Annotated in this window: 116 protein-coding genes, 1 other RNA gene, 3 pseudogenes and 2 riboswitches (2 of these 122 running past the window's edge); of the genes and pseudogenes, 33 read left to right on the top strand and 87 right to left on the bottom strand. The window is 39.7% G+C overall.

Going from position 1 to position 115343, the window contains the following annotated elements; translation table 11 throughout:
• The 6 genes from pheT to SPAR10_RS06415 all read right to left on the bottom strand — a co-directional run.
• Positions 1 to 891 carry the beginning of a phenylalanine--tRNA ligase subunit beta gene (gene pheT, locus SPAR10_RS06440; RefSeq protein ID WP_004252116.1) on the bottom strand. Its footprint begins 1515 nt before the window's first position, so the window shows 891 of its 2406 coding nt (coding positions 1-891); its start codon is at positions 889 to 891; its stop codon lies off the left edge, out of view.
• Positions 892 to 967: 76 nt separating this feature from the next.
• The gene (locus tag SPAR10_RS06435) at positions 968 to 1477 is read right to left on the bottom strand and encodes a GNAT family N-acetyltransferase (protein WP_004252114.1); all 510 of its coding nucleotides are present in this window, start codon (positions 1475 to 1477) and stop codon (positions 968 to 970) included.
• A complete protein-coding gene (gene pheS / locus SPAR10_RS06430; RefSeq protein WP_004252112.1) occupies positions 1477 to 2523 on the bottom strand; it encodes a phenylalanine--tRNA ligase subunit alpha in 1047 nt (348 codons plus the stop codon). Before pheS ends, SPAR10_RS06435 begins: the two co-directional genes overlap by 1 nt.
• A 277-nt stretch (positions 2524 to 2800) precedes the next feature.
• Positions 2801 to 3517 (bottom strand): LD-carboxypeptidase LdcB/DacB, encoded by a 717-nt coding sequence (gene ldcB, locus SPAR10_RS06425; RefSeq protein WP_004252109.1) that lies wholly within the window; start codon positions 3515 to 3517, stop codon positions 2801 to 2803.
• An 11-nt stretch (positions 3518 to 3528) separates the two neighbouring features.
• Positions 3529 to 3990, bottom strand: a complete 462-nt coding sequence (locus tag SPAR10_RS06420; protein WP_004252106.1) for an HIT family protein — start codon at positions 3988 to 3990, stop codon at positions 3529 to 3531.
• A 1-nt stretch (position 3991) separates the two neighbouring features.
• On the bottom strand, positions 3992 to 5029 hold the full coding sequence (locus tag SPAR10_RS06415; protein ID WP_004252105.1) for a M42 family metallopeptidase: 1038 nt from the start codon (positions 5027 to 5029) through the stop codon (positions 3992 to 3994).
• 132 nt (positions 5030 to 5161) lie between these two features.
• Between SPAR10_RS06415 and SPAR10_RS06410 the strand changes: the two genes are divergently transcribed.
• A complete protein-coding gene (locus SPAR10_RS06410) occupies positions 5162 to 5698 on the top strand; it encodes a DUF1307 domain-containing protein (RefSeq protein ID WP_004252101.1) in 537 nt (178 codons plus the stop codon).
• Between the two features lie 37 nt (positions 5699 to 5735).
• Here SPAR10_RS06410 and brnQ read toward each other — a convergent pair whose 3' ends face one another.
• The 5 genes from brnQ to SPAR10_RS06385 all read right to left on the bottom strand — a co-directional run bounded on the left by brnQ (position 5736) and on the right by SPAR10_RS06385 (position 10165).
• Positions 5736 to 7061: a branched-chain amino acid transport system II carrier protein gene (brnQ, locus tag SPAR10_RS06405; RefSeq protein ID WP_004252098.1), complete on the bottom strand. Its 1326-nt coding sequence runs from the start codon at positions 7059 to 7061 to the stop codon at positions 5736 to 5738.
• Positions 7062 to 7227: 166 nt separating this feature from the next.
• The gene (locus SPAR10_RS06400) at positions 7228 to 7509 is read right to left on the bottom strand and encodes a rhodanese-like domain-containing protein (protein WP_004252096.1); all 282 of its coding nucleotides are present in this window, start codon (positions 7507 to 7509) and stop codon (positions 7228 to 7230) included.
• Positions 7506 to 8096 carry a uracil-DNA glycosylase family protein gene (locus tag SPAR10_RS06395; RefSeq protein WP_004252092.1) on the bottom strand — a complete coding sequence of 197 codons (591 nt, stop codon included), beginning with the start codon at positions 8094 to 8096 and terminating at the stop codon, positions 7506 to 7508. Before SPAR10_RS06395 ends, SPAR10_RS06400 begins: the two co-directional genes overlap by 4 nt.
• 53 nt (positions 8097 to 8149) lie before the next feature.
• On the bottom strand, positions 8150 to 9550 hold the full coding sequence (gene pepV, locus SPAR10_RS06390; protein WP_004252085.1) for a dipeptidase PepV: 1401 nt from the start codon (positions 9548 to 9550) through the stop codon (positions 8150 to 8152).
• Between the two features lie 9 nt (positions 9551 to 9559).
• Entirely contained in the window at positions 9560 to 10165 is a 606-nt protein-coding gene (locus SPAR10_RS06385; RefSeq protein ID WP_004252083.1) for a nitroreductase family protein, read from the bottom strand.
• 231 nt (positions 10166 to 10396) lie between these two features.
• Between SPAR10_RS06385 and SPAR10_RS06380 the strand changes: the two genes are divergently transcribed.
• From SPAR10_RS06380 to SPAR10_RS0101975, 6 genes are all read left to right on the top strand, one after another.
• Positions 10397 to 11206 carry an amino acid ABC transporter substrate-binding protein gene (locus SPAR10_RS06380; RefSeq protein ID WP_004252082.1) on the top strand — a complete coding sequence of 270 codons (810 nt, stop codon included), beginning with the start codon at positions 10397 to 10399 and terminating at the stop codon, positions 11204 to 11206.
• A gap of 121 nt (positions 11207 to 11327) precedes the next feature.
• Complete coding sequence (locus tag SPAR10_RS0101985; RefSeq protein WP_001082478.1) at positions 11328 to 11522, top strand: helix-turn-helix transcriptional regulator; 195 nt, start codon at positions 11328 to 11330, stop codon at positions 11520 to 11522.
• A 15-nt stretch (positions 11523 to 11537) separates the two neighbouring features.
• The gene (locus SPAR10_RS06375; RefSeq protein WP_004252080.1) at positions 11538 to 12080 is read left to right on the top strand and encodes a DUF3278 domain-containing protein; all 543 of its coding nucleotides are present in this window, start codon (positions 11538 to 11540) and stop codon (positions 12078 to 12080) included.
• 10 nt (positions 12081 to 12090) lie between these two features.
• Entirely contained in the window at positions 12091 to 12417 is a 327-nt protein-coding gene (locus tag SPAR10_RS0101980) for a hypothetical protein (RefSeq protein WP_025170547.1), read from the top strand.
• Between the two features lie 26 nt (positions 12418 to 12443).
• Positions 12444 to 12983, top strand: coding sequence for a DUF3278 domain-containing protein (locus SPAR10_RS06370; RefSeq protein ID WP_004252078.1), 540 nt, complete (start codon positions 12444 to 12446; stop codon positions 12981 to 12983).
• Positions 12984 to 13303: 320 nt separating this feature from the next.
• Complete coding sequence (locus SPAR10_RS0101975; RefSeq protein WP_025170546.1) at positions 13304 to 13606, top strand: hypothetical protein; 303 nt, start codon at positions 13304 to 13306, stop codon at positions 13604 to 13606.
• A 168-nt stretch (positions 13607 to 13774) separates the two neighbouring features.
• Here the strand turns inward: SPAR10_RS0101975 and SPAR10_RS06365 are convergent, their stop codons facing one another.
• The 7 genes and pseudogenes from SPAR10_RS06365 to SPAR10_RS06335 all read right to left on the bottom strand — a co-directional run bounded on the left by SPAR10_RS06365 (position 13775) and on the right by SPAR10_RS06335 (position 20890).
• Entirely contained in the window at positions 13775 to 14671 is an 897-nt protein-coding gene (locus SPAR10_RS06365) for a TDT family transporter (protein WP_004252077.1), read from the bottom strand.
• A gap of 103 nt (positions 14672 to 14774) precedes the next feature.
• Positions 14775 to 15323: a carboxymuconolactone decarboxylase family protein gene (locus SPAR10_RS06360; RefSeq protein WP_004252076.1), complete on the bottom strand. Its 549-nt coding sequence runs from the start codon at positions 15321 to 15323 to the stop codon at positions 14775 to 14777.
• A gap of 131 nt (positions 15324 to 15454) precedes the next feature.
• Positions 15455 to 16158: pseudogene (locus tag SPAR10_RS10820) on the bottom strand (alanine:cation symporter family protein).
• A gap of 90 nt (positions 16159 to 16248) precedes the next feature.
• A riboswitch (glycine riboswitch) is annotated at positions 16249 to 16337 on the bottom strand.
• 332 nt (positions 16338 to 16669) lie between these two features.
• Entirely contained in the window at positions 16670 to 17482 is an 813-nt protein-coding gene (locus SPAR10_RS06350; protein WP_004252069.1) for a nuclease-related domain-containing protein, read from the bottom strand.
• A gap of 23 nt (positions 17483 to 17505) precedes the next feature.
• Positions 17506 to 17964, bottom strand: coding sequence for a nucleotide exchange factor GrpE (locus tag SPAR10_RS06345; RefSeq protein ID WP_004252064.1), 459 nt, complete (start codon positions 17962 to 17964; stop codon positions 17506 to 17508).
• Between the two features lie 7 nt (positions 17965 to 17971).
• Positions 17972 to 19339, bottom strand: a complete 1368-nt coding sequence (locus SPAR10_RS06340) for a tetratricopeptide repeat protein (RefSeq protein ID WP_004252062.1) — start codon at positions 19337 to 19339, stop codon at positions 17972 to 17974.
• A 12-nt stretch (positions 19340 to 19351) separates the two neighbouring features.
• Positions 19352 to 20890: an Hsp70 family protein gene (locus SPAR10_RS06335; protein WP_004252059.1), complete on the bottom strand. Its 1539-nt coding sequence runs from the start codon at positions 20888 to 20890 to the stop codon at positions 19352 to 19354.
• 499 nt (positions 20891 to 21389) lie between these two features.
• Here SPAR10_RS06335 and SPAR10_RS06330 point away from each other — a divergent pair, with 499 nt between their 5' ends.
• Positions 21390 to 22319 (top strand): helix-turn-helix domain-containing protein, encoded by a 930-nt coding sequence (locus SPAR10_RS06330; protein ID WP_004252057.1) that lies wholly within the window; start codon positions 21390 to 21392, stop codon positions 22317 to 22319.
• A 51-nt stretch (positions 22320 to 22370) separates the two neighbouring features.
• Here SPAR10_RS06330 and SPAR10_RS06325 read toward each other — a convergent pair whose 3' ends face one another.
• The 3 genes from SPAR10_RS06325 to zapA form a co-directional block, all read right to left on the bottom strand.
• Complete coding sequence (locus SPAR10_RS06325) at positions 22371 to 24707, bottom strand: endonuclease MutS2 (RefSeq protein WP_004252052.1); 2337 nt, start codon at positions 24705 to 24707, stop codon at positions 22371 to 22373.
• A gap of 109 nt (positions 24708 to 24816) precedes the next feature.
• Positions 24817 to 25365, bottom strand: coding sequence for a CvpA family protein (locus SPAR10_RS06320; protein ID WP_004252048.1), 549 nt, complete (start codon positions 25363 to 25365; stop codon positions 24817 to 24819).
• A complete protein-coding gene (gene zapA / locus SPAR10_RS06315; RefSeq protein WP_004252047.1) occupies positions 25362 to 25664 on the bottom strand; it encodes a cell division protein ZapA in 303 nt (100 codons plus the stop codon). The genes SPAR10_RS06320 and zapA overlap by 4 nt, the downstream gene beginning before the upstream one ends.
• A gap of 86 nt (positions 25665 to 25750) precedes the next feature.
• On the opposite strand from zapA, the gene rnhC reads away from it, so the two are divergent.
• The 3 genes from rnhC to recD2 all read left to right on the top strand — a co-directional run bounded on the left by rnhC (position 25751) and on the right by recD2 (position 29706).
• A complete protein-coding gene (rnhC, locus tag SPAR10_RS06310; protein WP_004252045.1) occupies positions 25751 to 26632 on the top strand; it encodes a ribonuclease HIII in 882 nt (293 codons plus the stop codon).
• A 3-nt stretch (positions 26633 to 26635) separates the two neighbouring features.
• Positions 26636 to 27250: a signal peptidase I gene (lepB, locus tag SPAR10_RS06305; protein WP_004252042.1), complete on the top strand. Its 615-nt coding sequence runs from the start codon at positions 26636 to 26638 to the stop codon at positions 27248 to 27250.
• An 89-nt stretch (positions 27251 to 27339) separates the two neighbouring features.
• Positions 27340 to 29706: an SF1B family DNA helicase RecD2 gene (gene recD2, locus SPAR10_RS06300; RefSeq protein ID WP_004252041.1), complete on the top strand. Its 2367-nt coding sequence runs from the start codon at positions 27340 to 27342 to the stop codon at positions 29704 to 29706.
• A 44-nt stretch (positions 29707 to 29750) separates the two neighbouring features.
• Here recD2 and tig read toward each other — a convergent pair whose 3' ends face one another.
• From tig to SPAR10_RS06225, 16 genes are all read right to left on the bottom strand, one after another.
• On the bottom strand, positions 29751 to 31034 hold the full coding sequence (gene tig, locus SPAR10_RS06295; RefSeq protein WP_004252038.1) for a trigger factor: 1284 nt from the start codon (positions 31032 to 31034) through the stop codon (positions 29751 to 29753).
• Positions 31035 to 31146: 112 nt separating this feature from the next.
• Positions 31147 to 31779, bottom strand: a complete 633-nt coding sequence (locus SPAR10_RS06290; protein WP_004252035.1) for a response regulator transcription factor — start codon at positions 31777 to 31779, stop codon at positions 31147 to 31149.
• Between the two features lie 18 nt (positions 31780 to 31797).
• Positions 31798 to 32787: an envelope stress sensor histidine kinase LiaS gene (locus tag SPAR10_RS06285; RefSeq protein WP_004252031.1), complete on the bottom strand. Its 990-nt coding sequence runs from the start codon at positions 32785 to 32787 to the stop codon at positions 31798 to 31800.
• Positions 32784 to 33482 carry a cell wall-active antibiotics response protein LiaF gene (gene liaF / locus SPAR10_RS06280; RefSeq protein WP_004252029.1) on the bottom strand — a complete coding sequence of 233 codons (699 nt, stop codon included), beginning with the start codon at positions 33480 to 33482 and terminating at the stop codon, positions 32784 to 32786. Before liaF ends, SPAR10_RS06285 begins: the two co-directional genes overlap by 4 nt.
• Before the next feature lie 98 nt (positions 33483 to 33580).
• The gene (gene fni / locus SPAR10_RS06275; RefSeq protein ID WP_004252026.1) at positions 33581 to 34582 is read right to left on the bottom strand and encodes a type 2 isopentenyl-diphosphate Delta-isomerase; all 1002 of its coding nucleotides are present in this window, start codon (positions 34580 to 34582) and stop codon (positions 33581 to 33583) included.
• A complete protein-coding gene (locus SPAR10_RS06270; RefSeq protein WP_004252023.1) occupies positions 34560 to 35573 on the bottom strand; it encodes a phosphomevalonate kinase in 1014 nt (337 codons plus the stop codon). Before SPAR10_RS06270 ends, fni begins: the two co-directional genes overlap by 23 nt.
• Complete coding sequence (mvaD, locus tag SPAR10_RS06265) at positions 35560 to 36513, bottom strand: diphosphomevalonate decarboxylase (protein ID WP_004252022.1); 954 nt, start codon at positions 36511 to 36513, stop codon at positions 35560 to 35562. Before mvaD ends, SPAR10_RS06270 begins: the two co-directional genes overlap by 14 nt.
• Entirely contained in the window at positions 36495 to 37373 is an 879-nt protein-coding gene (gene mvk, locus SPAR10_RS06260) for a mevalonate kinase (RefSeq protein ID WP_004252012.1), read from the bottom strand. The genes mvaD and mvk overlap by 19 nt, the downstream gene beginning before the upstream one ends.
• Before the next feature lie 122 nt (positions 37374 to 37495).
• Positions 37496 to 38413: an N-acetylmuramoyl-L-alanine amidase family protein gene (locus SPAR10_RS06255; protein ID WP_004252008.1), complete on the bottom strand. Its 918-nt coding sequence runs from the start codon at positions 38411 to 38413 to the stop codon at positions 37496 to 37498.
• A 94-nt stretch (positions 38414 to 38507) separates the two neighbouring features.
• On the bottom strand, positions 38508 to 39197 hold the full coding sequence (locus tag SPAR10_RS06250) for a response regulator transcription factor (protein WP_004252006.1): 690 nt from the start codon (positions 39195 to 39197) through the stop codon (positions 38508 to 38510).
• A gap of 11 nt (positions 39198 to 39208) precedes the next feature.
• Complete coding sequence (gndA, locus tag SPAR10_RS06245; protein ID WP_004252005.1) at positions 39209 to 40633, bottom strand: NADP-dependent phosphogluconate dehydrogenase; 1425 nt, start codon at positions 40631 to 40633, stop codon at positions 39209 to 39211.
• A 76-nt stretch (positions 40634 to 40709) separates the two neighbouring features.
• Entirely contained in the window at positions 40710 to 42161 is a 1452-nt protein-coding gene (mapZ, locus tag SPAR10_RS06240) for a cell division site-positioning protein MapZ (protein WP_004252001.1), read from the bottom strand.
• Positions 42154 to 43332, bottom strand: coding sequence for a THUMP domain-containing class I SAM-dependent RNA methyltransferase (locus tag SPAR10_RS06235; RefSeq protein ID WP_004251998.1), 1179 nt, complete (start codon positions 43330 to 43332; stop codon positions 42154 to 42156). Before SPAR10_RS06235 ends, mapZ begins: the two co-directional genes overlap by 8 nt.
• A gap of 82 nt (positions 43333 to 43414) precedes the next feature.
• Positions 43415 to 43796: RNase P RNA component class B (rnpB, locus tag SPAR10_RS10815), an RNA gene on the bottom strand.
• Positions 43797 to 43814: 18 nt separating this feature from the next.
• A complete protein-coding gene (gpsB, locus tag SPAR10_RS06230) occupies positions 43815 to 44150 on the bottom strand; it encodes a cell division regulator GpsB (protein WP_004251994.1) in 336 nt (111 codons plus the stop codon).
• A gap of 69 nt (positions 44151 to 44219) precedes the next feature.
• On the bottom strand, positions 44220 to 44747 hold the full coding sequence (locus SPAR10_RS06225) for an SLOG family protein (RefSeq protein ID WP_004251991.1): 528 nt from the start codon (positions 44745 to 44747) through the stop codon (positions 44220 to 44222).
• Between the two features lie 67 nt (positions 44748 to 44814).
• Between SPAR10_RS06225 and recU the strand changes: the two genes are divergently transcribed.
• Both recU and pbp1a read left to right on the top strand, forming a co-directional pair.
• Positions 44815 to 45411, top strand: a complete 597-nt coding sequence (gene recU, locus SPAR10_RS06220) for a Holliday junction resolvase RecU (protein ID WP_004251988.1) — start codon at positions 44815 to 44817, stop codon at positions 45409 to 45411.
• Positions 45408 to 47561 (top strand): penicillin-binding protein PBP1A, encoded by a 2154-nt coding sequence (gene pbp1a / locus SPAR10_RS06215; protein WP_004251985.1) that lies wholly within the window; start codon positions 45408 to 45410, stop codon positions 47559 to 47561. The genes recU and pbp1a overlap by 4 nt, the downstream gene beginning before the upstream one ends.
• Before the next feature lie 78 nt (positions 47562 to 47639).
• Here pbp1a and SPAR10_RS06210 read toward each other — a convergent pair whose 3' ends face one another.
• Positions 47640 to 49616: a peptide ABC transporter substrate-binding protein gene (locus tag SPAR10_RS06210; protein ID WP_004251983.1), complete on the bottom strand. Its 1977-nt coding sequence runs from the start codon at positions 49614 to 49616 to the stop codon at positions 47640 to 47642.
• 205 nt (positions 49617 to 49821) lie between these two features.
• On the opposite strand from SPAR10_RS06210, the gene SPAR10_RS06205 reads away from it, so the two are divergent.
• Positions 49822 to 50304, top strand: a complete 483-nt coding sequence (locus SPAR10_RS06205; RefSeq protein WP_004251981.1) for an S-ribosylhomocysteine lyase — start codon at positions 49822 to 49824, stop codon at positions 50302 to 50304.
• A gap of 58 nt (positions 50305 to 50362) precedes the next feature.
• Here the strand turns inward: SPAR10_RS06205 and SPAR10_RS06200 are convergent, their stop codons facing one another.
• Complete coding sequence (locus SPAR10_RS06200; protein WP_004251979.1) at positions 50363 to 52465, bottom strand: AAA family ATPase; 2103 nt, start codon at positions 52463 to 52465, stop codon at positions 50363 to 50365.
• Between the two features lie 403 nt (positions 52466 to 52868).
• Positions 52869 to 55184: a formate C-acetyltransferase gene (pflB, locus tag SPAR10_RS06195; RefSeq protein ID WP_004251975.1), complete on the bottom strand. Its 2316-nt coding sequence runs from the start codon at positions 55182 to 55184 to the stop codon at positions 52869 to 52871.
• 238 nt (positions 55185 to 55422) lie between these two features.
• Between pflB and dinB the strand changes: the two genes are divergently transcribed.
• Complete coding sequence (gene dinB, locus SPAR10_RS06190) at positions 55423 to 56484, top strand: DNA polymerase IV (RefSeq protein ID WP_004251973.1); 1062 nt, start codon at positions 55423 to 55425, stop codon at positions 56482 to 56484.
• A 35-nt stretch (positions 56485 to 56519) separates the two neighbouring features.
• On the opposite strand, the gene SPAR10_RS06185 is transcribed toward dinB, so the two are convergent.
• Both SPAR10_RS06185 and SPAR10_RS06180 read right to left on the bottom strand, forming a co-directional pair.
• Positions 56520 to 57365 carry an undecaprenyl-diphosphate phosphatase gene (locus SPAR10_RS06185; RefSeq protein ID WP_004251970.1) on the bottom strand — a complete coding sequence of 282 codons (846 nt, stop codon included), beginning with the start codon at positions 57363 to 57365 and terminating at the stop codon, positions 56520 to 56522.
• Between the two features lie 62 nt (positions 57366 to 57427).
• On the bottom strand, positions 57428 to 59317 hold the full coding sequence (locus tag SPAR10_RS06180; protein WP_004251967.1) for a DUF2207 domain-containing protein: 1890 nt from the start codon (positions 59315 to 59317) through the stop codon (positions 57428 to 57430).
• 138 nt (positions 59318 to 59455) lie between these two features.
• On the opposite strand from SPAR10_RS06180, the gene SPAR10_RS06175 reads away from it, so the two are divergent.
• Both SPAR10_RS06175 and SPAR10_RS06170 read left to right on the top strand, forming a co-directional pair.
• On the top strand, positions 59456 to 61021 hold the full coding sequence (locus tag SPAR10_RS06175) for an ABC transporter substrate-binding protein/permease (RefSeq protein ID WP_004251966.1): 1566 nt from the start codon (positions 59456 to 59458) through the stop codon (positions 61019 to 61021).
• Positions 61021 to 61761 carry an amino acid ABC transporter ATP-binding protein gene (locus SPAR10_RS06170; protein WP_004251965.1) on the top strand — a complete coding sequence of 247 codons (741 nt, stop codon included), beginning with the start codon at positions 61021 to 61023 and terminating at the stop codon, positions 61759 to 61761. Before SPAR10_RS06175 ends, SPAR10_RS06170 begins: the two co-directional genes overlap by 1 nt.
• 82 nt (positions 61762 to 61843) lie before the next feature.
• Here SPAR10_RS06170 and SPAR10_RS06165 read toward each other — a convergent pair whose 3' ends face one another.
• The 13 genes and pseudogenes from SPAR10_RS06165 to SPAR10_RS06105 form a co-directional block, all read right to left on the bottom strand.
• A complete protein-coding gene (locus SPAR10_RS06165) occupies positions 61844 to 62059 on the bottom strand; it encodes a capsule biosynthesis transcriptional regulator (protein ID WP_004251963.1) in 216 nt (71 codons plus the stop codon).
• 105 nt (positions 62060 to 62164) lie between these two features.
• The gene (locus tag SPAR10_RS06160; protein WP_004251962.1) at positions 62165 to 63061 is read right to left on the bottom strand and encodes an SPFH domain-containing protein; all 897 of its coding nucleotides are present in this window, start codon (positions 63059 to 63061) and stop codon (positions 62165 to 62167) included.
• A gap of 82 nt (positions 63062 to 63143) precedes the next feature.
• A complete protein-coding gene (ilvA, locus tag SPAR10_RS06155) occupies positions 63144 to 64394 on the bottom strand; it encodes a threonine ammonia-lyase IlvA (RefSeq protein ID WP_004251960.1) in 1251 nt (416 codons plus the stop codon).
• An 80-nt stretch (positions 64395 to 64474) separates the two neighbouring features.
• Positions 64475 to 65497, bottom strand: coding sequence for a ketol-acid reductoisomerase (gene ilvC / locus SPAR10_RS06150; RefSeq protein ID WP_004251959.1), 1023 nt, complete (start codon positions 65495 to 65497; stop codon positions 64475 to 64477).
• A 65-nt stretch (positions 65498 to 65562) separates the two neighbouring features.
• Positions 65563 to 66039: an acetolactate synthase small subunit gene (ilvN, locus tag SPAR10_RS06145; protein WP_004251957.1), complete on the bottom strand. Its 477-nt coding sequence runs from the start codon at positions 66037 to 66039 to the stop codon at positions 65563 to 65565.
• Positions 66032 to 67732 (bottom strand): acetolactate synthase large subunit, encoded by a 1701-nt coding sequence (locus tag SPAR10_RS06140; RefSeq protein WP_004251955.1) that lies wholly within the window; start codon positions 67730 to 67732, stop codon positions 66032 to 66034. Before SPAR10_RS06140 ends, ilvN begins: the two co-directional genes overlap by 8 nt.
• Before the next feature lie 203 nt (positions 67733 to 67935).
• Positions 67936 to 68625 carry a 50S ribosomal protein L1 gene (rplA, locus tag SPAR10_RS06135; RefSeq protein WP_001085672.1) on the bottom strand — a complete coding sequence of 230 codons (690 nt, stop codon included), beginning with the start codon at positions 68623 to 68625 and terminating at the stop codon, positions 67936 to 67938.
• A gap of 96 nt (positions 68626 to 68721) precedes the next feature.
• Positions 68722 to 69147, bottom strand: coding sequence for a 50S ribosomal protein L11 (gene rplK / locus SPAR10_RS06130; protein WP_001085808.1), 426 nt, complete (start codon positions 69145 to 69147; stop codon positions 68722 to 68724).
• 231 nt (positions 69148 to 69378) lie between these two features.
• Positions 69379 to 69863, bottom strand: a pseudogene (locus SPAR10_RS06125) (GNAT family N-acetyltransferase).
• Complete coding sequence (locus tag SPAR10_RS06120) at positions 69838 to 70257, bottom strand: ParB N-terminal domain-containing protein (RefSeq protein WP_004251946.1); 420 nt, start codon at positions 70255 to 70257, stop codon at positions 69838 to 69840. The pseudogene SPAR10_RS06125 and the gene SPAR10_RS06120 overlap by 26 nt, the downstream one beginning before the upstream one ends.
• A 25-nt stretch (positions 70258 to 70282) precedes the next feature.
• Positions 70283 to 70933 carry a phosphatase PAP2 family protein gene (locus SPAR10_RS06115; RefSeq protein WP_004251945.1) on the bottom strand — a complete coding sequence of 217 codons (651 nt, stop codon included), beginning with the start codon at positions 70931 to 70933 and terminating at the stop codon, positions 70283 to 70285.
• Positions 70923 to 71486: an ECF transporter S component gene (locus SPAR10_RS06110; RefSeq protein ID WP_004251943.1), complete on the bottom strand. Its 564-nt coding sequence runs from the start codon at positions 71484 to 71486 to the stop codon at positions 70923 to 70925. The genes SPAR10_RS06115 and SPAR10_RS06110 overlap by 11 nt, the downstream gene beginning before the upstream one ends.
• Before the next feature lie 148 nt (positions 71487 to 71634).
• Positions 71635 to 71853, bottom strand: a riboswitch (FMN riboswitch).
• 53 nt (positions 71854 to 71906) lie between these two features.
• Positions 71907 to 72410, bottom strand: a complete 504-nt coding sequence (locus tag SPAR10_RS06105; protein ID WP_004251940.1) for a tRNA (cytidine(34)-2'-O)-methyltransferase — start codon at positions 72408 to 72410, stop codon at positions 71907 to 71909.
• Between the two features lie 425 nt (positions 72411 to 72835).
• Here SPAR10_RS06105 and trkA point away from each other — a divergent pair, with 425 nt between their 5' ends.
• From trkA to SPAR10_RS06090, 4 genes are all read left to right on the top strand, one after another.
• Entirely contained in the window at positions 72836 to 74185 is a 1350-nt protein-coding gene (trkA, locus tag SPAR10_RS06100) for a Trk system potassium transporter TrkA (RefSeq protein WP_004251938.1), read from the top strand.
• Positions 74186 to 74188: 3 nt separating this feature from the next.
• The gene (locus tag SPAR10_RS06095) at positions 74189 to 75628 is read left to right on the top strand and encodes a TrkH family potassium uptake protein (protein ID WP_004251936.1); all 1440 of its coding nucleotides are present in this window, start codon (positions 74189 to 74191) and stop codon (positions 75626 to 75628) included.
• 164 nt (positions 75629 to 75792) lie between these two features.
• Positions 75793 to 76419, top strand: coding sequence for a hypothetical protein (locus SPAR10_RS10810; protein ID WP_004251934.1), 627 nt, complete (start codon positions 75793 to 75795; stop codon positions 76417 to 76419).
• Between the two features lie 60 nt (positions 76420 to 76479).
• Positions 76480 to 77184, top strand: coding sequence for a CPBP family intramembrane glutamic endopeptidase (locus SPAR10_RS06090; RefSeq protein WP_004251933.1), 705 nt, complete (start codon positions 76480 to 76482; stop codon positions 77182 to 77184).
• 275 nt (positions 77185 to 77459) lie between these two features.
• Here the strand turns inward: SPAR10_RS06090 and SPAR10_RS06085 are convergent, their stop codons facing one another.
• The 3 genes from SPAR10_RS06085 to SPAR10_RS06075 all read right to left on the bottom strand — a co-directional run bounded on the left by SPAR10_RS06085 (position 77460) and on the right by SPAR10_RS06075 (position 80613).
• Positions 77460 to 79004 carry a peptide chain release factor 3 gene (locus SPAR10_RS06085; RefSeq protein ID WP_001025409.1) on the bottom strand — a complete coding sequence of 515 codons (1545 nt, stop codon included), beginning with the start codon at positions 79002 to 79004 and terminating at the stop codon, positions 77460 to 77462.
• A 207-nt stretch (positions 79005 to 79211) separates the two neighbouring features.
• Positions 79212 to 79904 carry a YwaF family protein gene (locus tag SPAR10_RS06080; RefSeq protein ID WP_004251929.1) on the bottom strand — a complete coding sequence of 231 codons (693 nt, stop codon included), beginning with the start codon at positions 79902 to 79904 and terminating at the stop codon, positions 79212 to 79214.
• A 34-nt stretch (positions 79905 to 79938) separates the two neighbouring features.
• On the bottom strand, positions 79939 to 80613 hold the full coding sequence (locus SPAR10_RS06075; protein ID WP_004251928.1) for a YwaF family protein: 675 nt from the start codon (positions 80611 to 80613) through the stop codon (positions 79939 to 79941).
• Between the two features lie 212 nt (positions 80614 to 80825).
• Between SPAR10_RS06075 and gatC the strand changes: the two genes are divergently transcribed.
• The 9 genes from gatC to nusB all read left to right on the top strand — a co-directional run bounded on the left by gatC (position 80826) and on the right by nusB (position 88377).
• Positions 80826 to 81128 (top strand): Asp-tRNA(Asn)/Glu-tRNA(Gln) amidotransferase subunit GatC, encoded by a 303-nt coding sequence (gene gatC, locus SPAR10_RS06070; RefSeq protein WP_004251926.1) that lies wholly within the window; start codon positions 80826 to 80828, stop codon positions 81126 to 81128.
• Complete coding sequence (gene gatA, locus SPAR10_RS06065; RefSeq protein ID WP_004251924.1) at positions 81128 to 82594, top strand: Asp-tRNA(Asn)/Glu-tRNA(Gln) amidotransferase subunit GatA; 1467 nt, start codon at positions 81128 to 81130, stop codon at positions 82592 to 82594. The genes gatC and gatA overlap by 1 nt, the downstream gene beginning before the upstream one ends.
• A complete protein-coding gene (gatB, locus tag SPAR10_RS06060; RefSeq protein WP_004251921.1) occupies positions 82594 to 84039 on the top strand; it encodes an Asp-tRNA(Asn)/Glu-tRNA(Gln) amidotransferase subunit GatB in 1446 nt (481 codons plus the stop codon). The genes gatA and gatB overlap by 1 nt, the downstream gene beginning before the upstream one ends.
• Positions 84040 to 84089: 50 nt before the next feature.
• Entirely contained in the window at positions 84090 to 84482 is a 393-nt protein-coding gene (locus SPAR10_RS06055; RefSeq protein ID WP_004251919.1) for a hypothetical protein, read from the top strand.
• A 49-nt stretch (positions 84483 to 84531) separates the two neighbouring features.
• Positions 84532 to 85518 (top strand): zinc-ribbon domain-containing transport protein, encoded by a 987-nt coding sequence (locus SPAR10_RS0101955; protein WP_025170545.1) that lies wholly within the window; start codon positions 84532 to 84534, stop codon positions 85516 to 85518.
• A 9-nt stretch (positions 85519 to 85527) separates the two neighbouring features.
• On the top strand, positions 85528 to 86910 hold the full coding sequence (locus tag SPAR10_RS06050; protein WP_004251915.1) for an SPFH domain-containing protein: 1383 nt from the start codon (positions 85528 to 85530) through the stop codon (positions 86908 to 86910).
• 80 nt (positions 86911 to 86990) lie between these two features.
• Entirely contained in the window at positions 86991 to 87551 is a 561-nt protein-coding gene (gene efp, locus SPAR10_RS06045) for an elongation factor P (protein WP_004251910.1), read from the top strand.
• Between the two features lie 21 nt (positions 87552 to 87572).
• The gene (locus SPAR10_RS06040) at positions 87573 to 87962 is read left to right on the top strand and encodes an Asp23/Gls24 family envelope stress response protein (RefSeq protein WP_004251907.1); all 390 of its coding nucleotides are present in this window, start codon (positions 87573 to 87575) and stop codon (positions 87960 to 87962) included.
• Positions 87955 to 88377 (top strand): transcription antitermination factor NusB, encoded by a 423-nt coding sequence (nusB, locus tag SPAR10_RS06035; RefSeq protein ID WP_004251901.1) that lies wholly within the window; start codon positions 87955 to 87957, stop codon positions 88375 to 88377. The genes SPAR10_RS06040 and nusB overlap by 8 nt, the downstream gene beginning before the upstream one ends.
• A 53-nt stretch (positions 88378 to 88430) precedes the next feature.
• Here the strand turns inward: nusB and SPAR10_RS06030 are convergent, their stop codons facing one another.
• From SPAR10_RS06030 to SPAR10_RS05965, 14 genes are all read right to left on the bottom strand, one after another.
• Positions 88431 to 89156, bottom strand: a complete 726-nt coding sequence (locus SPAR10_RS06030) for a CPBP family intramembrane glutamic endopeptidase (protein WP_004251898.1) — start codon at positions 89154 to 89156, stop codon at positions 88431 to 88433.
• 153 nt (positions 89157 to 89309) lie between these two features.
• Positions 89310 to 90077, bottom strand: coding sequence for an acetyl-CoA carboxylase carboxyl transferase subunit alpha (locus SPAR10_RS06025; RefSeq protein ID WP_004251895.1), 768 nt, complete (start codon positions 90075 to 90077; stop codon positions 89310 to 89312).
• Positions 90077 to 90940, bottom strand: coding sequence for an acetyl-CoA carboxylase, carboxyltransferase subunit beta (accD, locus tag SPAR10_RS06020; protein ID WP_004251892.1), 864 nt, complete (start codon positions 90938 to 90940; stop codon positions 90077 to 90079). The genes SPAR10_RS06025 and accD overlap by 1 nt, the downstream gene beginning before the upstream one ends.
• Before the next feature lie 32 nt (positions 90941 to 90972).
• Positions 90973 to 92340, bottom strand: a complete 1368-nt coding sequence (accC, locus tag SPAR10_RS06015) for an acetyl-CoA carboxylase biotin carboxylase subunit (protein ID WP_004251889.1) — start codon at positions 92338 to 92340, stop codon at positions 90973 to 90975.
• 11 nt (positions 92341 to 92351) lie between these two features.
• Complete coding sequence (gene fabZ / locus SPAR10_RS06010) at positions 92352 to 92774, bottom strand: 3-hydroxyacyl-ACP dehydratase FabZ (protein ID WP_000565515.1); 423 nt, start codon at positions 92772 to 92774, stop codon at positions 92352 to 92354.
• Entirely contained in the window at positions 92771 to 93250 is a 480-nt protein-coding gene (gene accB / locus SPAR10_RS06005) for an acetyl-CoA carboxylase biotin carboxyl carrier protein (protein WP_004251888.1), read from the bottom strand. Before accB ends, fabZ begins: the two co-directional genes overlap by 4 nt.
• 2 nt (positions 93251 to 93252) lie before the next feature.
• Positions 93253 to 94488, bottom strand: a complete 1236-nt coding sequence (fabF, locus tag SPAR10_RS06000) for a beta-ketoacyl-ACP synthase II (RefSeq protein WP_004251886.1) — start codon at positions 94486 to 94488, stop codon at positions 93253 to 93255.
• A 22-nt stretch (positions 94489 to 94510) separates the two neighbouring features.
• Positions 94511 to 95245, bottom strand: a complete 735-nt coding sequence (gene fabG, locus SPAR10_RS05995; protein ID WP_004251884.1) for a 3-oxoacyl-[acyl-carrier-protein] reductase — start codon at positions 95243 to 95245, stop codon at positions 94511 to 94513.
• Between the two features lie 32 nt (positions 95246 to 95277).
• Entirely contained in the window at positions 95278 to 96198 is a 921-nt protein-coding gene (gene fabD / locus SPAR10_RS05990) for an ACP S-malonyltransferase (RefSeq protein ID WP_004251882.1), read from the bottom strand.
• Positions 96191 to 97165: an enoyl-[acyl-carrier-protein] reductase FabK gene (fabK, locus tag SPAR10_RS05985; RefSeq protein ID WP_004251880.1), complete on the bottom strand. Its 975-nt coding sequence runs from the start codon at positions 97163 to 97165 to the stop codon at positions 96191 to 96193. The genes fabD and fabK overlap by 8 nt, the downstream gene beginning before the upstream one ends.
• Before the next feature lie 116 nt (positions 97166 to 97281).
• On the bottom strand, positions 97282 to 97506 hold the full coding sequence (locus SPAR10_RS05980) for an acyl carrier protein (RefSeq protein ID WP_000257840.1): 225 nt from the start codon (positions 97504 to 97506) through the stop codon (positions 97282 to 97284).
• A 58-nt stretch (positions 97507 to 97564) separates the two neighbouring features.
• Positions 97565 to 98539 (bottom strand): beta-ketoacyl-ACP synthase III, encoded by a 975-nt coding sequence (locus SPAR10_RS05975; protein WP_004251875.1) that lies wholly within the window; start codon positions 98537 to 98539, stop codon positions 97565 to 97567.
• Positions 98539 to 98973 carry a fatty acid biosynthesis transcriptional regulator FabT gene (fabT, locus tag SPAR10_RS05970; protein WP_004251873.1) on the bottom strand — a complete coding sequence of 145 codons (435 nt, stop codon included), beginning with the start codon at positions 98971 to 98973 and terminating at the stop codon, positions 98539 to 98541. Before fabT ends, SPAR10_RS05975 begins: the two co-directional genes overlap by 1 nt.
• A gap of 91 nt (positions 98974 to 99064) precedes the next feature.
• Positions 99065 to 99850, bottom strand: a complete 786-nt coding sequence (locus SPAR10_RS05965) for an enoyl-CoA hydratase (RefSeq protein WP_004251871.1) — start codon at positions 99848 to 99850, stop codon at positions 99065 to 99067.
• Between the two features lie 253 nt (positions 99851 to 100103).
• On the opposite strand from SPAR10_RS05965, the gene SPAR10_RS05960 reads away from it, so the two are divergent.
• From SPAR10_RS05960 to serS, 3 genes are all read left to right on the top strand, one after another.
• Positions 100104 to 101468: an aspartate kinase gene (locus SPAR10_RS05960; protein ID WP_004251870.1), complete on the top strand. Its 1365-nt coding sequence runs from the start codon at positions 100104 to 100106 to the stop codon at positions 101466 to 101468.
• 2 nt (positions 101469 to 101470) lie between these two features.
• The gene (locus SPAR10_RS05955; RefSeq protein WP_004251868.1) at positions 101471 to 101842 is read left to right on the top strand and encodes a DUF956 family protein; all 372 of its coding nucleotides are present in this window, start codon (positions 101471 to 101473) and stop codon (positions 101840 to 101842) included.
• 212 nt (positions 101843 to 102054) lie between these two features.
• Positions 102055 to 103329, top strand: coding sequence for a serine--tRNA ligase (gene serS / locus SPAR10_RS05950; RefSeq protein ID WP_000884217.1), 1275 nt, complete (start codon positions 102055 to 102057; stop codon positions 103327 to 103329).
• Positions 103330 to 103424: 95 nt separating this feature from the next.
• Here serS and groL read toward each other — a convergent pair whose 3' ends face one another.
• The 15 genes and pseudogenes from groL to SPAR10_RS05875 form a co-directional block, all read right to left on the bottom strand.
• Positions 103425 to 105044 carry a chaperonin GroEL gene (gene groL / locus SPAR10_RS05945; protein WP_004251866.1) on the bottom strand — a complete coding sequence of 540 codons (1620 nt, stop codon included), beginning with the start codon at positions 105042 to 105044 and terminating at the stop codon, positions 103425 to 103427.
• Positions 105045 to 105059: 15 nt separating this feature from the next.
• Positions 105060 to 105343: pseudogene (gene groES, locus SPAR10_RS10805) on the bottom strand (co-chaperone GroES).
• Positions 105344 to 105480: 137 nt separating this feature from the next.
• Complete coding sequence (locus tag SPAR10_RS05935) at positions 105481 to 105774, bottom strand: hypothetical protein (protein WP_004251862.1); 294 nt, start codon at positions 105772 to 105774, stop codon at positions 105481 to 105483.
• A gap of 101 nt (positions 105775 to 105875) precedes the next feature.
• Entirely contained in the window at positions 105876 to 106730 is an 855-nt protein-coding gene (locus SPAR10_RS05930; RefSeq protein ID WP_029689583.1) for a PTS system mannose/fructose/sorbose family transporter subunit IID, read from the bottom strand.
• Positions 106714 to 107556: a PTS mannose/fructose/sorbose/N-acetylgalactosamine transporter subunit IIC gene (locus SPAR10_RS05925; RefSeq protein WP_000156207.1), complete on the bottom strand. Its 843-nt coding sequence runs from the start codon at positions 107554 to 107556 to the stop codon at positions 106714 to 106716. The genes SPAR10_RS05930 and SPAR10_RS05925 overlap by 17 nt, the downstream gene beginning before the upstream one ends.
• A 57-nt stretch (positions 107557 to 107613) precedes the next feature.
• On the bottom strand, positions 107614 to 108108 hold the full coding sequence (locus SPAR10_RS05920; protein WP_000261775.1) for a PTS sugar transporter subunit IIB: 495 nt from the start codon (positions 108106 to 108108) through the stop codon (positions 107614 to 107616).
• Between the two features lie 14 nt (positions 108109 to 108122).
• Positions 108123 to 108560, bottom strand: a complete 438-nt coding sequence (locus SPAR10_RS05915; RefSeq protein WP_004251855.1) for a PTS sugar transporter subunit IIA — start codon at positions 108558 to 108560, stop codon at positions 108123 to 108125.
• 139 nt (positions 108561 to 108699) lie between these two features.
• Entirely contained in the window at positions 108700 to 109998 is a 1299-nt protein-coding gene (locus SPAR10_RS05910) for an ABC transporter substrate-binding protein (RefSeq protein ID WP_004251854.1), read from the bottom strand.
• On the bottom strand, positions 109995 to 110678 hold the full coding sequence (locus SPAR10_RS05905) for a response regulator transcription factor (RefSeq protein WP_004251853.1): 684 nt from the start codon (positions 110676 to 110678) through the stop codon (positions 109995 to 109997). The genes SPAR10_RS05910 and SPAR10_RS05905 overlap by 4 nt, the downstream gene beginning before the upstream one ends.
• A gap of 6 nt (positions 110679 to 110684) precedes the next feature.
• Positions 110685 to 112001 (bottom strand): sensor histidine kinase, encoded by a 1317-nt coding sequence (locus tag SPAR10_RS05900; protein WP_004251849.1) that lies wholly within the window; start codon positions 111999 to 112001, stop codon positions 110685 to 110687.
• Positions 112001 to 112984, bottom strand: coding sequence for a substrate-binding domain-containing protein (locus SPAR10_RS05895; RefSeq protein ID WP_004251845.1), 984 nt, complete (start codon positions 112982 to 112984; stop codon positions 112001 to 112003). The genes SPAR10_RS05900 and SPAR10_RS05895 overlap by 1 nt, the downstream gene beginning before the upstream one ends.
• A 188-nt stretch (positions 112985 to 113172) precedes the next feature.
• Positions 113173 to 113568, bottom strand: a complete 396-nt coding sequence (locus SPAR10_RS05890; protein ID WP_004251844.1) for a single-stranded DNA-binding protein — start codon at positions 113566 to 113568, stop codon at positions 113173 to 113175.
• A gap of 75 nt (positions 113569 to 113643) precedes the next feature.
• Positions 113644 to 114405, bottom strand: a complete 762-nt coding sequence (locus SPAR10_RS05885) for an SDR family NAD(P)-dependent oxidoreductase (RefSeq protein WP_004251841.1) — start codon at positions 114403 to 114405, stop codon at positions 113644 to 113646.
• A gap of 41 nt (positions 114406 to 114446) precedes the next feature.
• Positions 114447 to 115073, bottom strand: a complete 627-nt coding sequence (gene ytpR, locus SPAR10_RS05880) for a YtpR family tRNA-binding protein (protein ID WP_004251839.1) — start codon at positions 115071 to 115073, stop codon at positions 114447 to 114449.
• 9 nt (positions 115074 to 115082) lie between these two features.
• Positions 115083 to 115343, bottom strand: partial view of a thioredoxin family protein gene (locus SPAR10_RS05875; RefSeq protein ID WP_004251835.1) — the 3' portion only. The gene runs 57 nt beyond the window's last position; only the last 261 of its 318 coding nucleotides appear in the window; its start codon lies beyond the right edge, outside the window — the gene reads right to left on this strand; it ends in the stop codon at positions 115083 to 115085.

Raw genomic sequence — 115343 nt, 5'->3', positions numbered from 1 at the left:
ATCCAAGGTCACTAATTTCTCACCAGCACGTGCTTCACGCACACGGATGTCATTTCCTTCAAAGGTATCCAAGTCAAAGGCATGCATAGGCTGACCAAAGTAAAGCAGGATATAGTTGGTCACGTCGACGACATTGTTAATCGGACGGATACCTTCGTTCATGAGGAGGTTTTGCAACCATTGTGGACTTGGTGCGATAGTCACATTGTCCAAGATACGAGCTGCATAGTAAGGAGCCTTGTCCGTATCAATGCTGACAGAAAGAGCATCCGCTGCAACTTGGTCTGTTTCTGTTAAAGTAAATTCTTTAAAATTGACTGACTTGTCATAGATAGCTGCTACTTCGTGCGCCACGCCACGCATAGAGAGGGCATCTGCACGGTTTGGAGTGATGGAAAGTTCGATGATTTCATCATCCAAGTCTAGATAGGAGAAAACTTCCTCACCTGGAACTGCATCATCTGGCAAGATTTGGATTCCATCTGCAAATTCCTTTGGTACAACGGAGTCAGAAATGCCTAATTCACCAAGTGAACAGATCATTCCGAGAGATTCCAAACCACGGATTTTCCCTTTTTTAATCTTGTAGTTGTCCGCAATGCGAGCTCCCGGAAGAGCCACCATTACCTTGATGCCTGCGCGCACATTTGGTGCACCACAGACAATTTGACGGGCTTCTTCTTCACCCACATTGACTTGGCAAACATGCAAGTGTGTTTCTGGCACATCTTCGCAAGACAAGACCTCACCGACGACAATTTTTGAGAGACCAGCAGCAGGTGATTCCACACCTTCTACCTCGATCCCTGTAGTTGACATTTTTTCAGCCAACTCTTGTGATGGTACATCAATGTCCACCAATTCTTTTAACCATTTATAAGATACAAGCATAATTTAATTCTCCAGAATGACAGTTGTCACTCTAGTTTTTTTCCTTTCCTATCATTTCATTAGAAGAATCATCTTCTTACCTTAATTTCTTTTTCAGTAACCAATCCGTATCTACCTTTTGCCCAACCATAAAATTATGTTGGCTAAATTTTTCAAAACCATATCGATTATAAAATGCTTGAGCTTTTGTATTATGCTCCCAAACACCTAGCCAAGCCCAGGAAAAACCATTTTTTTCGGCGTTTTCCAGAGCGAATTCAAATAGTTGCTTACCAAGTCCAAATCCTTGATATGTTTGTAGCACGTAGAGGCGCTGAATTTCAAAAGCGTTCTCTAATTCTCTCTCGGTTTGAGCATTTCCCCAGTTGACTTTGAGAAAACCAGCTATCTCCTCTTCATGCATAATGAAATAGGTTTCGGATTCAGGATTTTCCAACTCAGTTGACAAAACTCTCAGATTATAAGCCTCTTCAAAGTATTCCTGTAACTGCTCTTCCGTATTATCATGAGCAAATGTTTCACGAAAGGTTTGTTTGGCAATTTTTACCAACACCTCAACATCTGCTATTTCCACTTTTCTAATCATTATTTAAACTGTTCTGAGAAGCGGATATCCCCTTGGTAGAATCCACGGATATCGTTGATTCCGTAGCGAAGCATAGCTACACGCTCTTGACCAAGACCAAAGGCAAAGCCAGAGTAAACAGTCGCATCGATACCACTCATCTCAAGGACACGTGGGTGAACCATACCGGCACCCATAATCTCAATCCAACCAGTTTTCTTACATACGTTACAGCCGGCTCCTCCACACTTGAAGCATGAAACATCCACCTCAACAGATGGCTCTGTGAACGGGAAGTAAGATGGACGCAAACGGATTTGGCGCTCTTCACCAAACATCTTTTGCACAATCAACTGAAGGGTTCCTTGAAGATCCGCCATTGAGATGTTTTTCCCAACAACCAAACCTTCGATCTGGTGGAACTGGTGACTGTGGGTTGCATCATCCGTATCACGACGGAATACACGTCCTGGTGAGATCATCTTCAAAGGACCTTTTGAAAAATCATGGGCATCCATAGCACGCGCCTGAACTGGAGACGTGTGAGTACGAAGCAAGATTTCTTCTGTGATATAGAAAGTGTCCTGCATATCACGAGCTGGGTGATCCTTTGGAAGGTTCATACGTTCAAAGTTGTAGTAGTCTTGTTCTACTTCAAAACCATCCACTACTTGGTAACCCATCCCGATGAAGATATCTTCTATTTCTTCACTAGTTTGTGTGAGGACGTGACGGTGACCAGTCGCAACTGGACGACCTGGAAGTGTAACATCAATGCTCTCACTTGCTAGTTGAGCTTCCACTTTCTTTTCTTCCAAGAGCTTAGCTGATTCTTCAAATGCAGCTGTCAAAACATCACGAGCTTCATTGACGTGTTTCCCGATAACAGGACGCATTTCTGCAGAAACATCTTTCATCCCTTTCAGGATTTCAGTAAGGGAACCTTTTTTACCAAGGACAGAGACGCGCAATTCTTGCAGCTCTTTTTTATTTTCAGCAGAAATCTGCTTCAAGCTAGCTAGCGTTTCTTCACGAAGCGCTTTTAATTGTTCTTCAATAGTTGACATAATTCCTCCATCAGTCACTCGTAAGATAAAAAGAAAACCACATGTCAAAAACTCCACTCGGAGCGTTGACACGCGGTACCATCCGTTTTTATCTGACAAGCCAGACCTTTATTTCTGAATCCATAGGCAAGTGAATTCACCCAGCTTTCATATAGAGAACTTTCAGTCACGGCTCTCCTCCCTGATATACTTCCCCTGAGATACTAGTCTTGCAGATTCCTATTTAATTATTATTCATTTTATCAAATTTCAAGCATTCTTGCAAGGTGTTTTGCGACTAATCAACATAGTCTCCACCTTCAAAGCCATAATACTCTTCCAGACTGAGGCCACTTGCAGCGATTTCTTTGGCTTCTTTGCCAACATAGCGAAGGTGCCATTCTTCAGCCATATAACCCGTTTCTTTTTCCTTACCTTTAAGGTAACGAACGACAAAGCCATAGTCTGCGGCGTGGTCTAAAAGCCATTGAGCAGCCTTTTCTTCTGTCACTAAATCTCCATTTGTTCCTATTAGGTCAAAGGCAAGGCCAGTTTGGTGTTCACTGTAACCAGGTCTTGCAGAATAACGGTCAGCCTCAGCCTTGCCATCTTTATCTACATAGTTTTGATAAAGCTGAGTTTGAGTTTCATAACTTCTAAAACCACTATAGTTGTCGCTAATCGGGAATCCTGCTTGTTGCATAGCTGCAATGAGTTTCAACAGTTCTGCTTTAGCGGTAGGATTTTCCCCTGGATTATAGTCTTTTGACATAGGATAATGCTTATTAGCGACAACAATCTCATCGTACTTGCCTTGAATGCTGTAGTGATCTCCTTTGTCTACTACTTCTGCTTTCTTTTGACTAGCTGCCTGAGACTTACTTCCCGCAGTTCCTTCTTGGACAGTTTTTTCTTCCGTTGAAGTCTGAGTTTCTGAAGTTGCTGGCTTTTCTTGTGAGCAAGCCGCTAATGTCAAGGCTAATAATCCTGATAATACAAGATATCTTTTCTTCATCTTTAATCCTTTCATTTTACTATCTGGTTTAAAGTTTCTGATAATGTCGCAATCAAGTTTTCCAGTCTCCGATCTTTAACGTGATATTCCTCAGCAACCATTTCTTCCCATGGGACCCACCAAACTGGACCACGACCATTAAGACCATGTCCCTTCATATCACCCTCTCGTCTCGGAAAAATATGCCAGTGGACATGGGCATCTCCATTTCCCAACAACTCTACATTCATCTTTTCAGCAAAAAAGGCCTTAGAGACAGCTTCCTGAACTAAGCTCATTTCCTCTAAAAAGCGGAATTTGACAGTTGGATGCAGATGATGTAATTCTGTCACATGTTCTTTTGCCAGGAATAAAGTATAGCCTTCAAAATACTGGTGGTCTCCGATGACAACATAGCCTGTTTCCAGTTCTTTTACAAAGTAGGGATTTTCCCCTGCCTTAATCAATTCAATTCGTTGGCAAATCAAGCACATCTTAGTCTACCAATCCACTCTTGAGATAAGCATCCACCATACGCTCAGTAGCAACTACAGAATCGATATGAGTACGCTCATAAGAGTGACTAGATTCAATACCAGCTCCGAGAAGGGCGTGTTTGACTTCTGCTCCAGCTGACATAGCTGCAGAAGCATCTGAACCATAAAATGGATAGATGTCGAGTTTAAATGGAATGTCTTGGTCTTTTGCTAGGGCAACCAGATGTTGACGGAATTCATAGTGATAAGGGCCTGAAGCATCTTTGACACAGATAGACACTGTGTACTCATCCGTCTGCTGGTCATCTCCCATTGCTCCCATATCTACTGCTAGATATTCAACAACTTGACTTGGGATACTTGAGTTAGCACCATGCCCCACTTCTTCAAAGACTGAGAAGGCAAAATGCGTAGTGACAGGAAGTTCAATCCCTTCTTCCTTATAGACTTTAAGGAGATTTAGAAGGATAGCTGCACTGACCTTATCATCCAAATGACGCGATTTGATAAAGCCTGTCTCAGTTACGACAGTTCGTGGGTCAAAGCTGATAAAGTCACCAACCTCAATACCAAGTGCGCGTGTTTCTTTTTCATTGGTCACTTTTTCATCCAAACGTACTTCCATATTGTCCTGCGTGCGTTCAGCAGTGCCAGCGTCCTTGTATACATGACAAGAAGTCTGGTGGATCAAAATGGTACCTGAAATAGTCTTACCTGTACTAGCCACATGAACTGTACAGTTTTCGCCTTCAATCATGTTCCAAGGATAACCACCGATACGATCCATTTTGAGACGACCGTCTACTTTAACAGTACGAACGATAGCTCCCAAAGTATCCACATGGGCAGTCACATAGCGCTGTTGCTCGTCATTTTTTCCTTTGACAGTAACGTTGACACCACCTTTGGCAGTACGGATTGGTTGATAACCTAGTTTTTCAAGAGTCTCAACCAAATAATTCGTAATCTCACGTGTGAAACCAGTTGGTGATGCGATAGCAGTTAGTTCTTTGATATATTCTACAGTTTGATTCATTTCTTCACCTCTTGCTACCATTATATCATTTTTTACATCTTAGTATGTGTGAAAATAGAAAACTAGGATAATTTGAATACAAAAGTATTTTATGGTATAATAAGAGCAGTTCTTAGGAAGAAAGGAAAAAATATGAATAAATTTTTCAAAATGACGCTTTTCTTAACTCTACCGCTGGCATTCTTGTTGGGATGTTCAAAACAGTCATCAACAACTTCTAACTCTTCAAAAGTAGAGTCAACTGAGGTAAAAACCACTGAGGCTGAAACAAGTGAAAAGAAATCAGAGCTAAAAACTGTAACTTTTGTAAACGATTCTCAGCCTGGTGTCCAGTCAACATTGACCTATACAGTTGACGGTGATAACGTTGTGAAACAAACTGCTCACAATGTCGCTGACCCCGAAGTCCTAAACAATACTGCAGATGATTTAAAAAATCTTGTCGAAGAAACCTACAAAGGATATAAGGGCCTCAAGGGGGTAACTTTATCTGTCGAGATTAAAGATGGTAAAGTCGTACAAGATCTTGAGATTGACCTTTCAGTTGCAAGCATTGACGAACTTAGAAAAGCTTTACCAGAAGAATACTCAGGTGTTGGGAAAAACGTTAGCTTTAAAGCCTCTAAGAAAATGTTAACAGACCTTGGTTATAAGGAAAAAACGAACTAAGAGTAATAGAAAAAAACTTGGCCAACGCCAAGTTTTTTTATTCCATCTCAAAAGCTTCACTCTTTTGCTTATTTGGAAGAACAAGGGAAAGTAAAATCCCAATAATCGCTGGTACTAACCATGGTAAGGAAGCCTTAGCAAATGGTAGAGCATTCACAATGTTTGCAAGGAAGGTCACTTCAAATGAACTTCCTAAGACACTAGCTACGGCAATAGCTGTAACAAGACCCATCGTCAATTGCATGCCTGGTTTTGAAAGTGGTACAAACTTGTTCACAATCACAATCATAACAATCACAATGGTAATTGGATACAAGATAACTAGGACAGGGATAGAATATTTGATGATTGCATCAAGACCAAGGTTGGCAATTGCAAAACCAATCAAGGTAAAGACAGTCGCATAAACCTTATAGCTGAGTTGTGGGAAACGTCCGTTAAAGAACTCCGCAGTTGAAACAATCAAACCTACAGTCGTTGTGAAGCAAGTTACTGTTACCATGGCTGCTAGGAATAATTGAGCTGTTGAACCAAAGATTTCTTGGGTCGCTTGTGACAAGATATAAACCCCTGGAGTTCCACCCTTCATCGCTTCTTCTGTCATTGGGAAGTGATTTCCAAGGAAACCTAGGCCAATGTATAGGGCACTAAAGCCAAGTGCTACGACAATTCCGACTACCCAAATGGTTGAGATGTACTCTTTTTTACTCGAAAATCCAAGTTGTTTCAAGGTTTCAACCGCGATTACACTAAAGGCAACAGATGCGAGAGCATCTAGAGTATTATATCCTTCAAGGAATCCTGCTCCAAATGCTGAAGCTTGATAAGCTGCTGTAGCTACTTGTGGAGCATTCCCACCATATTTAAAGGCTCCAAGAATTACCAAGATGATAATTAAGAGGGCAAAAACTGGTGTCAAAACCCGACCGATACGATCCAAAATCTTTGAAGGATTAAGCGCGATTAAGTATGCTGCTACAAAGTAGATAAGGGTAAAGACAATCAAGCCTAGACCTTTGTCAGCATCTGCCAAGAGGGGACTAATCCCTACTGCATAAGAAGTTGTTGCAGTACGTGGAATGGCAAAAAATGGACCAATCGACAAGTACAAAACTGCTAGATAAATCGTTGCAAACCAAGGGGAAATCTTTGTAGAAATCTCATAGATATATCCCTTAGGATTTAAGGTCCCGATGATCAAGGTCAAGACCGCAAGTCCGACACCCGAAAGTACAAATCCTGCAATGGCAGGGAGAAAGCGTTCCCCAGATTGAGCACCTAGGGTAGGGGGGAAAATCAAATTACCCGCACCAAAAAATATTCCAAACAGGAGTAATCCTGTTAAAGCACCTTTTTTAGCCATAAACTCTCCTTATAAAAAATAAAATACTTTCTTAGTATAACATGATTAAAGGCTTGAAAAGGCTATCTCGGAAAAATTTTAAAATGTTTTCAATTTTCTGATTTTTAGAGAAAATAAATTCTCTTTAAAACCTTTCTTATTTTCGGTCTTAAAGGGAGTTTTTTTCTTATTCTAAGGCATCCATGCCACCTTGGACATTGATAACCTCATATCCTTGTTCTGCTAAAAATTGACAAGCGCGTGCTGAACGCATTCCTGATTTACAAATCACGTAGTAAAGATTATCCTTATCTAGTTGTTTATAAGTATCAGCTAATTGGCTGAGAGGTAAATTACGAGCGCCTTCTAAATGAAGAGCCTCAAATTCCTCTACTTCTCTCACATCTAATACAGAAAGCGACTCTTTCTGGTATAGTTGGTAAAAATCATTAAAAGTAATTTCTTTCATTTTTCTTCTCCGAGAATTTTTTGAATTCTTTCTTTCAAGTTAGGCAAAACATCTGCTTCAAACCAAGGATTCTTTTTCATCCAGATTTGGTTCCGAGGTGACGGGTGAACCAAAGGGTAATAATCTGGCAAATAATCCTTAAAGCGATGCACACGGTCTGTTACCTTGCCACTAACTTTCTCATGCAGATAGTAAGCCTGAGCATACTGACCAATCAAAAGCGTCAATTGAATATCTGGTAATTCTTTTAAAAGTTTAGGGTGCCACTTTTCTGCAAAACCAGGTCTAGGCGGTAAGTCACCGGATTTTCCATGCCCTGGAAAATAGAAATCCATTGGCATAACTGCAAAATAACCTGACTTGTAAAAAGTATCTTCGTCCACACCCATCCACTCTCGCAAGCGGTCGCCACTTTTATCCTTCCAGTAAAGCCCCGCTTCCTGAGTTTTAAGACCAGGTGCTTGCCCAATGATATTGATACGGGCTGTTTTTGGTGCTGCAAAGAGAGGTTCGATTCCTTGCTCAGTATAGTGTTGATTTTGTGGGTCAGCCATGATGGCTTGCTTGATTCTTTCGATTTGAGACATCTACTCTCCCTCCAAAAAGAAGTCTAAGCATAAAATCTCAGACTTCTATAGCATTATTTGATCAATTCATAGATAGCTTCAGCATAGATAGCTGCTGCACGGAAGAGATCGTCCAAGGCGATAAATTCGTTGGCTTGGTGCATAGTGTCGATAGAGTCTGGGAACATAGCACCATAGGCTACACCACGTTCTAAGAGACGACCAAAAGTTCCACCACCGATAACTTGTTCATGCCCTTGAAGACCTGTTTGTTTTTCATACACGCTCAACAAGGTTTGTACAAGTGGATCTTCCATTGGTACGTAGTGAGGTGTATGTCCGTGTTCTGACAAGCTAACTGAAGTAACTGGCAAGTTTTCAAGAACTGACTTGATTTGCTCTGGACTTGTTCCTTTTGGATAACGGAAGTTGAGGGCAATGGTATTGTCAGCACTTGCTTCGTCAAAGCGGAAGACACCAGCATTCATAGAAAGGGCACCCATCTTTTCATCCACATGAGCCACTTTCAAGTTTTTGCCTTCATGGTCATTCAAGAGAATCTTACCAGCAATGTCAAGGTAGTCTTTTGCAGGTCCTTCAAATGCAAACTGGCTAAGGAAGAGAGCAAGATAAGTCGCACCATTGACACCTGAAGCAGGCATAGCACCGTGGGCAGATTTACCAATTACAGTTACCTTGTACTGACCGTTTTCTTCTTGGATTTTTCCTCTAAGTTTGTGCTCTGCAACAAAGGCATCTAGTTTCGCTTGCAAGTCAGCCAAGTCACCTGAAACGACTGCTGTTGCTGACTCAGGAACCATATTTTCACGCAAACCACCTGTGAAGCTGTGAAGACGAGCTACCCCCTTGTTGTCACCGGCAAAATGGAGATATTCTGTGATATTTCCTTTTTCACCATTGATAATTGGGAATTCAGCATCTGGAGAGAAACCAAAGTCTGGCTTCGCAAGTCCTACATGGTCAAAATAGTAGTCCATGTCAGCCCAACCTGATTCTTCATCAGTTCCGACAATAAAGCGAACTTTCTTAGAAGTTGGAAGTCCAAGCTCCTTAATGATTTTCAAACCATAGTAACATGCTGTAGTTGGTCCCTTATCATCAGAAGCACCACGCGCATAGAGACGGCCATCTTTGATAGTTGGAGTGTAAGGATCAGTGTCCCAACCGCTACCTGCTGGTACTACGTCCATGTGGGCAAAGATTCCAAGAACTTCCTTACCTTCACCAAACTCAAAATGTCCTGCATAGTTGTCGACATTTTTTGTTGGATAACCATCACGGTCTGCGATTTCAAGGAATTTCTCCAAAGCTTTTACTGGACCAGGTCCAAATGGGTGCTCCGCATCTGCCTTACTGTCATCACGTTCTGAGTTGATTTCCAAAAGGCTAAACAAGTCAGCCAAGAGGGCTTCTTTACGTTTTTCTACTTCTGCTGTAAAATCAATAACTGTCATTTTTACTTCCTATCTTTTTTCGATAATTTCATCTACTGGCAAGCGGTAGCTTGGTTCCAACTTCTCGTCTGTGTATCCTACTGTGATCAAAAGTTCTGGACGGAAGCGTTCTTCAATTTCCAAAACTTCATTAGCTTTTGATTTGTCAAAACCAAGGATAATGTTTGAACCAATTCCCTGGTCAGTCAATGCAAGGACTAAGTTCATCGCAACTAAACCAGCATTGAGGGCTAGGTAGTCACTGATTTGTTGTTCATTGTAACGTGCATACTCAGCTGGAAGATTTTTCATAAAGTACTGAAGTTGTTCTTCTGAGAAGTTCTTTGCTCCACCAACACGGGCAATCTTGCGAGCTCGTTTAGCTAGGTCAGTATCTGTAAACAAGGCAATGGTTACAGGGGCAGATGCTACTTGCTCAAAGTTTGAACCGTAAGCCAATTTTGCTAGTTCAGCATTTCTCTCACGAACTACAACAAACTTCCAAGGCTGACTATTGTGAGCACTCGGTGCCAAGGTTGCGATTTCAATAGCTGTTCGAACATCCTTGGGATCAACTGGTTTATCAATAAAATGCTTAGTCGCATGACGTTTTTTATTTAACTCAAGAAATTTCATAATTGATTTCCTTTTCTATTTCTATTGCTTCCATTTTACCACATTCTGAAAGAGCTTGCAGAGATTTTTCATTAGTGGCCTAAATTATCTTTTTCTTTTCTGATTTAAATTTTAGATTACAAACTCAAACTAAAAATTATAATATTTTTCTATCACTTCCATAAAAAATATATATTGGCTATTTGATTGATTGTCTGGTAAGCTAGATACCATTAAGTAAAGGAGACACACATGAAAAAATTATTCTTATTATTAGCCATTAGTCCCTTGTTGGTGGCCTGTGGACAATCTAAACAGGATAGTACTTCAACTTCCACTGCTAGCCCTAAAACCATTGTCGTAGCAACTGCTGGAGACATTCCACCTTTTGACTTTGAACAAGATGGTAATTTGACTGGATATGATGTTGAAGTTTTAAAAGCAGTCGATGAAAAACTAGATCAATACAAGATTGAATTTCAAAAAACTGCTTGGGAGAGTATATTCCCTGGAGTTGATGCTGGACGTTACCAAGCCGCTGCCAACAACTTGAGCTACACCAAAGAGAGAGCCGACAAATACCTCTACTCGCTACCTATCGCAAAAAATCCTTTGGTTCTAGTGAGCAGAAAAGACAAGGCTCTTACCTCTCTTCAAGACATCGCTGGTAAAACTACTCAAGATGACACTGGAACTTCTACTGCCAAGGTTGTTACAGACTGGAATCAAAGCCACTCCGACAATCCTGCTACCATCCAATATTCTGGCGAAGATGTGGCTAAGCGTCTGAATGACCTCGCCAACGGTGAATTTGATTTCCTAATATTTGACAAAATCTCTGTTCAAAAAATTATCCAAGACCGAGGATTAGACTTGAACGTAGTCGACTTGGAGAACAATGACAATCCAAACAACTACATCATCTTCTCAAGCGACGAAAAAGAATTTAAAGAACAATTTGACAAGGTTCTCAAAGAACTCTACCAAGATGGAATCCTTGAAAAACTCAGCAAAACTTATCTCGGTGGTTCTTACCTACCAGATGCATCAGAATTAAAATAAAAGGATTGGCTAGGCCAATCTTTTTTTCTAGCAAAAAATATGTCAAAAATAGTTGACATTTTATTTTCAAAAGAATATACTATAGTCAAATATATGTGACACAATCTAAAAAGGAGGAAGCATGAATCGTGTGAAAGAATTCCGCAAGGAACTGGGCATGTCCCAGCTTGAGCTCGCCAAGGATATCGGTGTCTCGAGACAAACCATCAATATGATTGAAAACGACAAGTACAATCCAACCCTGGAACTCTGTCTCAATCTCGCCCGCAGCCTCCAAACTGACCTCAACAGTCTCTTTTGGGAGGATGATTTTTAAAAAAGGAGCAAACTCATGAAAAAAGAAACCTTTACTGAAAAACTGATCAAACGCACATACGGCATTTCTGAGCCCCTTGACGAATACAAACGGCGCGAGGCCGATCGTATCGGTAACCAAGTCTTTATCATCCTCTTTTATCTGATGATTTTCGGAAATCTTATTCCACTCGTTCTAGCCTATAAATTTCCTCAACTAGTGGCTCTGGTCTATCCTCCTCTGATTTTAGTGATTGCCCTCATCGCTGCTAGCTATCTCACCTACCAAATGCAAAAAACAGGGATTACAACTATTGAACCAGATATGCTGAGTGAGAAAGAAAGTAAGCAACTACACTACCCAGGTCTTAAAGCAGGTTTGTTCTTTGGTCTATGGATGTTTTTTATAACTCCTCTTCTCAGTATACTCATAGGTGAAAGTCCGGACTATTTTAATTCTCTTCTCACTATAAGAAATGGTTTAGCAAGCATTCTCGGTTCTATCTTCTTCGGAGCAAGCATACAGTTCCTCATCTCCCGTCGCATTACAAGAGCTAAAAAAGAGCAGGATAAGGATTAGGAGAAAGCTTATGAAATCACTAGTAACGTTAATTACCTATCATCTTTTGTTCAGTTCTCTACTCGCCTTCATCATCATTTCAGGAAACTTGCCCATCTACGAAATAGTCCTTGTTCTTGTCTTTGTTCCAGCACTCAACAAAGGACTGACTTATCTAAAGATAGATTCCCAAAAAACGCGCATACTCAACTTAGCACTATGCTTTATGATTATATCCTTGCCACAACTGACGGTTATTTCAAGCGATTGGAAATATTATTTATTATTAATTATCGCTAGCCTTTCTTTTACCACTTATCTTTATTATCTCTATCAATTCGTAAAAGAAACAAAATAACATCGTTCATTTAGGAGAAATCACCCATGAAAAAAGAAGACTTAACAACTCGCTTACTTCGAAATTTCTTTCATATACATGGGCCTTTTGACGAATGCCGTCAAGAGGTTATCTACAAGGCTTGCGCCCGTTCCATGATCCAAATCTTTTACTCTTCCTTCTTTCTCTTCCTGTTCTATATCTTGTTCGGACGCTTTATCGAAATTGTTCGATTGCTTATGCCCTACCTCTATTTTGGACTCATTCTGTTCATGAGTATAAAAGCTCAAAGAGCCGTACAAGAGCTTCATCTTGAAAAGGATGACAAATCAGAAATCATCTACAAAACCTACAGCAAACGCCAAATAAAAGTTCGTAGTTGGCTGGTATTTATAAGTATTGAGATTGGCTTATTTGCTCTGTTGCTCTTTCATAAACTCTTCGTTCAACAGATGTCCCTTTCAACTTTCTTGGAAAAAATCATCCAAACAGAGATAATGATCCCCTTACTGGTCTTTGGTCTTAGTATTGGAGCAATCTTTGGGACTATGGTCTACTGCTTTTTATCACTACATAAGGAAAAGTAAGAAACTACTTGGATTATTGTTTATAAGCAGATGGACAAAAGCTCACTTTATTGCAAAAACTCAGTAAATATTTTCATGATAAAACGCATAATATCAATCTTTTTGAATTCCTGACATTATGCGTTTTATGATTTTAAAGACAGTTTGCCTCATTCCTTTTACAAAACGAAAAAGCCATTCTTTACAGATGGTTTTCTAGCAACCGAATCGGTACGCACTTTTCAAGTTGTGTACGGACAAAGTCTTATTTTAACTTGCTGTGTTGTTTTAGATGGTTCCAAAACTTATTTTTTGTATGATTATATCAGAATATTTTAAAAATGAAAGGGATTTCTATGGAAAATGATGTGTTTTTTGATTATTATTTAAAATCACTTAGGTTTCATTTTGGTGATAGGTGTAAGGATATTGGATTTATAGAGTTTTTTAAAGATAAAAACAATTGTTTTATTACTATAGAGGATTATGTTTTGGAATCATTTGTAGTATTGTCAAATATTTTGAGTGAGGATAGGATTGTGTTTTCTTGTGGAATTATTTATAGTAAGGGGGTAGTTACTGGAGTAGAAGTATGTATGAATGTTTTAGAGTTAGAAAGATTAAATAATTTGTACAAGATATAGTTTTGAAGAATACAAAAAAAGATAAGGGAAGCTGTCTAAATGAGATATGTAGGTTGATAGTATCAATGTTTCCTGGTTTTAGAGCTGTGTTGTTTCGAATAGTTCCAAAATACTTCTCAAACCAAAAATAGAATAAACCCCTAACACTTCTCAGTGCTAGGGGTTCTTTTAGTTCCTTAAATATCCTATATACTCTACTAATACGTAGATGAGGATTGTTAAACAAATGATAATCTCTAACCAAACGACGAGGTTGAGGACCGGAAACTGCAGAATGCCTTGGGACATTTTCAATGAAGTTGCTGTGATAATGGTTGGAAAGGTTAGGGCTGAGAAGGCTGGTTGGAAACCTTGTTTTAAAATCCTTGGCAAGCGACTAAGGACAAAGAAAAAGAAGGTCTGTGATGCAAGGATCATAACTAGCAAAATCCAACTAGGAAGACTGTATCCTCCTACTCTCACTAATGCTGCCAAAAGGAGAGAAAATGGAGCACAATAGATTCCTTCTTGCCCAAACAAAGCGAGCGGTAATGGATTTTTCCTCAAATCTTGATAAATTAGAGGGTAAAGGATAAGGGTTAAGATAAAACCAAAAATCCAAGCTCCATAGGCAATCCCAACAATGCCCACCACGGGGTAGGTCAAGGTTGCTACTGCTATTCCTACATAAAGAACCGTCCAAGTTGGTGTTGCACTGGCCCTTTGTTTAACCAAAGCATAGTTCTTTGTAAAGTATGAGATGAGATAAACATCTAGAAGAAAAGCAAACCACCAGAGAATCTGTGCAACAATGCTCAAGCTCATAGGTAACGTTCGCAGCAAATAAGTCGATAAAATCATCCCTGCCATGGGAAAGGTTGCCATTCCTGACAAAACAGGGGCTTTCTTTAATTCTTGCTTGCTTTCATGCCAGTTATTGAGGTGGCTTACCAAAAAATAAAACCATAAAATCAAGCCTGACAAACTAAAGATGTGTGATAAAAGAGGAAAAATATCCAAGATGAGATTTCCTGCACCAGCTAAACCCAATAAGCAACCTGAAAAGGCTAAGGGGAGTTTTTTCATGTGAATCTCCAATAATGATGTTATTATCAGTATATCATAAAAACCATTAAAAAAGCATATAAAAATGGAGTCCGACCCTATCAGACTCCATCCTTTTTATAATTTAGGCGTAAGGTTGCAACTCTGGATTAATTGGTGTATTGGCTAAGTTATTAGCATAGTTACAGAGAGTCGCCAAACTGACACCAAGGACGACATCCAAGGCATTTTCTTGCGTGTAGCCAGCATCCAAAAACTCTCCAAGAGCTTCATCTCCTACACGCCCTTTGGTATTGATGACTGCCAAGGTAAACTTAGCAAGTGTATCTAGCTTAGGATCACTTTCAATCGGAGTACGATTGCGAAGGGCTTGGAGAAGGTCATCGTTCATCTGGATTTGCTTTATAGAAAAGGCAGTGTGCCCTGCTACACAGAAGGCACATCCATTGGTTACAGCTGCAGTGATTTGTACCACCTCGCGCTCTACGGGTGTTAGACTATTGCGACGATTGATTGCGCCAACAGTGCGATACGTTTCGAGGGCTGTTGGAGCATTTGCCAAAAGTCCGATAAGGTTAGGAATGTATCCATTATTGTCCTTTTGAACTGTTTTAAGAACTTCTTTGACTTCTGCTGGTGCTGATTCTACAGTATGGATAGTAAATGTTGTCATAAGAGGACCTCTTTTCATTTTCTTGACACTTAGTCTATCACAGAATTTTCTACTTGTATAATATATATTTTTAATTGTGTTGATAGGATTTTTTTATGAAAACAAAAAATCACACAAAATGTGTGATTAGCTTAAGTAGCAAAATACTTCTTGGTCTCAGCGATAACGACTGGAGATAAGTCCAAGATAACAATCAAGTTTGGTAGAGTCATGAGAGCATTAACAATATCCGCAATGACCCAGACCATATCTAGCTCGATGAATCCACCTAGTAAGACCATGAGCACAAAGACAACACGATAAAGCCAGATAAAGCGAACGCCAAAGAGGAACTTAAATCAACGTTCCCCGTAATAGTTCCATCCCAAAATCGTGGTAAAGGCAAAGAGTACCAAGAAGATTGTTAAAAGGGCGCCATTTTTCTCCCATTCCTAAAAGGATATAGTGCATCGGACCACCCGCAACCGCACCATGGTCATCCTTAGTCCGGTATTTAATGGCAAGTAGTCCTTCTGCATACATGGTTGCCATTCCAAAAAAAGCTGCCATCCACATCCAAAAGAGAGCTCTTGGGCCACCAACTTTGATAGCCGTTGCCACCCCCGATGATATTTCCTGTACCAACAGTTGCTGCTAGGGCTGTACACAAGGCAGCAAAGCTCGAAATATCCCCATGCGCCTTATCCTTGATAAAAATAAGCTGGAAGGCCTTTGGGAGACGCAGGATCTGTAAGAGTCCTAAGCGAAGAGTCAAGTAAATCCCTGTACCAACCAATAAGATTAAAAGGGGTGGTCCCCATACCAGAGCATCAAGCTCTTTTAGCAAATTTAACATACTACTCTCCTATCTATTCAACTCCAAAAGAAAGAGCACATGTTAGAAACATGTACTCTGGAATGCATCGATAAATGCCAAAAATCGTTCTATCATTGCTCTGTCCTTTTACCTGAGAGTTTGAGCAGTTGCCTGCCTTGCCCCTTCGGTGCCTTTACGGTCTCTCCAGAGTTCCGTCCATTTACAGTCATGAAAGGTCAAAGGACCTTCCACTTCTATTAAACTTCATTCGGTGTTGTATGTAATTTTTACTTATTTTACAAGAAATGTTATCTTTTGTCAATATATTTTTCAGCGTTGGTTAGACGAAAGACTTTCTGATCTTTGAGTGTGGAAAAATCTAATATTTCACTACCATTTCCGATGATATAATCAATTCATTTCATGTCATTTTTAGAATTTCACTCATATTATAAAAAGTTAAAAATAAAATACTATTTCAAAATTTAAATATAAAATTGTAGGCTAAGAAATCTATAACATCAAATTATTTACTATTATTTTACATGAATTAGCGTTTTAAAAGCAAATTAAATGTCTGGCGAATCATCTGTCCACCAATTGTATCCTTAAACTTATCCTCCCTAGATAACTCATCTAACATCTCTTCTAGACTAACAGCTTTGATATGACCTGGCCAAAAGACATTATCCAATCTACCTGCGCCCTTATAAGTTGGCATCAAGACAACACGTGTTTCCAAGCGATAAAATTTTAATAAATTTGCAAATTTATGGGAAAAACTTTCTTCTGCATAAGACATGTTAGGAGACATTTTTTTAGGTCTGCCTATTTGAGCTCCTGTAGCACTATCTATAGTGTACAATAAACCATTCTCTTCTCTGTAAATCACATTTCCTGATGAATAAAACTTTAAATCCACTAACCAAATTGTAGACCCAGATACAATAACACAATCAATATCTGCATCTACTCTTTCATCTTCTAAATTGAGATTATGAACAGACCAAAAGGTAACTAATTTTTCTAAAAGTCCTGATTTCTGTAATGCTTTTGCAAAATTAATTTCTCCCTCTTGGCCAAGATTAATAGCAGATTCATCGAATCCTGATTTATTCAATCCTTTTCCAGGTTCTCCAAACATCAATTCATGTTGATAAAGTTTATAATTCTTAAGCTTTTGTGGTTCAAATCCTGTCATTTTACCATTATGAGTTGCCCTGGAAATAGTGGGTAAATCACTATATTTAGATATTGAAGGAGTAGGAGTTTTTGGATAAACCTTACCACTATGTCTTCTGCCATAAAGAAATCCTAATATAAAATAAAGTTTATTTTTAAGATGCTTAAAAAAGCGAAACAATTTCTCAACCTCCTAAACATATCTTATTTAGCAATAATCACTTTACTTGGTCTAAGAACCCTATTATTTAACAAATATCCTTTTTGCAATACTTCAACAATATTATTCTCACTTTGTTCATCAGTAACTGCTACTGTATTAACAACCTCATGCATACTTGGGTCAATCATGCCACTATTATCAATAACTTGTAATCCATTCATTGAAAGAATTTGCAGAAGTTCTTCAGCAATTGAAATAAGCAAATCTGATTTTTCTTCAGATGATTCAATGCGATCAATAACTTGAAGAATCTGTTTCATAAATGGAGCAAATTTCTCACCCTTGTCTAAATCTTGTCTATAGATTAAATACTGCTTCAGTTCTTCAATCAGACTATTTTTAGCTTTATCTTCTAATAAGCGGCGTGTAATTAAAGATTCAATATCTTCAACTTTATCTACGATATATGAAACTTTTTCATGCAATACTTCTTCACTCATAAGAACTTTATCCTTTCTTTCTTCTATTTATTTGCCATCCCTTAGGATAATTGTAATACAAGACAATATTTGATAATAATGCCAAACTTAAAGCATTACTAATCCAAAAACTGTGCACAAACTTATCAAAGAAACCACTCAAAAACCAATTAGCTACAAAAACTAAGACAAACATTAAACATCCCATACCTTGCGAGTGACGTGTTGTAGCATAAATGGTAGAATTTTTATTTTCAATATAATCATTATAAAAATTAGTATTTTTAATTTTATCTTCAATTCCTAATTTTTGCGCCTTTGCTAGGTAAGCTTCTGCAATTCGAACACGCGCCTTATTATCTAAAACTGCGTTATGCTCATATTTTGTTCGATCGATATATTTTCTAAAGAATGCCTCAACGTCTGTATCAGGTGCTTTTTTCATACGCTCTATCGTAATATCTAACAATAAACTAAAATATACCTGTTGGAAATCTTTATTGTTCCCATATCTTTCGTTTAAGGTATCTAAATAATTCTCACACTCATCTTCAGATTTCAAAAACAGAATACTTGCATAGTGTATTTTATGCTCTAGTGAATCCGAAACATCTACTAATTTTTTTGCAAACTTATAGGCTTCTTCAATATCTCCAATTTCTCTATAAGAGCATGATAAAAGGTTATAAATATATTCTTCATTATTTTTATTTTCTTCTAAATAATGATCATATAGATATCGAACATCTTTTGCTGCCTGTTTATACTGTTCAAATAAAAATAGAGATCTACCCTTTTTCAAAAGATAAAAGGAATTATTAGACAGTTCAAAAGCTTCCTGATAATACTGAATTGCAAATTTTTGCTGATCCTTTTCACAATAAACATCACCTAACAAGGATAGGATATCTGCATTTTTAGGTCTCAATCTATTAGCTTCACTAATTGCTAGCTCTGCATCCGATAATTTTTGATCTTCAAGGCTAATCATAGCCTTAAAATACCAGGCATCTGCATCATTTCGATTTATTTTTAAAGCCTCTTCAATGTAAGAATAAGCTAATGATTTCTTTCCTGAGTAAAAAGCCTGCCTAGCTGAATCAAGATAGCTTGTATTAGAATCATTAGTTGGAGTAGAATCTGGGGTTCCTTCAGAACTTTGTTTAGAAATTGCTAACTCCCCATCATATTTTTTTCTGGTTTCTTCATTTTCAAATACTTTTTCTGCCTGCGCAATAATTTCCATCTTTCTTTCAGCCATTGATCTTTGATCTATATTGGGTGAACCCGTCAATTGACGATAGCGTTTTCGATTTGACTTGATACTTTTCTTAACATCATCTAATGAACTTGTTTCTGAAATTCCTAACTCTTCATAATAGTTTGTTACTAACATTGTGCCTCTCCTCTAATCAATTGTTAAATCTTTTATTTTACGACTGGCCACTTCTACAGCATTTTTATCTAGATTTGCTTGTCTCTCTACCTCAAAAGTCCCTAATAGGTGATTATCTGAATCATGTACCTCTACAAATACTGTTTGATCAACATCATAATGATAAGTTACTTTCAAAGCCGTTCCTGCTGCCCAGTCTCCGGGTAATTTAATGGTGCTCTCTCCTATAACAGTAACAAATTGTGGATCCTCGTCATCCCCTTGAGTAACCTCTACTAGCACATTTTGTTGATTATCTACAACTGTTGAAAAATACTCAGAGTGCTTGTTTGGAACCTTGGAATTTTTGGGAATAATAATCGTATTTCTTTTCACACCATTTGAGAGAGCCAGAGTTCCCAAGGCTTGAGAAGTCACATCCGAAACAACTAATTTTTCTGCTAGTCCACGAACTGTTTCACTAACATCTGCACTTTCTGATTTATTAGCGATTTCCAATGCTGCCTGAATAGCTGCGCCCTGTGCTACAGCTTCATCTGGATTGATAGAATATACAATCTTCTTCCCAATTTTCTCTTCTAATTTTCTTTGTACCATTGGCATGCGGGTTGAACCACCTATTAATAGTACTTGGTCAATTTCATCCCATGATATTCCAGACTCTTCAACGACATCATCCAACAACTCTTCTGTACGATTCATTAGACTTTTCGTTGCTTCTTCAAATTCTACACGTGTTACCGGGATTTTATAACTTTTGCCTTTATAATCAAGAAAGACATTTGTTTTTTCTACAGTTGTTAGCCCTCTCTTTGTATTCTCTGATTTTTCACGAAGCAAAGCAGTAAAGTGTTCATCCGTATAAATATCCTCTGCTCCCTGTTCTTCCATCTTTTCAGCAATAATCATTGATAGGGCATTATCAAAATCAAATCCTCCTAAATTACGATCTCCATCAGTGGCAATAACATCAAACTCACCATCTTTTATTTTCATTAATGTGACGTCAAAGGTTCCTCCACCTAAATCGTATACCAATACTGTCTCATTTTTTTCAGCTGATATACCGTATGCAAGAGCCGCAGCTGTAGGTTCATTTAGAACTCGTAAAACATTGAGTCCAGCAATTTCTCCTGCATGTTTCGTTGCTGTTCTACGGGCATCATCAAAATAAGCTGGAACAGTTATTACAACATCTTCTACCTTGTCACCAAGTGCATTTTCTGCTCCTTCTTTTAATCTTTTTAGAATGATTGCTGATATTTCTTCTGCTGTATAAACTGTATCACTAGGAGAATCAAATTTCCAATTTGGATTTCCCATCTGCCTTTTAACATACTGTACAACTGCTTCAGGACTACTTGCTGCCAAGTTTTTAGCTTGAATCCCAACAAGTGGTTCATCTTTACCATCAAAATCTTGGAAGAATACTACCGATGGAGTTAAATTTTCACCATCTTGATTCAATAAAATTTGCGGCTGTCCAGTTTCTGATAATACTGATACTGCTGAATAGGTCGTTCCTAAATCAATTCCAATTGCTCTACTCATATTTCACTCCTAATCATTATTTGATTTAAACTGTGTTAGTACTTCTGTTAAAAACTTATAATATTTTAACTCTGCACCTATCTTGCTCTGATTTTTCTAATATATCATAAGACTACTAACGATTAAATTACTAAGTTAAACTTCTTATTTCTGTCACAATGATAAATCCAATTCTTTAATTGGTTTTTCAAGTCTTTTATTATCTTCTAACTATATTGTGTTTTTTTATTGTTTACTCTCCCTTTCATCTATTATATGAATCTTCAATTCTTTGTATTTTATTTAATCATAAACAAACTCCCTTAAATTTGATTGCATACGTTTACAGTATAGCATGCTATTCGCTCAATTTACGAAAAACGTAACTATAATTACCCTTGTAGAGCATTCTACCCCCCCCCCCCCCCGAAAAACCGTAACTATAATTACTTTTCACTAAAAGTCAACCAAAAAACTGGTAGAATTATGAAAGAATATAAAAAATTCAAGGAGATTTAAAATGCAAGATGAAAGTGTATATGGATTAGTTTACAAATTCATTCGTGAGGAAAGGGGGTTTACACAGAAGAAAGCTGCTGGCATAACGGTGACCCCTCATTTCTTACGTCAGTTTGAGCAAGGAAAATCTCGGATTACTATTCAAAAATTTGATGAGCTTCTCTCGAATATTGGAATTGATAAGGAGACCTTTGATATTCTCAAAATGAAGATGTTCCCTTCTGAATTTCATAAATTACAGACTCAAGTAGCTAATTTAGCCTACAAGCGTGAATACAAAAAAATCCTTAGCTTGATTAATAAGCCCTTAGAGAATCCTGGTGTCTCTGAACACTATGTTATTGCTAATCGCGTAGTCAATAAATTTGCTATCGCCAATATTATTGGTAATTCTTTTCTAACTTCAAAAGACTATCAAGAATTGGAATATATCAAAAATTATCTTAGCGAATTAGATAACTGGAATAAAATCGAGGTAAAAATCTTTTCATCCATCATACCCCACTTTTCAATCGAATTTTTAGATTACAAGCTCTATCATTTACTAAATACTCTTAAAAAACAAACTGAGTACCATTCAACCCGTACTGCTGACTACTATATTGACTGTATGAGAACTTCTATCAAACATTATTCTGTTAATGGTTACTATGATAAGGCTGAGAATTTAGCTCTTAAAACTTTGGAAGTAATTAACACCTTCCCTTTATTGAGTGCAAAAATGGTGGATATGATTGGTCTATCAATGGAACGTGCTAATAATTTTCTCAGACAAGATGACATCAGAGGTTTAGAAATTGCAAAACATATCTTTGCCGTTCTTGATAACTTTGAAAAAATCTATCCTAATCAACTCTTAACACGAATGAGAGAGGATTTCTTTGCTACTGTCACACAACTCAATCATACTGGACAACCTTTAGACGTCTAGTCGAGAAAAAGAAAAAGCTTGAGGAATACATAAGATTCCTCAAGCTTTTTCTTATCCTTTAAAGGTTACGATTGTTGCACCACTTCCACCTGCATTTTGTGGCGCATAGCCAAAGCTCTTGACTTGCTTGTTTCTTTGGAGATATTTGGTTACTCCTTCACGGATGACTCCTGTACCGATACCATGGATGATGTCCACTTGAGCCATGTTGTTGAGTAAGGCTTGGTCGATAAAGGCATCCAAGGCTTCCATAGCTTCCTCATAGCGCTTGCCTCTGAGGTCCAGTCGAGCCTGTGGTGCTTTACCAGCAGCACGCTTGACCACGTTAACTTGTTTTTTCTTGACTGGCGCTTCTTGTTGAGCTTGTACTAAGTCAAACTCTTTTTCTTCAAGGGTCATCTTAATCAAGCCAACTTGAGCTTCCCAACGACCATCCTTGAGTTGATTGGTCAAGGTACCTCGTTGACCATAGCTTAAAACGATGATATCATCCCCAACTTTTGGAGCTCGTTTTTTCTTAGCCTTTTGGAGGACTTTATTTTTAGAAAGATCAACTTTTTCAGGTGCTAACTTCTTGAGTTTGGCCTTGGCTTCGATAATTTCATGTGGTTTCAGTTGAGATTTACTGTGAAGATTTTTTAGAATATCGTCACTTTCAGCCAGAGCCAAGTCAACAATTTCAGCAGCTTGCTCACGCGCCTTATTGAGTTCAGTTTCCTTTTCACGATTGAGCTCGTTATAAAGTTTTTTAAGGGCACGATTCATCTTGAGGTTTTCTTGCTCGACTTGACGAATATTCTCAAGACGTTTACGGCTTTCAAGCGTCTGCTCTTCCAACTGCTCAATAATGCGATTGACATCATTGTCTTGATTAATCTGCTTGCTAGCGTCACCTACGATGACATCTGACAAACCGAGACGTTTAGCAATCTCAAAGGCGTTGCTTCGACCAGGTACGCCTTGCATAAAGCGATAGGTCGGGCGCAAGCTAGCTGTATCAAACTCCATGCTGGCATTTTGAACATAGGCAGTTTCAATTCCATAGGCTTTGAGTTCAGGATAGTGAGTGGTTGCCATAGTCTTGACCTGACGCAAACGCAAGTCTTCTAGGATAGACATAGCAAGGGCTGCACCTTCTTGGGGGTCTGTTCCTGCTCCAAGCTCATCTAGCAACAAAAGCGAGTTTTGATTGACCTTACCAAGAATATCAACGATATTGGTCATGTGACTAGAGAAGGTTGAAAGACTTTGTTCGATGGATTGTTCGTCTCCAATATCCGCAAAGACCTCCTCAAAAATCCCCACACGACTTCCCTTATCCGCCAAAATTGGCAAACCTGACTGAGCCATCAATTGCGTCAAACCTAAGGTTTTGAGCATAATGGTCTTACCACCCGTATTGGGACCAGTGATGACGATGGCTGTTAGATCTTTACCAAAGTGTACATCATTAGCAACAGCATTTTGCACCAAGGGATGACGAACATGGAGGAGTTGAATCTCCTGGTCCTCAGAGACTTGAGGAACTACTGCTCCTGTCTCTTGGATAAAGCGAACCTTAGCCCGAATCAAGTCTAAATGTCCAATAATCCATGCATCATTTGCGATTTCAGCTGCATGCGGTCTTACTCGTTCAGAGAGTTCTTGCAGGATACGCATCATCTCATAGCGTTCGTCTGCACGAAGACTGGCAATTTCCTCACTCAGCTTGACTACTTCACGCGGTTCGATATAGACAGTATTTCCGCTGGCAGAAATATCATGAACCACACCGGCAATCTTATTACGATAGGTGTTTTTGACAGGAAGAACCTGGCGACCATTTCTACTAGCGATGATGCCTTCAGTCAACATCTGAGCCTTTTGTTTGAGAAGGTCTTGCAAGACGTCACGAACTTGGCTCTCGCTATCATGGATTTTACGGCGGATTCGTGCCAGTTCTTCACTAGCAAAATTCTCAATAAATCCAGCTTCATTGATGGCTTGGAGATTACCCTGCAGATGTGGAAAATCATGAAGTTTCTCAAACCAATTTGCCAAGTGGTCCAAGCGTACATTTTCAAGATTATCATAGAAATTTTTCAGTTCACGGCTGGCAAATATGACACGTTTGAGAAGGAGAAATTCCTCGATGTTGAGATCAGCACCCATCTCCAAACGTTTGCAGGTAGCCGCAATATCTTTTGTTGCCGAAATGCTGAAATGAGGATGCTCAACAAAGAGTTCTTGCATCTCCTTCATTTCTGCAAAGGCCTGTCTAATTTTATCAGCTTTATCTGTTGGGACCAGCTCTTTTAACTGTTCTAGTCCTTGTTCCGTCAAAAGATGAGGTTCAAATAAAGCCTTGACCTTGTTAAATTCTAACGTTTCTAGTATTTTTGTATTCATCTTATTTCCTTAGTATTAAAGTTATGGCTTTTCTTATTTTCAACTCTTTAAATCAATTTCTTACTTTTCGAAATTGTAAACAAAAGGCTAGGAATAGTTCCCGCCCTTTTTAACCGATTATTTTAGTAACCCAAAGCTGTTTAATAAAATTAGTTGAGAATGGAATGCTTTGGATGATATGTCTAGCTACAAAGCTATTTTCAAGTGAATTTTGAACAATTTGTAATGGCACAGTCGCGAGAATCGTTAGCATCATCTGGAGGACAAACAAGGTCACACCGATTGATAGCACACCCGCACCTATACGGTAATATTTTCCATCAAGTATCTTACTTGGTACTAGGTTTAGAAAAAGACCAAGCAAACGGCCGATGCAGTAAAAAATCGTAAAGGCTAAGAGGAAGCCGACACCTGCATAAAAAACCTTATCTAGTTGGAAAAGTTGATTGGATGGGAAAAAGAAAGTTCCCTGTCCTTCCTGCGGATTAGCATAAGGGATTAATAAATTGAACTTCTGCCCTAAAGCTAGGTAATATTTGCTTGCAAAATAAGCTGAGACAATCGTTGCTACAAGATAATATGCTTGCAAAATAATTCCTCTGCGGTAGCCAATATAAAAGCTCCAAGCAAGGATTAATAAGAGTAGAATGGAAATCATAGGGAATCCTCAATCTTACTCTGCTCTTGTTTAGCCGCAACCACTTTATAACGGAGCGATTCTAACTCTTGCTCCTTATCATCAAATTCAATCTCACGACTGAGCTGAGTAGATAGGCAGTTGACTGCTAAGAGAATAGCTACTGTCTCATCATCAGCTCCAGGCATTTGTTCTTTGATTGCTTCATACTTTTCCGTCGCAACTTTAGCAATCTCCTCCATGAAAAGATTGTCATGTTCAGTTGTCAGCGTTAATGTTTTTTTCCCAAATGTAAACTTGAATCGATTTAAATTTGCCATAAAATTCACCTCAAGATATTATACCAAATTTCACTTAGTTTGTCAGTTTTTACCAATTCTAGCGCTTTTATGGTACAATAGAGACTATGGCAAGTATCACATTAACTCCGAGTGAAAAGGAAATTCAGGCTTTTATTCAAAAGCATGAACATGCACTCACTCCTAGTAAAAATCCCTATATTCGCTACTTTTTAAAACTTCCGCAAGCTAGTGTTTCCGTCTATACATCTGGGAAAGTCCTCTTGCAAGGAGAAGCTGCTGAAAGCTATGCTAGATTTTTTGGTTATCAAGTAGAACAAGTAGTTAGCGGGCAAAATTTCCCCTTGATTGGAACAGATGAGGTTGGAAATGGTTCCTACTTCGGTGGTCTGGCTGTAGTGGCGTCATTTGTAACTCCTGATCAGCATGACTTTTTACGAAAACTCGGGGTTGGAGATTCTAAAACACTAACTGACCAAAAGATTCGTCAGCTTGCTTCCCTTCTTAAGGAGAAGATTCAACATCAAGCACTCCTTCTTTCGCCAAGTAAGTATAACGAAGTCATCGGTGAGCGCTACAACGCCGTTTCTGTTAAGGTAGCTCTTCACAATCAAGCAATCTTTCTCCTCCTTCAAAAGGGAGTTGAGCCTGAAAAAATTGTTATCGACGCCTTTACAAGCTCACAAAATTATGAAAAGTACCTAAAAAATGAAGCCAATCATTTTCCTAATCCAGTCATGCTAGAGGAAAAAGCTGAGGGCAAGTACTTGGCTGTTGCAGTTAGCTCCATTATTGCGCGTGATCTCTTCCTAGAAAATCTTGAAAATCTAGGCCGAGAACTTGGTTTTCAACTTCCAAGCGGGGCTGGAACGGCTTCCGACAAGATAGCTAGCCAAGTCCTTCAAGCTTACGGTATGCAGGGACTCAACTTCTCCGCCAAACTACACTTTAAAAATACTGATAAAGCAAAAAAAATGCTAGAAAGGTAAATTATGAAATACATTATAGATTTTTTAAAAGAATGGGGAATTATCTTCCTACTTATCGCACTAGTAGGGCTTAGTCGTATCTTTCTTTGGAGTAATGTGCGTGTAGAAGGACACTCTATGGACCCTACTCTAGCTGATGGAGAAATCCTCTTTGTTGTCAAACACCTCCCTATCAATCGCTTCGATATCGTAGTTGCCCATGAGGACGACGGAAACAAGGATATCGTTAAGCGTGTTGTCGGTACACCGGGTGATACCGTACGTTTTGAAAACGACAAACTTTATATCAATGGTCAAGAAACTGATGAACCATATTTGGCAGAATACCTCAAACGATTTAAAGAGGATAAACTCCAATCTACCTATACTGGAGAAGGTTGGGATGGAAAAAAAGGCGAGTATTTCAGAAGCATTGCTGAAAAAGCTCAAGCTTTCACCTTAGATGTAAATTACAACACTAGCTTCACCTTCACTGTTCCAGAGGGACAATACCTCCTACTTGGTGATGACCGTCTGGTATCTAGTGATAGCCGACATGTTGGTACTTTTAAAGCAAAAGATATTATTGGAGAGGCAAAATTCCGTTTCTGGCCACTCAAACGTATCGGAACATTTTAAGAACACTAAGAGGCCGAGAAATATAAATCTCAGCCTCTTCTCATTCTATTCTGAATGATAGATTTCATTCAGGAATGTAAAGGAATTATATGGAAGTCTATTTTACAGGTACGATTGAACGTATTATTTTTGAAAATATCAGCAACTTTTACCGTATTCTCCTTTTAGATATAGAGGATACCAATGCAGAGGACTTTGATGATTTCGAAATCATTGTTACAGGGACCATGGCTGATGTTATCGAGGGAGAAGAATACACTTTCTGGGGGCAGATTGTCCAACACTCCAAATACGGAGAACAACTGCAGATTTCCCGTTACGAAAGAGCAAAACCAACTAGTAAGGGATTGGTCAAGTATTTCTCTAGCAGCCATTTCAAAGGGATTGGTCTTAAAACTGCCCAAAAGATTGTGGAACTCTATGGGGAAAATACTATCGATGAAATCTTGGAACATCCTGAAAAACTTGAGACTATCTCAGGGCTGTCTTCTAAAAGTCGTGAGGCCTTTGTATCCACACTCCGTCTCAACTACGGGACTGAAATGGTCTTGGCCAAGCTTGCCAACTACGGTATTCCTAATAAATTAGCTATTCAAATTCAGGATACCTACAAAGAGGAAACTATCGATATCGTTGAAAATTATCCCTACCAGTTGGTAGAAGATATCAAGGGATTGGGTTTTACCATCGCTGACCAACTGGCGCAAGAATTGGGCATTGAAAGCCAGGCACCTGAACGTTTCCGAGCAGGACTCATTCATAGCCTTTTAAACGCTTGTATGGAAAGTGGGGATACTTATGTTGAAGCTAGAGACTTATTAGAAAAGACTCTAAATCTACTGGAATCCTCACGTCCTGTAGAACTGGAACCAAGTCAACTTGCTCAAGAATTGTCCAATCTCATTGAAGAAGAAAAAGTTCAACAAGTTGACACCAAAATCTTTGACAACAGTCTCTTTTTCGCTGAGGAAGGGATTCACAATCACCTCATTCGTATCCTTGAAAAAGAAGAAACTGATAAACAAGAAACAGAAATCATCCAGGAGCAGATCGCAATTGTTGAGGAAGAATTAGGCATCCAATACGATGCCATTCAAAAACAGGCAATCTGCGATGCTATCCAAAACAAGGTCTTTATCCTGACCGGCGGACCTGGTACTGGAAAAACCACTGTTATCAATGGGATTATTGCCGTCTATGCTCTATTAGAAGGACTGGATCTTCGAAAGAAAAGTAATCTTCCGATTCTCCTTGCTGCTCCAACTGGTCGTGCTGCTCGTCGCATGAATGAACTAACAGGCTTGCCGAGTGCAACCATTCACCGCCACTTGGGTATGACTGGTGACGACGACACAAGCCATTTAGAAGATTATCTAGATGCTGACTTTATCATCGTAGACGAGTTCTCTATGGTAGATACTTGGCTAGCCAATCAACTCTTCTCAAATATTTCCTCTACTAGTAAAATTCTCATCGTTGGAGATAGTGATCAGTTGCCATCGGTTAGCCCGGGTCAAGTTCTGGCTGACTTACTCCAAATTCCAAGTATTCCGCAAACACGCTTGGAAAGAATCTACCGCCAGAGTGAAGAATCAACCATTGTCACACTTGCGAGTCAGATTCGTCAGGGAATTTTACCTGCAGATTTCACTCAGAAAAAGGCAGACCGTTCCTACTTTGAAATCGCTAGCAACCAGATCCCAGCGACCATTGAAAAAATCCTAGACGCTGCCATCAGAAGTGGCATCCCTGCACGAGACATCCAAGTTCTAGCTCCTATGTATCGTGGAGCATCAGGAATCGATGCCATCAATCAACTCATGCAAGAACTGCTCAATCCTCTTCAAAAGGGACAGATTAGTTTTGAAGCAAGTCAGTTTCAGTATCGTAGTGGAGATAAGGTCATTCATTTGGTTAACGATGCAGAAGTCAACGTTTTTAACGGAGACCTAGGCTACATCACAGACCTCATTCCTGCTAAATACACTGAATCTAAACAAGATGAAATGATGATTGATTTTGATGGGAACGAGGTTTCCTATCCTCGAAATGAATGGTACAAGATTCGTCTTGCTTATGCCATGAGTATCCATAAATCTCAAGGGAGTGAATTCCCAGTTGTCTTTCTTCCCATCACCAGTGCTAGCAAGCGTATGCTGGAGCGTAACCTTATCTACACTGCTATTACTCGGGCTAAAAGCAAACTCATTCTACTCGGTGAACTTCAAGCCTTTGATTATGCAACTAAACATATTGGAACAGCTCGAAAAACCTATCTGATTGAACGTTTCAGCGACTTAACTGAAAGCTCTCAAGAAGTAAATGAGCCAATTCTTGAAACAGAAAACCAGATTGATCCTCATCAACCTTACATCCTGACTGAAGAAAACTGGACTAGTATTCCAGCTATGATTGGAATTAGTCAAGATGATCTTGATGAGTTTTTCGGAAAATAAAGCACAAAAAACCACCGAATCCGGTGGTTTTTTATCTTTTCAGATTATTTTACTGTTGCAGTGCTTGTGATCAATTCAACAGCTTTTTTGATTGTGATATCGTGTTTCAACATATCTGCTGAAAGCAAGCTTTGTACTTGGGCAACTTCCATGTTGTAATCTGCAGCCAATTGCTCGATTTCTTTTTGGATTTCTTCTTCAGTAGCGTCAAATCCTTCAGCTTTCGCAACTGCTTCGATAACAAGGTTAGTCTTAGTGCGTGACTCAGCTTCTGCTTCGTATTGTTTGTGAAGGTCTTCTTGAGTAGTTCCAGTGATTTGGAAGTACATGTCAGGGTTGATACCTTGACGTTGCAAGTTTCCAAGGAACTCATTTACTGAGCGGTGAACTTCTTCGTGGATCATTTCTTCTGGAAGTTCTACGATTTCAGAGTTTTCAACTGCTTTATCGATTGCTGCACCTTCAACGGCATCATTGTAAGCTTCTTCTTTAGCAGCAGCTAATTCTTTACGGTATTTTTCTTTCAATTCGTCAAGAGTTTCAACTTCTTCGTCGATATCTTTTGCAAGTTCATCGTCAAGAGCTGGAACTTCTTTAGCTTTAACTTCGTGGATAGTTGTTACGAATTTAGCTTCTTTACCTGCAAGGTCTTCTGCTTGGTAGTCTTCTGGGAATGTTACGATAACGTCAACAGTTTCACCAGCTGAATGTCCAACTAATTGGTCTTCGAAACCAGGGATGAATTGACCTGAACCAAGTCCAAGTGAGAAGTTTTCACCTTTTCCGCCGTCAAATTCAACACCGTCGATAGAACCCACAAAGTCAATAACAACAGTGTCGCCGTTTTCAGCAGCACCTTCTTTGATCACCAATTCAGCCAAGTTGTTGCGTTCACGTTCGATACGCTCTTCAACATCAGCGTCAGTTACTTCTTTATCTACATCAACTGATACTTCAAGGTTTTTGTATTCACCCAATTTTACTTCAGGTTTTGTAACAACTTCAGCAGTGATAACCCAATCTTGACCTTTTTCCATAGAAGTTACGTCAATTTTTGGTTGAGCAACTACTTCAAGACCAGCTTCTTTAGCAGCTGCTTCATAAGCGTCTGGTAAAAGAGCGTTCATTGCATCTTGGTAAAGTGCTTCTTCACCAAATTTTTGGTCGAAGATAGGACGTGGAAGGTGACCTTTACGGAAACCTGGAACGTTAAGAGTTTTCTTTACTGAGTTAAATACACGGTCCAATTCTGGTTTGATTTGGTCTTGAGAGATAGTGAAAGTCAAGACACCACGGTTTGTTTCTTTGTTTTCAAATGATACAGACATTCTGTCATTTCTCCTTAAAATTTTTAATACAGTCCATTATACCACATAGTAGCGAACTTTTTCAAGTAATGGATGCGCTTTTCGTCCATGCTTCAGTTATATCCTATGTCCCCTAAAATTCATCAGAACCCACCAGATGATGTTGAAAAGCATAAACTACTGCCTGGGTACGATCACTAACTTCAAGTTTTGCTAGGATATTGGAGACATGGGTCTTGACTGTCTTAAGGGAGATAAAGAGCTCATCTGCAATGCGCTGATTTTCATAGCCCTTGGCAATCAATTGAAGGACATCGCGTTCTCGCGCAGTTAATTCTTCGTGAAGTTCCATATGATTGCGGTGGTATTCTACTTTCTTACTCACCTCTTGTTCGATAGCTAGCTCTCCAGCTGCCACCTTTTGAACAGCATGGAACAATTCATCGGCACTTGATGTCTTGAGCATATAGCCTTTAGCCCCAGCATTCAAGACTGGCATGATTTTTTCATTGTCTAGATAAGAAGTCACAATCAAAATTTTAGCCTCCGGCCATTCTTTGAGAATAGCTAGAGTTGCGTCAATTCCGTTGACTTCAGGCATAACAATATCCATGACGATCACATCTGGACGAAGCTCCAAGGCCATGGAAATCCCTTCAGCTCCATTAGTTGCTTCTCCAACAACCTCTACATCATCTTGTAGTTCAAAATAACTTTTTAATCCAAGACGCACCATTTGGTGGTCATCTACTAATAATAATTTCATTTTATTTCCTTTTGTTAGTCAATCAAGTAAGGGGATCCGAATATCCACTGCCAAACCCTGCTTCGGTGCTGTTAATAGTTGTATGCTCCCGGCCATATCTTCCACTCGTTCTTTGATATTGCGTAGTCCATAGCTTAGTTCATCAACATCATCTAACTGAAAACCGAGACCATTGTCTACTACCTTCAACTGCAATTCAGTTTCCGTTTGATAAAGATAAACATCTAGACAAGAAGCTTGGGCATGACGGAGAGTGTTACTAATCAATTCTTGGACGATACGAAAGACATGCTCCTCAATCTTTTTAGGCAATTCGTCTACCTGATATTTAAAACTGACTTTGAGTTCACTTTTTTCTTCCAATTCTTTGAGAAGCAACTGAATCCCCTCAACCAGACTCTTTTGTTCCAGTTCTATCGGTCGCAAATGCAAGAGTAGAATACGCAAATCTCTTTGGGCTGTCTCTAAAATAGCTGTCACACTCTGGAGTTGTGTCTGCATCTTCTCTTTGTCTAATCTGGAAGCTTGTTGACTGAGTCCTGATAACATCATATGGGCAGCGAAAATTTCTTGGCTAACCGTATCATGCAAGTCACGCGCGATTCGCTTGCGCTCCTTTTCAATAATCACTTCTTCCTTGATCAAGGCTTGATTGTCCGCTTTTTGAATGGCTTCTGTCAATAAACCAAGCTTGCCTGATAAGTTTCTAAAACTTGCGTCTAAATCAGCATCTCCAAGGCTTTTAATATCTTTACTAGCTAGCAGACGATTAAGATTTGCTTGGATTCTTCTTCTTGAAATTTCGTCAACCATTGTCCAAAATAAGACCAATAAAAAGGCTAGAGCAAGACTAAACATCAAAGCCAGAAATAGGACTTTTTCTGTCTTTTCTAAATCTTGGAAGAGAGAGGCCCACTCCAAATCTAAGACCTTAAAAATGCTTCGAAATAGAAAAGCAACAAAGAGAAATGAGGTGAGACCAATTAAAATATAGGGTTGCTTTTTCATCCTCTCACCACCTCAACATCTCCAACCATCGTTGTCAAAAGAATCTTAACACTCTTGGGACTCTTGAGATAGTCTCTGGTTTCTTGATGGAATTGTTCATTGCGCAAAGCACGCTTAGGCTGGTCAAAAAAGGTTAAATCTCCGTACAGAGAATTGACACTTAGACTGACTTCAACATCCACTGGTACGATAATTCTAGTCGTACCGACCAGTTTTCTCAAGATGATGACATTATCATGATTGCTCAAAATCACGTGCTCTAGATGAATGGTATCCTTCCCCATAAGGCGAAAGAGATTGATATCATCAAAACGACAAGTCTGGTAACTTGAAAAATGGTGGAGATTTCCAAACCAGCGATTTTTCTCCCTCTTTACCGTCACTACTTCCTCAAAAACCAGATTGGTATCTTCTCTTTCCTGGTTCATCATAGGGTAAAGCAGGAAGAGACTATAAATCAAGGCCACAAAGATGGCTAAAATGACAAAGGGATTGAGCATGATGATAAAGAAAAATAGGATGCTCACCGCCACTAAAATAAAGTTATTTCCCTGTTTTCCAGTATAATATCGAATTAGCAGTAAAAACAAGAGTAACATCAGTAGAAAACGGGAAAAATGCTCTGATACCATCATAATCAGAGCTCCTGTCAATAAACAAGCTTCAATAAATAGAAAAATTTGAAATTTTCGCATGTATCCGTCCTCTCTATTTAATTGTATCACAAATCCCAAAAGTCACATCAGTCTGAGGAATGATAAAGAGGTCGGGACTAAAATCCCGACCTCTTTCTTTACATTTGGTCTTTTGCTTCTTTTAATTTTCCATATAGGAGATAGTCGACCTCTTGCAAATCCTCAATTTTTTTACAATTAAGGGCACACATAATCAAGCGTATGTCTTCCTTCCAACCTTCAACAATGGAAATAACGACATCAACAGAGTAATTTTCAACCAGCTCTAACATAGTGCGTGATAGACCAACTGCCTTGGCTCCAAACACTAAGCATTTGATGATATCTAGTGGATTGCGAACTCCTCCACTCACCAAAAGTTCCATCTTGTCTTTCCAGTCTTGGGCATTCAGAAGAGCTTGCATGGTCGATTGACCCCAGTCATTGAGGTAGTCACGCTGTCCACTGCGACGGTTTTCGATATAGGCAAAGCTCGTTCCCCCACGACCAGACAAATCAACGGTTCGTATTCCCATCTCATAAGCCTTAGCAATGGTTTTCACATCCATGCCAAAGCCGACTTCTTTTAAAACAAGAGGTACAGAAATCTGATTAACATAATCTTTCAGATTATGTTGCCATAATCTAAATTGACGTTCACCCTCTGGCATAAGTAATTCCTGCATGACATTAACATGAACTTGCAAGAGGAGGGGATTCATCTCTTTCACTGTTTGTAATCCTAGTTCTACAGGTTTGTCTAAGCCAATATTGGTTCCAAGAAGGAGGTCAGGGTAACTAGTTTTGACTGAAAAAGAGTCATCTGATGGATCCTTGAGTGCAGCGCTGTAAGAACCTGTTACAAATAAAATTCCACAAGCATCTGCCACCTGAGCCAACTTTTGATTGATTTCTCTACCCTTGTCACTCCCACCTGTCATGGCATTGATATAAAAGGGGAAATCCCATTTTCGCCCTGCAAATTCTGTCGAAAGATCAATTTCATCTAAGTCATATAAGGGTAGCGAGGAGTGGATCAACTCCACTTCATCAAAACTATTATAAGTACTGTTTTGTTCGAGGGCATAGTGGATGTGTTCATCCTTCCGATTTATCGTCATGTCCCATCCTTTCTTGATATAAGAGCTCAATTCCTAGATCAGCCCAGCGTTTTTTCAGTAATGTGGTCGAATCTTGGTCAAAACTAAGTGCTATCCCACAGTCTCCACCACCAGCACCACTGCTCTTAGCAACAGCTTTCAAATCTCGGCTGGCATTTTTTAGTTGTCTGAGCGAAGGTGTGTAAATGTCTGAACTCAAGCCTTCTAAAAGTTGGCTAGCTTGTTCCAGCAAGTCAATAATGGTTTCTTCTTGACCTACCTCCAAAGCCTTTACCAAGTTAGCTACTGTTTCTTTTGAAGCTTGTAAAAAGCTAGAGTTCATATTATCCTTAATTTGCTTGACCATATGACTTGATACAGCCACTTCCTTGGTCCAACCAACCAGAAAATCAAATTTCAACGCTGGTTCAACACTCCTAATAGAAAAGCCCCAGTCACGTGCTAATACAACCTGCAAGTTTTCTTTTTCTAGCCAATCTGCCACTTTCTCTCGGTCAAATGACTGATAGAGGACGAGGTCTTCTGATACGATACAGGCAATATCCCCCATGGAACCATTGTCCCCACGTTTAAGAAGTACAGCACTCGCCAATTTAAACAAGAGTTCTCTATCAGCTAATCTTTCATAGAAGGCAAGCATGGCCTTGACGACCAAAACAACCACACTGCCACTAGAACCCAGGCCGAATTTCTTCCCCTCACGCTCCATTTTCCCACGAACGTCTAAAGAAAAAGGATGCAGTTCAACTCCTTGGGCAGTTAGATACTCCTCCACCAAGGCAACTGTTTCTTGAATCAAGGCATAAGAAGAATCCGGTCGCAAGTCTACACTATAGGAAAACATATCTGAGTAGAGTCGATAAACATTAGACGCTTTAATCTCAGCCGTCATATAGATGGGAATAGCCTTTATTAGCGCCAACTGTCCCGGTTCTAAAATGGCATACTCCCCAGCCCAATAGAGCTTCCCACAAGTTTTAACAATCGTCATCTTGGCTCAAATCCTTTGTTTTTGAAACGATTAAGCGATAGCGTTGACCTAAAAGTTCTGATAAATATTCCAAGTCCTCTTCCAAGCAAAGAACCTTGACATTCGGGCCCGCATCCATGGTAAAGTAGCAATATTCTCCTTGTTCTCTAAGCTGACGAACAAAATCCATAGCCTCATAACTAGCATCTGTCAGATAAGAGAAGGATGGAGTGGCTGTTTTTGTCGTAGCATGCATAGCCAAGGCGTTCTTCTCTGTCAATTCTCCAACTTTCTTAAAGTCATTTTCCTTGAGGTAGACTAACATATCCTTGTAATCTTGTTCAGATTGACGAATCCACTCATCAAAAGTCGTAGAAGTTTCGACACAAAGCTTCATCCCATCTCGACTGGAAATTGGTTTTTTCTGGTCTTCCAAGACCAACATAATCATAGCTAGTTTCAAGTCAGTTTCGACAGGATAAATCTCTCCACTATCCTTGTCCCAGGCTGCCAAGGGGCCATAAAAACTACGAGATGAAGAACCCGATGCAAACTTAGCTTCCAAGGCCAATTCTCTGCGATTCAGTCCAAGTTGGAAATATGCATTACAAGCTTTGACCAAGGCAGATAAACCACTGGAACTTGAAGAAAGGCCTGCTGCTGTTGGCATATTGTTCTTAGTATCGATACGAACAAACCCTGCTCCTTCAGGACGGTAGCGGTCAATGATTTTACGCATTTTGGCATGCTCAGCTTCGTTTTGCAACTGACCATTGATGTAAAAGGCATCAGCGGTTTCATCTGCTGGTAAAGGAGAAAGTGTCGTCTCCGTATACATATTTTCTAAAGTCAGAGAGATACTGCTAGTCGCAGGAACCATCTCTTTTTCTGCCTTCTTTCCCCAATATTTAATAATAGCAATATTGGCATAGGAACGTACTGTTACAGGCTTTCGATCCATGTCTGAACAGCTCCTTTCTCTTCTAATCTTTCAGCTAAATCTTGAGCTTGGTGATAGTCGGCTACTAAGGCTATGATACAGCCACCTAAACCACCACCACTCATCTTAGCACCTAAAGCACCATGTTGAAGAGCAGTTTCCACCAAGGCATCAGCCTCAAGGCTACTAACTCCTATTTCTTTTAAATTTCCATGCGCTTTTGTTAAAATCTCTCCCAGCATCACGGCATCTCTTGCCTTTATTGCTTCTTCTGCTTGCTGGGTCAACTCTCCAAGTGCATACAAGAAAGGTAAAGCTTCCTTACCCTTGCTCTCTACAACTTGAATAGCTTCACGAGTGTGTCCATAGACTCCTGTATCTGCAATGACCAGATAAGCCGACAAGTCCATGGCTAGTTCTTCAAAACCAACATTCTTGATAAAACGAATAGGCTGGTCACTAAGACAGGTCTTAGCATCCAATCCACTAGGATTCATATGGGCAATCATCTCAGCGCGATTGACCAGAATTTCTAACACATCATGTGGAAGTTCTGCTTGGTAATAATCAAATACAGCGCGAATAGCCGCAATGCTAATGGCTGCCGAAGAACCCATTCCACGTTTTTCTGGAATAGCAGAGTCAATTTGGCAACGGATGTATGCATCTTTGATATTCAGATACTCGAGAGAAGCATAAACTGCCATGGACAAGGTGTCCTCTTCAAAAAGACGCCATGGTGTCGCTGCTGGAACAACCCGACAAGTCACTTCAACCTCTAAAAGAGGCAAAGAGATGGCTGGATAGCCGTAAACGACTGCATGCTCTCCTATTAAAATAATTTTACTATGTGCCTGACCGACACCAACTTCTTTTGTCATTTAATCCTACTATCAGACGAAAAGCGTCTGTTTCTAGATAAAATTTTAGAACTTTATTCCTTTCTATTTTATTATATTTTCACAAAAAAAGCGATTGTTTCCTTCACAATCGCTTGTTTTCATTACTGGACCCACTCGCCATTATAGTTGACGTAGTAGCCATCTACTTTTGTATTTACAGCTAAGGCACCTGAACTATAGGCATAGTACCATTTACCGTTAACTTGGAACCAGCCTGTCACCATAGCTCCTGACGAACGAAGATAATACCAAGTATTACCGACATAAACCCAGCCAGTTTTCATATCACCATTTTGAGCATCTAAATAATACCAAGTTGAACCATCTAGATACCAACCGGTCGCCATAGCACCTGATGAACGGAGATAGTACCACTTGTTACCAAGATACTGCCAACCTGTTTGCATTGCAGCAGTTGTTGGATCAAGATAGTACCAAGTTGAATTGTCGTTAATCCAACCAGCACGTCTTTCTCCACCAAGGTAGTCTTTCCCTGAAGAACCTGTTTTTGCTAGGTAATACCAGTTTGATTGATCATAAAGCCAACCTGTTTTTAATGAATGATCTTGGTCAAAGTAGTAGTTTGCTAGTTTAAGAACTTCAGGACCCTCAAAGCCTTCACCATATTTTTTACCAACATTTAATGAATCCTTAGCCTCTAATGCTTTCCACCCAACAAATTCTTGTAGGACCCCATCCTGTCCAAAGTAATACCACTTCGGTTGAAGGCCGATTTCGAAAACTGGTTGATTATCAAATAAATTATCTCGGTAACCTGTCCCAGGAATTTCTAGGTATTGCCAACCGACAACCATTTCTCCACCATCACCAAAATAGTAGGTTTTGCCGTCTATTTTATGCCAATAGATTGCTTTATGGTCATCTTTTATATAATATTTTCTGTTGTCCTTATCAACAAACTGTCCACCTGTAGTATCCGCAAATACTGTATTTGTTGCTAACAGACTAAAGAAAAATACTGCTAGTCCAACTTGCATCATTTTTTTCAAAAATTTCATTCTTGCTTCCTCCAAAATGATTGTAGCAAAGACTAAACTATATGTCAACATATAATGATTTCAAAAAAAGCAGTTACACAAGGTAACTGCTTTTCTATTCTTGCATGGTGTAACCCACACCACGCACGGTTTTAATGTAGCTCTTTTGACCTTTTACGTCAAGTTTACTACGTAGATAGCGGATATAAACATCCACGATATTGGTTTCGGTCGCACTTTCATACTTCCAAACACTTTCCAGCAACTGCTCTCGAGTTAAAACTTTCTTGCTTCCCATAAGGGTAGCCAAAAGGTCATATTCACGACGTGTGAGGGCAATCATTTCCTCGCCACGATAGACAGTATGATGTTCTACGTCCATACGCAGATTGCGATAGGATGTCGGAACCTTCATTTGACTACAGTGTTGGTCGATAAAATCCCGACCTCGGAAAATTGCTGCAATACGAGCCACCAAATCATCAATAATGACTGGCTTGTAGATATATGAAACAGCGAAACGCTGGATTGTTTCAAGTTGGTCTTTCAATTCTTCTCGATGATCCAAGACTATAATAACCGAAGCTGGCTTAGTCCGACTCAACTGTTCTGCAAAACCCTGGGCTGTCATATCCCCTAGATGAGCATTCAGTAAAATCAAGTCATAGTCAGTCTGAAGAGCCATGGAGAGGGCTTTTTGACCCTCTTCTACCTGATCAACTCGGTATTGCTCTTTTTGGAGTTCCAGACTTAAAAAATGAGCTAGATTTCTTTCTTTCTCAAGTAATAAAATCCGTTTCCCCATGGCTGACCTACTTATTTTTCGTCATACCAAGAGTAGTGGAATGTTCCTTCTTTGTCTTTACGTTGGTATGTGTGGGCACCAAAGTAATCACGTTGTGCTTGGATCAAGTTTGCTGGAAGGTCAGCTGAACGGTAGCTATCAAAGTAAGTGATGGCAGCTGAGAAGGTTGGTACTGGTACACCTGCTTGAACAGCAAGAGCTACGATATCCCGAACTGATTGTTGGTACTTAGCAGTGATGTCCAAGAAGTACTCATCCAAAAGAAGGTTAGCAAGGTCTGCATCACGGTTGTAAGCATCTGTAATCTTTTGCAAGAAACGAGAACGGATGATACATCCATCGCGCCAGATAGATGCGATATCTGCAAATGGCAAGTTCCAGTTATTTTCTTTAGAAGCTACACGTAATTGCGCAAAACCTTGTGCGTATGAGATGATTTTTGAGAAGTAAAGGGCTTGACGGATCTTTTCAATCAACTCAGCCTTGTCTCCTTCAAATTTGAAAGCAGCTGGTTTTGGAAGTACCTTGCTAGCGTGTACACGTTCTTCTTTATAAGTTGAAATGTAGCGCGCAAATACTGACTCAGTAATCAGTGACAATGGCACACCAAGGTCAAGAGCAGATTGGCTAGTCCATTTACCTGTACCCTTGTTTCCTGCAGCATCCAAGATGTAGTCTACGATTGGACCATCTTGACCTTCGTCGTCTTTGCGTCCAAGGATATCCGCAGTGATTTCGATCAAGTAGCTGTCCAATTCGCCCTTGTTCCACTCAGTAAAGATTTCAGCCATGTCTTCTGCAGAAAGTCCAAGCAAGTGTTGCATCAAGTCATAGCTTTCTGCAATCAATTGCATATCACCGTACTCGATACCATTGTGGACCATTTTCACATAGTGACCAGCTCCATCTGGACCGATGTAAGTCACACATGGTTTACCATCTTCTGGTGCTTTTGCAGAGATTTCTTCAAGAACATCCGCTACCAATTCATAAGCTTCTTTTTGTCCACCAGGCATGATAGAAGGACCTTCAAGGGCACCTTTTTCACCACCAGAGACACCAGTACCGATGAAGTTGATACCAGAGTTCGCCAATTCTTCGTTACGACGGATAGTATCTTTGTAGAACGTGTTTCCTCCGTCAATCAAGATATCGCCTTTATCCAAGTGTGGAAGAAGGGCTTGGATGGTTGCGTCTGTACCAGGTCCTGCTTGAACCATGAGCATGATACGACGTGGTTTTTCAATTGAGTTTACGAAGCTCTCAATATCATAGCTTGGCACAAAGTTCTTTTCAGGATGGCAAGCAACAACATCTTCTGTTTTTTCTTTACTACGGTTATAGATAGCAACTGTGTATCCACGAGATTCAATATTAAGGGCAAGGTTACGACCCATTACGGCCATACCAACAACACCAAAGTTTGCTTTTGTCATGTGACACTCCTCTTATTTAATAAGTTTTATTTTATCACGTTTATCTGTGAAAAGAAAGAATTTTATAACAATTTGACTAGTAGTCTAAATCATCCGCATGGCCAGAACCATTCCCAACAAAGTATCCTGTCTTACAGTTTAGAGTGAAGAGATAAGTTCCGTCTGGTTTGTAAAGATTGTAATATCCATTGCCATTCACAATATTTACACGTTCCAAGATATATTGGTTTCCAGTGATATATCCACGCGCACGAGATGTCTCAAGGATTTGTTCAAGAACACCATCTGCAAAGGTCCAGGCAGGATTACTACTATCGTTTACAGCAGATTGATTATACGGTACTCGGCTAGCGCTTCTTTGCAAATTAACACCTTCGCTTGACAAGCCACTATTAGTAGATGCCGCAGTATCACTTGTTGAAGTAGATGGACTGCTTTCTGTTGTTGGACTTGATGCTTCCTGGCTCGCTGCTGTTGTCGAAGCTGTTGTTGAGGCCGTTGTTGTACTTGCTAGTTGACTCTTTCCAAGGCTGATTGCTTTATCTAGAAGTTTGTCAATTTCTGTATTACCAGTCTTAATATCTGTAAATTTAGCATCCACTTTGATTTTTGCGTTTGTATCCAAGACACCATCTGTAATAGCTGGAGTTTCAAATTGAGAGTTCACTTCTTGGATAGCCTTTATTTGGGTTTCTAGACTATCATATTTTGATTTGGCTAGAGTATGTTCTCTCGCTCCTTCTAGTTTATCTAGAAGTTCCTTCAATTGATTCAGTTGACTAAACTGGCTATTTTTAAGAGCCGTTTTGTTTTCATCAGTATAAAACGTGTCGTAGAGCGTATTAAATTGTTCATAGACTGACTGATTGCTTACCAAACCTGAATCCGCCGCCTTCGTTTGAAGCTCTTGAGAAGAACGCGTAATCTGACGATAAACGTAATAGCCACCTCCAAAAATCAAGAGGAATAGCAAAATAATGGCAGACAAAATTACCCATTTCTTTTTATTTTGTGGTTCATCATCTGCTAGAGCAGAACGAGACAAGGGTTGAAGTTGATCTTCATTTTCCTCATAAACCACTGCAACTTCGGAGTTATCAACCTCAGCCATTTCCACAGCTTCCAATTCATGCTTAAAAGGTTGCTCGAGAACTCTGGTTTCCTCTTCTTCGGCTTCTTGGGCAACGATTTCAGTTGTATCTGTGGCTACTGCAAGAGCAATTGCTTCCTCTTCCGGACTTAACACATTTTCTTGTTCAGCAGTTTCTCTCACTTCTTGGATCATATCATCCAAGCTTTGAGTAGACTCCTCTTTTTTCGTTTGTAAATTTTCAAATTTGTCTGCTTCGATTTCTTCACGGTGTTGCTTGATATATTTATCTAAGATGGTATCATCTGGAGTCACACCTGCTTCAACTTCTTCGTTCTTACGAATAGCCTGACCAACCGTTAAATCTTTAGCCTCTTCAAATTCAAATTTAGATTCTTGCTCATCCTTGTGATGGCGATTGCGTCTTTTCTTACTCATTTGCATTCCTTTCTATTTCGACATCTTGTCTTTTCACTCGTTGACCAAAATATTGATATAAATCAACTTTCAAAGTACCATTATAGAGTTTCCGTTTTTTATCTGCCTGACTACCGTATTTACTTTCAAAAGCTTCATCACTGGTCAGGATAAATTTACTCCAAGTTTTAAGTGGTGCAAATACCTCTCCCATCTCAGCATAGAGCTTAGTGACTCCAGCGTCATCGGATAAACGTTCTCCATATGGAGGATTGGATATGATGACACCATTAATCTTATCTGTACGCAAATCCTGCACGCGCATCTGCTTAAAGTGGATATCCTTAGAAACCCCCGCAGCCTGAGAATTTGCCTTAGCAATTTCCACCATGCGGCCATCGATATCACAGCCCATGATGTCTAGCTCAATCTCACGATTAATCTTCTTGCTAGCTTCCGTACGAATCTCCTGAATCAAACGATCGCTAACCCAATTCCATTCTTCGAAAGCAAAGGAACGGCGTAAGCCTGGCGCCATATTACGAGCAATCATAGTTGCCTCAATACAGAAGGTTCCTGAACCACAAGTTGGGTCGATCAAAGGTTTATCTGGATACCAGTTTGATAATTGCAGAATTGCTGCTGCCATGTTCTCTTTAATAGGAGCACCACCTTTTTCAGTACGATAACCTCGTTTGAAAAGACTAGAACCACTGGTATCAATCATGACCGTCGCTACATCTTTAAGAATTGAAACCTCTATTTTAAACTCTGGGCCATTTTCCATCAAGGGAACGCCTTCTGGTCGAGCGTAATGTTTCTGCAATTTCTTGACAACTGCCTTTTTAGAAATAGCTTGAACACTAGGTTTATTATGAAGTTTTGATTTGACACACTTAGCCTTTGAAATTGGAAAACGTGCTCCAAGTGGTAGATAGTTTTCCCAATCTAAGGCAAAAACTCCTTGAAAAAGTTCTTCAAATGTTTTTGCTGGAAAAGTCCCAACAACAATCTTAATCCTATCTGCAGCTCGTAGCCACAAATTGGTTTCAATAATTGCCTTTACATCTCCTTCAAAGCGAACGCGACCATTCTCAACTTGACAGTCATAGCCAAGTGCACGCACTTCCCGACCTACAACAGCCTCTAAGCCTGCTGCAGCAGTCGCGATTAAATTAAATGTTTGTTTCATGTCAGTCTTTAAAGACCTTTCTCTTGTTCACCTTTAAAAAATGAGGTTGAGAAAATTTCTCAGCCCCAACCTATATGCAATTTTCTATAAGCCATGTTTTGTTCCAGAAGTGACTAGGACCACTTCTTTCGATAATCATCTGTCTACCGCTAACAGCTAAAAGCTGCTAGCAGTCAGAGTACTACGTTCGTTTCCGCGCACTCCATGCCCCGACCAAAATTTGGGTTGCTAGCTTGAGGGGTTTACCGCGTTCCACTCTCTCTGTTTCCAGAGAGACTTCGTCACTGTGGCACTTTCAGAGCTACTAAAACATATCCGAAAACTTAGTCTATTCACTCGCCGTAACGATTTCTCGTCCCTAGGCTTATGGTTTCGCCTAGCACAAACACTACAGGCATCACAGCCTGTGCTAGCATGGACTTTCCTCATGAAAAGATAAACTCTCCACGCGATTATCCAAAAATTGCACAACTGTATGATTCTTAGAAATCAGAATTTTCTACGATTTGTTTTCCAAATACTTCTTTTTCAAGACGATTCAAACGTTTCAAGATATCAAAGTTAGTCATAGAAGTCGTACTTCCAAGCTCAGCAGGCTCAGACGTTACAGATACAGGTGACACTTGAGGTTTGTTCGCCAATTGTTCTTTCAATTCTGCGACTTCCAAGCGCAATGATTTAACCAACGCTGCATAGGTTTCATAATCCTTGATAACGTCATCTAAGAATTCATCTACCTCTGCTTTACTGTATCCACGTACCTCTCTTCCGAAATCCTGCTCAAAAATATCCTTTGCTGTAAAAATAATACTTGCCATGTCTCTCTCCATTCTCAGTTACTAGTATTATTATATAAAAAAAGGCAAACAAAAAGCAAGGTCAAAGCCTCAATTTTCGGAAAAATTTTCGGCTATTTCGTTTAAATCCTCAAATGTTAATCTTTTTGTAATATAGTTGTCTTTCTTTTTCATCAGTTCGTAAAAAAATCTCAGTTTTGTTTCATTTTCTTGATCATAAAAAAGATAGGCTCCATCTGTATTTTCAAGTAAAAAAATCTGGTAATCTCTCAATTGGCTTTTATGCTCATAGGATGGATAGGCATACTTGATAAAATCGACCTGTTTAAAATCACTCAATTTGATCTGATTTGCTTCATTCCAATTCGAGCCATGTGTTTCAAAATCAAAAATAGTCGCTAGTTGGAATCCATAGTCATCTTTCATTTCCTTGGCGACTTCTAAAACCCAATGTTCAAAACCAAGAGTGCCTGTGAAAACTAGCCATTTCAACCCTTCCTCAGCTAATCTTTCCAAATCTCTACGAATGGCTTTTTTTATAATTTTTAACCGAATATCCTTTTCATTAAACACTCCTAAATCAAAAGCTGAGTATCCCAAAACCAAGGCTGTATGCATTTTTTCACCCTTTCTGTTGACCTTTATGGTATAATAGAGTGATGTTATTGTACCAATAAGGAGGACTATGGTCAACTATCCACATAAACTTTCATCTAAACCAAGTAAAACTTCTCTACCTCAAACTAAAAATTTCGCGAATCGAGGGATGAGCTTTGAAAAGATGATTAATGCTACCAATGACTACTATCTATCACATGGAGTAGCAGTCATTCACAAAAAGCCAACCCCAGTTCAGATTGTTCGGGTCGACTACCCTCAACGGAGTCGCGCTAAAATTGTTGAAGCCTATTTTAGACAAGCTTCAACTACTGACTACTCGGGTGTTTATGAAGGATTTTACATCGATTTCGAGGCAAAGGAAACCAGACAAAAAAATGCGTTCCCGATGAAGAACTTCCATTCTCATCAGATTCAGCATATGGAACAGGTTCTTGAACAAAAGGGGATTTGCTTCGTCCTAATCCATTTTTCTTCTTATCAAGAAACATATTTATTACCGGCGATTGACCTCATCCGTTTTTTTCAACAAGATATGGGGAAAAAATCAATGCCGCTTGATTATATTCGAGAGCATGGTTATGTGATTGAACAACAAGCCTTCCCTCAAATACCTTATCTCGATATCGTCAAACAACATTTACTAGGTGGTAAAACAATATGAACAAACAACTTATCTGGCGCATTGCTAAATATCTAGGAATTGGATTTTTAGCAGCCTTTATCGCTGCAATATTGATTGGTGGAAGTGTCTTCTTCTACTATGTATCTAAAGCACCAGAACTTTCTGAAAGCAAACTTGTCGCAACAACTTCAAGTAAAATTTACGACAGTAAAAACGAATTGATCGCTGACTTAGGAGCCGAGCGTCGTGTCAATGCTCAAAGCAATGAAGTTCCAATTGAATTGGTCAATGCAATTGTCTCTATCGAGGATCACCGTTTTTTTAACCATAGAGGAATCGATAGCATTCGAATAGCTGGAGCTTTCCTGCGAAACTTAACTAGTAGAGGTGGACTCCAAGGTGGTTCAACCTTGACGCAACAGTTGATAAAATTAACTTACTTTTCAACTTCTTCGTCAGACCAAACAATCTCACGTAAGGCCCAAGAAGCTTGGCTAGCTATTCAGTTAGAAAGAACTGCGACCAAGCAGGAAATTTTGACATATTACATCAATAAAGTATACATGTCAAATGGTAACTATGGGATGCAGACTGCTGCTCAAAATTACTATGGTAAAGATTTAAAAGACCTTTCTATTCCACAACTTGCTCTTCTAGCCGGAATGCCACAGGCTCCTAACCAATATGATCCTTATTCCCATCCAGAAGAAGCAACAGAACGTCGTAATCTAGTCCTATCAGAGATGCAAAAGCAAGGTTATTTAACAGCTGAGCAATATGAAACGGCTATAAACACACCTATCACTGATGGTTTACAAAGTCTTAAAGGAAGCAACTCCTACCCTCCATACTTAGACAATTACCTCAAAGAAGTGATTGAACAAGTTGAAACAGAGACAGGCTACAACCTTTTAACTACTGGAATGGATGTCTACACTAACGTAGACCAAGACGTTCAAAAACGACTTTGGGATGTATACAACACGGATGAATATGTAAACTATCCAGATGATGAAATCCAAGCAGCTTCTACTATTATTGATGTATCAAATGGTAAGGTTATTGCTCAACTCGGCTCTCGCCACCAAGCCAGCAACGTATCTTTTGGTATTAACCAAGCCGTTGAAACCAACCGTGACTGGGGTTCTACCATGAAACCAATCACAGACTATGCCCCCGCATTAGAGTATGACATTTATGACTCTACTGCCTACATGCTCAAGGATGTACCATATAACTTCCCAGGCACCAGCACTCCAGTCTACAACTGGGATCGTGGCTATTATGGTAACATCACTCTTCAAACTGCTATCCAACAATCTCGTAACGTACCAGCAGTTGAAACTCTCGATAGAGTTGGACTCGATAAAGCCAAAAAATTCTTAAACGGACTTGGCATTGATTATCCAACCATGGTATATGCAAACGCAATTTCAAGTAATACGACTGAATCAGGTAAACAGTACGGTGCAAGTAGTGAAAAAATGGCTGCCGCCTATGCTGCATTTGCTAACGGTGGTATCTATCACAAACCAATGTATATCAATAAAATTGTCTTTAGCGACGGTAGTTCAAAAGAGTTTTCTGATCAAGGTACTCGTGCTATGAAAGAAACAACCGCCTATATGATGACAGAAATGATGAAAACAGTATTATACTCTGGTGCAGGTCGAGACGCTTATATATCTTGGCTCCCACAAGCAGGTAAGACAGGTACATCAAACTATACAGATGATGAAATTGAAAATTACATTAAGAGATACGATTATGTCGCACCTGATGAAAATTTTGTAGGATATACCCGTAAGTATTCTATGGCTGTTTGGACAGGTTACTCTAATCGCCTTACTCCTATCGAAGGAGATGGATTTAGAGTAGCGGCCAACATCTACCGATCAATGATGGAGTACCTCTCTGAGGATGATCACCCAGGTGATTGGACAATGCCTGAGGGCTTGTATCGTAATGGTGAGTATGTCTTCAAAGTCGGCGCTCGTAGTAACTGGATCCCTCAAACAACCCAACAAGCTACTACAGAAGCTCCTACTACAACAACCGCAAATCAAACTACAGTAGCTGAAACTACTAGTCCAAATAATGGACAAAACCAAACTGTTCCAAATACAAATCAAAATCCTCAACAAAATCCAAATCCTCAACAAAATCCAAATCCTCAAGGACAACAATAATCTTAAAAGACCTAGGAAACATCTTCCTAGGTCTTTTATTAATGAAAAAGTGAAGTTAATTACTAACTCCACCTTCTTTTATTTTACATGGTTTGCAAGATCTTCTTGCGCTTTTTTATTAGATTCTTCTTTTTCCTTCTTCCATTTATCTTGAGCTTTTTGATATTCATCAGCAGTTACTGGTTTATCTTGAAGTTCAAGGTATTTGTACAAGAGAGGTTCAGTTGTTCCCTTGTTACCTGAGTAAGCAAATGGAAGCGTAAATGGTACCATCTTAGACAACATTGGACGTCCAGTTTGAGAAGATATTGGAATAATCAAAGCGCTATCTGTCAACCAAGCTTGAGCTGCAGCATATTTGTCATAACGTTTTGAAACGTCAGTGTTTTCATTTCCAGCTTCAACAACCATCTTTTCGTAGTCTTCCAAACCAACTTGTTTGGCAGCAGCGTTGTTTGTACCTGCATCAAATCCTAGGTAAGTTTTAGTGTTTTCACCGACTGATGGTTTGATAATATCAAGGTAAGTAGATGGATCTGCAAAGTCTGGAGTCCAACCAACGTTATCTGAAAGGTCCCAATCTTCCCCAGCAGCTGACTCAGCAAAGTAAGTGACATTCTGAACTTCATCTTTTTGAAGTTGTTGGATATCAACGACTACGTTATCAGTTCCTAATGTTGCTTCAAGTGATTGTTTCAATGATTGAACACGTTGTACTTTTGTAGTACTTGTTTGGTCTACCGGCATATCCAAGTGAATTGGGAATTGAACACCTTCTGCTTGGAGAGCTGTCTTAGCTTTAGCAAATTCTGCTTTTGCTTTTTCTGGACTGTAAAGACCGTCTTGAGCATCGTCTAGGTTAACATCTTTCCACTCGTCACCATAAGTCACCAATTTTTCCTTAACTAACTCACCAAAGTTTTTACCATCTGCTTGAACAAATGTTGGTGGTACGAACAAGTTACGAAGAAGTTTTGTTGCTCCACTTTCTCCATTGATTTGAGAAGTATAAGCTGTTCTATCAATACCGAAGGCAATCGCTTGACGGAAGTCTTTGTTAAGGAGAGCTTTCTTAGTTGAAGTTTTTTGCTCATCTGTAGTCTTAGAAGTATATTTATAAGACTGACGATCAATATTGGTACCAATTAAGTAAGTTGAAGAATCTTGTGGTGTATAAACGATATTGTCTTTAAACTCTTTTTCAGTTTCAGGATAACTTGCACTTGTTGGGAATAGACGAGCTGTTGAGAAACCACCAGCCTTAAAGGTTTCTGCAGGTTTGTTTGTATCTTGACCATCCCAGAATGATAGTTTTACTTTATCAATATGAACATTGTCCTTATCCCAATAATTTGGATTCTTTTCAAATTCTACTGAAGATTTAGCTACCAATGATTTCAACAAGTAAGGACCGTTATAAAGGATACTACTTGGATCTGTTGCTTTGGCAAAGTCACTTCCTTTTGAAGTAAGGAATTCTTCATTGACCGGTGCAAGAACACCCATAGTTGTTTTAGAGTTCCAGAAGCTTTCAGGTTTGTTCAAAGTATATTGAACAGTCTGATCATCAATTGCTTTGATTCCAACTTCAGAAAAGTCTTTAACTTTACCTTTCACATATGCATCCAGACCCTTAATAGAATCTTGAACGAGATAAAGTGCTTCTGACTTGTTGTCAGCTGCATATTTAAGACCCGTTACAAAGTCTTGAGCTTTCACAGCTGCGTACTCTTCACCTTCAGAAGTATACCATTTAGCATCTTTACGGATTGTATAAGTGTATGTCAAACCATCTTGAGATACAGACCAATCTTCTGCAATTGATGGCACAAAGTTTCCGTAGCGGTCATTTTCCATCAAACCGTCAATGACGTTACTAGTGATATTAGAAGTTGCTGCTTTACCAGTTGTCAAATAGTTGAGGTTGTCTGGGTCGGTTTCATACGTGTAAGAAAAAGTTTTCTCACCTTTTGCGCTCGAACCTGAACAAGCCGCCAAAACACCTGACGCTAACAGAGTCACTCCTGCTAGGGCCATTACTTTTGAAAATTTCATAATAAACTCCTTTATGACTTTTTATACATTATAATCCCTTTTTAGCTAAGTGTCAATACAATTTTCAGAATTTTTCAAATTGATTTGAAAATATTTTCTTCCTCTATTTCTAATTTGAAAATCTTTTTAGGAAAATTTCAATCATTGACATTTATCAACTATATCTTTATGATATAATGAAAGAAGAAAGTTGAAAGGAAATACCATGTCAAAAGAAGTTATTGTTGAAAGTTTTGAACTAGATCATACGATTGTAAAAGCTCCTTATGTCCGCTTGATTGGAGAAGAGACTGGACCGAAAGGAGATATCATTTCTAACTTTGATATCCGCTTGGTTCAACCAAATGAGGACTCTATCCCTACTGCTGGACTTCATACTATTGAGCACCTCTTGGCTAAGCTAATCCGTACTCGCATCGACGGTATGATCGATTGTTCACCATTTGGTTGTCGTACAGGGTTCCATATGATTATGTGGGGACGTCATTCTAGCGCTGAAATCGCAGCTGTCATCAAGGATTCATTGAAGGAAATCGCTGAAACAACAACTTGGGAAGATGTCCCAGGAACAACTATTGAATCTTGCGGAAACTACAAGGATCACAGCCTCTTTTCTGCTAAGGAATGGGCAAAATTGATTCTCCAACAAGGAATCTCAGACGATGCCTTTGAACGTCATGTCATCTAATAATAAAAAAAGAAACCAGCTTTTGAACTGGTTCCTTTTTTATTTTCTAAATCTTGATTTAGGCTTTTTCACGAATGACCAAAACACCATCTTCCATGTCAGCTTCTAGGTGTTTAGCATCAAGGTTATCCAAGTGGAAGTCTGTGACTTTGTCACGGATTTGTTGTTCAACCACACGTCGGAGTGGACGAACACCCATGACTTCATCGTAGCCTTCTTCAGTCATGTATTCTTTAGCAGCTTCGCTCACTACCAAGTCAATGTCTTTCTTAGAAAGCGTCTTGTTAACTTCAACCAACATAAGGTCTACAATCTTAGAAAGATCTTCTTTGCTCAAGTGTGAGAATTCGATGACAGCATTGAAACGGTTCAAGAATTCTGGACGGAAGTAAGGTTTCAAACGATCCATAAGTTCTGGTTTATCAGCATCTTCTGTCAAGTTAGCTTCGTAACCAAAGCCTGCGTTTGAAGTTGCGATAATCACCGTATTCTTGAAGTTGACAGTGTTACCTTGACCATCTGTCAAACGACCATCGTCCAAAACTTGGAGAAGAAGAGTGATGACTTGAGGGTCAGCCTTTTCAATCTCATCCAAAAGTACGATTGAGTATGGATTGCGGCGAACACGTTCTGTCAAGGTATTGTTGTTGTCATCGTATCCAACATAACCTGCAGTTGTACCAATCAATTTAGATACGGCTGTACGGTCGCTATATTCTGACATATCTAAACGGATGATGGCATCTTTAGTACCGAACATATCAAGAGCTAATTGTTTAGCCAACTCAGTTTTACCAACACCAGTAGGTCCTACAAAGAGGAAGCTACCGATTGGACGGTTACCTTCATCAAAACCAGCACGGTTACGACGGATCGCTTTTGCTACTGCCTCAACAGCCTTGTCTTGACCGATAACTTTGGTTTGCAAACGATGACCCATATCTTTCAATCGTTCGATATCGGTTGCACCCATTTGTGATACTGGGATTCCAGTCATCCGTTCGACAGACTCAGCTACATCATTTACAGTAGCTGTAACCTTGTGATCTTCTGTATGATTAGCAATTTGCTTTTCAAGCTCTTCGATACGGACTTTTGCATTTAGAGCTGCTTCGTAATCTTCTTTAGCAGCTGCAGCTTCTTGTTTAGCTTTTTCTTCTTCAATTTCATGTTCAACTGCATGCACATCTGTTACCGGATGTTGAGCCGCCAAGTGAGCAGCTGTTACATCGACCAAGTCAATAGCCTTATCAGGCAAGCTACGTTGTGGAATATATTGAACAGAGTAATCAACGGCAGCTTTCAAGACTTCATCTGGCAAAATAACATTGTGGTGTTGTTGATAAAGATCTCGAATACCTTGAAGAATCTTGAAGGTATCTTCAGCAGATGGAGCATTAACCTTCACTTCGTTGAAACGACGAGCAAGGGCTGCGTTTTTCAAGATGGTATTACGGTATTCATCTTGAGTAGTTGCACCAATCACTGTCAATTCACCACGTGAAAGAGCTGGTTTCAAGATATCAGCAAGACCTTTAGACCCTTGACCATCACCTGTGCTACCAGCACCAAGGATTTGGTGAATTTCGTCGAAGAAAAGGATAATATTTCCAGCTTCTTTGACTTCGTTTACCAAGTTTTGAATGTTTTCTTCAAAGCTACCACGGTATTGAGTACCAGCTTCAAGTCCAGAAATATCAATAGAAATAATCTCTTTGTTCTTGATTGCTGCTGGAACATCACCGTTCACGATAGCTTGGGCCAATCCTTCTACTACTGCAGTTTTACCAACACCAGCATCACCGACGAGAACCGGATTATTCTTTGTGCGACGAGAAAGAATTTCAGAAGTTTCTTGGATTTCTTTATTACGTCCAATAACCGGATCTAACTTACCTTCACGTGCTTCTGCTGTTAAGTTACGTCCAAGTTTTGCAAGAATCCCATCTTGTTTCATATCTTTACCTTGAACGTACTGAGCTTGTTCACTTCCTTCGCTTGGAAGTTGACCAGTTTGACGGTAAATAGCGAATTCTTCAGGCGTTACTTCACGGCCGTTAATCAAGTAACGACGGTTTTCTGAACTGTATCCACGCATACCACCCATCAATTGGTTAAATAAATCATCCATGTTGTTAAAGTTATTAAAGTTGTTATTCATATTTCATACCTCGTTTGTTTTCAAATTCACTTAGTCAAAATAGTTTGACTTTCTCTGACCTTTGTTTTAAAAAATTTAGACTAGCTATTTGCTACTCTACGTATAATTTCAGGTTTTTCTTTATCCAATAAAGTTTTTTCGATTGGACTTCTAAAAATACTAATGTTAACCATAGGTTGTACCTCTTTTCTAGGTTTTACCCATACTTTGATCTTAAGATAGTATATGTAATCACCTTAAAATCAAGGTTTTCTAAGGACTTTCATTATCCTTATGTTCTTAGTATATCACTTTGGTCAGTTTTAGTCAACATATTTGACCAAATTTGACTAATTTTTTAAAAAATTTTTATAACAAAAAAACCAGTCAGAGTGACTGGTTTTTGATTTACTATTTATAAATCTTAGCTCAATGCATCATCCATTGAAAGAACTTCGTGGAAGACACGTTGTGTTAATTCAGTTTTTTGTTCCGGAGTAAGGTATTTAGTGTTTACACAGTATCCAGAGATACGTACGATTACGTCTTCACCTGACATGATCTTTTCGTAAACATCGTTCAAGTCCATAACGTTCAAGTTAACGTGTTGTCCACCGTTTTCGAAGTAACCATCAAGGATTGTTACCAAGTTATCAACTTGTTCGTCACGAGTTTTACCAAGAGCACGTGGTGAAACTTGAGTTGTCAATGAGATACCATCAGCTGCATAACCAAAATCAAGGCTAGCAAGTGAGTTCAAGTTTTGCAACCATCCACCTTTAGCTTTGTTAGATGGGTTAGCACCTGGTGAGAAGAATTCAAGTTTAGATAAGTTCACAGAACCATCTTCGTTGAGGTATACACCTTTGTGGACTGGTGAGTTACCAGTTTGTTTAGAGTAAGCAACGTTAGATGTGATTGTCAAAAGTGATACAGTAGCTTCTGCGTCTTTGTAAAGTTTGTGGCTACGTAGACGAGTTGTGTAAGCTTCGATCAACCATTCTGCCAATTCGTTTGAACGTGGGTCATCTTCACCCCAACGTGGGTATTCACCGATTGTTTCGTAATCGTAGATGTAGCCATTTTCGTCACGGATTGGTTTAACTGTAGCGTACTTGATAGCTGACAATGTATCAACAGTGTTAGCAAATCCACAGATACCGAATCCCATGTTAGCACGTTGTTTAGTTGGCAAGAAGGCCATTTGAACAGCTTCGTAGTTGTACTTATCAGTCATGTAGTGGATGATGTTCAAAGCATCTACGTAAGTGTCAGTCAACCAGTCAAGAGATTTTTCAAAGTTTGCTTTAACTGATTCGAATTCAAGAACTTCGTCACGGATTGGTTCGATGTCAAATACTTTATAGTCTTTATGAACATCGTCGTAACCACCGTTCAAACCAGTAAGAAGAGCTTTAAGAACGTTAACGCGAGCACCGAAGTACTGGATGTTGTGACGTTGTTCTTCGTTTTCTGGGTCAAGTGGAGACACACAACATGAGATACAGCTCATTTCACCGTATCCATCTTTAGCCATTGTTGTAACACCTTCGTATTGGATTGAAGAGTGTTTGTGGCTCATGTGCATACAGTAGCGACGGAAGTTGTATGGCAATTTGTCAGTCCAAAGAACTGTCAAGTTTGGTTCTGGAGAGTTACCGATGTTATCAAGAGTGTTCAAGAAACGGTAATCCATTTTAGTAACACGGTGACGACCGTCGTTACCCATACCAGCCATAGAAGTTGTGATGAAGGTTGGGTCACCTGAGTACAATTGGTCATAAGCTTTTGTACGAGCAAATTTAACTGTACGAAGTTTCATAACGAAATCATCAATAAATTCTTGGATTTCTGATTCAGTAAATGTACCACGAGCAAGGTCACGTTCTGCGTAGATATCCAATACGATTGGCACACGTCCTAGAGATGTAGCTGCACCGTTGATAACACGGCAGACAGCCATGAAGGCAATGTTTACCCATTGGATAGCTTCTTTAACGTTCATCGCTGGTTTGCGAACGTCAACTCCGTAAAGATCACCCAAGCGTACAACTTGTTGCAATGCTTGATATTGAAGGTTGATTTCTTCACGAAGACGGATTGTTTCTTCATCGATTTCTTCGATTGAGTTCCAATCGTTTACTTTTTCTTGCATCAAGTAGTCTGCACCGTAAAGAGCAAGACGCGCATAAACACCGATGATGCGTCCACGTGAGTATGCATCTGGAAGACCAGTTACAGTGTGAGCGTGGCGAGCACGACGGATGTTTGAAGTGTAAGCACGGAAGATACCGTCGTTAACAGTTGTTACATATTTTGTAAAAATTTCGTGAACAGCTGGGTCTGGCTCGTATCCATTTTCTTTCAAAGTAGTTTCAGCCATACGGATACCACCTTTTGGCATGAAGTTCAATTTGAAGAGTTCGTCATTTTGGATACCAAAGATAACTTCGTTTTCTTTGTCGATGAATCCTGCAGGGATGTCAGCGATAGACGTTGGACGAGTGTCCATTGGGAAACGAGTTTCTTCGTAGTGTGCTTTAGTTTCTTCTACGATTTTTTTGATGTGAAGTGAACGCTCTGTTGGTCCTGCAAGGAAGCTTTCATCTCCATCATAAGGTGTGTAGTTAGCTTGTACAAAGCGTGATACACTTGCTTTTTCTTTCCAGTCAACACCTTTAAAGCCTTCCCAGGCTTTGTCAAAAATGTCCTGTGCTTCAACAACTGTCTTAACAACCATGTTAATGTCCTCTTTTATCTTTCTAGTAACAGCAATCTGTTACATTCATATATTCAGTATAACACACAGTAAACGATTTCAACAAGTGAAATCACACTTTTTAGACACTTTCTTTTATAATACAGTTGTTATTTCAGTGCAAACTGTAGTATATTTTTGAAAAGTAATTAGCTATTTCCTATTTTTTCAGAAAAAAGGTATAATAAGGCTAGATAAACTACCAAAGAAAGGCCATTTCATGCTGATATTTCCACTGATGAATGATTTATCCCGTAAAATTATCCATATTGACATGGATGCCTTTTTTGCTGCTGTAGAAATTCGTGACAATCCTAAACTTAAAGGCAAACCCGTTATTATTGGTAGCGACCCTAGGAAAACAGGTGGTCGGGGTGTTGTTTCAACCTGTAGTTATGAAGCCAGAGCATTCGGCATTCACTCAGCTATGAGTTCTAAAGAAGCTTATGAACGCTGTCCTCAAGCTATTTTTATTTCTGGGAACTACGAAAAATATACTACTGTTGGCCAACAGATTCGAGCTATTTTTAAACGATATACGGATAAAATTGAACCTATGAGTATCGACGAAGCTTATCTAGATGTAACTGAAAACAAGCTTGGTATCAAATCTGCTGTTAAAATTGCTCGTTTAATTCAGCAGGATATTTGGAATGAATTACAATTAACAGCTTCTGCTGGTGTATCATACAATAAATTTTTAGCTAAAATGGCAAGTGACTATCAAAAACCTCGTGGTTTGACAGTCATTCTTCCTGATGAAGCTGAAGATTTTCTCAAACAAATGGATATTGCTAAATTCCACGGTGTGGGCAAGAAAACAGTTGAAAAACTCCATCAAATGGGTGTATATACAGGTACTGACCTTTTAGAGATCTCTGAAATCACTCTCATTGATCGTTTCGGAAGACTCGGCTTTGATCTATATCGTAAGGCTCGAGGTATAGATAACTCTCCCGTCAAATCGAATCGTATCCGTAAGTCCATCGGTAAGGAAAAAACTTATAGTAAGATTCTAAGTCTAGATGAAGATATTAAAAAAGAGCTAACTCTCCTTTCGGAAAAAGTTGCTCTTAGTCTTCAAAAATATGAAAAAAGTGGTAAGATCGTCATTTTGAAAATCCGCTATGCCGACTTTTCTACTTTGACAAAACGAAAAACACTGAATCAACAAACACAAGACTCTGAAGAAATTGCTCAAAGCATTATCCAACTCTATGAAACACTGAGTGATAAAGACAAGGGAGTCCGTTTATTAGGAGTCACTGTGACTGGATTTTAAAAACCTTGAAGGATTCTTCCTTCAAGGTTTTTTTCTTATACAAATAGTCGAATGAAGCTATAAAGTAGTAATACACTACCAAGGACAATACGATATTTACCAAACACTGTAAAGTCGTGTTTTTTGACATAGCTGGTCAAGAAACGAATGGCAACCATGCTGACTGCAAAAGCCACTACCATTGCTACCAAGAGCAAGAAGAATTGACCAAAACTCAAGACTTCTCCAGCCTTGATGAATTTAAAAATCTTCAAAGCGCTGGCTCCAAACATCACTGGAATACCCAAATAGAAAGTAAACTCAGTTACCACTGAACGACTAGTCCCATTCAACAAACCACCAACGATAGTCGCACCTGAACGGCTAGTTCCTGGTAAAAGGGCCAAGACTTGGAAAAGACCAATATAGAGGGCTGTTTTATAAGGTAACTTATCTAGCTCAGTTACTGTTGGCTCAATTGCTTGTGCTTTGTTGCGTTTTTCAAGATAAATGAAAGCAACCCCATAAACAATCAACATAATGGCTACTGAAACTTTATTATAGAAATGGGTTTCAAACCAATCATCAAATTTAAAAACGGCTAATAAAGGAAGTGTAGCCACAAATACTTTGGACCATAATTGCCAAGTTCTACGAACTTGAACTTTATCCTTGCCTGGTTTAAAGGGATTAAGCTTGTTAAAGTAGATAACCATAACGGCTAAAATAGCACCCAGTTGAATGACGACATTAAACATAGACATAAAAGTTTCATTTTGATCTTTAAACTGGATAAACTCTTGTGCTAAAATCAAGTGACCAGTACTTGAAATCGGTAGCCACTCCGTAATCCCTTCAACAATTCCAAAAAAGATAGCTTTTAAAATTTCAAAAAAATACATAGATTACTCCTTTTTTCTATCCTCTATTATATCATACTTTTAAAGGATGTGTTTAGTTTTCTTTAGAAAGCGCCGACACTTCCACCGCCGCCACCGCCTGAGAAACCACCCCCAGAGCTACCGCTTCCGGATGATACAGAAAAAGTACTTGCAGTATTTGCGACACTGGCGTAATGGCTCATTTGCGCTGTTGAATGGTAAAATATACTATGCCAACCATAGGCTACATAGAGATTGATATCTGGATTTTCAACTTTGATCTGGTGAACCTTCATCAAATGACTAACCTTGTCAGCATATCCAAACAAAGTTGCGTACACTAATAGACGATTCCAAACAACAATACTTTCCAATTCAGCCTGATCCAGTCGTGCAATCTCACGTAACATATTTTCAAAACTCGTCCAAAGATAATAGACCTCCGCTCCTACTTCATTTAGAACACCATCACGATTATCTAGTCGAAGCTTCCAATAATAGAAAACAGCCAAAACTAAACCTAGAAAACCAAGTACTGACAAAGGGAGGTAAAAATAAGCATGAACATCTAAACTGTACAAAAACAAACCAAATCCGATAAATAGAGGTAGGATAGTAGAAAGTCCCATACCCACTTGCAAGGCCTTTTCCACACCAGTTAAAGGACGATAGTAATCTGGGAGTCCCAAGAAAGCGACTCGGTCCTTGACCCCTTCTTGCATCTCTTTCAATGATCTTTCAAAAGAATATTTGAGCTTACGACCTTTTGTTTGAATCCGTTTTTCATCAGCAGCTTTGGCTCCACGATAAAGACTGTCAGATACCTTGTAATCTGCGAACAAATCGGAAAGAGTGGTTTCTTTTTTGCCTGAAAAGGCCAGATTTAGGCAGTCTTTTTCAAAGCTTGATAAACCATCTTCTTTTACCAGCCTCAAACCAACTGCGTCTCCCTCTGAAATAATAGAGACATTCCCACGGTCAATCACATCTAACAAGGTAGCTTGAATAAGTTGGTCAAAGGTGAATTTACCTGCTCCTTTGGTTAGAGGACTCACTTCCTCCAAGGAGGTCGAGTAGACAGTCTCTGATAAAACCATAGGCTCTAATTCCATCGGCGGTTCATAGAGACGATGATTTTTAGCATATTCGACTGAGGGAGTGGTTTTTCTTCTATAGATATAATAGAAGCAGATACTCAATAACAAGGAGATGGAAAGTATTGAAGGAAATACCCAAGTAACGAGTTGTTTACTCTGATCTTTTTCTCTAACAATCGACTCTTCTATATTGTTAAACTCTTCTAAACGATTTCCTTTTAAGCCCTGATCTGTAGCGCTAGCAAAATCAGTTCGAGGCCAGTAGGCATGCAACTCAACTCCGCGCTTAGACGGAAGATTGTCTAAACGAATAGTATAGTCATGACCACTCTGTTCAATCCTTCCATCTCTATAGAGTTGCCCTGTGTGGAAAAAGAGTTTTTCGGCCCCATTATCTCCCATCACATGAAACTCAAATTTTTCAATAGATTCTGAACTATCTGTTAAGGGTTGCCAATTTAATTCAGCGATGTCATCATATAGAAAAAGCAAATTTTTTAAATTCCATGTAAGGTCAACTTCAACTATGTCACCCTCCTGACCTGAATTGTAGACTTTCACAGTATAACCATTCGCCTCTTCTGTCACTTCGCTAGTAACGTCTGTCAGTTCAGCACCGTTTTTCGCAGCCTGAACCTTTGGATGAGGATCAATGTCAAATCCACTAGGCATCTTACCTGCACGTCCAAGTCCCACGATTTGGCCCTTAAAGTCCTCCTCAAACTGATAAACTATCTTTTGTCTAAATTCTGCCGTATTATCTGCATGAATATACAAATCTCCTTGATAAGAGTTTATCTTGAAATCAATGGCAAAAACAGAGAGTGGAAGAAGGCAAAACAAGCCTAACACCAGTAAGAAAAAAGTTTTTTTCATCAACTAATCCCCCTTTTTATCTTTGCTATCATTATATCATTTTTTCTCAAGTAAGGGCTTACCTATATTGAAAAATAGAGTTTTTTTCGATAAAATAGGAGACAGTTATTTTTTAATAGATTAGAAATAGGAGAAATCATGAGAAAAATATACTTATCTATTTTCACAAGTCTCTTGCTGATGCTGGGACTTGTCAATGTTGCCCAAGCCGATGAATATTTACGCATCGGGATGGAAGCAGCATATGCTCCCTTTAACTGGACTCAGGACGATGATAGCAATGGAGCTGTCAAAATCGATGGGACTAACCAGTATGCTAACGGATACGATATTCAAATCGCCAAGAAAATCGCTAAGGACTTAGGTAAAGAACCTTTGGTTGTTAAAACAAAGTGGGAAGGTCTAGTTCCTGCCCTTACTTCTGGTAAGATTGACATGATTATCGCAGGTATGAGTCCAACTGCCGAACGCAAACAAGAAATTGCCTTTTCAAGCAGTTACTACACTAGCGAACCAGTTTTGCTTGTCAAAAAAGATTCTGCCTACGCAAGTGCTAAATCTTTGGATGACTTTAACGGTGCGAAAATCACTTCTCAACAAGGTGTCTACCTTTATGACTTGATTGCACAAATCCCAGGTGCTAAAAAAGAAACTGCCATGGGAGACTTCGCTCAAATGCGTCAAGCTCTTGAAGCTGGTGTCATTGACGCCTATGTTTCTGAACGACCAGAAGCCCTAACTGCTGAGTCAGCAAATGCAAAGTTCAAAATGATTCAGCCTGAACCTGGTTTTAAAACCGGGGAAGAAGATACCTCTATCGCTATCGGTCTTCGTAAGGATGACGAACGTATCAGCCAAATCAATGCTAGCATCGAAACCATTTCTAAGGATGAACAAGTTGCCCTAATGGATCGTATGATTAAGGAGCAACCTGTTCAAGCTACAACTACTGAAGAAAACAGCAGTAGTTTCTTTTCTCAAGTTGCAAAAATTCTATCTGAGAACTGGCAACAACTCTTACGAGGAGCCGGCATCACTCTCTTAATTTCAATCATCGGTACTGTTGTCGGTCTAATCATCGGACTTGGTATTGGCGTGTTCCGTACTGCCCCTCAGTCTGAAAATCAATTTATCTACGTCATTCAAAATATAGTTGGTTGGATTCTCAATATCTATATTGAAATTTTCCGTGGAACTCCTATGATTGTACAATCTATGGTTATCTACTATGGAACTGCCCAGGCTTTCGGAATCAACCTAGACCGTACTCTCGCTGCTATCTTTATCGTTTCTATCAATACCGGTGCCTACATGACCGAAATCGTTCGTGGTGGTATCCTAGCTGTTGACAAGGGACAATTTGAAGCAGCTACTGCACTTGGTATGACTCATAATCAAACCATGCGTAAGATTGTTTTACCTCAGGTAGTTCGAAATATCCTACCTGCTACTGGTAATGAGTTCGTCATCAACATCAAGGATACTTCTGTATTGAATGTTATCTCTGTTGTAGAACTTTACTTCTCAGGAAATACAGTAGCAACACAGACTTACCAGTACTTCCAAACCTTTACTATTATCGCAGTTATCTACTTTGTACTCACCTTTACAGTGACACGTATCCTACGCTATATCGAAAAACGGATGGATATGGATACTTACACTACAGGTGCTAACCAAATGCAAACGGAGGATTTGAAATAATGAATCAACCCATTCTTGAAATCAAACACCTCAAAAAATCCTATGGACAAAACGAGGTCCTAAAAGATATCTCCCTTACTATCCATAAAGGAGAAGTTATTTCCATCATTGGAAGTTCCGGTAGTGGTAAATCAACCTTCCTACGTTCGATCAACTTACTTGAAACACCCACTGAAGGTAAAATCCTTTATCACGGTGAAAATGTCCTCGAAAAAGGCTATAACCTCACTCACTATCGAGAAAAACTAGGAATGGTCTTCCAGTCCTTCAACCTCTTTGAAAACCTTAACGTGCTTGAAAATACAATCGTTGCCCAAACAACTGTACTCAAACGTGATCGCTCAGAAGCAGAGAAAGTCGCTAAAGAGAACCTTGAAAAAGTTGGCATGGGAGAACGTTACTGGCAAGCCAAACCTAAACAACTTTCTGGTGGGCAAAAGCAGCGTGTCGCTATTGCTCGTGCACTTTCCATGAATCCTGATGCCATTCTCTTTGATGAGCCTACATCAGCCCTTGACCCTGAAATGGTTGGTGAAGTTCTCAAAATCATGCAAGATTTAGCTCAAGAAGGTTTGACCATGATCGTCGTAACCCACGAAATGGAATTTGCTCGCGATGTATCACACCGTGTCATCTTTATGGATAAGGGTGTCATTGCAGAAGAAGGCAAACCAGAAGATCTATTTACTAATCCCAAAGAAGAACGTACAAGAGAATTTTTACAACGCTATCTTCGATAAGAAAAAGACTGTCATTGCAGTCTTTTTTATATTCCAAAAAATTAAAAGGCAGATTCTTTTCGAACCTGCCTATATCCAAAGACTAATCTTCAAATTTTTCATGATTTTTATTGTAGAAATCAATTAAGCCGAGGGCTGTTTCAAAGGAAATGTTTTTAACTTTTGCACGTCCTTGAGCCAAAGCAATGATAGACATCTCACGCGCATTCGTTTCCTTAGAAATACGATACCCTGTGATCTTCTTATCACGAACCCAGCTAACAACTGCTTCTACTTTTTCAAAGTTAGACTTAGCCATGTTATTCTCCTATTTTTTTCTTTACGCAACTTCATTCTATATGTTTTTATGGTATTTGTCAATTGAAACACATATATTAATAAAGTTATTGCGTTAAGATTATAATTATTTAGCTTTCAAAGCTGATAATATATGGGTTCGAATATCTTCAACTCCATTAGGATTTGCTGGCAAGAATATTGTATTATTTCCTTGTTTATCTGCAAAATTATTCAATGTATCCAAATACTGATTGGTTAATAGGATTGACATAATTTGTTCTTCAGTTAATTCGACATTAGCTCCTTTTAACTCTTTAATAGAATCAGCAAGTCCATCAACAATTGCTTTCCGCTGCTCTGCGATCCCCACACCATGGAGGCGATCTTTTTCTGCCTCAGCTTCTGCCGCTGTAACGATCTTAATTTTATCTGCTTCAGCCAATTCTTGAGCTGCCACTCTCTTACGTTGGGCAGCATTAATCTCGTTCATTGATTGTTTGACTTCTGCATCCGGCTCAACTTTGGTAATGAGCGTCTTAACGATAATATACCCATACGTTGACATTTCTTCCGCTACTTGTTTTTGAACTTCTAATGCAATTTCATCTTTTTTCTCAAACAATTCATCCAAAGTTAACTTAGGAACAGATGAGCGCAATGCATCTTCAATATAAGATTTGATTTGAGCTTCAGGTCTCATCAATTTATAGTAAGCGTCTGTAACGTTTAACTCATTTACACGGTATTGAGTTGCGACATTCATAGTCACAAAAACGTTATCTTGGGTTTTGGTTTCAACCACGATCTCACTTTGTAAAAGGCGTAGCTGCACACGAGCTGCAATTTTGTCAATGCCAAATGGTGCCCGTAGATGAATACCACTATTACTTAACTTTTGATACTTACCAAATCGTTCGATAATTGCAACAGACTGTTGACGAACGACATAAACAGAGCTCACTAACATAGCTCCTACAATAAGCATTAGAATCACTAGAACAAGTAAAACTTGTAAAACCATGGGAATCTCCCCCTTTCTTCACTTACATTATAGCACTCGTATATAGGTTAGGCAAATGATATGATAAAAATTTTATAGGATATTAAACAAGCATATTATATAGAGTTTCATTCCCATTCAAGTTAATATAAGACGGATCAAATTTCTCCATTCGGTGAATCAAGCCCGCATAATCATGCTTGTTAGCAAGAGCAATCCCGATTAAGACTGGTCCTGTTCCCTTGCTGGCACGTTTAATATACTCAAAACGTGTGATATCGTCATTCGGTCCTAAAATATCATTTACAAACTCGCGAAGTGCACCTGGACGTTGTGGGAAGTTTACCACAAAGTAATGCTTGATTCCATCGTAAATCAAGGCACGCTCTTCCATCTCTGGCATACGGTTGATATCGTTATTTCCTCCAGAGATGATACAACAAATAGTCTTACCTTTTATATAGTCTGACAGCACTTCCAAGGCCGCCACACTAGCAGCACCTGCAGGCTCAGCTACAATCCCCTGTTTAGAGTAAAGATCTATCAAGGTCTCAGAGATTAAACCTTCATCCACTCCGATAAGCGTTTCAACATTTTTACGGGTTGCTTCATAGGTCAATTGTCCAACCTTCTGCACAGCAATCCCGTCTGCAAACTTATCAATTTCTTTGAGTTTAACCGGACCTCCAGCCTCAAATGCTGCCTTCATGGAACGAGCTCCGTTGGCTTCTACACCTAGAACTTCAATAGCAGGATTCGTTTCCTTTATATAAGTAGAAACTCCTGCAATGAGTCCTCCACCTCCTACAGGCACCAAGACAGTATCAAAATCAATGGACTCTTTTCGCGCTTCTTCTAAAATTTCATAAGCTACTGTTCCTTGACCAGCTTGAACATAGGGATCATCAAAGGGATCAATAAACGTACGATTTTCTGCAACTGTATAGTCTTGAGCTGCCTTAGCCGAAGCATCAAAGGTATCTCCTACCAATTTGATAGTTACAAAATCTCCACCAAAGAAACGAACCTGACCAATTTTCTGTTGAGGCGTTGTAATTGGCATAAAGATTGTTGCAGGAATTTTCATCTCGTTACAAGTGTAGGCAACACCTTGAGCGTGATTTCCCGCTGACGCACAGACAACTCCGCGCTCACGTTCTTCCTTAGTCAATTGCGAAATCGCATAATAAGCTCCTCGAATCTTAAACGACCGAACACGTTGAGCATTTTCTTTTTTGAGATAAATTTTAGCTCCGTATTTTTCTGATAAATAATGATCGTAGTCAAGTGGTGTATTGGCTACTACACCACTCAGAACCTTGTGGGCCTTCACCACATCTTTTGCACTAAGCATAATCTTCTCCTTGATTCTTTTTCAAGATAAAAAGCGGGTTAGGTACCCCCCAACTCGCCTTCTATTTTTATTCTCAAAAATTAGTTGTAGATTTTGAATGCGTCATCGTCGTTTTTACCAACGAATGGCATTGCTTTACGCAATTCTGCACCAACCTTTTCAATTTCAAGGTTAGCTGCTTGTTCACGGTAGGCAGTTAATTTTGGACGTCCAGCTTTGTAGTCATTCACAAAGTCGTTGGCAAATGTACCATTTTGGATATCAGCAAGAACAGCTTTCATGTTTTCCTTCACTTGTTCAGTAATCACACGTGGACCTGAAACGTAGTCACCGTATTCAGCTGTGTTAGAAATTGATTGACGCATTTTCTTAAATCCACCCTCGTAGATCAAGTCAACAATCAATTTCATTTCGTGAAGCACTTCAAAGTAAGCCAATTCTGGAGCATATCCAGCTTCGGTCAAGACTTCAAAACCAGCTTCGATAAGGGCAGTCAAACCACCACAAAGAACTGCTTGTTCACCAAACAAATCTTCTTCGGTTTCTTCTTTGTATGTTGTTTCAAGAAGACCTACACGTGCTGCACCAACACCTTTACACCAGTCCATAGCGATGTCTTTCGCATTTCCTGTTGCATCTTGGTATACAGCGTAAAGCGCTGGAACACCAAAGCCTTCTTCGTAAGTACGACGTACCAAGTGTCCTGGCCCTTTAGGAGCACACATGAAGACATCTACATCTGCAGGAACTTTGATGAATTCGAAGTGGATGTTAAAACCATGCGCAAATCCAACTGCATTCCCAGCTTCCAAGTTTGGAGCAATTTCTGCTTCGTACAATTCTTGTTGGATTTCGTCTGGTGCCAAAATCATGATAACATCAGCCAATTTAGTTGCTTCTGCTACTGTATAAGTATCAAAACCATCTTCTTTTGCCTTATCAAAAGATTTACCTGGACGAACACCGATGATCACATCGTGACCTGAATCACGCAAGTTTTGAGCGTGAGCATGACCTTGTGAACCATAACCGATAACAGCGATTTTTTTACCATCAAGTGCTGCTACTTTTACATCTTTTTCGTATTCCATTTGAACTGCCATAGTTTTTCTCTCTTTTCTATTATTTATTGCCTGATAGGCTAGATTAACAAATTTAGGTTGGATTTTTAATCGCGGGTAAATCCAGTTGCTCCCGTCCGAGCGATATTCTTGATACCGTATGGTCGAATAACCCGAATCAAAGCTTCACTCTTTTCCGCATTCCCAGTCATCTGAACAGTAATGGAGCTCGGAGCGACATCAACAACAGTTGCACGGAAAGGCTGGATAATAGCTAAAATTTCTGCTCGCTTCTCCGCAGGCGCTGAGACCTTGATCAGAATCACTTCACGCTCGAGGTGCGGTTTATCTGTGATATCGCGGACACGGATAACGTCGACCTGACGGTTGAGTTGTTTGATGATTTGCTCCACTTCATCGTGAGATGCAACATCAATGATAATGGTAATCCGTGACACATTAGGATTTTCTGTCGCCCCTACCGAGATACTCTCAATATTGACTTGGCGTCTAGACAAGACACCGGTAAAGCGATTGAGAACTCCTGACCGGTTTTGAAGTTTGGCTGTTAACATTCTACGCATTAAACTTCACCCCCAACATCTCATGATTACTCTTACCAGCTGGTACCATCGGTAAAACATGCTCTTTACGAGAAATATCTACTTCGATAAACATTGGTACATCTTCCAAGATGACTTCCAAATCCTTTTCTAAAGTTTCAGGATTATCAAATTTATAATTCTTAACTCCATAGGCTTGAGCCATCAATTGGAAATCTGGGAGGCTGTCAAAGACTGACTCTGATGTTCGACCATCGTAGAAGGCTTCTTGCCACTGACGAACCATCCCAAGTGAATGGTTATTAAGCATGATGACCTTGATTGGAATCTTGTAGATGTTCAAGATTGCCAATTCCTGATTGGTCATTTGGAAACCACCATCACCGACAAAGAGCACGACCTCCTTATCTGGATTAGCAATTTTTGCTCCAATGGCTGCAGGAACTCCAAATCCCATGGTTCCTAGTCCACCTGAAGTTACGAGTTGACGCTCGTTTTGGTATGGATAGTATTGAGCTGTCCACATTTGGTGTTGTCCGACGTCAGTTACGACAATGGCATCACCCTTAGTCAATTCGCCTATACGTTCAATAACTGCTTGTGGTTGGACGACACGTTCCTTCTTATCATAAGAACGAACACGATTCTTATCTTTGGTAACTTTTTCAATCCATTTTTCAGTATTGTTACGAACGATTGGCTCCGCTAGTAACTGTTGCAAGGCCTTTTTAGCATCTCCAACAACTGGGATATCAACAGCGATAATCTTACCAATCTCTGCTGGATCGATATCAATATGCGCTACTTTGGCATTCTTCGCAAATGTCTTAGGATTACCAGTCAAACGGTCATCAAAACGACAACCAATTGAAATCATAAAATCAGCTTCTGTCATCGCAATATTAGCCGCAAAGGAACCATGCATTCCACCCATTCCCAAAAATAGTGGATGACTAGTTGCAATTGTTCCCTGTCCCAAAAGACTGGTAACAACTGGAATTTGATAACGTTCTGCAAATTCATTCAACTCTGTTGCAGCCTCTGCATAGCTAATCCCACCACCAGCTAACAAAACTGGCTTCTTAGCCTTAGAGAGTTGCTTCAAGATCTTCTTGATTTGCATCTCATTAGGCTCTAAAGTTGGTTGATAACTTGGTAAATCTATCTCTGAAGAATAGACAAAATCCGTTTCAAGAGCAGAAACGTCTTTTGGCAAGTCAATAACAACTGGCCCTGGGCGACCCGTAGTCGCAATATGTACAGCCTCTGTAATCACACGTGGAATATCTGCTGTCTCACGAACCTGATAGTTGTATTTGGTAATTGGCATGGTAATACCGACGATATCTGCTTCCTGGAAAGCATCTTTACCGATACCCGCTCTTGCCACTTGACCTGTAAAAACCAAAAGAGGAACGCTGTCGCTCATAGCATCTGCAATACCCGTAATGGCATTTGTAGCTCCTGGTCCACTTGTGACGACTGCGACACCAAGTTTCCCTGTTGACTTAGCATAACCTTCTGCTTCATGAAGACATCCCTGTTCATGGCGACCTAGAATATGGCGGATGCCTTTAAAATTATAAATAGCATCATATAAAGGCAATACAGCCCCGCCTGGATAACCAAAAATCGTATCGATTCCTAGGTCACGGAGCGTTTCCAAAACGAGTTTCGAACCTGACTTTGGTGAGTCTAAAATGAGTTTCTCCATCGTTCCCCTTTCTCTTCTCTTAAAATGACTTGTTTCTATAATACCATTTTTTCAAAAATTTTCAAGACAAAAGAAACAATTTTCTGAATTTTCTATCTAGATACTTTACACTATCAAATAGATTAGAAAGTTTATATGTATTTTTACCTTTTAATAGAAAAAAGGTTGAGACAAATTGTCCCAACCTTTTGATTATTTACTAATTAAAGTGAGTTAACGTCAACCTTGATACCAACACCTTGAGTAGTTGTGATTGTCAAGCTTGTTACGTAAGTTCCTTTAGCAGTAGCTGGTTTAGCTTTTTGGATTGTTTCGTTGAATGCTTTGAAGTTTTCTACTAACTTGTCAGCTTCAAATGAAACTTTACCGATGATAGCTTGTACGATACCTGCACGGTCAGCACGGTAAGTAATTTTACCACCTTTAGACTCTTCAACTGCTTTAGCAACATCCATTGTTACAGTACCAGTTTTAGGGTTTGGCATCAAGTTACGTGGTCCAAGGACACGTCCAAGACGTCCAACAAGAGCCATCATGTCAGGTGTAGCGATAACTACGTCGAAGTCCAACCAACCGTCGTTGATTTTAGCAACAAGGTCGTCTTCACCAACGAAGTCTGCACCAGCAGCTTTAGCTTCTTCAGCTTTTGCACCACGTGCAAATACAAGAACGCGAGCTGTTTTACCAGTACCGTTTGGCAATACCATTGCTCCACGGATTTGTTGGTCAGCTTTTTTCACGTCGATGTTCAGGTTGTATGCAACTTCTACAGTTGCGTCAAATTTTGCAAAGTTAGTTTCTTTTGCAAGAGCTACAGCTTCTTCTACGCTGTATGCTTTTGTGCTGTCGATTTTCTCAAGAGCAGCACGAAGTTGTTTGCTTTTTTTAGCCATTTTCTATTCTCCTTGTAAGTGGTTCAATCGATTTTCATCTCCCACGTCACTTCTCGAAATGATGAAGTCTTGCGGGTTATATAGGGAAGTTATTGATTAGTCAACAACAGTGAATCCCATAGAACGAGCAGTACCTTCGATCATACGCATTGCAGACTCAATGTTTGCAGCGTTCAAATCTGGCATCTTAGTTTCTGCAATTTCTTGTACTTGTGCACGAGTAACTGTAGCAACTTTAGTTTTGTTAGGTGTACCTGATCCTTTTTCAACACCTGCAGCTTTTTTCAAAAGAACAGCAGCTGGTGGTGTTTTAGTAACGAAAGTAAATGATTTATCTTCGTATACTGAGATAACAACTGGAATGATCATACCAGCTTGATCAGCTGTACGAGCGTTGAACTCTTTTGTGAATCCCATGATGTTGATACCAGCTTGACCAAGAGCAGGTCCAACCGGTGGAGCTGGTGTAGCTTTACCAGCAGGGATTTGCAATTTTACAAGTTTTTCGACTTTTTTAGCCATTTTTAAATCCTCCTTTGTGGTTTTGGCGGTAATTTAGAGATTTTTACCTCCCACAAGTATGTTTTACACATACCCTACTATTATACACTAATCTATCTCAAATGCAAGAGAAAAATTCTATTTTTAGAGAAATTTTATTACTGAATTTGGCTATTATTTCTTTCGTGAAAGAGTTCTGAACTACAAACAAAAAACCGCTCTGTTTTGAGCGATTATAAGAAATAATAAAGTTTAGTAGGAATCCAGTTTTAAGAGCAGGCTTTTCCCTTTTTCAGTACTTCCACTTTCCACAAATCCAAGGGACTCAAAACATCGTCTGGAGGCATAATTGAAATCATAGATTTCTTGAACTTTCAATTGTTTCCAACCCTTTTTCCGAGCTAGATCAATCAAAGTCTTCAATACCTTGCGTCCAATTCCTTGATGTTGATAAGTCGGATTGCCAATCACAATAGGAAGATTCTCCTGAGATAAGGTTACATCCCCAATTGGAAACCACTCTCCCTTTTCTCTAAACTCAATCCAAAACAAATCCCCGTGTTTTTCTAAATAGGAATACATAGCATTCAATTTTTCTACATTATAGGGGCTTCTGACTCCATCTACAAATTCAACCAAATCCACATCTTGATACCAGGCCAAAGCTGCATCCTGATGATCTGCTAAAAATAAGGAACTAGACGTAGGGAATCATCTATCTGAATGATTTTTGTCATCATTTTCTACTCCTAATACTAGCTCCGCTGCCTGATTAAAACCATCACACCAGTTGTACCATTTTGCTTCATACTCATCTTGGGCTAAGATACGATTTTTTAAATCCAGAATAGAGTATATCTTTCTTTCCTCGCAAGCTTGCGCATAGAGATGATAGATTTCATCACCACCATCTTTATCCCACTCAGCAGAAATCGTATTTTTACCTGCTAACAAAGCTTGGTAAGCTCTGTGATGCCCATCTGTAATTAGCAAGCGATCTCCAAATGCAAGAACACTGATTGGATCCATATTGATGATTTCAGCCGACTGATAAAGCATCTGGATATCTTGCAACTTCTTTTCTGATAAGTATAGTTGAGTTGGATGAAGATTTTTTATCTTGACTTCCATTTTTCTCCTCAAGAAGAGTTAATAACTACTTTTGTTTGCCTGTAAAGCGCCATTGAAAGCGAAGTTTGTCATAAAATGGAAATTCAATGAATAGAATTCCAAGACCCAGACAGAGACTGGCAAGAACATCTGATGGGTAATGAACTCCCAGATAGACTCTGGAAATGATTACACTTACTAGATAGATTCCCAGTAAAATCTGGAGAATGAGCTTTACAGTCCTATCTTTCACTCTCTGTCCCACAATGATAATTAGAGAACCGATTAAGAGGGTTACTGCTAGCGAGTGACCACTAGGGAAAGAAAATCCTTTTTCTTCAACCAAGTGTAAAATTTCAGGTCGGGGACGCTGATAGAGGTGTTTTAAGGACACAATTAAAATTCCAGCCAAACTAAGATTGCCAGCTACTAAAAGGCTTTCTGACTTCCACTTTTTCAGATAAAAAATAACAGTCAATAGAATTGTCCAAGAAATAACGATTGGTAAGTCAATCAGACGAGTAATTCCCCGAAAGATAGTTGTTAATATAGCTGGTAAATCTCCACGGATTGCTGTCTGGATAGACGAATCAAATGGTATCAATTGTTCTGGATAAAACTTAACGACATAACCCAGAATTACAAATAGTAAAAGGGCAAAAGAGCCCTTTGTTAAATATGTTTGTTTATCTTTCATAGTATTTCAAAGTTGGTTTCAAGAGGACAAATAATAACCAGAATGAGATGGCAAAGATGACTCCTTCAATCAAATTAAATGGTAAGACCATTGCCAACAAGTAATTACTAAGTCCTAGATTATTCTCTATATCGAAGTTAGCAAATTTTGCGTACAAAGGTACAGCATAAACGTAGTTTAGAACTAACATGGCTAAAGTAAGACCAATCGTCCCTGCTAATGAAGCTAGGACAAAACGCATGGTTGTACGCTCTTTTTTCCAAATCAGACCAAAAGCAAGAACAAAGACTCCTAAGGCTACGATATTCATCGGCAAACCAATGTAGGTACTAACTCCTTGATTGTTCAAAAGGATTTTCAACAAAGACCGAAGGAATAGTACTCCTAAAGCCGCTGGTAAATCCAAGACTACCAAACCTACAAGAACTGGTAAGATACTGAACTCAATCCTTAAGAAGGGTGCCGCCGGTAGAAGCGGAAAGTCAAAGTACATCAACACAAATGAAAGTGCTGATAAAATTGCAATGGTCGAAAGTCGACGTGTGTTTGTCATAACAGGTTCCTCCAATTTTCTATAAAATCAGAAGAAGTTGGAAAGTTTCTCTCTATCTACTCTCTTAACTATCTCAAAAAACAACCTAAGCTTACAAAGAAACTGGTTTTATTTCTATTATAATGAAGCAGAATAGACAAAGCTATCCTTTCGTCTTCTCCCATCCAGACTATACTGTCGGTTGTGGAATCTCACCACATCAGCTTGCGCTCGCGGACTTATTTGGCTAAGATATTTTAGATTTATCTAGACGTCGCAGTCGAAGATAATACTTAAAGTATATCGAGACAAGACAACGAAGAGAATGCTAAAATAGCTAGTCAAATTTACCGCCGGTCGGGAATCACACCCTGCCCTGAAGACCTTCTAATGATAACAAAAAAAGCTTGCAAGCGCAAGCATTTTATCTCTTATCAGTGTTTATTTCAACTTATCCGTTTCGTAAGTATGAACCAGTTCGAGACCCGCAAAATTTTGTTGACGAAGGGCCTCATAGACAATCATACATACTGTATTGGATACATTGAGGCTACGAACATGTTCATCATTCATAGGAATTCTGAGAGCTTTTTCAGGATGTTCCCGCATAAATTCCTCAGGCAAACCTTTATCTTCACGTCCAAAAAGAAAATAATGGTTTCCTTTTATCGTGAAGTCAGCATCTGAATAGACCTTTTCTGCAAACTTGGAAATCAAGTAGACTTGACCATCCATTTTTTTCATAAATTCATCTAAACTATCATAAAAATAGATCTCAAGTTTGTCCCAATAGTCTAGCCCGGCTCGCTTCATTTTACGATCATCAATCGGAAAGCCCATCGGTTTGATAATATGAAGGGGCGCATTCGTCGCCGCACAGGTTCGTGCAATATTTCCCGTATTTTGTGGAATTTGTGGTTCAAACAATACAATATGATTGGCCATGCCTTGCTTCCTCTCACTAGTGCAAAAAAATAGCCACACTGCCCGGAGTCAAGCTCAGCAAACAGCGTGGTTAAGGCATCGTTAACTTACCTCACAACAGGTTTGAAGTAAATCAGCGAAACTACTTTTTTAGTATAACACTTTCAGCCTGATTGTCAATAGAAATGACTTGATTTTTTCATTTTTTTTACAAGCATATTTACAAAAGTTAAAATTTCAACTTTCAGCAAGCAATATCATAGAATTTACATAGATTAAGAATTTTCTGAACAAGTTTTTTTCATAAGCATATGATGTTTAAAGCAAAATATTTATTCGAATTCCCCTAATCCCTTTATTAAAGAAGGAAACAGTCGGTTGTTGAGTGCATTTTTTTCTAAAAAAAGGTATGATAGAGACATATTGAAAAAGTAGGTTAACTAACTATGAAGATTATTCTTGTCGGAGGGGGAAAAGTAGGTTCTGCCCTCTGTCGTTCACTGGTTGCTGACAACCATGATGTTGTCTTAATTGAACAGAACGAAACTGTTCTAAAATACTTGACCAGCCGTTTTGATATTATGGGAATCGCAGGTAACGGAGCTGACTTTGCTATGTTAGAAGCAGCCAATGTTCAAGATTGTGATATTTTCATTGCCATGACTCAATACGACGAAGTCAATATGGTTTCGGCTGTTTTAGCCAAAAAAATGGGAGCAAAGGAAACCATTGTTCGTGTACGAAATCCTGAATATTCCAACCCTTACTTTAAAGAAAAAAATATTCTTGGATTTTCACTCATTGTAAACCCTGAACTCCTAGCAGCTCGTGCTATCGCTAATATTATAGACTTCCCCAATGCTCTTTCTGTTGAGCGTTTTGCAGGTGGATTAGTCAGCTTAATGGAATTCAAGGTACGAAATTTCAGTAATATTTGTCAGATGTCTATTGCTGATTTCCGTAAAAAGTTTGGCAATGTTATTGTCTGTGCTATCGAACGCGACCACAAACTCATGATTCCTAGTGGAGATATGATTTTAGAAGATAAAGACCGTATCTTTGTGACAGGACATCGTGTCGATATGATGCTCTTCCACAACTATATTAAGTCCAGAGTTGTTAAGAGTTTACTCATCATAGGAGCTGGGAAAATTGCTTACTATCTCTTAGGTATGTTAAAAGACAGTCGTATCGATACCAAGGTTATTGAGGTCAATCCTGAAAGAGCTGCCTTTTTCAGTCAAAAATATCCAAAACTCTATATTGTACAAGGGGACGGAACTGCAAAAGATATTCTCCTAGAAGAAAGTGCCCAACACTACGATGCGGTCGCAACCCTTACTGGAGTTGACGAAGAAAACATTATTACATCTATGTTCTTGGATAGTGTGGGTGTTCAGAAAAACATCACTAAGGTCAATCGAACTAGTCTCTTAGAGATTATCCATGCGCCTGAGTTTTCTAGTATCATCACACCAAAAACCATCGCTGTTGATACGATTATGCACTTTATCCATGGTCGTGCCAATGCCCAATATTCAGATCTTCAAGCGATGCACCACCTAGCAAATGGACAGGTTGAGACTCTTCAATTCCTTATCAAGGAAGCTAACAAGATGACTGGTAAACCTTTGTCTCAATTGAAACTCAAAAAAGATATTTTAATTGCTGCTATTATTCGCAATGGAAAAACAATCTTCCCCACAGGTGAAGATAGCCTTCAAGTCGGTGATAAGTTAGTTGTCATCACACTATTATCAAATATCACCAAGATCTATGATCTGTTAGAGAGGTAAGCTATGAATAGAAGTATGGTACGATTTCTTCTTGCAAAGCTACTCTTGATCGAGGCTGGTCTACTCTTAGTTCCAGTTAGCATTGCTCTTTATTATCGAGAATCGAGTCAAGTTTTTACAGCTCTTTTCTCTACCATCGGAATCCTTGTTGTTCTAGGTCTTCTGGGAATTATCAGTAAGCCTAAAAAACAGCGAATCTATGCAAAAGAAGGGGTCTTAATTGTAGCTCTCTGTTGGATTCTCTGGTCATTCTTTGGTGCCCTTCCATTTGTCTTTTCAGGACAAATTCCCAATATGATAGACGCCTTCTTTGAGATTAGTTCTGGCTTCACAACAACGGGAGCAACCATTTTAAATGATGTTTCTGTCTTAAGCCGTTCCCTTCTATTTTGGAGGAGTTTTACTCACCTTATCGGAGGGATGGGGGTGCTGGTTTTTGCCCTAGCTATCATGGACAATGCAAAAAACAGTCACTTAGAGGTTATGAAGGCAGAGGTTCCTGGACCAGTATTTGGTAAGGTTGTATCTAAGCTAAAAAATACAGCTCAAATTCTTTATATCCTCTACCTGGCTATGTTTGCCCTCTTTGTAATTATTTATTACCTTGCTGGGATGCCACTCTACGATAGTTTTGTCATCGCTATGGGAACTGCTGGGACTGGTGGTTTCACTGTTTACAATGATGGAATCGCCCACTATAATAGTTCTCTCATTACCTATCTGACGAGTGTTGGGGTCTTGATGTTTGGTGTCAACTTCAACCTCTACTACTATCTCATGCTTCGTCGAGTCAAGGAATTCTTTTTCGATGAGGAGCTTCGTGCTTATCTCTTGATTGTCGTCGTTTCTACCGGCTTAATTACTCTCAATACACTCCACCTTTATAGTGGCGTTTCACAAAGTTTTGAGATGGCCTTCTTCCAAGTTTCTAATATCATCACTACAACTGGTTTCGGTTACGGAAACATAACCAATTGGCCTTTGTTTTCTCAGTATATCCTACTGATGTTGATGGCGATTGGTGGTTCTGCTGGATCTACTGCTGGTGGTCTCAAAGTGATGCGTGGAGTTATTCTAGCTAAAATTGCTAAAAATCAATTTTTGTCTACTATATCCCCTCACCGTGTTTTAACTCTCCATGTTAACCAAACGGTCATTGATAAGGATACCCAGCACAAGATTCTCAAGTACTTTGTAGTTTACGTCATGATTCTACTCAGCTTAATATTCATTATCAGTTTAGATGCTGACAATTTAATGATTGTTACGAGTGCCGTTTTCAGTTGCTTTAACAACATCGGCCCAATTCTCGGAACAACTGCAAGTTTCTCAATTTTTAGTCCATTTTCAAAACTCCTCCTATCCTTTGCAATGATTGCAGGACGTCTTGAAATTTATCCAATCATATTACTCTTTATGAAGCGAACCTGGTCTAAGCGTTAGCAATGTTATTATCAAAAAGCACATCCCTCAAAAAATGAGGGATGTTTTTTTCTGTTGATAAGATTTTTAAAAGACAGTTGAGAGTCAAAAAATAACACTTGAGAAAATGATGATTTTTCATGAATCATTTTAGTTATAATTTTAAAAAAACGTAGGGGTTTTATATGGAAAAAATGAACAAATCAATCCAACTTCTTTTATTGATTTCCTTGGTATATTTAGGCTGCTGTAGTTGCTTAGTTTGGCCTGGTATTGCTTTAACACTCAAACAATCCTGCTTTTACTTTTTACTTCTCTTACTGTTTTTAGCAGGTATCTGTACATTTATCCACTATCTTTCAGGACATGATTATGTGAATAGTCAGCTACACAATCGTAGTCGATCCTTCTTTTTATTGTATAGCAGCATGGTTATCATTAACCTTGCTGGAGTATGTTTTATTTTGTTTGAAAGCATAAGCACTGACACTCTACTACAAAAAGAAATCGTTGACTTGTTACTCATCTCTTTCTTTTTCCTTTTCGGACTTGATATTGCTACCTTTCTGCCGTTAAACAAATGGAGAAAATTACCAACTCATAAAAAGACAGGCAGGCTAACAACCCTTATCTTTCTTAGTTTATTTTTTCTGCACAATCCTTTAACCATATTTTCTGTCAGTTTTTATATCCTTTTGGGAGTCAGCTTTCTAAACTTTTTATTTCCTAAAACCTTAAGACAAGATTTATCCTTCTATAGTCATTTAATTCGAAACATCTTACTTGTTTTATCTACGCTTATGTTCTGGTAGTTAATAGAATTCCTGTCAGAAGTATGCTATAATGAAATAAATTTTTTAGGAGATATATGAATGAATTTTTTTAAAGATTATCGTAAACGATTGATTTGGCTAGGAATCTTTCTTGTCGCTATGTGCCTATCGCAAGTTCCTATCGTGACTTTAATGTTACTTCAAAAAACGCAACTTGGATCTATCTGGTCATCTCTAATAGTGGGACTTGTCTCTACTGCTGTTGTTACACTCTTTTTATATGGTGCTCACAAAAGTAAGTTATTAAATCTAAAATCAAAACTCTTTACTATTAATGACGCCCCTCGAATTGCTCTTAGTTATGTAGCCATTGTCACAGGAAATCTGATTGGTGCGATTTGGTTACAACTTCTGAAGCAAACAACTACTTCGAATCAAGAGGCTATCAATAGCATCATGTCAGAAAGCTCTCTAATTTCCAGCATTTTCGTGGTTGCCCTAGTGGCACCTATTTGTGAGGAAGTTATCTGTCGAGGTATCATCCCTACTAAACTCTTCGAAGGATACGAGAAAATTGGATATATTTTAGGTTGGTTTCTCTTCACTATAGCCCATATCCCAAATAATCTTCCTTCTTTCTTGATCTATGGCTGGATGTCTGCAGTCTTAACTTGGACTGCTTATCGCACCAAACGTCTAGAGATGTCTATCTTACTGCACCTAGTGAATAATGGAGTCAGCATTCTATTGCTTATCCTCCTTACATTCCTTATCAAAGTTGTTGGTATAGATGCTTTTCAATAAATAGAAGTTCCACTACTAATATAATTTAAAATAAAAAGACTAGAAATATATCTAATTTCTAGTCTTTTTGTTTATTCTTTGAGTGATTCCAAACTAAGTTAATGAGGCAGGTAGCTAATCCACTTTTTAACTGTTACCGTTTATTAGATTACGACACAGAGTTTGGCAAATCGATTATATTTGCCAAACGTAGTTAGTAAGGCAGTTAGCTAGTTCGCCGAATAGCGACTAGCGTCCAACAATTAGGAACTTTAGTTCCAATTGTTGGTACTGAGTTACATTTTTTCTTCCAACTCCACATCCGGATACTTATCTGCAAACCAACGGAGGGCAAAGTCGTTTTCAAAGAGGAAAACAGGCTGGTCAAAGCGGTCTTTGGCAAGGATGTTTCGGCTTGAAGACATACGCTCATCCAGATCTTCAGGTTTGATCCAGCGAACGGTCTTTTTACCCATTGGGCTCATAACCACTTCTGCATTGTACTCATTTTCCATACGATGTTTGAAGACTTCAAACTGCAATTGACCAACGGCACCCAACATATATTCACCTGTTTGGTAGTTGGTATAAAGCTGAATAGCTCCTTCTTGCACCAATTGCTCAATTCCCTTGTGGAAAGATTTTTGTTTCATGACGTTCTTAGCAGAAACTTTCATGAAAATCTCAGGTGTAAAGGTTGGCAGTGGTTCAAACTCAAACTTATTTTTTCCAACAGTTAATGTATCCCCAACCTGATAAGTACCTGTATCGTAAACCCCGATGATATCTCCAGCTACGGCATTAGTGACATTCTCACGACTTTCTGCCATAAACTGAGTAACATTTGACAGCTTAGCTCCCTTACCAGTACGAGGGAGATTAACACTCATACCACGCTCAAATTCACCCGATACGATTCGAACAAAGGCGATACGGTCACGGTGACGAGGGTCCATGTTGGCTTGGATTTTAAAGACAAAGCCTGAGAAATCCTTGTCGTAAGGATCGACAATTTCTCCGTCTGTCTTCTTGTGACCGTGTGGTTCTGGAGCAAACTTGAGGAAGGTTTCTAAGAAAGTCTGCACACCAAAATTAGTCAAGGCTGATCCAAAGAATACCGGAGTCAATTCACCCGCAAGGATGGCTTCTTCTGAGAATTCATTTCCAGCTTCTTGCAAGAGCTCGATGTCATCCTTGACTTGCTCGTAGAATGGGTTGCTAGCAAATAGCTTGTCCCCATCTTCCAGACTAGCAAAACGTTCATCCCCTTTGTAGAGTTCCAAACGTTGGTTATAGAGGTCATAGAGCCCCTCAAAGGCTTTCCCCATTCCGATTGGCCAGTTCATTGGATAACTTGCAATACCCAAGACTTCTTCCAATTCTTGCAAGAGATCTAGTGGTTCACGACCGTCACGGTCTAGCTTGTTCATGAAGGTAAAGACTGGAATGCCACGGTGTTTAACAACCTCAAATAACTTTTTGGTTTGGGCCTCGATACCCTTGGCAGAGTCCACAACCATGACAGCCGCATCCACCGCCATCAATGTACGATAGGTATCTTCTGAGAAATCCTCGTGCCCTGGAGTGTCGAGGATATTGACACGCTTACCATCGTAGTCAAATTGCATCACAGATGACGTTACCGAAATCCCACGTTGTTTCTCGATATCCATCCAGTCAGACTTGGCAAAGTTTCCTGTTTTCTTCCCTTTTACAGTACCTGCCTCACGAATCTCTCCCCCAAAATAGAGCAATTGCTCAGTGATGGTTGTTTTCCCCGCGTCCGGGTGAGAGATGATGGCAAAGGTACGGCGTTTTTTAATTTCTTCTTGAATGTTCATAAGTTCTCTTTCTTTCTACTTTTTTAATAATTTCAATTTATAAGCATTCTTTGTTACATCGGACTCTAAAATTCCTTTCAACACTCCATTATATCGGATTTTAGAGAGTTTTTCAATTGCTTACACAAGAAAAAGCAGGTCAAGATAGTAGACCTGCTCTTCAGATTCTTTTGTTGATTATTTATATCTATCACTCTTAATATCGCTTCACAGATGAATCGTTTCTAGAGCAATTTTCTTTTGCCAACGTTTCTTAAATAAGATATCAAAGAGTACTAGAGCTGCAGATAGAATGATTGAAACCAGAAGATACTTTATCCATATAGGAGCATCTGGGATAAAAGGCGTGGTATTCAAAAGCCCGTAATTCCCACCTGTTACTTGATTAACTCCAACTAGGAAAAGTTTGAGAACAAAAGTGTAGGCGATAATGCGATACTTTTTCAGCAAGGTCTTATCGTAGTGGTTCATAAGATAGACCAAGGAATTGACCAAGAGAGCATAATGCCCAATCAGGAATGAAAAACTGGTAATATGCGGAAAGTCATAGGGATCAAAAACCGGATAGCCCAAAGCAAATACTGCCCCACTAGCCCCCATAAGGGCAAAATACTGCTTGGTTTTCCATTTATCTGGCAAGAAAACTACTGCAAACATGGCCAAACGGCAATGGTAAAGAGGCAGGCTGTTCGAAAACGGAATCCCAAATCCAATATACCAAGTATAGAGCGCTAGCAGTTGCGCTATTTGAATCCACTTAAATAATCGAACAAATTTGGGATTTTTGTAGTAAGTAAGAGAAGCATAAATAGACAAGGCAAGAAGGCCTATCATGACACCGTACCAAAAAATCGGAATAGGCGGTGGTGTGGTTTGGGTTCTTGTAATAAAATGATGCATAAAATCTCCTTAGAATAATTAATTCATTTGTTCGCTAACTATTCTTATGTTTATATTTGACGAGTTGATTGATAAGGACGAGAATACCTGTCATCAAACTGGTTACTATCAAATAGTTAAGCAAACTACCATGATCCCCAATCACAGGGGGCTTGCTCATAAAGCCATAATTCCCTCCTGTTGCAAGATTAGCTAGAAAGATAATAGCATTGACACCAAAGGTAATCTGGCATATTTTCCAAGTATCCCCTTTTTCAACTTTATAATATCTAACAAGATAAATCAAGCAATTTGCTAAGAGGGCCCAGTGGCCGAAAACATTGTTAACCGAGGAAACATGAGGAAAAGGAAAAGGATAGAAGACTGGATAAACTAAAGCCATAATAGAACCAAATACTCCAACCAGGGCAAAATATTGTTTGAAAAAGGTCTTGTTAGGAGCAAAAAGAATCATCCACATAGCCATGCGACTATGGTAAAAAGGGAGAGCCTCTGACAAGGGCAGGCGTGCCGAAATATACCAAGCGTTGATAATGAGCAACTGAATCAATTGACCCCAATACCAAAATTTTCTGTAACCTTTAGATGATGCGAAACGAATCGATAAAACAGCTATGATTACCAAAGAAGTGGGTAATAAGAAGTACCACATCCCCAAATGAGGAGGGACTGTTTTTTTACTGGTAAAAAGTAAATCCCAAATTTTCATATGTCCTCCTTAACTTGTTCGAATCGGTCAATGTCACCATCTTGTTTACCGACTAAAAACCAATGCTGTTCTTGCTTCTATTTTCAACCATTATATCGAATTAAAAACCTTTTTTCAATTTCTACTTCTTTTCAACTTAGCTCACCTTATTTATAGGAAAATATGGTAAAATAGAACAGATAAATAATCATCATTTCACGAAAGGATACCAGATGAAAATTACGCAAGAAGAGGTAACTCACGTTGCCAATCTTTCAAAATTAAAATTCTCAGAAGAAGAAACTGCTGAGTTTGCGACAACCTTGTCTAAGATTGTTGATATGGTCGAATTGCTCGGCGAAGTCGACACTACTGGTGTTGAACCAACGACTACCATGGCAGATCGCAAGACCGTTCTTCGACCAGACGTAGCCGAAGAAGGAACTGACCGTGATCGCTTATTTAAAAATGTACCTGAAAAAGATAACTACTATATCAAGGTACCAGCTATCCTGGATGATGGAGGAGATGCCTAATGACTTTTAACAATAAAACGATTGAAGAGTTGCACAACCTCCTTGTATCTAAGGAAATTTCTGCAACCGAACTAACGCAAGCAACGATTGAAGATATCAAGGCGCGTGAAGAGGCTATCAATGCCTTTGTCACTATCGCTGAAGATCAAGCTCTTGCTCAAGCTAAAGCTATTGACGAAACTGGAATTGACGCTGACAATGTCCTTTCAGGAATTCCGCTAGCTGTTAAGGATAATATCTCTACAGACGGTATCCTAACAACTGCAGCCTCAAAAATGCTTTATAACTACGAACCAATCTTTGATGCGACAGCTGTTGCCAATGCAAAATCTAAGGGCATGATCGTTGTTGGAAAAACTAACATGGACGAGTTTGCCATGGGTGGATCAGGTGAGACTTCTTACTACGGTGCTACTAAAAATGCTTGGGACCACAGCAAGGTTCCTGGTGGATCATCAAGTGGTTCAGCTGCAGCTGTAGCTTCTGGACAAGTCCGTTTATCACTTGGTTCTGATACTGGTGGTTCTATCCGCCAACCTGCTGCCTTTAACGGGATTGTTGGTCTCAAACCAACTTACGGAACAGTTTCACGTTTCGGTCTCATTGCCTTTGGTAGCTCATTAGACCAAATTGGTCCTTTTGCACCAACTGTTAAGGAAAATGCGCTCTTGCTCAATGCTATTGCTAGCGAAGATGCAAAAGACTCTACTTCTGCTCCTGTCCGCATTGCCGACTTTACTTCAAAAATCGGTCAAGACATCAAGGGAATGAAAATTGCTTTGCCTAAGGAATACCTTGGTGAAGGGATTGACCCAGAGGTTAAGGAAACCATTCTGAATGCTGCTAAACACTTTGAAAAACTTGGTGCTATCGTTGAAGAAGTTAGCCTTCCTCACTCTAAATACGGTGTGGCAGTCTACTACATCATCGCTTCATCTGAAGCTTCATCAAACTTGCAACGTTTTGACGGTATCCGCTATGGTTTCCGTGCTGAAGACGCTAAGAACTTGGACGAGATTTACGTTAACACTCGTAGCCAAGGATTCGGTGACGAAGTCAAACGTCGGATCATGCTTGGTACTTTCAGTCTTTCATCAGGTTACTACGATGCTTATTATAAGAAGGCTGGTCAAGTTCGTACCCTCATCATCCAAGATTTTGAAAAAGTCTTTGCGGATTACGACCTCATCCTTGGCCCAACAGCTCCAAGCGTGGCCTTTGACTTGGATTCGCTCAACCACGATCCAGTTGCTATGTACTTGGCGGATCTCTTGACCATCCCAGTCAACTTGGCAGGTCTCCCAGGAATTTCAATTCCTGCAGGATTTGCTCAAGGTCTACCTGTCGGTCTACAATTGATTGGTCCTAAATACTCAGAAGAGACTATCTACCAAGCTGCTGCTGCTTTTGAAGCAACAACAGACTACCACAAACAACAACCCGTGATTTTTGGAGGTGATAACTAATGAACTTTGAAACAGTCATTGGACTTGAAGTCCACGTAGAGCTCAACACCAATTCAAAAATCTTCTCACCTACTTCTGCCCACTTTGGGAATGACCAAAATGCCAACACTAACGTGATTGACTGGTCTTTCCCAGGCGTACTACCAGTTCTCAATAAAGGTGTTGTCGATGCTGGTATCAAGGCAGCTCTTGCCCTCAACATGGACATCCACAAGAAGATGCACTTTGACCGTAAGAACTACTTCTATCCAGATAATCCTAAAGCCTACCAAATTTCTCAGTTTGATGAACCAATCGGTTACAATGGATGGATTGAAGTGGAGCTAGAAGACGGTACAACTAAGAAAATCGGTATTGAACGTGCTCACTTGGAAGAAGACGCCGGTAAAAACACGCATGGTACAGATGGTTACTCTTATGTTGACCTCAACCGTCAAGGGGTGCCTTTGATTGAGATTGTATCTGAAGCAGACATGCGTTCACCAGAAGAAGCTTATGCTTATCTAACAGCCCTCAAAGAGGTTATCCAATACGCTGGCATTTCTGACGTTAAAATGGAAGAAGGTTCTATGCGTGTGGATGCCAACATCTCGCTTCGTCCTTATGGTCAAGAGAAATTCGGTACCAAGACTGAGTTAAAAAACCTCAATTCCTTCTCAAACGTTCGCAAGGGTCTTGAATATGAAGTCCAACGTCAAGCTGAAATCCTTCGCTCAGGTGGTCAAATCCGCCAAGAAACACGCCGTTATGATGAAGCCAACAAGGCAACTATCCTCATGCGTGTTAAGGAAGGGGCTGCAGACTACCGCTACTTCCCAGAGCCAGATCTACCACTCTTTGAAATCTCAGAAGAGTGGATTGATGAAATGCGCACTGAGTTGCCAGAGTTTCCAAAAGAGCGCCGTGCACGCTATGTCTCTCAACTCGGATTATCAGACTACGATGCTAGCCAGTTGACTGCCAACAAAGTCACTTCTGACTTCTTTGAGAAAGCAGTTTCACTTGGTGGTGATGCTAAGCAAGTCTCTAACTGGCTCCAAGGTGAAGTCGCTCAATTCTTGAACGCTGAAGGCAAGACACTGGAACAAATCGAATTGACACCAGAAAACTTGGTTGAAATGATTGCCATCATCGAAGACGGCACTATCTCATCTAAGATTGCAAAAAAAGTCTTTGTTCACCTAGCTAAAAATGGTGGAGGCGCTCGTGAATACGTGGAAAAAGCTGGTTTGGTTCAAATCTCAGATCCAGATATCTTGATTCCAATTATCCACCAAGTCTTTGCCGATAACGAAGCAGCTGTTGCTGACTTCAAGTCAGGAAAACGTAACGCCGACAAGGCCTTCACAGGATTCCTCATGAAAGCGACTAAAGGACAAGCCAACCCACAAGTAGCCCTCAAACTACTTGCCCAAGAATTGGCTAAGTTGAAAGAGAACGAGTAAATATACTTTCGCTAATAGACTTTTCTACTAAAAAATAGAAAGGAGAATAAATGAACAAATTTTTACGAGTACTATTTATTTTAGTTATCGTCGCCATGTTGGGTGCTTCTATTCTACAAATCTTTCTCCCATCATATATGGGAGAGCATTCTGGTTACGGTGTTTCTGCAGGATGGCAAAGAGAAATTGGAATTTGGAATCTAGCTGTCTTAATTATTATTCTTGCCGTTAATATTAAGTACGATTGGTTTTACCTGAGAATTGCCCTTCTTGCCCTCATTATTGGTGGTATAGGAATAGGAACAAATCATTTGTTAAATTTTATTGAATTTCATTCTCCTGTTAATGCGATTGGTGCTATCGAGAATTATATACTCGTATTTGGTTGGATTATAGGGTGGTTTATTGAAAATAAAACTATAAAACTCCAAAACTCTTTATAGACATAAATTTAGCAAAAACTATTTTTGTACTCACATAGTTAGGAGACATATGAAAAAGTTATATACTCTTATCACTACTTGCTTGCTTCTTCTATTTGTGACACCCCTACAATCCATCGATGCAGGTGTTGGACATTCTCGAAGTGGTAGCTCTAGTCGCAGTAGCTCACGAAGCAGTAGCAGTTCTCGAAGTAGTAGCTCTAGCCGAAGCCGTTCAAGTGGTAGTTCTTCTTCTAGAAGCAGCTATCGTTCTGGTGGTAGTTACTCGAATTTGGGAGATTCTTTAAGCACTGGCATGAACATTCTGATTATGTTTGGTGTCGGAGGTTTCATACTCTTCATGCTTATCAAATATCTGAATGACCAGAATTCATCATCTGGTAAATCTTATGGAAGTTCTACTAGCTACCAACCACAACCAACTATCCATCGTCGAGTTGAAAATAATATACAAGCCATTGATCGACTTAGATACTATGATCCAAACTTTGATGCCTCTGCTTTCACTTCATGGGCTAAAGAAGTTTATATCCAGTTGCAGGCTGCTTGGACTAAAAAGGATTGGAACTTGGTGCGTTCTCTTGAAAGTGTTAGTCTCTATACTCAACACAGTGCTCAACTGGAAGACTATATCCAATCTCAAACAACGAATGTTTTGGAACGCGTTTACGTTGAAAATGTCCGAATCAAAGATTTCAATAGTAATCCAGATGGAAATGATACTTTAGTCGTCATCTTATCATCTACCTTGAGAGACTATGTCATCGACGACAAGACTCGTAAGGTTATTGAGGGAGACCCTCAAAAAGATCTATTTACAGTTTATCAAATGAACTTCATCCGTAAACATGGCAGTCAAACTGAAAGCTCTGTCCAAGATGAAGCCGTTAGCGACCGCTGTCCAAACTGTGGTGCTCCACTGAAAATATCAGCTATCAGCAAATGTGACTATTGCGGATCTGATATCACCCGTAGTCCTAACCAATGGGTTCTTGACACCTATGACGTTGTGGATGAAGACGAACTATATAATTAGGAGGAAATTATGGGATTTATTCGTATGGCCAAAGAGCAAATTAAGGGAGTTGTTGATGTTGCCAAAACTGCTGGTATTAATAGTTTTAATGACAGTAAATTTAAGGAAGCCGTTGTACTTCCCGAACACGTATCATCAGAAGCATTAGCTGTTAAAGGAATTCTTCTTACAAAAGACCCTGACGGAGTTTCTAGACAAGGTAATCAACATACAGGACTTTTAACAGATGGTTCTGTCGTAATTGTGCCACAAGGTTATGTTGCTATCCTTGTAAATAATGGTACTTTCCTTGGTGATGTCTTAGAAGCTGGTAGCCATGAATGGCGCTCTGGCGACAACGCTTGGCTTCTAGAAAAAGGTGGAATAAGAGGAACTTGGGAAAACTTCAAGCACCGCTTTTCATTCGCTGGTCAAGTCGTTACTCAACAAGAAATCATCTTTGTCCGTGTCCAACCGATTGCGGGTAATAAATTTGGTACACAAAACGCTGTAGAATACTTCAGTGAACGTTACCAACAATTGCTCAATATCCGTTTCTATGGTTTGTTTGATATCAAGATTTCTGACCCAGTACTTTTCTACGTTAGCTCGATCAGTCAACAAATTGACGAACATAAACCATTTACACTCCAAGATATTGCTCAAGGAACTCTTCGACAAAATATTTCTCCTAAAATTGCGATCGCAATTGCCAAATTTACTAATGAGTACCGAGTTGATATCTATAGCCTAAATGCTAATCAAGATACCTTCAATGAAATCGCTAAACAAGAAGTCAACAAGGTATGGACTGGTCTTTACGGTATTGAAGCAACCAATATCCTTCTTGAGGATTTGAGCTACGACCAAGAAAGCTTGGAACTTGTTCGTAAACTTGATAGCGAACTCGTTGCTATGAAATACAATACCATCGAAATTGAAGAACGTCGTGCTCGTAACGAAGCTCTTATTGCTGCAGCTAATAACGAAGGTAATGGCAATGGTATGAACATGTTTATGGGTATGAATCTCGGTCAAACTCTCGGTGGCCAACTCACCCAACAAGCTCAACCTGTTAACCCAAATCAAACTGTTCCCCCAGTACAACCCGCTGATCCAAACCAAGCATTTACTCCGGTACAAACTGCAAGTCCTGAGCAAGTTGCTAGCCCAGTAGAGACTGTTAGCCCTGAACAAACCGCTAACTCAGTAGAATCTACTAATCCAGAAATGACAACTCCTGCACAAGAATCTACAACTCAAGAAGCAACAAGTTCTGCACAGGAATCTACTAGTCCTGAACAAACTACCAACTCTAAACAAACCGCTAATAAAAACTTCTACATCGAAGTCGATGGTAAGTACGTATTGGTAACCAAAGACGAAGAAGGAAACATCGTTCCTGTCAACTAATTTCACTTCCCTGATATTTGAGAAATCTTACGACTTATGATACAATAAAGAGTAAATTATTTTATTAAAGAGGTAAAAACATGATCGAAGCAAGTAAATTAAAGGCTGGTATGACCTTTGAAACAGCTGACGGAAAATTGATCCGCGTTTTGGAAGCTAGCCACCACAAACCAGGTAAAGGAAACACTATCATGCGTATGAAATTGCGTGATGTCCGTACTGGTTCAACATTTGAAACTAGCTACCGTCCAGAGGAAAAATTTGAACAAGCGATTATCGAAACTGTGCCAGCACAATACTTGTACAAAATGGACGATACAGCTTATTTCATGAACACTGAAACTTACGACCAATACGAAATTCCTGTTGTAAATGTTGAAAACGAATTGCTTTACATCCTTGAAAATTCTGAAGTTAAAATTCAATTTTATGGAACTGAAGTAATCGGTGTAACAGTACCTACAACTGTTGAATTGACAGTTGCTGAAACTCAACCATCTATTAAAGGTGCTACTGTTACCGGTTCTGGTAAACCAGCTACAATGGAAACTGGACTTGTCGTTAACGTTCCAGACTTCATCGAAGCAGGACAAAAACTCGTTATCAACACCGCAGAAGGAACTTACGTTTCTCGTGCCTAATCTCTAGAAAGAGGTCATTCTATGGGAATTGAAGAACAATTAGGCGAAATCGTTATCGCCCCACGTGTACTTGAAAAAATCATTGCAATCGCTACAGCTAAAGTTGATGGTGTCCACTCTTTTTCAAACAAATCAGTGTCTGACACCCTTTCAAAACTTTCACTCGGCCGTGGCGTCTATCTAAAAGAATCTGAAGAAGAACTAATAGCTGATATCTATCTCTATCTTGAGTATGGTGTCAAGGTTCCTAAGGTTGCAATGGCTATTCAAAAAGCTGTCAAAGATGCCGTTCGTAATATGGCTGATGTTGAACTCAATGCTGTGAATATTCACGTTGCTGGTATTGCACCAGATAAAACACCAAAACCAGCATTAAAAGATTTGTTTGATGAGGACTTCCTCAATGACTAGTCCATTATTAGAATCTAGACGCGAACTACGAAAATGTGCTTTCCAAGCACTGATGAGTCTTGAATATGGTTCTGATATTGAAACTGCTTGTCGCTTCGCTTATACTCATGATCGAGAAGACGACGAGGTAAAACTCCCTAGCTTCCTAATCGATCTTGTATCTGGTGTTCAAGCTCAAAAAGAGGAACTAGACAAACAAATCACTCAGCATTTAAAGTCTGGTTGGACGATTGAACGTTTAACCTTAGTTGAAAAGAATTTATTGCGTTTAGGAGTTTTCGAAATCACTTCCTTTGATACTCCTCAACTTGTAGCTGTGAATGAAGCTATTGAACTTGCAAAAAGCTTTTCAGATCAAAAATCAGCCCGTTTCATTAACGGACTGCTCAGTCAATTTGTAACTGAAGAAAATTAAATATAAAAAGTGTTTGATAGATATCAAACACTTTTTATTTGTCTCCTCAAATGCTATCTAAAAAAACGATTATAGATTAAATTAGAAAGCAACAACCAGATGAAATCTGCATGAATGAGAAAGTTAATAAAACTATGGCACAGGATGGTGATTTTTAGATTCTTTGTCCATCGGTAAACTAAAGCAAAGAAAAGACCGGAAAAACTATAAACCATCAAACTGATGGGGTCGCGATGGGACAATACCAAATGACTGAGCCCAAATATAAGAGCTGATAAGATGACATCCAAGTAGTATTTGGACTGGGGAAAGAAGGTGTTCATAAAATATCCCCTATGAACAATCTCCTCCAATATAGGCCCCAAAATGACAACGGAGATAAAAGAGAAGCAAGTCGTTAAAATAGTAGATTGCTCACTGAAGGATAGGACCGAAAGAAGGTCTTCAAAGATATAGTTGTTATTAATGAAGCGACTAAACTGTAAGTAAAAAGCACTTAACAACTGACGGACAAAATAAGTAGCCACTAGACTAACTACAAGGTAAAAGAATCTGGATTTTTTCGAGCCCCTTTTCTCAAAAATATAGAGCATTTTTTTCTTTTTAAGCCAATAGATAAATAGCCCTAAAAGAGCTAGTTGCTCTACTGCTACAATAATAGAATAGCCATCCATACCCCAGACAAACATCTTAGCCAGATAAAGACTACTGAAATCTAGTAGATAAATTGATAGGAATACCAGTAATGTATAGATTCCCAAATGCCCTAGTTTTTTCATACTCACTCCCAAAAATGTTTGTTGACTTATTTTTATAGCACACGCATCCCTTGTTATATTAACAGATATTTTTACAAGAGTCAATTTTTCATACTGAAATGTATTTTATAGAATCGAAAAAGCTAGAACTATATCTTAGTCCTAGCTTACTTTTTAATATTTTCTAAAGCGTTGGTAACGTTCCTCAATGAGCTGCTCTAGTGGCAGTTTACCAAGTTCATCAAGTTCTGCTCGGAGTTGTTCTTTGACTTGCTTGATCAGATCTTTACTTGATAGACCTACCTCAGAGATAACCTTATCAACAATTTTCATATCTAGCAATTCGAATGAAGTAATTTTCATCAACTCAGCAGCTTCCATAGCACGACTGCCATCCTTCCATAGAATAGACGCAAAGCCTTCAGGACTGAGAACTGCATAGATCGAGTTTTCTAACATCCAAACACGGTCAGCTACTGCAAGAGCTAAAGCCCCTCCTGAGCCACCTTCACCGATAATAATGGCAATAATTGGCACCTTAAGATCGCTCATCTCCATGAGGTTACGGGCAATAGCTTCACCTTGCCCACGCTCTTCTGCTCCGACACCAGGATAGGCACCAGCCGTGTTGATAAAAGTTACAACAGGACGGCCAAATTTTTCAGCCTGCTTCATCAAGCGAAGGGCTTTTCGATAACCTTCAGGATGAGGTTGTCCAAAGTTACGGTTAAGATTATCCTGTAAGCTTTTACCTTTTTGAATTCCAACAACAGTTACTGCTTGGTCTCCCAACCAACCGATACCACCAATAACAGCACCATCATCTCGGAAAGAGCGATCACCATGTAGCTCTACAAAGTCATCAAATATTCCTGTTGCGAAGTCCAAGGCAGTTAAGCGGGTTTGTTCACGTGCTTCTCTGACGATTTTTGCAATATTCATCAACAATCCCCCTTATGTAACCTTACTAATCGAGCAATCATATCTGGCAATTCTCTCCGTTTAACAATCGCATCCACAAATCCATGTTCTAACAAAAACTCTGCCTTCTGGAAATCCTCTGGCAAATCTTCCCTTACGGTATTTTCAATGACACGACGTCCAGCAAATCCTACTAAACTTTGAGGCTCTGCCAAGATAATATCCCCTTCCATAGCAAAGGAAGCTGTAACACCACCAGTTGTTGGATCAGTAAGGATTGTTAGGTAAAAGAGACCTGCATTGGAATGACGTTTGACTGCTGCAGAGATTTTAGCCATCTGCATCAAACTCATGATTCCTTCTTGCATACGTGCTCCACCAGATGCTGTAAACAAGACGACTGGTAATTTTTCAGCTGTCGCGTATTCAAACAAACGAGTGATTTTTTCACCAACTACTGTTCCCATAGACGCCATGATAAAGTTAGAATCCATGATTCCAAGAGCAACTTTTTCACCCTTAATCAAAGCAGTTCCTGTAACAACAGCCTCATCAAGACCTGTTTTTTCACGCATAGAGGCTAATTTTTTCTGGTAGCCTGGAAATTCCAATGGATCTTGTGTCTCAATTCCTGTAAACATCTCTAGGAAGCTTCCCATGTCAATGGTTAAAGCAAGACGCTCTTGAGCTGAAATACGGAAGGTATAGCCACAGTGAGGACAAATACGGTCACTCCCCAAATCCTTTTGGTAAATGGTATGTTTACAACCTGGACATTTTGAGAAGAGTTCGTCTGGAACCTCAGGCTTGGCTTGGGGCTTTTCTCTAAGTGAACGATTGGGATTAATTCGTATATATTTATCTTTTTTACTAAATAGAGCCATACATCCCCCTTTTCAGTCTCATACTTTTTATATTATTCTTTTTCTTGATATTGTGGTAAGAAAGTTTCCATCAAGAATGAAGTATCGTAGTCCCCTGCTATCACACGACGATCTGAAATCAAATCGAGTTGAAAATCAGCATTGGTGACGACCCCTTCAATTTCGAGTTCATAAAGAGCTCTTTGCATTTTCATGAGTGCATCAAAACGATTTTCACCATGAACAATAATTTTAGCAATCATACTATCATAGTATGGTGGAATGGTATACCCTGGATAAACTGCAGAGTCAACACGCAAGCCAACACCACCGCTTGGTAGATAAAGATTAGTGATCTTACCTGGACTCGGTGCAAAATTAAAGGCTGGGTTTTCTGCGTTGATACGGCACTCAATAGCATGTCCTTTTAGAACAATGTCTTCTTGCTTCAGAGTCAAAGGTTGACCTGACGCAATACGGATTTGTTCCTTGACAATATCCACACCAGAAACAAATTCGGTTACTGGATGTTCTACTTGGACACGAGTATTCATCTCCATAAAGTAGAATTTCCCAGTTGCTTCATCTAGTAGAAATTCGATGGTCCCAGCATTTTCATAACCAACAGATTCCGCTGCACGGACTGCTGCAGCACCAATTTCATTACGCAGTGTTTTCCCAATAGCAATCGAAGGACTTTCTTCTAAAACCTTTTGGTTATTCCGCTGAAGCGAACAGTCGCGCTCACCTAGGTGAATCACATGTCCCATCTGGTCAGCAAGAATCTGTACCTCAATGTGGCGAGCAGGATAAATCACACGCTCGAGGTACATAGCCCCATTTCCAAAGTTTGCTTTGGCTTCACTAGAGGCTGTTTCAAAGGCTGATACAAGGTCTTCTGCCTTTTCAACCTTACGAATTCCTTTACCACCACCTCCAGCTGAAGCTTTCAGCATAACTGGATAACCAATTTTTTCGGCAATAGCCAGAGCCTCTTCTGCAGTATGGACTTCTCCATCTGATCCTGGAATGACAGGCACATTAGCCTTAATCATTTGAGCACGGGCGTTAATTTTATCTCCCATGACATCCATTACTCGAGCTGATGGCCCGATAAATTTGATACCGACTTCTTCACACATAGTTGCAAATTTGGAATTTTCACTTAAAAAACCAAATCCAGGGTGAATAGCTTCAGCTTCAGTCAAGACCGCAGCTGATAGGATGGCATTGATGTTCAGATAAGATTCTGTAGCCTTTCCAGGGCCGATACAGATAGCCTCATCAGCCAAAAGCGTGTGGAGAGCTTCCTTGTCAGCAGTCGAATAGACAGCGACTGTTGCGATTCCTAACTCTCGTGCCGCACGAATAATACGAACAGCAATCTCACCACGATTGGCAATTAAAATCTTACGAAACATGGAAAACCTCCCTAGTTTCCAATAGCAAAGGTCAGAGTACCGCTTGCTGCAAGCTTACCATCTACTTCTGCCTTCGCTTCTACTACGGCGATTGTGCCACGACGTTTGACAAAAGTTGCTGTCATGACAAGCTGGTCACCAGGAACAACTTGTTTCTTAAACTTAACCTTATCCATGCCAGCATAGAAGACAAGTTTCCCTTTGTTTTCAGGTTTAGACAATTCCAAAACACCTGCTGTCTGAGCCAAGGCTTCCATAATGAGGACTCCAGGCATAACTGGGTATTGAGGAAAATGACCATTGAAGAAAGGTTCGTTAATCGTCACATTTTTAATGGCAACAATTGTATCTTCACTAACTTCTAAGACACGATCTACTAAGAGCATGGGATAACGGTGTGGCAAAGCTTCTTTAATTCCTTGAATATCAATCATTTGATACGTACCAAGCCTTTCCCAAACTCAACCATTTCTTCATTTTCAACAAGAATTTCTGTTACGACACCGTCTTTAGGTGCTGGAATTTCATTCATAACTTTCATAGCTTCAATGATGACCAAGGTTTGACCTTTTTTAACAGTATCACCGACTGAAACAAAATTAGGTTTGTCTGGTCCGGCAGCCAAGTAAGCAACACCGACAAGTGGACTTTCTACAAGGTCCCCCTCAGCTACAGATTCACTAGCGCTTGTTTCTGAAACTGCTTCTACAGCTGGTGTAGTTGGAGCTTGTGGTGCAACTGTAGGTACAGCTGCTGGAACTACTGGTTGAGGTGCTGGAATTGTTTCTGCAACAAGTTTTGCTTCATTCTTACTGAATACCAACTCGTCCGTTCCATTCTTATAAGAAAATTCTTTCAAGCTCGACTGGTCAAATTGTGCCATCAAGTCTTTGATTTCATTTAAATTCATTTTTACTTATTCTCCCAACGTTTGAAAGCAAGAACTGCATTATGCCCACCAAATCCAAAAGTATTTGAGATAGCATAAGGAATTTCATGTTCCAAGCCTTGTCCATAAATAACGTTTGCTTCAATGTAGTCTGACACTTCTGTTGTTCCAGCTGTCATTGGAACATAGTTGTTACGGATTGCTTCGATTGTTGCAATAGCCTCAACAGCACCTGCTGCACCGAGCAAGTGTCCTGTAAATGACTTGGTTGAAGATACAGGTACTTCCTTACCAAGAACCGCTACGATAGCACCACTTTCTCCCTTTTCATTAGCAGGAGTTGATGTACCGTGAGCATTGACATAAGCTACTTGGTCTGGTGTGATTTCAGCTTCCTCCAAAGCAAGTTTGATAGCTTTAATAGCACCTTGGCCTTCTGGATGTGGTGAAGTCATATGGTAGGCATCACAAGTATTCCCGTAACCGACAACTTCAGCTAGGATAGTTGCACCGCGTTTTTCAGCATGCTCTAAACTTTCAAGGACTAACATACCTGATCCTTCACCCATAACAAATCCATTACGGTCTTTGTCAAATGGAATAGAAGCACGAGTTGGATCCTCTGTTGTTGAAAGAGCTGTTAAGGCTTGGAAACCAGCGATTGCAAATGGAGTAATTGAAGATTCTGATCCACCAACTAACATGATATCTTGGAAACCAAATTTGATAGAACGGAAGGCATCTCCGATCGCATCATTTGATGAAGCGCAAGCTGTGTTGATAGATTTACAGATACCATTGGCACCAAAGCGCATAGCTACATTTCCTGCAGCCATATTTGGCAAGGCTTTTGGAAGTGTTAATGGTTTAACACGTTTTGGTCCTTTTTCGTGAAGTCGAAGGACTTGGTCTTCGATTTCTCTGATTCCACCGATACCTGATGCAACGATGACACCAAAACGGTCCTTATCAAGCGCTTCTACGTCAAGATTTGCATTGTTCACTGCTTCTTGAGCAGCATACAAGGCATACAAAGAATAATCATCGAAACGATTGGTATCTTTTTTTACAAAATATTTGTCAAAAGGAAAATCATTAATCTCTGCTGCATTATGGACGTCAAAAGCGCTGTGATCAAACTTGGTGATTTCACAAATTCCAATCTTTCCATTCTTTAAACTGTTCCAAAATTCTTCTGGCGTATTCCCAATTGGAGATGTTAATCCATAACCTGTTACTACTACACGATTTAGTTTCATTTTCATACCTCTATTTTAACTCTTATTGCATGGTAAGTCCACCATCAATTGCAATGACTTGTCCCGTTAGATAATCTTGGCTTGCAAGAAAGGCTGTGACCTCTGCCACTTGCTCAGCTTGACCAAATTGTTTCATCGGAATTTGTGCCAACATAGCATCTTTTACCTTATCAGATAGGACTGCAGTCATATCTGATTCAATCATTCCTGGAGCAATGGCATTGACACGCACATTACGATTGGCTACCTCACGTGCTACTGATTTGGTAAATCCAATTAGACCAGCCTTAGATGCAGCGTAGTTCGCTTGACCGATATTTCCCATCAAACCAACGACACTGGACATATTGATAATGGCCCCTTCACGAGCTTTTATCATCTGCTTCAAGACTGCTTGCGTCATATTGAACGCTCCCGTTAGATTGACTTTCAAGACCTTCTCAAAATCATCTTCTGTCATCTTCAGCATGAGAGTGTCTTGAGTAATCCCGGCGTTATTCACTAGGACGTCAACCGAACCTAGCTCTTCAATAGCTTGGTCCACCATTCGTTTTGCATCCGTAAAATCAGAAACATCACCAGAAATAGCAAGGACCTTCACCCCGTATGGTTTAAACTCGTCTAGAAGCTCCTCGGAGATCTCACCACGACTATTCAAGACAACGTTGGCTCCCAAGCTGGCAAATTTATGAGCAATGGCAAGACCAATTCCTCGACTTGAGCCTGTAATAAAGACATTTTTCTGTTCTAGTTTCATTTTTCTCCTTTCAGAACTTCTATCATCCTGATCTAATTTTCTAAGAGTGCTTGTAAACTTGCTTGATCTTCCACATTTGCAAGTTGAGCAGTTTTATCAATCTTTTTGACGAATCCAGACAAGACTTTCCCAGGACCAATCTCGATAAAACGTGTCACACCAGCTTCTTGCATAAGAGCAATGCTTTCATAGAAACGAACAGGTTCCTTGACTTGACGAGTCAAGAGTTCTGCAATTCGTTCTTTTTCCATGACTTTTGCTTCTGTATTACCAACAAGTGGATAAGCAAAGTCATTAAACTCAACATCTTCTAGGACTTGAGCTAATTTTTGACTAGCAGATTCCAATAAAGCTGTATGGAAAGGTCCAGAAACATTTAGCGGAATTAAGCGTTTTGCTCCTGCTTCTTGCAAGAGTTCAACTGCACGATCCACAGCAACCACCTCACCACCAATAACAATTTGGCTTGGGGTATTGTAGTTAGCTGGAGTCACAACACCAAGTTGAGAAGCTTCTTGACAAGCTTGTTCAATAACTTCAACTGGAGTATTGAGTACGGCTACCATTTTACCAGATCCAGCAGGTGCCGCTTCTTCCATATAAGCACCACGTTTAGCAACTAGAGCCACCGCATCTTCAAAATCCAAGGCGCCACTAGCTACAAGGGCAGAATATTCACCAAGAGACAGACCTGCCACTATATCTGGTTGGTAACCTTTCTCCTTTAGTAGTCGGTAAATGGCAACGGATGTAGCCAAAATAGCTGGTTGTGTGTAACGAGTCTGATTTAGCTTCGTTTCATCGTTATCAATCAAGTCACGAAGATTATAACCTAAGACTTGGCTAGCTTGGTCGATTGTTTCCTTGACGATAGCATATTGGTCGTATAGTTCACGACCCATTCCAAGGTACTGGGCTCCTTGACCTGCAAATAGAAAGGCTGTTTTAGTCATTTCTTGTAACTCCTGCCCAACGAGCGGCTTCTTTTTGAATTTTCTCAGCTGCACCATAGTAGATATCTTTTAAGATTTCTTCAACAGTTTCTTCTTTAGAAACCAAACCTGCAATCTGGCCGGCCATAACTGAACCACCATCCACATCACCATGGACAACAGCTTTAGCTAGAGCTCCCGCCCCCATTTGCTCAAAGATTTCCAAATCTGGATTTTCTTGTTTGAAGGCATCTTTTTCAGCTTGTTCGAAATCACGAGTCAATTGATTTTTGATGGCACGAACTGCGTGTCCAAAGTGTTGTGCTGAAATCGTTGTATCAATATCACGAGCTTTTAAAATTTTAGCTTTATAGTTTGGATGGGCGTTTGATTCTTTAGCAACTACAAAACGAGTTCCTACTTGCACAGCTTCCGCACCAAGCATAAATCCAGCAGCAGCTCCCTCACCATCTGCAATACCACCAGCAGCGATAACAGGAATTGAAACAGCCGCTGCAACTTGACGAACCAAGGTCATGGTTGTTAATTTACCAATGTGTCCACCGGCTTCCATACCTTCACAAATGACAGCATCTGCACCGATTTTTTCCATACGTTTAGCCAAAGCTACGCTAGGAACTACAGGAATAACGGTGATTCCTGCTTCATGAAATCGCTCCATATATTTACTTGGGTTTCCTGCACCAGTTGTGACTACCTTAACCCCTTCTTCAATCACAAGGTCCACAATATCATCAACAAATGGAGACAAGAGCATGATATTGACACCAAAAGGCTTGTCTGTTAAAGATTTAATCTTATCGATGTTGGCTTTAACCACTTCTTTAGGTGCGTTTCCTCCACCAATGATACCGAGACCACCAGCTTTTGAAACAGCTCCAGCCAAATCGCCATCTGCTACCCAGGCCATTCCACCTTGGAAGATAGGATATTTAATATTTAATAATTCAGTGATACGTGTTTTCATATTGCCTCCATAAGTCTTGCTTACGTAATAGTTCGACTTTATTATAATTTGACGGTCAAACTATTACCTAAACAAGAGGGAGCGGGTCTCCCCTACTCCTTCTTTATTTATTCTAATTATTTAGTTTGCTCTTCAACGTAAGCAACCAAGTCGCCAACTGTTTTCAAGTTGTCTTCAGCTTCGATTTGGATATCAAAAGCGTCTTCGATTTCTGAGATTACTTGGAACAAGTCCAATGAATCTGCATCCAAATCATCAAAAGTAGATTCAAGTGTTACTTCTGATGCATCTTTTCCAAGTTCTTCAACGATAATTTCTTGTACTTTTTCAAATACTGCCATGATAGACTCCTTTAAAATAAATAGTTTTTTTATAACAATGTGATCACCACATGATTACCTAAATTGTAACAATAAGTGTGCCCCATGTCAAACCTCCACCGAAACCTGACAAGAGAATTTTTTGGCTACCATTCAAATGGATGAGCCCTTCTTCTACACACTCAGAAAGTAAAATCGGGATACTTGCCGCACTAGTATTTCCATACTTCATCATATTAGCAGGAAGCTTGTCACGATCGACACCGATTTTTCTAGCCATCTTATCTAAAATTCGAATATTAGCTTGATGAAGCAAGAGATAATCGAGTTCATCTGCTGATATTGGACTTTTTTCGATGGTCTGTTTAATAGATTTAGCCACGTCTCGAATTGCAAAGTCAAAAACTGCTCTCCCATCCATTTTCAAGAAAATATCTGGTTCTTCTTGAATCGAAAATGGTGAAATCAATCCTGTCTGTCCATAAGTGAGACACTCACCACGAGAACCATCGCTATTGAGACTTTCAGCTAAGAAATGTTTTTGGTCACTTGCCTCAAGTAGTACACCACCAGCTCCATCTCCGAACAAGACAGCTGTTGAACGGTCAGACCAATCCAAAGATTTTGACATGGTCTCACTACCGATAACAAGACCCTTTCGATATGTTCCTGAAGAAATGAACTTTTCTGCAGTCGATAGGGCAAAAACAAATCCACTACAAGCAGCTGTTAAATCATAGGCAAAAGCCTTATGAGCGCCAATCTTTGCCTGAACACGAGCTGCGGTTGAAGGCATCATCGAGTCAGGTGTCATCGTCGCTATAATGATGAAGTCTAGCTCTTCAGCAGAAATCCCTGCCTTCTCTATAAGTTGTCTTGCAACCTCTGTAGCCAAATCTCCTGTTGATTTCGTCTTAGAAATATGGCGTTCTTTAATCCCTGTCCGACTTGAGATCCATTCATCACTCGTATCCATGACCTGAGCCAAGTCTTCGTTAGTGATAATCTGCTCTGGAGCATAATGAGCGACCTGGCTTATTTTTGCAAAAGCCATTACTTCAAATCCTCCAAAAAGTGATAAAGATTAGTCAAGCCTTTTCCCATAACTTCAATCTCTTCAGGACTCATGCCCTCGATAATTCTTTCGACCATGGCCTTATGGAAACGTTTATGAAGACGGTGAACGAGACGACCTTTCTTTGTCAAATGCAGATGTACTACACGACGATCTTGATCTGAGCGGATACGTTCGATGTATCCTTTTCTCTCCAAATTATTTAAACTCGTTGTCACAGTCCCTAGAGTTACCATCAACTCTTTGGACACTTGACTTGGAGTCACTTCTGGATACTTACCGATAACATCAATCGTGTGCATTTCTTTGATAGAGATGTCTTTGAAACGACTACCTCGCAAACTTACTTCCTCGATCACTAGGACGTTGTTAAAAATTGATGTTAAATAGTCATTGACTTGTTGGTAGTCCATTTCTCTTCCCTCCTTTATCAAAAAAAGTTTAATAATCAAAACATTTGACAAAAAAAGTATATCAAACTTCAAAGAATAGTGCAAGTATTTTTTATTTCCCGATAAATTTTGGACGTCTTCTTTCAGAATGTGCACGAACACCTTCTTTAAAATCTTCCGTATAGGATAGTGATTTTTGTAGTTCCAATTCAAGTTGAGCATATTCATGCCATTGCTTGAACTCACTTTCCCAAACAAGTTTCTTAATCGCAGCATAGGAATTTGAAGAGCCACGTCTCAACTTCTTCAACAATTGTTCTCTAGTTTTTTCTAATTGTTCACTAGTACATAGACGATATAGAGCTCCTGCCTCCATTGCCTTTTCAGCGGTGAAAGCTTCTCCAGTCATAGCTAATTGAGTTGCTATAGTTGCACCGAGCGATCTTGTCAACAAGAATAAGCCACCTGCGTCAGGAGCCAATCCTACACCTACAAAAGCCTGGATAAATTTAGACTTGTCAGATGCGATACAGAAATCAACTGCCAAGGCCATATTGGCTGCAGCTCCAGCAACTGCTCCATCCACCTCCATGATAACAGGCTTAGGAATCTGTTTAATCTTATAAGAAATAGTATTGACCAATTCAGCAATTCGAGTTAAGGAATCAATATCATCCTCATCGACAGCACGTTTCATTTCAACTAAATCACCACCGACAGAAAACACCTTACCAGCAGCATTGATGAGAATAAATGAAACAGAATCGTCTTTTTCAGCTAATTCCAGTGCTTCTAAAATTTCTTCACACATAGGAATATGGAAACCATTTGCCACCTCGGGACGATTTAAAGTAATCACCGCTAAATCGTCTTGAATTTGAAAGATAATATGATTCATAGCCACTCCTTTAATTTAAAAAGCTGATTAAATTATTTTATCTTCAAAGTATATCTTTTTCTTTTTAGTTATACAAGTAAAAATTGTATAAAAGTGTATCAGCCGATTTTTAAAGAGTCTTTTCTATACTAAAAATAACTAAGTTAAGCTAATCAGGTCCAGACCTCTAATAAGATGTAGCCTTTCCTATTGTAGATTGAAAAAAGCCCTTCTTTCTGCTATAATCGTATAAAATACAAACTGAGGAGTTTTTATGAAGGTTGTAAAATTTGGGGGAAGTTCACTCGCCTCTGCAAGCCAATTGAAAAAGGTTTTAAACATTGTAAAAAGTGACCCTGAACGTCGTTTTGTAGTTGTATCTGCACCAGGAAAGCGCGATGCTAAAGATACCAAGGTTACGGATGCTTTGATTAAATATTATCGTGATTATGTAGCAGGAAATGATATCAGTGCTAGTCAAAATTGGATTATCGATCGTTACGCTGCAATGGTTAGCGAACTAGGACTTAAACCAGCTGTTTTAGAACGAATCTCTAAAAGCATCCGAACTCTCGCTACCCTTCCAATTGAAAACAATGAATTTCTTTACGATACCTTCCTTGCTGCAGGGGAAAATAACAACGCTAAACTCATTGCAGCTTACTTTAACCAAAATGGATTAGAATCTCGCTATGTTCATCCACGAGAGGCTGGTATTGTTGTTACAAGCGAACCTGGAAATGCTCGCATCATTCCTTCAAGTTATGATAAAATCGAAGAGCTCAATAATGGAACGGAAGTCCTGGTTATTCCGGGATTCTTCGGTGTGACTAAAGAGAATCAAATCTGTACCTTCTCACGTGGTGGATCAGATATTACTGGTTCAATTATCGCAGCTGGAGTTAAAGCTGACCTTTATGAGAACTTTACTGATGTTGACGGAATTTTTGCTGCCCACCCTGGTATCATTCACAAGCCACACTCAATCCCTGAATTGACTTACCGTGAAATGCGGGAATTGGCCTATGCAGGTTTCTCTGTACTACATGACGAAGCACTCCTTCCAGCCTACCGCGGAAAAATTCCTCTTGTTATCAAAAATACCAATAATCCTGACCATCCAGGTACTCGCATCGTTCTGAAACACAGTAGTGATGAATTCCCAGTAGTGGGGATTGCTGGTGATTCTGGTTTTGTCAGCATCAATATGTCTAAGTACCTCATGAACCGCGAAGTTGGTTTTGGTCGTAAAGTACTTCAAATTCTAGAAGACCTGAATATTGGTTGGGAACACATGCCTACAGGTATCGATGACCTTTCTATCATCCTTCGAGAGCGTGAGCTTACACCAATCAAAGAGGAAGAAATCCTCCGTCAATTAGTTCAAAAAGCTGAAGTTGACCATGCTGAAATCGAACATGACCTGTCTATCATAATGATAGTTGGCGAAAAAATGAAGCGCCATATCGGGGTAACTGCTACAGCCACTCGTGCCTTATCTGAAAACAATATCAACATTCAAATGATGTCACAAGGTTCTAGTGAAGTTTCTATCATGTTCGTTGTCCACAAAGACCAAGAAAAAGCGGCTCTTAAGGCTCTCTACCAAGCATTTTTCGGCGAAAGTAAGGAAGACTAAACATGGCACAATCTCTCAATAAAGTCGTTGACTTACAAACTACTGGAACTTCTTACCTCTCTATACAAGGAAAAGTTGGAAAATTTCTGGTAGGAGACCAAGCCTTGGAGTTTTACTCGGATCGCAATATTGAGGATTATATTCAAATCCCATGGTCTAGCGTTAATCAAATCGGAGCCAATGTTTCAGGCCGTAAGGTTAGTCGTCATTTTGAAGTTTTTACAGACCAAGGAAAATTCCTCTTTGCCTCAAAAGACTCCGGAAAAATTCTTAAAATTGCTCGGGAAAAAATCGGAAATGAAAAGGTTGTGAAGCTTCCGACCTTACTCCAAATCATCGGTCGTAAAATCAAAAATCTATTTGCAAAAAAATAGAAAGTTTAGTATAATCATAGAAACGGATAAGTAGGTTATCCTCTTCTTCCAGAAAGTCTGCGGATGCTGCGAGCAGATAGGAGAGATAGGTGAAATTCTACCGTTGTTTTAAATCAAATACAGAATCAAGTGCACACCTGTGAAGTTGGATGGAACCGTGGCTCTGCCACTCCAACGCTTTGTCAGGTGTGCTTTTTCATAAAGGAGTTTATATGCTAGATATCAAACGTATTCGTACAGACTTTGATGCTGTCGCAGAAAAATTGGCTACACGTGGTGTAGATGCTGCTATCTTGAACGAGATGAAAGAAATCGATGCTAAACGTCGTGACATCTTGGTTAAGGTTGAAACTCTCAAGGCTGAGCGTAACACTGTCTCTGCTGAAATCGCCCAAGCTAAACGCAACAAGGAAAATGCCGACGACAAGATTGCTGCCATGCAAACCCTATCTGCTGAAGTCAAAGCACTAGATGCGGAATTAGCGGAAATCGATGCTAAATTGACAGAATTTACCACTACTCTTCCAAACATCCCTGCTGATAGCGTTCCAATTGGTGCCGATGAAGATGATAACGTAGAAGTTCGCCGTTGGGGAACTCCTCGTGAGTTTGACTTTGAACCAAAAGCCCACTGGGATCTCGGAGAAGATCTTGGTATTCTTGACTGGGAACGTGGTGGAAAAGTCACTGGAGCTCGTTTCCTCTTCTATAAAGGCCTCGGAGCTCGCTTAGAACGTGCCATCTACAACTTTATGCTAGATGAGCATGGTAAGGAAGGTTATACTGAAGTCATCACCCCTTACATGGTTAACCATGATTCTATGTTTGGTACTGGTCAATATCCAAAATTCAAGGAAGATACTTTTGAATTGAAAGACACTAATTATGTCCTCATTCCTACAGCTGAAGTTCCTCTAACTAACTACTACCGTGATGAAATTCTTGACGGAAAAGACTTGCCAATCTACTTTACTGCTATGAGTCCATCATTCCGTTCTGAAGCTGGTTCTGCTGGTCGCGATACTCGCGGTTTGATTCGTTTGCACCAATTCCACAAAGTTGAAATGGTTAAATTTGCTAAACCTGAAGAATCATACGAAGAACTAGAAAAGATGACAGCTAACGCTGAAAACATCCTTCAAAAACTCAACTTGCCATACCGTGTAGTTGCTCTTTCTACAGGAGATATGGGCTTCTCAGCTGCTAAGACTTACGACTTGGAAGTTTGGATCCCAGCACAAAATACCTACCGTGAAATTTCAAGCTGTTCAAATACAGAAGATTTCCAAGCACGTCGTGCCCAAATCCGTTACCGTGACGAAGCAGATGGTAAGGTTAAACTTCTCCACACCTTGAACGGTTCTGGACTTGCTGTTGGACGTACCGTTGCTGCAATTCTTGAAAACTATCAAAATGAAGATGGTTCTGTCACTATTCCAGAAGTACTTCGTCCATACATGGGTGGAGCTGAAGTTATCAAACCATAACAATTTAAGATAAAAAAAGAGGAAGCTGAGCTCCCTCTTTTTAAGTGATTCAAAAGAAACAGGTAGAAATCATGATTTCTACCTGTTTTTATTTATTAGTAACCACCCATCATTGATGGATCCATAGCTGGAGCTGGTGCTACAGGTTCTGGTTTGTTAGCCACAACTGCTTCTGTTGTCAATATAAGACTTGCTACTGAAGCTGCGTTTTGAAGGGCTGAACGGCTAACCTTAACAGGGTCGATAATACCTGCTTCAATCATGTTGACCCATTCACCTGTTGCAGCGTTGAAGCCTGTACCAGCTTCTGCATTTTTCAAACGATCGATAACGATTGAACCTTCATAGCCTGCATTGTAGGCAATTTGGCGAACCGGCTCTTCTAAGGCACGAAGAACAATGCTACGTCCTGTTGCTTCGTCACCTGTCAATTCTAAAGCTTCAACAGCTGGAATGACATTCACTAAGGCAGTACCACCACCTGCAACAATACCTTCTTCCACTGCTGCACGGGTAGCGTTAAGGGCATCTTCGATGCGGAGTTTCATTTCTTTCAATTCAGTTTCAGTTGCAGCACCGACCTTGATAACTGCTACTCCACCTGATAATTTAGCCAAGCGTTCTTGGAGTTTTTCTCGGTCGAATTCTGAAGTTGTTGTTTCGATTTGAGACTTGATGACAGCTACACGGTTAGCAATCGCTTCAGGATTTCCTGCACCTTCAACAATGACTGTGCTATCTTTATCTACAGACACTTTAGCTGCTTGCCCTAAAGCTTCGATGGTAGCATCTTTCAACTCAAGTCCAAGGTCTTCAGTAATAACGGTACCACCTGTCAAGATTGCGATATCTTCAAGCATAGCTTTACGTCGGTCACCAAATCCTGGTGCCTTAACAGCAACTACGTTGAAAGTCCCACGAATCTTGTTCAAAACAAGGGTTGGCAGAGCTTCACCATCAACATCATCTGCAATAATCAAGAGTGGACGGCTACTTTGAAGAATACTTTCTAGAAGTGGCAAAATTTCTTGGATATTTGAGATTTTCTTATCAGTGATTAAAATGTATGGATTTTCAAGGTCTGCAACCATTTTTTCATTGTCAGTGACCATGTACTGTGATAGATAACCACGATCGAATTGCATTCCTTCTACAACTTCAAGCTCTGTTTCCATACCACGTGATTCTTCAATAGTGATAACACCATCTTTACCAACTTTTTCCATAGCTTCAGAGATGTACTCACCGACTTTTTCAGAACGAGATGAAACGGCAGCTACCTGCGCAATCGCTTCTTTGTTAGCAACAGGAATGGCATTGTTCTTCAAGGCTTCCACAGCAGTTGCAACCGCTGCTTCAATCCCTCGGCGGATACCAATTGGGTTCGCACCTGCGGTAACGTTCTTGATCCCTTCACGAACAATTGCTTGAGTCAAGACAGTTGCAGTTGTTGTCCCGTCACCCGCAATATCATTGGTTTTAGAAGCTACTTCTGATACCAATTTGGCACCCATATTTTCAAAGTGGTCTTCTAGTTCGATTTCTTTAGCGATTGTTACACCATCATTGGTAATCAATGGTGAACCGAATGATTTCTCAAGAACAACGTTACGACCTTTAGGTCCCAAGGTTACTTTAACAGTGTCAGCTAGGATATCAACACCGCGAACCATAGCTGAACGTGCATCAGATGAAAATTTAATTTCTTTTGCCATACTTACTTTCTCCTTCTATTCTTCGATAATTGCCAAGATGTTAGCTTCACCTACGATGATATATTTTTCATCCCCATCTTTGACATCAATACCTGCATGAGCTTCCACTAAAACTTGATCTCCAACCTTTACACTAGGAGCAACCAAATCACCGTTCAAGGTGCGAACACCTTCCCCAGTAGCTACAACTTTAGCTGTTTTTGTTTTTCTTGGGCTGATCCTGCAAGGACAAAGCCTCCAACAGTTTGTTCTTTTTCTTCAATTTTCAAGACCACGCGGTCTCCTAATGGTTTCAACATCTGCTTTCCTCCATAAGACAATCATATTATTAGCACTCTTGAAGTTCGAGTGCTAAACCATAGTTCTATTGTATCACTTAGTCAGAAATAGTCAAGAAAAAAACACCTCAAAAAATGAAAGAGATGTTCCTTTAATATTAATTGAGAATTGTCAATTTTCGATTAAAATCATCGACTACTTTTTGTAGATTGATCCGCCCTCGATAGATACCATATCCAATAACCACCATTCCCAATATTCCAATCAAGGCAAGTAAAATTCCGAAAATTAAGAGTGGGAGGAAGGTTTTATGAAAAAGATAAATCAATACCACACCAATACTAGCAGTGATAAAGAGCAAACTGAACCAACGACCCAAATTTTCAAGCATGTGGCGTTGATACTTAATTTCTGTTTCATATCCATTAACAAGTTCTTGTTTTGTAACCATGAAAATCCTCCTGATAAAAATTGAGAATGAAGTGTAAGAGAAGGAGATTAGTCTACTTCATTCTCAAAATTTTTACTAGTAAATATTGGGTTCTCTTGACCTTAGTAATTAAGATGTGGGTCAAAGATACCTAGAGCAACACCAATTAAGGCAACAACAACTAGAATTAACATGACTTTGTTTGGTGAAACTTTTTTCTTAGACATCAACCACCAGCAAATAGTGATGAAGGTTGCTGTCAAGAGACCTGGATAAACACCATCAATCTTTTCTTGAATTTTAAGGAAGGCTTCTCCATTAGCATTTTTGAATTCGAGTGCTGTTGTAACAGAGACCCAAGTCGCTGCTACGGCACCAATAACCATACCACCGACAACGCTGATTGCTTTACGAAGAGCTTGTCCTTTTGGTCCTACTAGGAATTCAACGGCTTTATCCCCTAATTGATATCCTTTGAAGAAGGCAAAGCGCATACCAAAGTAGACTAGGAAGTTCCATACGACGATGTAGAAGATAGCACCAGCGACGTTACCACCTTTAGAAAGACCAAGTGCAATCCCCAAAAGAACTGGAATCAAGGTACCAACGATCAAAGAGTCACCAATACCAGCGATTGGTCCCATCAAACCGGCACGCATCCCATTGATGGTTTCACCATCTACTGCATCTCCATTTGCACGTGCTTCTTCCAAACCAGCTGTAATCCCTACAACAAGAGATCCAAGTTGCGGTTCAGTATTGAAGAAAGCAGTATAGGTTTGCATAGCATCTTTTTGTTCTTCTTTTGTATCATACATTTCTTCTACGATTGGAAGCATAGAAGTCAAGTACCCAAAGGTTTGCATGTGTTCTTGAGAGAAACAAGTCAAATGACCATAATACCAATGATGAAATGCTTTTGCTAATGTTTTCTTTGAAATTTTCTTTCTATCAGCCATTTTAAATATCCTCCTCATCATCGTCTACGTAAACAGCCCCAGCTGGAACAGCTTTCATAGATTTGATTACTTCAAGTTCATAGTAGATTACTGCAAAGATCAATGAAACAACCGCACTCGCTACCAAGTTCAAGCCGAGAGATTTAGCCAAGGTAAATCCAACAAAGAATGGAATGAAGTCAGTTGCTTTTGTAACAATTTGTTTCAACAAGATAGCAATACCGACACATGGGAGAAGAGCTCCGACTGTAAAGAGAGCTTTCATCCAGAAACCATCCATAGGAAGGTAAAGTTTCATCAAATCAACCATGTTTTCACCATATTTAGTGATAATCATAGTTGGAAGGAAAGAGAAGAGGAAGTGAGAGATCCATGGGTAAACCCAGTCAACTGCGTAGAGTTTTTTGAAGTTTCCTTCTTCAACGGCTTTCCAACCAATGTGTTGCCAAAGCAAGTTCATGGTAGCTGTTCCGTAGAAAAGAACAGTACCGATTGTCCCAACGGCCGCACCGATTGGGGCTGCAGCTGCTGCAATTCCAGCTTCATCTGTGATGTGATTTGCATGCACAAACAAGATAGCAAGAGGAACACCGATATAAGAAATGGCACGAACATCCGCAGATACGGTTCCACCAGGTGTTACCAAGGCGATATAAACGACTTGAAGGGCAACCCCTACCATAATACCGGTTGTCACATCTCCAAGAATTAAACCTGAGATCAACCCACCAATCAAGGGACGACCGAGTGTATAGTTCCCGATACTGGAACCTCCCATACCAGGCATTGAAGACAAGCTGGCGAAAACTGCAAGCAAGATTGCTTGAATCCATGAAATTGTCATAACAAACGCTCCTTTTTGTTTGTAAATTTATTTACCTAATTAATAAAATTGTTAGGTTTAAAAACCAAATTTAGATTTGAAATCATCCCAGTAACCAATCGAAACATCAGGCAACAACTGGAATTTCACCTTATAGCCTGCTGCTTGAATGGCTTGGAAGGCTTCTGCTTCTTCCTGTGTGATGGATTGGTTATTACCCAATTTCACTGCACCAGGACGATCATTTGCAGGGCCTACGATGATTTCTTTAACATCCCCTGGAACAAAACCTTGGTCCACCAAAATTTCCTTCATATCGATTGGATTTTTGGTGATCAAGAAGTAACGACTATCTGATTCTGTTACTTTTGCTGATTTTTCTTTAAATGCTTCTTTTGTCCATACAAAGGTTTTTTTGTCTGATGCGCCTTTGTAAGCTTGGATCAAAACCTTGTTTGATGCTGCTGCATCGTTTACGGCAATCAAACCATCACATGGTTTTTCTTTTGCCCAGCGTGTGACTGTTTGACCGTGAATCATGCGGTCATCAATCCGTACAAATGTTACTACCATAAGGTACCTCCCTATTAAATATCGTCATCATCTTCTTCAGCACTAGTGGCTGAAACTTCAAAAGGCTGTAGTGCAGATCGTGCTTCTGATAAGATGGTGGCTGACAAATCGTCTCCATCCAACACATCCTTCATCACTACTGCTGTTAAAGCCATGGTAAGATTCATTCCACCAAGGATCAAAGCTTCATCTAGCTTCCCAACTTCTTCTAGGACAGTTGCTGCTGTGGTTAGTGGACTACCGCCTACAATATCTGCCAAGACCAGTACAGAATCATCTGCTGTCAATTCTGAAATGCTTTCTCTAAAATCAACTGCAAAATCATCGACCGACTTTCCTTCTTTGAGTCCAACTGCAATGACCTGGTTCATCTTATCACCAGCAAACATAGCTAGTGATGTTTTTAGGCCTTCTGCCAATCCTCCATGACTGACTAAAATGAGGTATTTCATTTTGCTACGCCTCCTTTATTTGACTCTATTGTAGATTATTTGAAAGCGTTTTTACATTGTCAAATGTCACATTATAAACATGACATTTAGCAATAAAAAAATGACATCTGTCACTTGACACGATGTCATCTTTTTTTCTTTAAAATCCTACCTGGAGACTACTTTCAATCTCCCTTTGAATTTGCGGCAGGCGGTTCTCAACATCTTGATTGCGCAAGGCATTGCCAATCAAGTAGTCCAGTTTTTCTAACACTTCTTTCGAGACATTCTTGGGACTACTTTCTACAGCTTGTTCCATGATTCGGTTCAAGGTCTGATTGGTTAAGGAATCTGCCCCAAAATCATCCACTTGCAGAAGGTCTTTACTAGAACGACTCTTGACTACATCAGGAATGACAGAAATCCCTTGAGATTCAGCAAAAAGAGTTTGTTGGATTTCTGGATCCTCTGTCAACACTTGCATCAACTCCCAAGCCAACTTTGAATGAGGAGTCCGAGCAGACATGGCAAAAGAAGTCGTCGTAACCAAGGTCGCCTTAGTGGTTTTTGACTTAGCAGGCATAGGAATACAGGTCCAGGTGAAGTTTGAATATTTGGAAACATGATAGGGATAAGGTTTATAAGTCCTATATTGAGCCAAAGTCATGGGGTAAAACGCTACTTTCCCCTGGTCAAAATCTTTGGAACTCACCTTATAATTTTTATTTAACTCTTCCAATTTTTGCAGAAAAGTCAAAGATTCTTTGACTTCTGGAGCCGTAAGTTTGAGCATCCCACCTTGAAAGAGACTACCCCCATTTGCTGCCAAAGCTTCTTTCCAGGTGTATTCTGTACTCCCAAACTGATCCAATTGACCATCTCCATTGGTATCTTTGGTTAGTTTTTTACAAATTGTATAGAACTCTTCCAAGCTCCAACCTTCTTTGGGAACCTCAATGCCTTCTTTATCCAGCAAATCTTTATTGACACACATCAAAATAGGATTACTTTCATATGGCAAGGCATAGGTTTGCCCCTGATAAACACCTGATTCAAATGCAACAGGATAAAAAGCAACTTGGTCTTCTTTATTCATATAGCCGTTTAACTTTTCTAAAACGCCACGTGCCGCCAATAAGGACAAATCTTTCTCAGAAACCATAAACACATCAGGGGTCTTTCCTGATACAATTTTTTCTGAGAGCCAGTTTGAATATTCCGACTGCGGAATTCCATTTTCATATTCCACACGGACATTAGGATGGGACTTTTCAAATTTTTGGATCGCAAGATCCAATGCATGAGAACGTTGACTGGTCGGTACATCCCAACTAGAGCCTGCATAAACTCCTATATGAAGGACGGTCGGTTGCTGTTTCCACCAATAAAAACCAGCACTCAAAGAGAGCATAAAAAGGAGACAAATCCCTAAACAAAGTTGCTTTCGCTTCAATTTCATTCCGTATTTCCTTTTGAAAAATCACGTCGGGTCACTCCTGTTTGGACTGACCAAATCGCTAATTGCGTTCGATCTCTTAGGTTTAATTTCGACAAAATCGTTGATAAGTAATTACGAACAGTTCCTTCTGATAAAAAGAGTTTAGCCGCAATCTCTTTATTTGACTCACCATAGCCAATCTCTTGGATAATGCGCCATTCCGTCGTGCTCAAATCCTTAACGTTATCCTCATCCACAGCAATAGAGAAATTTGATTTGGCCATTTGCGAGAAAATTTGAAAGACCTTGCTTGCGATATCAGGGTTGATCATTGCTCCTCCCTGATGCACCACCTTAATAGCTTCATAAAGCTCCTCTGTCGAGGCTCCTTTTAAGAGATACCCTGAAGCACCATACTTGAGCGCACTATAGATAAATTCATCATCGTCAAAGGTTGTTAAAATAATAATTTTGATATCCGGATAGTGCTCTTTTACTTCTTTTGTAGCCAAAACCCCATCCATGCCTGGCATCCGAATATCCATTAAGATTAAATCCGGATGCGAGTGTGGAATGCTAGACAAGACATGATTCCCATCTTCCACTGTGGCTACCACTTCAATATCTGAGTAGGCCGACAAAATAATTTTCAGAGATTCTCGAATCAAGGACTGGTCATCCGCCACCATTACTTTTATCATCATCTATTATCTCCCTTCTTTATATTTTGGTAAACTAACACGTGTGAAAAATCCATCGCGACTTTCAAATTGAAGCTGGCCTCCTAGAATTGAAATACGCTCCATCATCTGTTTGAGTCCGTAGCCATAGGTCAAGGTTTCAAACCCAACTCCATTATCCTGCAACTCAATCATGTAATCTTCTTCGTCCTCAAAAAAATGGAGGTCCATGTGGCTGGCATGACCGTGGCGAACCGCATTAGTCATAGACTCTTGTATCACACGAAAGATTGTATCTTCAATCATGACGTCCATATCGACATCGATCCATTCATAGTTGAGATCAACTTGCAAGTTTGAAAGAATTTGGTACTCGCGGATTGTCTTTTCTAAAGCATCTTTGAGAGTTCGCTCCTCAAGGGCTCCTGGACGAAGGCGATTGAGAGAGCCTCTCACATCCTGGATTCCTTCACGGACGACTTCTGATACGTTTTTTACCTGCTCTTTGGCACGACTTGGATTGATATCAATCAAGACCCCGACAGCATCTAAACCTGCTGAAATCCCTGTTAACGCGTGTCCCAAGGTATCGTGAATCTCCCGAGCAATCCGCTTGCGCTCCCGATCCTCTGCAATCTTCTCAGATAAGGCCATATAGTTGTTCAACTCGGTATTAACCTTGGACACCATGGCCAGCTCTTGTTCAACTTCATGGTTTTCCGCAAGGACATTCATGATATAAAATAAAAGTGAAATAATGAAGAGTACCATATTCAAGGCGTAGAGGGAATTCTTTAAGAAAAAGGCCAAAATACGGATAGATTCAGGATAAAAATGAATATAGGTATCAAGAGAAGGAATTGGGAAGAAAAGCGAAAAGACGTCTGAATTGGTTACAAGGAGCATCAAGAAGCTCACTAGGATAAAGGCAAACCAATACTTCCGATCTCTCTTGGTATTCAACTCTTTGGAGCCATAGAAGATATCTGCAAAAACCAAGAGAATAAGCCCGTTATAAGCTATGTTCTGAACCCACATCAACAGTAACATCAGGAGAATCTCTAGAAGATTCCTCTTATCAAAAATGGACCATCGACTTGTTTGAGGTCTATAACGACTCATTGAGATTAAGGCAATCCCAGCAAATAAGATTGCTGACAACCAAAAAGTCGTAGATGGAGCAAAAGGAATACGCTCTAGGCGCTCCAATAATAGAGAGGCTTGGCGTTGAGCAATGATATAGTTGGTTGCTTGAAGATAGATGATGCTGTTGAGCATAACAGCAATAAAATTCACGACCATAAGAATGGCCAAACTGTATCGAACACCTCTAAACTTTCTCATTACTGCCACCCATTCACATCAAACTGATCAATGTTTTCCTTTGTCATCATTTCAACTGGAATGATCACCTCTTTGGTATAGCTCTTCCCTTCAGAAATATCTTGGATAACTTCCATAACACGGTCTCCCATCTTCAAGGGAGATTGAGCAACGGTTCCCACTACATCATCCGTCGAGTGCAACAAGGATTTCATATCTGGTGAGCCATCGATTCCATAAATTGCAATGGACTGGCTATTTCCTTGCTCCTTAATTGCAGCTAAAGCTCCTATAGCCGAGCGGTCATTTAAGGCAACCAAGGTATCAATTTCAATCCCTGATTGTAAAAAATTCTGGACAGCCGGCATGGCGATCTCCGTTTGCCCCTTGGTTTCTAGTTCCGATACAATCTGATAAGAACTGTGCCCCTCTATAGTGTCTTTAAACCCCTGAATCCGCGTATCTGCTGAGACAGTCCCTTTATGCTCCAAAAGGAGGACTCGAGCGCTAGAAGAACGTTTCATGAGCTCTTTAGCAATCATTACTCCCGCTTGGTAGTTATCAGATACAATACTTGCATCGGGCTTAAAATTTTTCAATTGGGTATCGACTGCAATGATTTTAATTCCTTGTTTTCTAGCTTTTTCAAGAGCAGTTAAAATGGACTGGCTATCCCCCTTGACCGGATTGATCACAATCACATCAACTTTTTGAGCACAAAAATCATCAATCTGCTGGCTCTGCCTTTCTTCATCCAATTCTGGATCTCGGACGCAAACAAGAGCTCCTCTTTCATCGGAAATTCGACTAATTTCCGAATGAATACTTTTATAGAACTCATTGTTCATGGTCATATAGGTTACACCAATTTTAGTCTGATCCTTGATGCCACTTGTTTGACAACGGCCAAAAATCCAAAAGAGAATACAGACCACTGGAATCAGCAGTAATATACGCTTTATCAGCCATTTCAACAATTCTTTTTTCTCTTTATTTTCCTTCAAATTTCATTCCTTTTCTGAAAACTCTGAATATATAATACTTTATTCTACTACTTTTTCAAAAAAATGCTTGATTTTATTGTACAAGTACATTTATTTGACCTATTTTAAGAAGTAATTTCCGAACAATAAAACTAGAAACAATAGAAAAAGCTGGTCTATAAACGAACCAGCTTTTTCTATAATCAATCCTAGAAGGGAAGTTCCTCCTCTTCCAAAACCAGATCTGCTAAGTCTTGACCAGCATTATTTTCACGCATAGCACGTTGGGCGCGACTTTCCAAAAGTTGAAATCCTGTAGCAAGAACTTCGGTCACGTAGTTGGTCTGACCATTCTTCTCGAACTTACGGGTACGAAGTTCCCCATCGATAGAAATGAGACTGCCTTTAGTCGCGTAGCTAGCCAAGGTTTCAGCCAATTTCCCCCAGACAACAATATTGATGAAGTCCGCTTCACGTTCCCCATTTTGGTCCTTAAAACGACGGTTAATAGCAATCGTCGCACGAGCTACAGACTTATCATTGTTGGTTTTGTGCAATTCGGGTGTAGACGTCAAGCGTCCAATCATAATCACTTTATTATACATTTTTCATCCTCCTACTTATCTATTCGAAGGAAATCAAAAAAAGTTACAAGATTTGTAACTTTTTTAAAAATAATATTAATCTCGATGAATCATAAACCCAGTTGCTTGTTGATTAGCCATGATGGTCATATCTGTGATTTGCACACGACGAGGTTGACTGGTCACATAAACCACTGCATCAGCGATATCTTGTGCCTGTAAGGCTTCAAGCCCCTGGTAAACAGTCGCAGCCCGTGCCTCATCTCCATGAAAACGTACCTTAGAAAAATCCGTCTCTACAATTCCAGGTTGAATAGTGGTCACCTTGATATCTGTGGCAATGGTATCAATCCTTAAGCCATCTGAAAAGGTTTTGACTGCAGCCTTGGTTGCTGAATAGACTGCTGCACCAGCATAGGCGTAAATACCTGCAGTAGATCCCATATTGATGATATGGCCTTGATTAACTGCTACCATGGAAGGTAAGAGGCAACGCGTAACCGCCATTAAGCCCTTGACATTGGTATCCAGCATGGTCAACATATCCAACTCTTCATATTCCTGATAAGGTGCTAAGCCGAGAGCCAGTCCAGCATTATTGACTAAAATATCAATCTGACCTACAGTTTCTAAAATTTCTGAACAAACCGTTTTAACCATTGTCATGTCTGTTACATCTAGCGAAAAGGTCCAGATTTTTTGATTTGGAAAGGCTTCTGCGAACTCTGTTTTTAGAGCTTTGAGTCTTTCTGTTCGGCGACCTGTGAGAACGATATTCTCACCTTTTTCTAGATAAGCACGCGCAATAGCTTCACCGATACCTGATGTTGCACCTGTAATCACTACATTTTTTGCCATCTTATTTCCCTCAAGCAAAGATTATAAATCACTTTTAGTGATTAAGCTGTCCAGTGTTTAGCCGGATCGAATGGAGTTCCTACAACTTGGTCTTCTGATAATTCAATGACACCACGTTTTTGGGGAGCATTTGGCAAGGCAAGTTCACGAGGACTACACATCATCCCAAAACTCTTTTCCCCACGAAGTTCCCCTGGGAAAATGAGATTGCCTTTTGGCATCATGGCTCCAGGAAGAGCAACAATGGTTTTCAAACCGACACGTGCATTGGGAGCACCTGCCACGATTTGTACTGTTTTGTCATTCCCAACAGCAACTTGACAGATATTCAAGTGGTCACTATCTGGATGTGCAACCATTTCTACAATCTCACCAACCACAAATTTTGGTTCCTTGTCGTTAATGATTTCTTCAGTAAACCCTTGAGCCTGCAATTCTTGGTTCAAACGAGTTACTTGGTCGTCAGTTAAAAAGACTTGCCCGCGCTCAGCGATCTCAAACATGCTAGAAACTTCAAAAATGTTCCAAGCGACAGTTTCACCAGTTTCCTTTAGAAAAACACGGGCAATATTGCCTTTACGCTCAGCATCTAGCTTGGCGTCACCACTGTTTTTCACGATGACCATAAGGACATCGCCGACATATTCTTTATTGTATGTAAAAATCATTCTTTTCTCCTATTTCAAACTTGCTAAAAAGTCATTGATTTGCCCCTTGGTTTTACGGTCACGATTGACAAAACGTCCAATTTCCTTGTCCTTGTCTAAAACAACAAGACTTGGAATCCCGTATACATCCCAAAGTTTAGCAAGTTCCATGTACTCATCACGGTCTACCCGTATAAAAGTGAACTCTGGATTTGCCTCTTCAATCTCTGGCAAGGAAGGATAGATATAACGGCAATCGCCACACCAATCCGCAACAAAAAGGAAGACCTT

This window comes from Streptococcus infantis SPAR10, from assembly GCF_000279535.1.
GTDB lineage: Bacteria > Bacillota > Bacilli > Lactobacillales > Streptococcaceae > Streptococcus > Streptococcus infantis_I.
The sequence above is the reverse complement of the archived record's forward strand: the minus strand, read 5'-3'. Positions and strand labels throughout refer to the sequence as shown.

What these genes read in the sequence shown, in the direction of transcription:
- SPAR10_RS06435 (WP_004252114.1), bottom strand. Translation starts at nt 1,477, where the DNA reads ATGATTAGAAAAGTGGAAATAGCAGATGTTGAGGTGTTGGTAAAAATT.
- pheS (WP_004252112.1), bottom strand. Translation starts at nt 2,523, where the DNA reads ATGTCAACTATTGAAGAACAATTAAAAGCGCTTCGTGAAGAAACGCTA.
- ldcB (WP_004252109.1), bottom strand. Translation starts at nt 3,517, where the DNA reads ATGAAGAAAAGATATCTTGTATTATCAGGATTATTAGCCTTGACATTA.
- SPAR10_RS06420 (WP_004252106.1), bottom strand. Translation starts at nt 3,990, where the DNA reads ATGTGCTTGATTTGCCAACGAATTGAATTGATTAAGGCAGGGGAAAAT.
- SPAR10_RS06415 (WP_004252105.1), bottom strand. Translation starts at nt 5,029, where the DNA reads ATGAATCAAACTGTAGAATATATCAAAGAACTAACTGCTATCGCATCA.
- SPAR10_RS06410 (WP_004252101.1), top strand. Translation starts at nt 5,162, where the DNA reads ATGAATAAATTTTTCAAAATGACGCTTTTCTTAACTCTACCGCTGGCA.
- brnQ (WP_004252098.1), bottom strand. Translation starts at nt 7,061, where the DNA reads ATGGCTAAAAAAGGTGCTTTAACAGGATTACTCCTGTTTGGAATATTT.
- SPAR10_RS06400 (WP_004252096.1), bottom strand. Translation starts at nt 7,509, where the DNA reads ATGAAAGAAATTACTTTTAATGATTTTTACCAACTATACCAGAAAGAG.
- SPAR10_RS06395 (WP_004252092.1), bottom strand. Translation starts at nt 8,096, where the DNA reads ATGTCTCAAATCGAAAGAATCAAGCAAGCCATCATGGCTGACCCACAA.
- pepV (WP_004252085.1), bottom strand. Translation starts at nt 9,550, where the DNA reads ATGACAGTTATTGATTTTACAGCAGAAGTAGAAAAACGTAAAGAAGCC.
- SPAR10_RS06385 (WP_004252083.1), bottom strand. Translation starts at nt 10,165, where the DNA reads ATGAAATTTCTTGAGTTAAATAAAAAACGTCATGCGACTAAGCATTTT.
- SPAR10_RS06380 (WP_004252082.1), top strand. Translation starts at nt 10,397, where the DNA reads ATGAAAAAATTATTCTTATTATTAGCCATTAGTCCCTTGTTGGTGGCC.
- SPAR10_RS0101985 (WP_001082478.1), top strand. Translation starts at nt 11,328, where the DNA reads ATGAATCGTGTGAAAGAATTCCGCAAGGAACTGGGCATGTCCCAGCTT.
- SPAR10_RS06375 (WP_004252080.1), top strand. Translation starts at nt 11,538, where the DNA reads ATGAAAAAAGAAACCTTTACTGAAAAACTGATCAAACGCACATACGGC.
- SPAR10_RS0101980 (WP_025170547.1), top strand. Translation starts at nt 12,091, where the DNA reads ATGAAATCACTAGTAACGTTAATTACCTATCATCTTTTGTTCAGTTCT.
- SPAR10_RS06370 (WP_004252078.1), top strand. Translation starts at nt 12,444, where the DNA reads ATGAAAAAAGAAGACTTAACAACTCGCTTACTTCGAAATTTCTTTCAT.
- SPAR10_RS0101975 (WP_025170546.1), top strand. Translation starts at nt 13,304, where the DNA reads ATGAAAGGGATTTCTATGGAAAATGATGTGTTTTTTGATTATTATTTA.
- SPAR10_RS06365 (WP_004252077.1), bottom strand. Translation starts at nt 14,671, where the DNA reads ATGAAAAAACTCCCCTTAGCCTTTTCAGGTTGCTTATTGGGTTTAGCT.
- SPAR10_RS06360 (WP_004252076.1), bottom strand. Translation starts at nt 15,323, where the DNA reads ATGACAACATTTACTATCCATACTGTAGAATCAGCACCAGCAGAAGTC.
- SPAR10_RS06345 (WP_004252064.1), bottom strand. Translation starts at nt 17,964, where the DNA reads ATGAGTGAAGAAGTATTGCATGAAAAAGTTTCATATATCGTAGATAAA.
- SPAR10_RS06340 (WP_004252062.1), bottom strand. Translation starts at nt 19,339, where the DNA reads ATGTTAGTAACAAACTATTATGAAGAGTTAGGAATTTCAGAAACAAGT.
- SPAR10_RS06335 (WP_004252059.1), bottom strand. Translation starts at nt 20,890, where the DNA reads ATGAGTAGAGCAATTGGAATTGATTTAGGAACGACCTATTCAGCAGTA.
- SPAR10_RS06330 (WP_004252057.1), top strand. Translation starts at nt 21,390, where the DNA reads ATGCAAGATGAAAGTGTATATGGATTAGTTTACAAATTCATTCGTGAG.
- SPAR10_RS06325 (WP_004252052.1), bottom strand. Translation starts at nt 24,707, where the DNA reads ATGAATACAAAAATACTAGAAACGTTAGAATTTAACAAGGTCAAGGCT.
- SPAR10_RS06320 (WP_004252048.1), bottom strand. Translation starts at nt 25,365, where the DNA reads ATGATTTCCATTCTACTCTTATTAATCCTTGCTTGGAGCTTTTATATT.
- zapA (WP_004252047.1), bottom strand. Translation starts at nt 25,664, where the DNA reads ATGGCAAATTTAAATCGATTCAAGTTTACATTTGGGAAAAAAACATTA.
- rnhC (WP_004252045.1), top strand. Translation starts at nt 25,751, where the DNA reads ATGGCAAGTATCACATTAACTCCGAGTGAAAAGGAAATTCAGGCTTTT.
- lepB (WP_004252042.1), top strand. Translation starts at nt 26,636, where the DNA reads ATGAAATACATTATAGATTTTTTAAAAGAATGGGGAATTATCTTCCTA.
- recD2 (WP_004252041.1), top strand. Translation starts at nt 27,340, where the DNA reads ATGGAAGTCTATTTTACAGGTACGATTGAACGTATTATTTTTGAAAAT.
- tig (WP_004252038.1), bottom strand. Translation starts at nt 31,034, where the DNA reads ATGTCTGTATCATTTGAAAACAAAGAAACAAACCGTGGTGTCTTGACT.
- SPAR10_RS06290 (WP_004252035.1), bottom strand. Translation starts at nt 31,779, where the DNA reads ATGAAATTATTATTAGTAGATGACCACCAAATGGTGCGTCTTGGATTA.
- SPAR10_RS06285 (WP_004252031.1), bottom strand. Translation starts at nt 32,787, where the DNA reads ATGAAAAAGCAACCCTATATTTTAATTGGTCTCACCTCATTTCTCTTT.
- liaF (WP_004252029.1), bottom strand. Translation starts at nt 33,482, where the DNA reads ATGCGAAAATTTCAAATTTTTCTATTTATTGAAGCTTGTTTATTGACA.
- fni (WP_004252026.1), bottom strand. Translation starts at nt 34,582, where the DNA reads ATGACGATAAATCGGAAGGATGAACACATCCACTATGCCCTCGAACAA.
- SPAR10_RS06270 (WP_004252023.1), bottom strand. Translation starts at nt 35,573, where the DNA reads ATGACGATTGTTAAAACTTGTGGGAAGCTCTATTGGGCTGGGGAGTAT.
- mvaD (WP_004252022.1), bottom strand. Translation starts at nt 36,513, where the DNA reads ATGGATCGAAAGCCTGTAACAGTACGTTCCTATGCCAATATTGCTATT.
- mvk (WP_004252012.1), bottom strand. Translation starts at nt 37,373, where the DNA reads ATGACAAAAGAAGTTGGTGTCGGTCAGGCACATAGTAAAATTATTTTA.
- SPAR10_RS06255 (WP_004252008.1), bottom strand. Translation starts at nt 38,413, where the DNA reads ATGAAATTTTTGAAAAAAATGATGCAAGTTGGACTAGCAGTATTTTTC.
- SPAR10_RS06250 (WP_004252006.1), bottom strand. Translation starts at nt 39,197, where the DNA reads ATGGGGAAACGGATTTTATTACTTGAGAAAGAAAGAAATCTAGCTCAT.
- gndA (WP_004252005.1), bottom strand. Translation starts at nt 40,633, where the DNA reads ATGACAAAAGCAAACTTTGGTGTTGTTGGTATGGCCGTAATGGGTCGT.
- mapZ (WP_004252001.1), bottom strand. Translation starts at nt 42,161, where the DNA reads ATGAGTAAGAAAAGACGCAATCGCCATCACAAGGATGAGCAAGAATCT.
- SPAR10_RS06235 (WP_004251998.1), bottom strand. Translation starts at nt 43,332, where the DNA reads ATGAAACAAACATTTAATTTAATCGCGACTGCTGCAGCAGGCTTAGAG.
- gpsB (WP_004251994.1), bottom strand. Translation starts at nt 44,150, where the DNA reads ATGGCAAGTATTATTTTTACAGCAAAGGATATTTTTGAGCAGGATTTC.
- SPAR10_RS06225 (WP_004251991.1), bottom strand. Translation starts at nt 44,747, where the DNA reads ATGCATACAGCCTTGGTTTTGGGATACTCAGCTTTTGATTTAGGAGTG.
- recU (WP_004251988.1), top strand. Translation starts at nt 44,815, where the DNA reads ATGGTCAACTATCCACATAAACTTTCATCTAAACCAAGTAAAACTTCT.
- pbp1a (WP_004251985.1), top strand. Translation starts at nt 45,408, where the DNA reads ATGAACAAACAACTTATCTGGCGCATTGCTAAATATCTAGGAATTGGA.
- SPAR10_RS06210 (WP_004251983.1), bottom strand. Translation starts at nt 49,616, where the DNA reads ATGAAATTTTCAAAAGTAATGGCCCTAGCAGGAGTGACTCTGTTAGCG.
- SPAR10_RS06205 (WP_004251981.1), top strand. Translation starts at nt 49,822, where the DNA reads ATGTCAAAAGAAGTTATTGTTGAAAGTTTTGAACTAGATCATACGATT.
- SPAR10_RS06200 (WP_004251979.1), bottom strand. Translation starts at nt 52,465, where the DNA reads ATGAATAACAACTTTAATAACTTTAACAACATGGATGATTTATTTAAC.
- pflB (WP_004251975.1), bottom strand. Translation starts at nt 55,184, where the DNA reads ATGGTTGTTAAGACAGTTGTTGAAGCACAGGACATTTTTGACAAAGCC.
- dinB (WP_004251973.1), top strand. Translation starts at nt 55,423, where the DNA reads ATGCTGATATTTCCACTGATGAATGATTTATCCCGTAAAATTATCCAT.
- SPAR10_RS06185 (WP_004251970.1), bottom strand. Translation starts at nt 57,365, where the DNA reads ATGTATTTTTTTGAAATTTTAAAAGCTATCTTTTTTGGAATTGTTGAA.
- SPAR10_RS06180 (WP_004251967.1), bottom strand. Translation starts at nt 59,317, where the DNA reads ATGAAAAAAACTTTTTTCTTACTGGTGTTAGGCTTGTTTTGCCTTCTT.
- SPAR10_RS06175 (WP_004251966.1), top strand. Translation starts at nt 59,456, where the DNA reads ATGAGAAAAATATACTTATCTATTTTCACAAGTCTCTTGCTGATGCTG.
- SPAR10_RS06170 (WP_004251965.1), top strand. Translation starts at nt 61,021, where the DNA reads ATGAATCAACCCATTCTTGAAATCAAACACCTCAAAAAATCCTATGGA.
- SPAR10_RS06165 (WP_004251963.1), bottom strand. Translation starts at nt 62,059, where the DNA reads ATGGCTAAGTCTAACTTTGAAAAAGTAGAAGCAGTTGTTAGCTGGGTT.
- SPAR10_RS06160 (WP_004251962.1), bottom strand. Translation starts at nt 63,061, where the DNA reads ATGGTTTTACAAGTTTTACTTGTTCTAGTGATTCTAATGCTTATTGTA.
- ilvA (WP_004251960.1), bottom strand. Translation starts at nt 64,394, where the DNA reads ATGCTTAGTGCAAAAGATGTGGTGAAGGCCCACAAGGTTCTGAGTGGT.
- ilvC (WP_004251959.1), bottom strand. Translation starts at nt 65,497, where the DNA reads ATGGCAGTTCAAATGGAATACGAAAAAGATGTAAAAGTAGCAGCACTT.
- ilvN (WP_004251957.1), bottom strand. Translation starts at nt 66,039, where the DNA reads ATGCGTAGAATGTTAACAGCCAAACTTCAAAACCGGTCAGGAGTTCTC.
- SPAR10_RS06140 (WP_004251955.1), bottom strand. Translation starts at nt 67,732, where the DNA reads ATGGAGAAACTCATTTTAGACTCACCAAAGTCAGGTTCGAAACTCGTT.
- rplA (WP_001085672.1), bottom strand. Translation starts at nt 68,625, where the DNA reads ATGGCTAAAAAAAGCAAACAACTTCGTGCTGCTCTTGAGAAAATCGAC.
- rplK (WP_001085808.1), bottom strand. Translation starts at nt 69,147, where the DNA reads ATGGCTAAAAAAGTCGAAAAACTTGTAAAATTGCAAATCCCTGCTGGT.
- SPAR10_RS06120 (WP_004251946.1), bottom strand. Translation starts at nt 70,257, where the DNA reads ATGGAAGTCAAGATAAAAAATCTTCATCCAACTCAACTATACTTATCA.
- SPAR10_RS06115 (WP_004251945.1), bottom strand. Translation starts at nt 70,933, where the DNA reads ATGAAAGATAAACAAACATATTTAACAAAGGGCTCTTTTGCCCTTTTA.
- SPAR10_RS06110 (WP_004251943.1), bottom strand. Translation starts at nt 71,486, where the DNA reads ATGACAAACACACGTCGACTTTCGACCATTGCAATTTTATCAGCACTT.
- SPAR10_RS06105 (WP_004251940.1), bottom strand. Translation starts at nt 72,410, where the DNA reads ATGGCCAATCATATTGTATTGTTTGAACCACAAATTCCACAAAATACG.
- trkA (WP_004251938.1), top strand. Translation starts at nt 72,836, where the DNA reads ATGAAGATTATTCTTGTCGGAGGGGGAAAAGTAGGTTCTGCCCTCTGT.
- SPAR10_RS06095 (WP_004251936.1), top strand. Translation starts at nt 74,189, where the DNA reads ATGAATAGAAGTATGGTACGATTTCTTCTTGCAAAGCTACTCTTGATC.
- SPAR10_RS10810 (WP_004251934.1), top strand. Translation starts at nt 75,793, where the DNA reads ATGGAAAAAATGAACAAATCAATCCAACTTCTTTTATTGATTTCCTTG.
- SPAR10_RS06090 (WP_004251933.1), top strand. Translation starts at nt 76,480, where the DNA reads ATGAATTTTTTTAAAGATTATCGTAAACGATTGATTTGGCTAGGAATC.
- SPAR10_RS06085 (WP_001025409.1), bottom strand. Translation starts at nt 79,004, where the DNA reads ATGAACATTCAAGAAGAAATTAAAAAACGCCGTACCTTTGCCATCATC.
- SPAR10_RS06080 (WP_004251929.1), bottom strand. Translation starts at nt 79,904, where the DNA reads ATGCATCATTTTATTACAAGAACCCAAACCACACCACCGCCTATTCCG.
- SPAR10_RS06075 (WP_004251928.1), bottom strand. Translation starts at nt 80,613, where the DNA reads ATGAAAATTTGGGATTTACTTTTTACCAGTAAAAAAACAGTCCCTCCT.
- gatC (WP_004251926.1), top strand. Translation starts at nt 80,826, where the DNA reads ATGAAAATTACGCAAGAAGAGGTAACTCACGTTGCCAATCTTTCAAAA.
- gatA (WP_004251924.1), top strand. Translation starts at nt 81,128, where the DNA reads ATGACTTTTAACAATAAAACGATTGAAGAGTTGCACAACCTCCTTGTA.
- gatB (WP_004251921.1), top strand. Translation starts at nt 82,594, where the DNA reads ATGAACTTTGAAACAGTCATTGGACTTGAAGTCCACGTAGAGCTCAAC.
- SPAR10_RS06055 (WP_004251919.1), top strand. Translation starts at nt 84,090, where the DNA reads ATGAACAAATTTTTACGAGTACTATTTATTTTAGTTATCGTCGCCATG.
- SPAR10_RS0101955 (WP_025170545.1), top strand. Translation starts at nt 84,532, where the DNA reads ATGAAAAAGTTATATACTCTTATCACTACTTGCTTGCTTCTTCTATTT.
- SPAR10_RS06050 (WP_004251915.1), top strand. Translation starts at nt 85,528, where the DNA reads ATGGGATTTATTCGTATGGCCAAAGAGCAAATTAAGGGAGTTGTTGAT.
- efp (WP_004251910.1), top strand. Translation starts at nt 86,991, where the DNA reads ATGATCGAAGCAAGTAAATTAAAGGCTGGTATGACCTTTGAAACAGCT.
- SPAR10_RS06040 (WP_004251907.1), top strand. Translation starts at nt 87,573, where the DNA reads ATGGGAATTGAAGAACAATTAGGCGAAATCGTTATCGCCCCACGTGTA.
- nusB (WP_004251901.1), top strand. Translation starts at nt 87,955, where the DNA reads ATGACTAGTCCATTATTAGAATCTAGACGCGAACTACGAAAATGTGCT.
- SPAR10_RS06030 (WP_004251898.1), bottom strand. Translation starts at nt 89,156, where the DNA reads ATGAAAAAACTAGGGCATTTGGGAATCTATACATTACTGGTATTCCTA.
- SPAR10_RS06025 (WP_004251895.1), bottom strand. Translation starts at nt 90,077, where the DNA reads ATGAATATTGCAAAAATCGTCAGAGAAGCACGTGAACAAACCCGCTTA.
- accD (WP_004251892.1), bottom strand. Translation starts at nt 90,940, where the DNA reads ATGGCTCTATTTAGTAAAAAAGATAAATATATACGAATTAATCCCAAT.
- accC (WP_004251889.1), bottom strand. Translation starts at nt 92,340, where the DNA reads ATGTTTCGTAAGATTTTAATTGCCAATCGTGGTGAGATTGCTGTTCGT.
- fabZ (WP_000565515.1), bottom strand. Translation starts at nt 92,774, where the DNA reads ATGATTGATATTCAAGGAATTAAAGAAGCTTTGCCACACCGTTATCCC.
- accB (WP_004251888.1), bottom strand. Translation starts at nt 93,250, where the DNA reads ATGAATTTAAATGAAATCAAAGACTTGATGGCACAATTTGACCAGTCG.
- fabF (WP_004251886.1), bottom strand. Translation starts at nt 94,488, where the DNA reads ATGAAACTAAATCGTGTAGTAGTAACAGGTTATGGATTAACATCTCCA.
- fabG (WP_004251884.1), bottom strand. Translation starts at nt 95,245, where the DNA reads ATGAAACTAGAACAGAAAAATGTCTTTATTACAGGCTCAAGTCGAGGA.
- fabD (WP_004251882.1), bottom strand. Translation starts at nt 96,198, where the DNA reads ATGACTAAAACAGCCTTTCTATTTGCAGGTCAAGGAGCCCAGTACCTT.
- fabK (WP_004251880.1), bottom strand. Translation starts at nt 97,165, where the DNA reads ATGAAAACACGTATCACTGAATTATTAAATATTAAATATCCTATCTTC.
- SPAR10_RS05980 (WP_000257840.1), bottom strand. Translation starts at nt 97,506, where the DNA reads ATGGCAGTATTTGAAAAAGTACAAGAAATTATCGTTGAAGAACTTGGA.
- SPAR10_RS05975 (WP_004251875.1), bottom strand. Translation starts at nt 98,539, where the DNA reads ATGGCTTTTGCAAAAATAAGCCAGGTCGCTCATTATGCTCCAGAGCAG.
- fabT (WP_004251873.1), bottom strand. Translation starts at nt 98,973, where the DNA reads ATGGACTACCAACAAGTCAATGACTATTTAACATCAATTTTTAACAAC.
- SPAR10_RS05965 (WP_004251871.1), bottom strand. Translation starts at nt 99,850, where the DNA reads ATGAATCATATTATCTTTCAAATTCAAGACGATTTAGCGGTGATTACT.
- SPAR10_RS05960 (WP_004251870.1), top strand. Translation starts at nt 100,104, where the DNA reads ATGAAGGTTGTAAAATTTGGGGGAAGTTCACTCGCCTCTGCAAGCCAA.
- SPAR10_RS05955 (WP_004251868.1), top strand. Translation starts at nt 101,471, where the DNA reads ATGGCACAATCTCTCAATAAAGTCGTTGACTTACAAACTACTGGAACT.
- serS (WP_000884217.1), top strand. Translation starts at nt 102,055, where the DNA reads ATGCTAGATATCAAACGTATTCGTACAGACTTTGATGCTGTCGCAGAA.
- groL (WP_004251866.1), bottom strand. Translation starts at nt 105,044, where the DNA reads ATGGCAAAAGAAATTAAATTTTCATCTGATGCACGTTCAGCTATGGTT.
- SPAR10_RS05935 (WP_004251862.1), bottom strand. Translation starts at nt 105,774, where the DNA reads ATGGTTACAAAACAAGAACTTGTTAATGGATATGAAACAGAAATTAAG.
- SPAR10_RS05930 (WP_029689583.1), bottom strand. Translation starts at nt 106,730, where the DNA reads ATGAGGAGGATATTTAAAATGGCTGATAGAAAGAAAATTTCAAAGAAA.
- SPAR10_RS05925 (WP_000156207.1), bottom strand. Translation starts at nt 107,556, where the DNA reads ATGACAATTTCATGGATTCAAGCAATCTTGCTTGCAGTTTTCGCCAGC.
- SPAR10_RS05920 (WP_000261775.1), bottom strand. Translation starts at nt 108,108, where the DNA reads ATGGTAGTAACATTTGTACGGATTGATGACCGCATGATTCACGGTCAA.
- SPAR10_RS05915 (WP_004251855.1), bottom strand. Translation starts at nt 108,560, where the DNA reads ATGAAATACCTCATTTTAGTCAGTCATGGAGGATTGGCAGAAGGCCTA.
- SPAR10_RS05910 (WP_004251854.1), bottom strand. Translation starts at nt 109,998, where the DNA reads ATGAAATTGAAGCGAAAGCAACTTTGTTTAGGGATTTGTCTCCTTTTT.
- SPAR10_RS05905 (WP_004251853.1), bottom strand. Translation starts at nt 110,678, where the DNA reads ATGATAAAAGTAATGGTGGCGGATGACCAGTCCTTGATTCGAGAATCT.
- SPAR10_RS05900 (WP_004251849.1), bottom strand. Translation starts at nt 112,001, where the DNA reads ATGAGAAAGTTTAGAGGTGTTCGATACAGTTTGGCCATTCTTATGGTC.
- SPAR10_RS05890 (WP_004251844.1), bottom strand. Translation starts at nt 113,568, where the DNA reads ATGTATAATAAAGTGATTATGATTGGACGCTTGACGTCTACACCCGAA.
- SPAR10_RS05885 (WP_004251841.1), bottom strand. Translation starts at nt 114,405, where the DNA reads ATGGCAAAAAATGTAGTGATTACAGGTGCAACATCAGGTATCGGTGAA.
- ytpR (WP_004251839.1), bottom strand. Translation starts at nt 115,073, where the DNA reads ATGATTTTTACATACAATAAAGAATATGTCGGCGATGTCCTTATGGTC.